The sequence below is a fragment of the Nostoc paludosum FACHB-159 genome, from assembly GCF_014698835.1.
Lineage (GTDB): Bacteria > Cyanobacteriota > Cyanobacteriia > Cyanobacteriales > Nostocaceae > Nostoc > Nostoc paludosum.
On record NZ_JACJTU010000009.1, the window covers coordinates 1 to 115,343 of the forward strand.

The following is a 115,343-nucleotide window of genomic DNA, read 5'->3' on the forward strand; positions in this document are numbered from 1 at the left end:
CAAGGTAGGTCTGTTATTGATTTTTTTGCACAGGCTCTAATTGCTGATTCTGATAATTCTCTGTCTCGCCCTTCTTTACTTCCTCAATATTAGACCTGAATCCTTACGTTTTCTGGGTGCGGATTATTATGCTTTTGTGCATCGGACATTTTTAGAATATTTCTGTGCTTGGGAGTTTGTCTGGCAGTTTAAAGAAACGCAAACGCTAAGTATTGAGGAACTTAAGAATGAAGTTTTTGGCAAACACTGGCAGGATGAAGCTTGGCATGAAGTTTTGCTGTTAATTGCCGGAATGATTGAGCCAAGATTTGTTGGTGAAATTATTGAGTATTTAATGGCGCAAGATGGCGAAGAAGAAAAGTTTGTCAATCTATTTTTAGCGGCTAAGTGCCTTGTAGAGGTGAGAAATCGCTCAGTGATTGCGTCAACGGCAAATAAATTACTTGACAAGTTTAAAGATTTAACTAAATATGACCTCTGGTATTATTACGTTCCCTATCAAGATGAAGAAGAAACTAAGCTAGTTCAGGAAATTCGTACTCAAGCGGTTGCAACAGTCGGCGCAATTTGGAAAGATAATCGTGATACATTTCACTGGCTTAAAGACCTTGCCACTGCTGATAAATCTGGAAATGTTCGACGTTCAGCCATCCAAGCATTAGCCAAGAATTTTAAAGATGACCCAGATACCCGCACCATCTTTCAAGACCGCGCCACAGCTGATAAATCTGAAAATGTGCAACGTGCAGCCATTGTGGCATTGGCTAGGAATTTCCCAAATGATCCTGATACTCAAACCTTTTTTCTAGATTGCACCACTGCTGATAATTCTGATGTGCGATGTGCAGCAATACGAGCATTAGCTAGGAATTTTCCAGACGACCCCAATACCTGCACAATCCTTAAAGCTCATGTTTATGCTGATAAATCTGGAAATGTGCGACTTGCAGCCATTCAAGGATTAACTAGGAATTTTCCAAATGACCCGGACACCCATACCATTCTCCAAGACCGTGCTATTGGTGACTATAATTCCGATGTACGACGTGCAGCTATTGAAACATTAGCTAGCAATTTTCCAGATGACGCCAATACTGGCACAATCCTCCAATACTGTGCTACTGATGATAAAAATGAGGATGTGCGACTTGCGGCGATTCAAGCATTAGCTAGAAATTTCAAATATGACCCAAATACTTGCACAACCCTCCAAGACCGCGCCACTGCTGATAAATCTGGAAATGTGCGACTTGCAGCCATTCAAGCATTAGCTAAGAATTTCAAATATGACCCAAATACTTGCACAATCCTCCAAAACTGCGCCACTGCTGATAAATCTAAAAATATACGACTTGCAGCCATCCAAACATTAGCTAGGAGTTTCAAATATGACGCCAATACTTGCACAATTCTTCAAGACTGCGCTACTGATGATAAAAATGAAGATGTACGACTTGCAGCCATTCAAGCATTAGCCAGCAATTTTTCAGATGACGCCAATACTGGCACAATCCTCCAAGACTGCGCCACTGATGATAAAAATGAGGATATACTACTTGCAGCCATTGAAACATTAGCCAGCAATTTTCCAGATGACCCCAATACCTGCACAATCCTTAAAGACCAAACCACACATGATGATTCGGATGTGCGATGTGCAGCTATCCAAGTATTAGCCAAGCATTTCAGATATCAACCTGAATTATTTGACACCTACTACAATTGCGCTTTCCGTGACCCTTTTGAGCGTAAGCAAAGCAGTAACACTAACCCTCGGCGCATTGCACTGGAGATAATTATCAAGCAATTTCCTCAGCATGACCAGACTTTACCACTGTTGCGCGATAGAGCAGAGAATGACCCAGATAAAAAAGTGCGGGAATTTGCTCAGAAGAAGTTGGCACAATTAGAGAAGTAAAAGAGTGGTGAAAATAGGAACAATACAGATGTATAGAAGTCCTGGCGAATGGAATTCGCGGCTATACAGACAAAACCCACACTTCGACAAGCTCAGTGACCGCCTCCGTGGGTTTCAAATTCTTTGAGTCCGCGCAGGCGGACTTGGTTTGTGTAGCCGCGATTTCTAATCGCTCATCGACGAGAAGCTTATCAATAAATATGAAATATACAATCGTCATTCAGTGGTCAGAAGAAAATAATTGTTATGTGGTTCTGCTACCTGAGTTTACTAATATAATGCAGCCTTGCACTCACGGAGAGACTTACGAAGATGCTCTTAAAAATGCTAAAGAAGTTTTAGAAATGCTTGCTAAACCTTACCAAGAGAAAGATGTTAATAATGCACTTCAAAGGTTAGAAGAAATTAAAAATGCTCAAGAGAAAGAAAAAGAATGAATTCTCATTACACGATAATTATTCAGTGGTCTGATGAAGATGAGTGTTTTGTTGTTAGTCTTCCTGAATGGGGAGAATTTTGTCACACTCACGGAGAGACTTATGAAGAAGCTTTGAAAAATGCTCAGGAAGTTTTAGAAATGTTGATTGAATCATCTTTAGCTGATGGCGAACCTCTACCGGAGCCTAAGACGCTAGGAAAATCTTGGAAGTTGCATAGAGTAGTGGTTAATTAGAGGAGTGAAAATGTAAACAGGGGCTATGCCTAAGAAAATTTACTATTAACAGTTGAAACCACAAAAGAAAGGCTTACTATTATCTATGTCAGAATTGAGGAACAGACAATAAGCCTAACCAATGAACAAGCACAATTGTACAGTGGCAAATTAAATGGCGTTGAGACAAATTCGTGTCATAATGCAACAATTTGTGTTGATAGAGCTTGTAACTTCCCTGTGCTACTTTTAAGCTTAACGTTCTTTGAGTTCAAGCTTCATACCCTCGATGACATTAATTTGGCACACCGACAAATAATAAGTCACTGGACAGCATCTAATGAGAATTGTTCAACAGATAGGAAGAACAATCTCAAATTCAGTTCCTTCGCTGGGCTGAGAACGCACAGTTAAAGTGCCGCGATGTTGTTGGATAATGGAATAGCAGACAAATAACCCCAAACCTTGACCGCGACCAACGGGTTTTGTGGTGAAAAACGGTTCAAAAATCCTCTCTTGTAGACCCACAGGAATGGTACTATCTGTATTGGCGATCGCTATTCGTAACCATTCACTATCTATCATTTCGGTACGAATCCGAATTTCTGGCTGTTTGCTGCGGGGATTATCTCGAATCGCATCAATGGCATTGTTAATAATATTCAGGAAGACTTGATTTAACTGACTAGGATAGCAAGTCACTAGAGGTAGATTGCCATACTCTTTGATGACGCGCACTTCGGGTTGATTTTCAAAAGCTGGCAGGCGATGTTGCAAAATTAACAGTGTGCTTTCAATACCACCGTGTAAATCTACAGCTTTGATTTCGGCTTCATCTAAGCGAACAAAGTTCCGTAAACTCTGGACAATTTGGCTGATACGATGACTACCAACTTTCATAGATTCTAGGATTTGATTGGCATCCTCAAACAGAAAATCAAGGTCAATTTCTTGGCGCTTATCTTGAATAGCTTGACTAGCTTGGGGATATTCCCGCTCATAAAGCATCAGCAAACTCATCATGTCTGCGACATAATTTTCCGTATGGATGAGATTACCCTTGATAAAATTAACCGGATTGTTAATTTCGTGAGCAATACCAGCTACCAATTGACCAAGGGATGACATTTTTTCACTGTGTATTAATTGCCCTTGAGTTTGCTGCAATTTTTTCAAGGTTTGCTCTAAATCTTCAGCTTTTTGGTTGAGAGCTTGGGTTTTATGTTCTACCTCTGCTTTTAGAGTCTGAGAATAGTTTTGGGTTTGTTGATACAGACGGGCATTTTCTACAGAGATGGCGGCTTGGCTAGTGAGGAGTTGGAGAATCTCGATGCGATCGCTAGTAAAAGCGCCTAAAGTTAAGTCGTTCTCTAGGTACAAAATACCGATGAGTTTTCCTTGGCGACTAATGGGAGTACATAAAACTGATTTGGGCTGGTGAGTGATAATGTAGCGATCGCTAGCAAATTGCACCGCTGTACTCAAGTCTTCAAACACAGCCGTCTCTTGAGTTCTGGCTACTCCATAAATCAAACTTTGGGGAATTTCTGAGTATTGCTCCAGGGGAATTTCTAAGGTTGTTACCAATTGTTCATCGGCTTGAGCTACAACTAACCATTGTTCCTCTTGGCGAAGAACTAAATGACCGATTTGCGCGCCAGCATTGGCGATCGTAATCTGCATCAAGCTTGCCAACAATTTCTCTAATTCAATTTCTTGAGAGATGGCTTGTGCGGCTTTCATCACCGCTTGCAAATCTAAGTATAAATTTTGGTTGCTAGAGCTTTTAGTTACACCTTTCATCAAAGTTGAGGGGATAGTTGTCGCAGATGTGATGGCAAGATTAGCCGGTTCGAGAACGGTTGTTAGTAGTTGCGGATATTCTTGTTCTAAATGGGCAACTTTCGCCTTTGCACCCCAATGGGCGTAGCAGTAATAGGCTTGTTGTATATAGTCTGCGGCCACCTTCTGTTCGCCCCAACCAAGGTAGAATTTGGCGGCCAGTTCATCGCTGAGTGCTTGTTCTTGGATATAGCCGTTTTCTTTTGCTGCCTGAATGGCTTTGTCATAGTAGATCATTGCGTCTACATAACCCAAAATTCTCGCCCGCTCCGCTTCAACTAAATCGTATTTGTGCTGATGGTTGGCGGGAGCGTGGAACGCCCACTGACTCATCAATTTCTGGTTTTCTGCAACTTTTTCTAGTGCCGATTGCTGCTGTGCTTCATTGCCATTTGAACAGGTAGCCAAAAGAGCGAGGGAGTAGTAGAAATTATGTTCTGCAAACTGCAAAAAGCCAACCATGTTTCCCTGATATTTTTCGGCTTCTTGAGCATGGATGAGCGCCTGCTGATAGTCCTTAAAGATGAACAGAAGAATGGTCTTTGCCAGATGGAGCAGGAACAGGAGAGTTCCGTTTTGAGTTTCGATTAAAATCGGCAGTATTTTGAACTCGTCGAAACACTCCCCAACGAGTATTAGGGAATCTTCTGCCGATCCCATCAAATTCAACACGAGTTGACGACAAATCTGTCCGAAGTAAATTTGATACTCTTGTTTGAATTTTAACAACAGATCGATGTATTTTTGCTGTTGCTGATTTACCTGCTCTAGTCCTTCACCAACTAAAAAAAGATAGTTGCAGTAGGAGGCGGCGTTGTAGCAGGCATACTCTACATCACCCGTTTCTAATCCAACCTGAATAGCTTCACATAGGGGAGCGATGCTTTTGTGAGCGGGTTCCCGCCAGTGCCGCACAAACACATCAAAAATGTTAATCACTTTAGCATGTAGTTTTCTGGCGTTGAAGCGCTCCAGCAATTTTAATCCTAATTGTCCAAACCGATAGCCTCTTTCAATTCCGGTTGGACTAGCACATAAAACCATACCATAAAAAGTATAGCCAAATGCCGAAAATGCCGAGTTGCCAAATTGAATCGATAGGTTTACTAGTGTGTAAGCAATCAGTGGTAACAGATCTGGTTTAGCGTTTAGGCTGGGAGTGACCATTGCGATCGTAATTCGCATGGCTGCTAACTTGTGGGGATCGAGCATCTCTGGCAGGTTAATTAAATCCTCGATCGCTAACTCCAGTGGAGGTTCTTTAAACAGCGGTTCGCCCAAGAACTCCAGCACTTGTAGAGAAGTATCGATCGCTGCCAGCATTTGATTCTGAGCAATGTAGAAATAAATTCTGATTTCATACATTTTGACCTTTTGCAACAAATCCTGGGCGTGCTGAAGCACAACTTCTGAAAGCCGTTCTGCCTGCTCGAAATGGGCACTCAGGTACTCAATTTCAGCCGCTTCTGTATACAGGGCAAGGGTCAGGTCGTAATCATGTTCCCAAGCGTTTTCTGGGAGCACTGCTAGCCCTGCTGTGAAGTATTTACTTGCCGTTTCATAGGCGGTTGCTGCCTTGGCTTTTTGTCCTGCTTGCAGGTTCAGCTGAGCCAGTTCATTGCGTCGATCTGAATCCAATTCTTGCAGCCTGGAGATTTCGTCACCATTTTGTGCATTCAACAATTCCGGAGAAGTTTTTTGAGTCGTCAATCTCAGACCGTAATTCAATTGATTGACAATTTCAAAAATTTTCCCTTCCCGTTCTGCTTCAGGCGTATTTGCCCACAGTTGTTGCCCGATTTTGAAGTGGATAGACTGTTTTCGCTCTTCTGGAATCAGACCGTAGGCAGCTTGTTGCACACGATCGTGTAAGAATTTATAAGGAACGGCAATCTCACCACTGCGATCGATGTGGTCTGAGTTATTTGATTGGAAAAACTTATAGGTTTCGCTAATGGGGAGAATCAGCCCTTCTTGTAACGCCGCCCATAGGCTGGTGGCCGTATCAATAGCTGATTTTTCAGAGACCATTGCCAAGGTATTCAAATCAAATTGGTTGCCAATACAAGCCGCCAGTTTCAAAACCTCCTGTGTCTCCACCGGAAGTTTCTGCAACTGTAATGCCATGAACTCTACCACTCCATCGGTCAATGCCAACTGCCGCACCGAAGCCAGGTCACATTGCCAGTAACCCAGTTCTGGCTGGAACTGAATACAACCCTCCTCGTGCAGTGCTTTGAGAAACTGCGTTGTAAAAAACGGATTCCCTTTAGTTTTCTGATATACCAATTGCGTCAGGGGTCGAACCAGTTCATGGGGACAACTTAAGGTGTCTGCCACCAACTGATTCACTGTTATTTCCACCAAGGGTTCCAGGGCGATGGTATTGACGGTAGCTTGGCTTTGCTGAATCTGCTCCAGCGTCAGTATCAAGGGATGAGTCGGAAAAACTTCATTATCTCGATAGGCGCCCAGAATGAGTAAATATCCAGAACTAGCTTCACTCATCAATAATTGCAACAAATTCAGAGAAGCCGAATCTGCCCATTGCAAGTCATCTAGAAACATCACCAAGGGATGCTCAGCGGTGGTGAAAACCTGGATAAATTTCTGAAAGAGCAAATTGAAACGATTTTGGGTAGCACTACCAGATAGTTCGGCCAGTGGCGGCTGTTGACCGATAATTAGCTCTAGTTCAGGAATCACATCAATAATGGCTTGTCCATTTTCACCCACAGCTGCCAAAATTTTCGCTTTCCACGCTGCCAATTGGACATTACTCTCACTCAGCAGTTGTCCCATCAAATCACGAAAAGCTTGCATAAAGGCACTGAATGGCATATTACGCTGGAACTGATCGTACTTGCCTTTGATGAAGTAACCGCGTTGTCTGACAATTGGCTTATGGACTTCATTAATCGCCGCAGTTTTACCAATCCCGGAAAATCCTACCACTAGCATCATTTCTGAACTGCCATTAGCAACGCGCTCAAAAGCTTTGAGCAAGGTTGCAACTTCTGTTTCTCGCCCGTAAAGTTTTTGGGGGATAATGAAGCGATCGCACACATCCCGTTGTCCCGGGGCAAAGGCTTCTATTCTACCCGTTGCTTTCCATTGATTGAGACAGCATTCTAAGTCATACTTCAAACCCAAAGCGCTCTGATACCGATCTTCGGCATTTTTCGCCATCAACTTCAATACTATCTCTGAGACGATCGCCGGAATTTCTGGATTAATGCTGTGTGGGGCGAGTGGGAGCTTAGCTAAATGACAGTGTACTAACTCCATCGGGTCATTGGACTGAAACGGTAATTTTCCAGTCAAAAGTTCATACAATGTCGCCCCTAAAGCATAGAAATCACTGCGGTAATCAATGCCGCGATTCATTCGCCCGGTTTGCTCTGGGGAAAGATAGGCAAGGGTTCCTTCCAACACATTGGGACTTTGGATTTCCTGGGTTTCGCGAGGGAGAAGGGAGGCGATGCTGAAGTCAATCAGTTTAACTTGTTGCGATTCTGGATGAATCAGAATGTTGGCGGGTTTGATATCTTTGTGGATGACTCGATGCTGGCAGACATCATGAAGAATATCGGCAATCTGTCGGGCAATTTCTAAGATTTCCGGTAAAGACAGGGAATAATTTTGGGTATAACTCCGTAGGGAAATGCCGCCAAAGTCTTCCATCACCAAAGCATAGCTGTTACCGTAGGCTTCTAGGCTGTAGGGATGGGTTATGCCAGGAATGTTGAGATTTTTGGTAATTGTATACTGGTTACGAAACTGTAATAATTCGCTAAACGTGGGGTAATCTTGCTGTAACAGTTTAACCACTACTGGACGCTGACTTGACTCCTGCACTGCTCGATAAACTATTGTCTGAGAACCTGCATAGAGTTGCTCAACAATGGTATAACCGGGGAGATGGGGCAATGGATTCGAGTAGGGAATTGCTGCCAATGTCATGGTCTGAAGTTAAAATGTCTAGAACAAGCTTACAAATTTAATATTTCCCAAGAATTTGGCAGACTAAACATTCCGTAAATTGTTTACATAATTAGTTAGCCACGACTAGGCAATAATGCTGCCAGATAATAGCTTGTATAATTTTTGATATATAGCTTTGAAGCCAGTAATATCATGTCCGGTTAATTACTTACTAAACCCGAAGAACCCCAAACAGCCAAACCGATGCTTTGTCTCCCCTAAGATCTTGCGGGGCTACCGTGTAAACATAAGTATAGCCAGCATGGGTTTCAACTCTTCTAAGGGTGTTGTAGGGTGTATTACGCCAGAGGGTACGGCACCGCCAAAGATTTACGGTGCGTTAGGACTGCCGTCCATAAAGCACCCTACCTTTCCTCGAATCTTTTATAGATTGGGTTTTTCCGACTTGTGTGTACACCGTAGCCGCTTGCTCTTAGGGGATTAAGGGGTGGGGTCTAATGATTACCAAAATCATAACTAATTACCCGAACACGATCTAAGAACGTTTCTTCAGTACCTATTATGGTAAAATCGCCATGAAAAATCCAAAAAAGCTTGTTATGCAAGGGTAATCGTGCTGATTTTTTGACATTAATTTCTTAATATTGCCTTTTTTATCTGTTCCCTGTTCCCTCTTGCAGACTGTTAATTTAGCATCACAAGTACCGTAGAGCTGTAAGAACTACAATTACTTAGTTTGTTCTTACTGTCAGTAGACCGAAAAGTTTTCCAGAACCTTTACCAGGCGTTCGTTTGAGTTTAGGAACACAATCTGCCGAATCCTGTCTGAATCTACTTTTCAAGGAAAGGGCTTTGTCACTGGGTTAAGAGTACAGTGCAAGCAATCGCGATCGTCAGCACCAAAACGTCGGCTGAAACCCTGATTATTTCGTCAACTTACAAAAGTTTTCGATCTACTGACTGTGGCTAAATTTTATAAAAACTATGAAGGCATTTATTTATATCAGGACTTACGCTTAAAGGTTGTCTGTTGAGACTGGGTGTAAGGGTCTAGGACTTTGCGGGCGTAAGGGTTTTGGTCACCTACACCCTATACCCCCTGTCCAAACCCTTGATTTTTCGTATTGCTGCTTAATATCAAGTTCGCCTAATTACTTATAATTCCAAATTCTTCGTGTCTTTGCGTCAGCCCTAATTACAAGTGTTCAACCGAACCTGATATTAAGTCCTATATCTCTCTGTCAGTTCTCAAGTGCGGAAACGTCTTTTACCCTGCTTTTGTAAGGCAAGTTTTTTGCGCTTGGATTTTTCAATCGGCGTTTCAAAGTGACGATGTTTCCTCATATCTTGAAAAATCCCCGCCTTGGAAACTTCTCGCTTAAATCTGCGTAAGGCTGACTCAAGGTGTTCATTTTCACCCACTATTATTTGGGTCATGATTTCTCCTACTTAATTGAATTTATCAATGGACTAAAAATTCGCTCTCTCTTTCTTTCCGGTTACAAAACTTAGTAGCGGTTACGTCCACCACCACCACCGTATCCTCCCCGATTGCCACCAGACGGGCCTCTGTCTTCTCTGGGCTTGGCTTTGTTAACTTTCAGGTCACGGCCCATCCATTCAGCACCATCAAGAGCGGATATGGCAGCAGCTTCTTCTGCCTCTGTTCCCATTTCCACGAAAGCGAAGCCGCGCAGACGACCCGTTTCCCGGTCTGTAGGTAGTTGAACGCGCTTGACCGTACCATATTCAGCAAAAACACCTTTAATATCATCTTCCGTAACTTGGTAAGAGAGGTTGCCTACATAAATTGACATTGATTATCTCCAAAATCATAAATGTGTAGAGATTTAAATTTCGGAGAAAAGTCTGTAAATACCAAAAGGGAAAAACCTGTCAATACTAAAAACAAAAATACTCACCGAATTAACTCTCGTTTACTAGGATGACATAGAAGCCCATTCTCTGCACCCAGAAAAAGGTTAATAGATGATTAACTAATAATAAAGAGTTGCGTAGGCGTAGCCCGTCGTAGCTAAAAGTCGAGCCAGTGCGATCTTGTCGCCTTGCGTCGGAAAGCAACTGGCGTCGGAGTGGCGGCTTTTGCCGATCCGATCGCGCACCGTTAGCGACCCAGGAGTGTCACTTTTCAAGACAGACATCGCTTCACTTGTTTACTCATTTGTGTGGGTATCCAGATTTTTGATTTATTTTAGCGCCTATCGGAAAACTTGTCAGTCTACTGAATCTACCTTTAGGTATAATTTTTGTCCTAAATCCTCAAAAATGGGCAAATCGAGAGTCATCATACTCGCTAACGGAAAAGTCGATCGCAAAGCACTTCCAGCACCCACTCAAAGTTTGAATGCAAATGAGAAATTTATTGCTCCTCGTACCCTTATTGAGGAACGATTAGCAGAAATTTGGTCTACAGTATTGGGTCTAAAAAACATTGGTGTTGATGACAATTTCTTAGGGTTGGGAGGACATTCCTTACTAGCCTTTCAGATTCTCTGCCGCATCCGCGATATCTTTCAAGTTGATTTGCCAATACGGCATTTCTTTGAAGCGGCTACCATCGCTGAAATAGCCCAAAGCATTATCCAAGCACAACAGGAAGACAAAGGATACTCTGTTGTCCCTATACAATCGATTGAGCGCGGTGGCGGCGGACGTAGCCATCAGAATTTACCGCTTTCCTTTGGGCAAGAACGGTTGTGGTTTCTTGATCAGTTAGTGCCCAACCATACTTTTTACAATGTTCCCGAAGCCTTTCGTATCAGAGGTGTACTCAACCCCACAATATTAGAACAGAGCTTGAATGAAATTATCAAGCGTCATCAAGTCCTACGAACTACCTATTCCAGTCTGAACGGACAACCCATACAGGTCATCCACTCAACTTTTCCCATCAAACTCTTAGAGGATGTTTGAAAAGTATTTCGCTGTGATTTTAGGCACTTATCGATCCCCCCTAACCCCCCTTAAAAAGGGGGGAACTGGAATTAAAGCCCCCCTTCTTAAGGGGGGTTGGGGGGATCAATAACGTTTTGCTACCGACGAAAGGACTTTTCAAACAACCTCTTAGTGGTGAATCTCCAAGGGCTGTCTTCAGATGAGCAGGAATCTCAAGTCCAGCACATCGTCCTTGAAGAAGCCCAACGTCCTTTCGATTTAGCTCAAGGTCTATTGCTGCGAACAACATTGCTGCAACTGAGTTCAGAGGAACTTTATCACAGTGCTGCCCAAGTCAATTTTGCTAAACCATACTCTGTAATCAAGCCATCTAATGTCCTTGGAACTCAAGAAGTTCTCAGATTAGCTTGTATGGGCAAAGTCAAACCAATGCATTACATTTCTACCATTGCTGTTTTTGGTGCAATCAGCCATTTTACAGGACAAAAAGTAGTTTACGAAAATGACGACATCGAGTCTTGTAAAGACTATGTTGCTCTGGATCTTGGCTATGCTCAAACCAAATGGGTAGCCGAAAATCTTGTATGGGTTGCCAAGTCTAGGGGAATACCTGTTAGCATCTACAGAACAGGATTTCTCATGGGACATAGCGATACCGGCATTGCTCATACAAAAGATGCTTATGTGCCTAGAGTTATTAAAGGATGCATACAGCTTGGTAGTTATCCAGAACTCATAGATCAAAAAGAAGAATTGATTCCTGTGGATTACGCCAGCAGAGCAATTGTCCATTTATCCAAAAAGCAAGAATCTCTAGGAAAAGCTTTCCATATAGTACCTCCGCCAGACCAAAATATTAGCATCATCGAGCTTTTTGAATTTATTTGTTCTTATGGTTACCAACTCAAGAAGTTACCATATACTCAGTGGAAAGATGAGCTAATTGCAAATTTCAGGCACTCTCAGGAAAATGTTTTACATCCCCTCTTACCGATGATGTCTGAAAAAGTCTACCAAAATTCTTTGACAATCATGGAGTTGTATCAAAATACAGTTGATTATGACTATCAGAATACCCTCGATGGATTGGCGGATTCTGCAATTGTTTGTCCATCAATGGATGTTAAACTCCTAGAGAAATACTTCTCATATTTCATTAGTAGTGGTTTCTTAAATTCACCAACCTCAAGACAGGTGTAAGTAGGTCGGTGTTGAAAATTGTCGTTATGACAAGGCAGAAGGCAGAAGGGAAGAGCTTTTTGGGCATCTTTGCTTTTCATTACATATTTTGGTTTTTTACCCTGTTCTACTTAACTATTCGCACTAGAATTTTGAGCTTAATATTCCCCGATTTAACTCGCTCAAAGGGGCAAAGGTTAATCAAATTATATTAAGAGGGTGTTTGAAAAGTTTTGCAGGACTTACGCAAAAGATAACGAAAGTAGCGGTAATACCCTGCGGGTTCGCTTTTAGTGTTCTCGCAGAGTAGCCACTGGGCGTCTACATGAATTACCCCTACGCAAGAATAAGGTTTTCGGTCACAAGCGTAAGTCCTGTGCTTCTACAAGGACATCAAAAATCGCGTTCAGCACTTCCCACAAGAAGAGTTGAATGTTTTTTATTTGGAAGCCCTATTATTCAATTGCTATGAGAATATCTACTTATTATGCTGCTTTGAAATTTTGTGTTGGCTATTCCCATACATCTATATAATAAGAAAACATCTTTTATGAGCGATAGCAATATTTGGAAACGTATACATATATACAGACAGTAAATCCTAAAAGAAAATAAAGAAACTTGTTTTTTGCCAAACCAAATAATAAGATAATAATAGTAATAGGATATACAGAAATTTCACTTTTATCCTTATCTAACTCATATTTGAGTGCATTTGAGTACAGCTTAATAAATCGCAAAATATTTGGAATAAATCTTTGCAAAGTCTTACAGGTAAAGTTTCTTGTAGCGAGTACAGAAATTCTTAAACCCTGCCCTGAAAATACCAGTACCCCTATCATTAAATACTAGTACCCCTACCCCAAAAGAAATTTTTAATTTATTTAAGGTGGGGGTTTTGGCGTTTGAGTACAACCTTAATAAATCCAATAAATCCAATCAACATTGCGTTAACTATCGAGTTGGAAGTGGCCTGATATAAGCATAAAAATAGCACATGGCTCTTTTAACCAGATAGACAGTAGCGATGCAACAGTCCTTAGACAGAATTACGAATCCTCAAACTCTGAAAACACAGGATTCAAAACAGAAATCCTTGCTCAAGACATTACTCTCTGGAGGTTTTTTTGAGCCATTATTGAGTGATTTTCGCATTATCTTTGAGCGCGACCCAGCGGCACGCAATTGGCTAGAAGTTGTGTTTTGCTATCCTGGATTGCACGCACTGTGTTTGCATCGTGTTGCTCACTGGTTACATTGTCGAGGAGTGGGTTTTATTCCCCGCTTAATTTCTCACTTGGGACGATTTTTAACCGGAATTGAGATTCACCCAGGTGCAGAGATTGGGAAGGGTGTATTTATCGACCACGGAATGGGAGTAGTGATTGGCGAAACTGCGATCGTGGGAGACTATACGCTGATTTATCAAGGCGTCACCCTTGGCGGAACTGGTAAAGAAAGCGGTAAGCGCCATCCCACAGTCGGTAAACATGTTGTGGTGGGTGCGGGTGCGAAAGTTTTGGGTAATCTGCAAATTGGCGATCGCGTTCGCATTGGCGCGGGTTCCATTGTTTTGCGGAATGTCCCCAGCGATTGTACTGTGGTCGGTGTTCCTGGTCGAATTATTTCTCGCGATCGAGGCGCTAGCCTTTCTCCTTTAGAACATGGAAAGCTACCTGATGTAGAAGCAACGGTGATTCGTTCTTTACTCACGCGCATCGAACAACTCGAAAAACAACTGCAAGCTTTAGAAGTCAGAACTCAGGAATCAGGAGTCAGGACTAAGTAGTTATTGGTCATTAGTCAGACAATTTTAGATTTTAGATTTTGGATTGGAGACAACTGACAAAGGACAAACGACAAATGACAAATGATACTTTAGGCGAACAAGTTTTGCAGATTCCTTTGAGCGATCGCTGGCGAATCTATCACCGGTTGCAAGAATTAAAAATCAAGAGTTCCTGTCTTCCCGATGGTTCTTTACGGGTGCAAATCAACAATTTGCTAGAAGCAATTCTAATTCGGAGTACGGTTATGCAATTTCTCGCTTCTCGTCGTGAATTAGTCGAGTGGCTAGAGCGTTGCTGGCAATCTAGTGGTGAGTTTTAAGTCATAAATATTGTTAAAAAATCTAATTTAGACAATATTAATCTTGAATTCATCACACAAGCATAGCTCTTTGCAGGGATGCATAAATATTGAAGAGATTTAGAAGTTGAAGTTACTGTCCGCTAGCAAATTCTATTGCAAACTGAGAGGAATTCACCAATTGATAATTCAGGAGTCAGGAATCAAGAGGAAGAACTTTCTATTTCTCCCCTTGCCCAATGCCCCATCCCCCATGCCCAAAATAGGAATTTCTGATTTTTAATTCTTTTCCAACTGAAGAAATTGAAAGTTCAACTATGCCAACTCGTAACAGAGATATTCAACTCATCAAATTTTTGCACCATGAACTTGAACTTTCAAATGCGGATATTGCTGTAGCGCTACGACACCGTGAATTCCAAAATGGCCCGTTACCGATGCTGCTCTGGCAGTATGGTTTAGTTAACTTAGACCAGTTAGAACGAATTTTTGACTGGTTAGCAGAACAAAGTTAGCTAATTTGTATCTAAGAATTCAGAATTCAGAATCCAGAATTTATAAGACTTCGAGACCGACAATTTTATAATTGTCAGAAAATTAAGCAGCGTCATCACACTTGATTTTCTAACTATTCTGACTTCTGCCTCCTGACTTTTGAATTCTCGCATTTGTACCGAGATTAAACTACACACCAATGCTATACAAAATATGAGGTTCCTGAGATGATTACTACATTAATTGCTGGATTCTGTCTTTTAATTTTTTCCGGATTTGCTAATAGCTATATTAGTTATTTGCTACTCGAACAAATTACAATCGACCTCGGTAAAAAAGATTAGTAAATTATACCAATTTTTGGTTCTTTGTCATACAGATGTGATGTTGCTAAATGAGCAATAATTGAGGATCATGTATCCTGTTTATGTATTGTGATATTTTTAGCATTTACCATCACTGAGAATAGTAGAGAGAAAGGATATTGAGAATACTTCCAAGAGAGGGATATTTGCAATGAATCAAATCATAATTAATGACACTACATTGCGTGATGGCGAACAAGCGGCGGGTGTTGCTTTCAATTTAAAAGAAAAAGTAGCGATCGCCAAGTTTCTCGATGCCATTGGTATCCCCGAATTAGAAGTTGGGATACCAGCAATGGGTGGGGAAGAAACACAGGCGATTGCCGCAATTTCTGACTTGGGTTTGCAAGCAAAACTCCTCGGTTGGAACCGCGCTGTCATCTCAGATATTAAGGCTTCTATCGCCTGCGGTCTCAACCGAGTGCATATCGCCATCCCCGTCTCTGGTATTCAAATTGCCACTAAATTTCATGGTCAGTGGCGGGTAAGCCTACAAAAACTCAAAGACTCCATCAGCTTCGCAGTCGATAGCGGCCTTTGGGTAGCAGTCGGGGGAGAAGATTCTTCTAGAGCTGATGAAAGCTTCCTTTTAGATGTAGCACTTTGGGCCCAAGAGTGGGGTGCATCCCGCTTCCGCTTCTGCGACACCGTAGGAGTTCTCGACCCCTTTAGCACCTACACAAAGGTCAAGCATCTGGTTTCGGCTTTGACGATTCCCCTGGAAATTCACACCCACAATGATTTTGGTCTAGCAACCGCCAACGCCCTTGCTGGGATTAAAGCTGGAGCAACATCTGTGAATACCACAGTCAACGGCTTGGGTGAAAGGGCGGGAAATGCAGCTCTTGAAGAAGTTGTCATGGCCATCAAACGCATTTACGGCGTTGATTTGGGAATTGACACATCTCATTTGTTGGGACTGTCTCAACTAGTTGCTGCTGCATCAGGCGCGGACGTTCCACCTTGGAAAGCGATCGTTGGTGAAAACACCTTCGCCCACGAATCGGGAATTCACGCTCATGGCGTGCTGCAAAACCCCCTCACCTACGAACCATTCGCCCCCGAAGAAGTCGGTTGCGAACGCCGCTTAGTAGTAGGTAAACATTCTGGACGGCATTCAGTTGCAAACTTGCTACAACAGCATGGAATTTTCTTAAACTCACAAGAAACCCAGTCAGTTTTAGACGCAGTGCGCCATCAGTCAGTAAAGAAAAAACGTAGCCTTACTACAGAAGAAGTGTTGAATTTGGCCAGAGAACAGAGGTATTCTCATGCAACGCGATGAATTAGAGCTAGACTTACCACCTGCTTTTGAAATAGGTGAAAAAGTCAGACTTCGCAAACTAATTAAAAACGATGGTACCTTTCCTGGTCAAGAAATCGGTGCAGTTTTAGCGAAGAAAGGAGATATCGGTTACATAGCGAGTATAGGCACATATTTGCAGAGTTCCTATATATATGCTGTCCATTTCTTAGAAACTGGGTTTGTCGTCGGCTGTAAGAAAAAAGAACTAGAATCTGTTGAGGAATCTCATGAAAGTAATGCTACGCGTGAATGATGCCGGCACTTTAGTAGTTTACGTTGCAAAAAAAGACCTGGAAGAAGAAGTAGTCAAACAAACTGATGGCAATGAAGGTAAAATTCTTACCTTAGCAAATGGCTGGGAATTAGAATTTCGTGAATTACCAGATGTAGCCAATTTACCGCAAACTGTAGAAGCAAAACGACTTTCGTAAAGGGACTGGGGACTGGGGGCTGGGGACTGGTGATTAGGGAAGATGAGGGAGTGAGAAAGAAATAACCAATGCCCCATGCCCCATGCCCAATGCCCAATGCCCAATTACTTTTAATCAATCATGGGTAAAAAGTATTTCATGTTATCAGAATTGAAACTTGAAGGACAGTTTTTAGGTTTTGTTGGTGCCGAACCCAAGAAATATAAATATTTGCAACTGGCAGTTCCAGATGGAACTATGGAAATCAAATTGCCAAAAGAGTTGCGCCGTTCTCTGAGTTTAGTGTTAGTTCCTGGTGAAGAAATTCGCGTTTTTGCTTATAGTGAGTTAGACTCTCACACAGGTAAAATTAAAATCAAAGCCTGTCAAGTCACGCCAATTGGTACTTGTCCAATTCAAAATTTGCCACTGCTACCTAAAGCCAAAATTATGGTGTGTCAAAAGTCGGGTTGCCTCAAGCGTGGCGGTAAAGGTTTATTATCAGAATTAGAAAAAACTTTGTGCGATCGCGGTTTATTAGACAAAGTTACCATCGAACATACCAGTTGCCAAAAATGTTGCAGCAGCGCTCCCAACTGTGTTTTACAACTTGGTAAAAAGAAATACAAGAACATTCATCCAGAGGCGATCGCATCTTTGTTAGAAAGTCATTTAACCGAAAATTAATAGCTTTATCTAGCTATTCTTCAAATAATACACAACTTTGTAGGGGATAAAAATTTTATCCCTATTTGTCGTTGGTATTGTTTTTTTGCTTCCTTGTCAAACTACATTAAGATAAAAATAACTCTGCATTCTCATAGTTGTCATGAGCCTCACCACTGCTAAACGCTTTACAATAGCTGAATATCACCGTCTAGCGGAACTCGGCTTCTTTAAAGAGAATGACCGAGTTGAGCTAATTAATGGTGAAATAATCCAGATGTCAGCAAAAGGTAAACCGCACTCTGTTTGTGGAACACGCCTTGAGCGAGAATTATATAAGCTAGTGGGCGATCGCGCAACTTTGCGAGGACAACAGCCAATTACTTTATCTAATTATAGTGAGCCTGAACCAGATAGAGTAATTGCAAAAAATAGAGATGATGATTATCTAGCAAATCATCCCAGCCCATCTGATATTTTACTTTTAATTGAAATTGCTGATTCCTCCTTAAAATATGACCAAGAGGAAAAGCTACATATTTATGCAGAAGCAGGTATTTTTGATTATTGGATATTTAATTTAGTAGATAATTATCTGGAATGTTATAGCGAACCTTATCAAGATTTACAAGGTAAATTTGGTTATCGTCGCAAGTTTATTTATCTACAAAATGAATCAGTTCATATGCCATATTTTCCTGATTTAATTCTCGATTTATCTAAAGTATTTCCTGGGTGATGTATTAGGGTTATTTCTATTGAGCTAAATTCTCTTTCAAAGACAAAGCTAAAGCGTAATAAATTTTACCGAAATAGGAATGCGAGGTTCTAAGAACATTTTGTAAAAATATTTTTTCACTAACTGATAATCCCATCTCTACTTTTGTATCAGTTCTTTGACCAGACTCTATGTTTGTTAGTGCTTCGACTTCTGGAAGTAAATGTGCAACACCAAATAATTTTTCCAAATGAGATGTTTTTAGAAAAGCTTGCCGTTGGGCGTGACTCATAACCTCACTTGACCCAACTCTAATTTCATCACTACTCGTATAGCTTTGCTTCTCCCCATTGGCTTTCATGTAACTGGCAGAATTCTGCTGCTGCTGTTCGTGAAAATCTGAAGCCATATAAATCTTCTCCTGACACTCAAAACTAGTATTTTTCCAGATGTTTAACCAGTTACAAGACCAATTGGTTGGCATATCATTCTCTCTAGCTGGGGAAAGATAAGCTATTTCCTCAGCCGTCGATTGGATTCTAACTTTTACATGATAAGAGCCAATGGTAGTCAATACTTTGATTTTCCTTTTCAAATCAATTCTTCCATCGCGTGTTGTAAATCATTCGTCACATCAGCAACAGCTTGTCTAGCACCCAAGCGATTCTCTTTATATGCTGGGTAACGTTCAGAAATAGATATGGGTTCACCCACAGTTATTTTGACTTGTTCCTTACCTAATTGTGGGCGCTGGACAGCTTTATTACCTTGAATCTTAGCAATCATTTTCCATAAAATTAGAGTTGTTTCTGCAAACCTTTCTACTGTTGGTTTTTCTTTAATATAATTACCAGAAATAGCCACAAAACTTTCTACTAAACGCATGTGCCACATCCGTGCATTTGCTTCTTCCGCAACGCGATCGCCTAAAGATTTCTCCACAGCAGATACTCCTTTAATATCCTTAAATTCTTCTCTAAAGATATAATTCCAACCAGCTTGTTCTACTCGCCGACAGCGGTCAGTTAAAGAACCTTTGGATTGCAAATCAAAATACTGTTCTGATATTAACAACGCTGCATTCAATAAAGCTTGTAAGCGAACTGCTAATGCTTGATTTCTATCTGGAATTTGCCCTGCGACAACCTTGGCATCTGGGAGTTTTTGATGATAGAAACGCGTGTAAAATATTTCCATCAGCGAAAGTAAATGTTCTGCCAAAGTTAATAATCGGGGATAAAGCGTTTCTACAGAAGCAACATTACCTGGTTGGGGTGGATTCACAGGTAAACCACTAGCTGCTTCTAATTCACTTAAAAGATTAGCGATCGCATCCCAAGGAGCATCAACATAACTATATTTAATCCCAACTGGTAAAATGAAAACCTGTTCCTCGCGTCCAGCTTTTTGCAAATCCTCGGCACACCAAAAGCCTAACTGGGCAATACCAGGTTCTAAGGGGCTGATAATCTCCGACAAACCATTGGTAGCACCTTCTGGCGCCGCAGCCATTGGAAACTTCCCATTGGCAAACAAATCACGCGCCGAACGTAACCCAGTCCAGTCAGCCTTACCCCGCTGAATCGGAGTAGCACCTAACTGAGACATAATCCAGCCAACGTGAGAACCAGCCCATAGAGGAATGCCGCGATCGTAGATAAAATGGGCATGAATCGGAAGTTGTAACGCTGTGCCTTGCGATCGTGCTACCTTTGGCACGAGTTGAGACAGCAAGTAGCCCAAACCAAAGGGATCGTCGGTTTTAGGATGGCGAAAAGCCAGCAGAAAACGGATCTTACCCTCCTGAAACTGGCGATAGAGATCTACCAGAACTTCCACATTGTCTGCTTCAATTTTGGTAATTGGTGTTTGCCAGTTGATCCAACTAGGTAACAAAAGATGGACAACTTTTAAAAATAAAGGGTTGAATGCTGGAGGAATAAATTCTAAAGGTGGCTGTGCTTGATAAATTACATTAGACAAGGTTGTTTTCTCCTGAAGTGACTGGGGAATGGGGACTGGGGAATGGGGACTGGGGACTGGGGACTGGGGAGATGAGGGAGAAGAATTAATAACCCATGCCCAATGCCCAATGCCCGATGCCCAATCCCCAATCCCCAGTCCCTTTGTACTTCATCCTTGATAATTCATACTTTAGTTGACATAGAAATTAGCGATTTTGGAAAGGTAATACACGATGCGACTATCACAAATGTTATTTGTTACACTCCGGGACGATCCAGCTGATGCTGAGATTCCCAGCCATAAATTATTACTGCGTGCAGGTTACATTCGTCGCATCGGTAGCGGTGTCTATGCTTATCTCCCGCTGATGTGGCGGGTACTACAAAAGGTTTCTCAAATTGTGCGCGAAGAAATGAACGCTACAGGCGCACAAGAATGTCTTTTGCCGCAATTACAACCTGCTGATTTATGGAAAGAATCGGGACGTTGGGATACTTACACCAAAGCTGAGGGAATCATGTTTTCCCTAATTGACCGCCGCGAGCAACAATTAGGATTAGGCCCGACTCATGAAGAAGTGATCACAGCGATCGCTCGTGATATGATTCGCTCATATCGCCAATTACCTCTGCATCTTTACCAAATTCAAACCAAGTTCCGCGATGAAATTCGTCCCCGTTTTGGTTTGATGCGCGGACGGGAATTCATCATGAAAGACGGCTACTCTTTCCACGTCGATGAAGCTAGCCTCAAAGAAACTTACGACGATATGTATCAAGCCTACAGCAATATGTTGCGGCGTTGTGGCTTAGCTTTTCGGGCAGTGGAAGCTGATTCTGGTGCAATTGGTGGTTCTGGTTCCACAGAATTTATGGTGTTGGCGGAAGCTGGCGAAGACGAAGTTCTCTACACTGAAGATGGTAAATACGCCGCTAACGTAGAAAAGGCCGTTTCTTTACCAGCAGATATCGAACCTTCACGGTTTACAACCTACGAAAAACGCGATACACCTGGAACAGAGACGATTGAAACAGTTTCGAGATTCCTCAAATGTTCTCCCACCCAAGTGGTGAAAAACGTCCTTTACCAAACAGTTTATAACAATGGTATGACGGTATTGGTTTTGGTGAGCATTCGAGGCGACCAAGAAGTTAACGAAGTCAAGTTGCAAAATGAATTGACCAAATTAGCTTCTAACTATGGCGCTCAAACTATTCTCAATTTGAGCGTACCAAACTCTGAAGCGCAGCAAACATGGACAGCAAAATCTCTGCCTTTAGGCTACATTGCACCAGACATCGCAGATGAGTATATTGCTGCTAATAAACAGATCCATCCTAAATTTTTGCGCTTAGTAGATCCAACAGCCGTTGATTTAAAAAACTTTGTTACAGGAGCGAATGAAACTGCCTATCACGTAGTTGGTGCTAACTGGGGCGAGCAATTTAAGCTACCAGAGCGTGTAGTAGATGTGCGTAAGGCTAGACCAGGCGATCGCGCCATCCATAACCCAGAACAACTCTTACAAAGCGCCAGGGGAATTGAAGCCGGTCACATATTCCAATTAGGCACTAAATATTCCCAAGCAATGGGATCAACTTATACCAATGAACAGGGTGAAGAAAAACCGCTAGTCATGGGTTGTTTTGGTGTAGGGGTATCGCGTTTAGCCCAAGCTGCCGTAGAGCAATCTTACGACAAAGATGGAATTATTTGGCCAGTAGCGATCGCACCTTATCACGCGATCGTCACAATTCCCAACATTAATGATGCTCAACAAGTTGAAATCGCCCAAAAACTTTACACCCAACTCAATCAAGCCGGAATCGAAACCTTGCTCGATGACCGCGATGAACGAGCTGGAGTGAAATTCAAAGATGCAGACTTGATAGGCATACCATACAGAATCGTAACCGGACGAGCGATCGCCAACGGCAAAGTCGAAGTTGTAGAAAGAGCAACCCGTAAATCCCAAGAAATCCCCATTGATGAAGTGACAACTACACTCAAACAGTGGGTTAACGAGGCAATAGGCAAATAGGCAATAGGCAATAGGGCATGGGGCATTGGGCATTGGGCATTGGGCATTGGGCATTGGTTATTCTTCCCCTGCCTCCCCTGCCTCCCCTGCCCCCATTCCCCATTCCCCACCTCCCCAAAATTTACATAATTCGACAGTGACGGACTAGAAGTGCAAATTCTAAAATTGAATTAGGGACTTGCAGGATTAAAAAATAATCGGATTTCGAGGCATGAAGCCTCCTCTAAATTGTGGAAACTCTCCACATGTAAGTATCGTCTTTAACCAGGCTGCTCCTCACATAACTACCATCTCAGCCCTCAGTCAGGAAGGTTTTGAACATGAAAGACCAACAAGGATCTAATCGTATTTCTTCAGGCTTAATTGCAGGTGTCGCAGCAGCAGTTGTAGCGGTAGGTGGCGGCGTGGCTTGGTTAACTTCACAATCTAATAATACTCCTACACCGTCAAAACCGTCTCAAGGTATTGACCAGCCAGCACAGCCATCAACTAGGCAGCCAGGTAATGAGCAAACTGCTAATGTTTATTGGCTCAGACCAAAAGATAAAAATCTTGCTTTGGTTCCCAAGCCAGTGAGAGTAGCTGCTGTACGACCCAACCAAGCTTTAGAAGCAGCTTTTGAAAGCTTGTTAGCAGGGCCAACAGAAGGAACAGATTCTACAACTATCCCCAAGGGAACCAAATTATTAGGGCTGAAAGAGGACAATGATGAAGTTCGCGTTAATTTATCTGAAGAATTTACCAGGGGTGGCGGTAGTGCCTCAATGATAGGTCGCGTGGGACAAGTTGTTTACACTGCGACAACATTAAATCCAAAAGCCAAAGTGTACATTGACGTGAACGGTAAACCTTTAGATGTTTTGGGTGGTGAGGGTGTAGAGTTACAACAACCGCTAACTCGTGAAAGCTTTGATAAAAACTATCCGCTTTAAATAAGTTAGGAGTTACGAGTCAAAAGTTAAGAGTGAGGAGTTTTAACTCATAACTCACAACTCATAACTCATAACTTTCTCAGACCTACCGTTTGCTATTCAAGACACGAAAATTACGGGCTTGCTGTTCTAACCTTGTGGCGAGGCGATCGCAAACCCGATTACACAACTCAAAAATCATTTGATCTTCTACCCTGTAATAGGCGCAAGTTCCTTCACTGCGGCGGCTAAGGATTCCTGCTTGCCACATTATCTTCAGGTGCTTTGACACATTTGCCTGAGAAGTCTGTGTTGCCTCTACCAACTCTTGCACGCATTTTTCTTCATCCCGCAGTAAGTGTAGCAGCCGTAGGCGCATTGGCTCACTTAACAGGCCGAAGTATTCAGCTACTTGTTGCACCACTTCTGGTGGTAAAGGCAACGTTTGTTTCATCAGGATTAACCCGCAAGGATTGAAAGTTTTAAGGATGACTCACTTCATAATATAGATTAATACTTAATCAGGGTTAATTCGCATCAAAGGTTGACCATATTCTACAGGTTCACCATTTTGCAGGAGAATTTCCATCACTTGCCCAGAGACTTCGGCTTCGATTTCATTCATCAGCTTCATGGCCTCAATGATACAGACTGTTTGACCTTTGCGGACGCGATCGCCCACCTCTACGAATGGTGTTTCACCCGGTGCAGGAGCGCGATAAAATGTCCCCACCATAGGAGAAGGTACCTCTACTAATCTCTGGTCAATAGTTGAGGGCGGATTGACTGACAACTGTAATTGGCCTCCAGTTGCAGCATTCTCAAACAGGCGACCTGTTGCTACCTCTGTTACCTGACTTGTAGCTACCTGGTTTGCTGTAGGTAAACCCGATGACAAGCCCGAACCTACCACACCGCCTAAGGTCGTTTGACCTACCGACAACATATGATTGCTGATGCTCACAGCCTTACGAACTGTTAGTTCAAAGTCATCGCTTTTGAGCGTGACTTCTGCAATGTCAGTTTGTGCGATAGTTGCCAGTAGTTGGCGGATTTCATTAAAGTCCAATGGCACAGTTTTTATTACCTCGACCTATCCGTAAATTAGCATTTTTAAGTGTGGCAGGGATTTAATCCCTAAATAGGGATTGAAATCGGGATTTGTTTGAGATTGGAATCCAAACTTATTCCCTGCCTAAATATTTATCATCACGGGTATCAATTTTGATGCGTTCGCCTTGAGAAATAAACAAGGGAACCATCACAGTTGCGCCAGTTTCGAGAGTAGCTGGCTTAGTACCACCTGTAGCAGTGTCACCTTTGACACCGGGATCTGTTTGCACAACTTCTAGAACCACAGAGTTGGGCAGTTCCACTTCTAGGACTTGTTCGCCCCAACGAATGACGTTAGCTTCCATACCTTCCTTGAGATATTTTACGCGATCGCCAATTTGTGATGCGCTCAATCTGCCTTCTTCATATGTTTCCATATCCATAAAGACAAACTCATCACCCTCTTTATAGGTATGCTGCATTGTCCTTTTTTCTAAAGTGGCTTGGGGCACTGTTTCCCCAGCCCGGAAGGTTTTTTCCACCACGCTTCCATTCTGAACATTTTTCAGTTTGGTTCGTACAAAGGCAGAACCTTTTCCTGGCTTAACGTGGAGGAATTCCACCACTCGCCATACAGATCCATCTAATACAATTGAGACACCAGGTCGAAAGTCGTTGCTGGAGATCATGAAACTTTCAAGTTTTGGAAGACAATCGGCATTTATTGTACCCTTCAAGGGGAGTAATTAGTTATTCATTTTGGGCATTGGCCAAACAGGGCATGGGGCATAGGGCAAGCAGGAAGTGTGGGAGGGGTGGGAGGTGTGGGAGGATGGGGAAGCATTAATTCTCTTTCTCCCCACACTCCCCTGCCCCCCAGTCCCCAGTCCCCAGTCCCCAGTCAACACTCTGCACTGGGCACTCCTACTGTGGGAAGATTATTGATGGGTTACGTCCAGTCAACAATATCAATGCTGCATTTGAGTTATTCCATGCTTGACTTATTAAAATCCTGGCTGAAGAACAGCCTAATGGCAATACTGCTGCTAACAATATTTTTAGGCATAACTACAGTTGGGTGGACTCCCTCTAGTAGCGCCGCGCTGCCAGCTGGCAACGCAATTACAGACGGTAATGCTTTGTTGCGGTACGCACTCCCGATAGATAACAAACCTGTGCGGCAACTACAAGCCAGCTTAGAGGACATTTCTAGCCAACTGCGGGCAAATCGGCGCTGGGGTGCTGTTTCCAAAGACATCAGCCAAGCATCTCGCATTCTCGATAAACCCTCCCAAATCCTAGCAAGTGTTCCCGAAGAACGCCAACCCCAAGCAGAAGCTTGGATTAACGAATTAAAATCTGGCGTGCTTAACCTGCAAGAATTGGCGAATACCAAAGATAAACAACAAATTTTGCAACAGAGAACTAAACTGTTGAATCTCATCACTCAGCTAGAAGAGTCAATGGTGAAGGAATTTCCCTTTGAAGTTCCTGCTGAGTACAGTAACCTGCCACAACTTAAAGGCCGCGCCACCGTAGAATTAAAAACCAACAAAGGCAACCTCACCGTTGTAGTGGATGGTTACAGCGCCCCTGTGACTGCTGGTAATTTTATAGATTTAGTGCAGAGGGGTTTTTATAATGGCTTAGAATTCACCCGTTCTGAAGAATCTTACTTTCTGCAAACTGGAGATCCACCTGGAAAAGAAGTGGGTTTTATCGATCCGAAAACAGGTAAATACCGCGCTGTTCCTTTAGAAATCTTGGTTGAAGGCGACAAGGAACCTACCTATGGCATTACCCTAGAAGAAGCTGGTCGTTACATTGATATGCCAGTTCTACCTTTTTCCGCTTTTGGTGCAGTAGTTATGGCTCGTCCCGAAAGTGAAGTCAATGGAGGTTCTTCACAATTTTTCTTCTTTCTATTTGAACCAGAACTTACTCCCGCCGGACGAAACCTATTGGATGGTCGCTACGCTGTTTTTGGCTATCTCACTGAAGGCAAAGAAGTTTTGGATAAACTGAGGGCTGGTGACAAAATTGAGTCAGCAACAGTAGTCCAAGGTATAGAAAATCTGGTTGAGCCGCAAGCAGCATAAAGATGAGGGAGTGGGGGGGAAGGATTTCTTCCCCATCCTCCCACACCTTCCACACTTGCAATGCCCCATATCCTATGCCCAGTCCCCTAACTGAGATTCCCAGCGGTAAATATCCGATCGACTGCGATCGCTATTTCTGGAAAAGTCCGCGATACAATTTGCTGGTCGCCAGCAAACACAGTCTCTTCATAAAATCCTTCTTCCAGCCACAGCACAGAAATCTTTTCTTTTAGTGGGTCTACAATCCAATATTCTGGCACTTCAACCGCAGCATATTCAGACCGTTTATAACGATAGTCCCGGTTAATAGAATCTGGACTGACTACCTCTACAATTAGTAATGGTGGTGACTCAAAGACTGCTGATGCATTGAGCAATTCCCTTGCTTGCTCCTGCGTCACCACAGATAAATCAGTTAACCTAGACTTATTTTTCCCCGTCCTCGTCCCCGTTTCCCGAAAAGTTAACCAAGGTAAACTCAAGCGCTGAATTTCCGCTATAAATGCGGTATCTAAAAAAGCGACAATCAAGAAATGTTGAATTGTAGGGGGATTCATTAATTGCAGTCTGCCATCTACTAGCTCGTAGTGAAAACCACTGCCATCATCATAAGCTAAGTACTCTTCAAATGTGAGCTTTGTTACTGGTGTAGAGACCATTCCAACATCCCCCTAAACGATAACTTTATCGTAACTTGAGGGAGTGGGGAACAGAGGGGCAGAGGGGCACAGGAGCAGGGGAAGATGGAGACAGAATTTCACCTCCCCACCCCATTTCGTTATCTGCCTACATTCCCAATCACGAATGACCAATGACTAATGACTAATAACTAATGACTACAGTCAAAGATATTGGCGAACAAGGTCTTTTAGCAAAATTACAGCGTTTCTGTCCCCCAGAAATTATTGGCGATGATGCAGCAGTATTGGTGACAGCACCAGACCAATCTTTAGTCGTCACCACAGATGTGCTGGTTGACGGCGTGCATTTTAGTAACCTCACCACTTCCCCAGAAGACGCAGGTTGGCGTGCGGCGGCTGCTAACTTGTCAGATTTAGCAGCGATGGGTGCTTTTCCATTGGGGATCGCTGTCGGATTGGGACTTCCTGGGGATTTGAGCGTGAATTGGGTAGAAAGCTTATACCAGGGAATGACAGAATGCCTGCAAAAGTACAATACCCCAATTGTTGGTGGTGATGTGGTGCGATCGCCTGTGACTACTTTGGCAATTACCGCTTTTGGTCAAGTTCACCCCAGTCAAATTATCCGCCGTTCTGCTGCTGTTGTGGGGGATGCGATCGTCGTTACAGGTGTTCACGGAGCCTCCCACGCTGGCTTACAACTGCTTTTGCATCCCGAATTAGGACAAAACCTCAGTGATGAACAAAAGACGGCTCTAATCGGCGCACATCAGCGTCCCCAGCCACGATTAGATGTCCTACCCATCCTCGAAAAAATCATAACATCTCCAATGTCTATCGCTGGCATGGATAGCAGCGACGGTTTAGCAGATGCTGTAATCCAAATTTGTCGCGCCAGCAGCGTTGGTGCGGTTTTAGAATTCAGAGAAATTTCCTTACCAACAGCTTTTAACAATTGGCTAACACCAGAGCAAGCTCTCCAATATGCTCTCTATGGCGGCGAAGACTTTGAATTAGTGCTGTGCTTACCACAAAAGTCAGCATCAGCTTTCGTAAAACATCTTGGTGAAGGTGCTGCGATCGTTGGCAGAATTACACCAGGTTCAACAATACTATTACACGACGAGCAAAAAAAATTCCCCGACCAAGTTCTCACTCTTAGCCAGGGATTTCAACACTTTAAGAGTTAGAAGTTAGGAGTTAGGAGTTAGAAGTTTTAATTCCTCACTCTCCATTCTTCACTCCTGATTCTTCACCCTTTATTCCTAACTCTTCACTCCTAACTCCTAACTTTATTAATTAAACCCACTTCTCGGCTACCAATTCGGCTAAATCCAAGACTCGTTGGCTGTAACCCCACTCATTGTCATACCAAGCCATGACTTTTACTAAGTCATTGCCCATAACCAAAGTCAAGCTAGCATCAACAATCGATGAAGCATCAGTACCTTGATAATCTGACGAAACTAGTTGTAGTTCGCTATAGTCCAAAATGCCTTTGAGTGGCCCTTCTGAGGCATCTTTAAGGGCTTGATTAACTTCTTCAGTAATAGTACGCTTCTCAACTTGAACTACGAAATCTACCATTGAAACGTTCGGGGTCGGTACGCGTAAGGCAACGCCATTCAGCTTGCCTTTGAGTTCCGGGATTACCAGCGCCACTGCTTTTGCCGCACCAGTAGAAGTAGGTACAATGTTGATGGCTGCGGCTCTCGCCCGTCGCAAATCCCGGTGAGAAGCGTCTAATAAGCGCTGGTCACCTGTGTAGCTATGGGTGGTGGTCATCGTACCTTTAATGATGCCAAATTTTTCGTTCAACACTTTGGCAATGGGAGCCAAGCAGTTGGTAGTACAGCTGGCGTTACTGATAATGTGGTGTACGTTGTGGTCATAGTCATGATGATTCACGCCAACCACAAAAGTACCATCCTCATTTTTGCCAGGAGCGGTGATCAGAACTTTCTTGGCTCCAGCATTCACATGCTTGAGCGCTCCTTCTTTGCTGGTAAATACCCCCGTTGCTTCGATAATTAGGTCTATTTCCCAATCTTTCCAGGGCAAGTTTTCTGGGTTGCGATCGGATACGCACTTAACGGTTTTACCGTTAATGATGATGGAATTATCATCAGCAGTAATGTCAACATCCTTTAACTTCCCTAGCATTGAGTCGTACTTTAGCAGGTGAGCATTGGTTCTGGGATCTGATGTGTCATTGATGGCTACAAGGTCAATCTTGCTATTCTCTCTACCCACCCAGCAACGTGCAAAGTTACGTCCAATACGCCCGAAACCGTTGATTGCAACTCTAATCACAGTGTCTTGCCCTCTGTATTTATGCCTATATGTTGATATCGTTGACCCCAATCATATCGCAAAGGGGGGGATCACTTATAACCATAAAGTGTTAGATCAATAAAAAAACACATAATTTATTCAGATTTATTTGGAGTAAAGATTATTGTTGGCAATATAAGATCTGACCGATTCCGGAACTAGATAACGAATTGAGTGGCGTTCTCGGCAAAACTTCCGAATTAGACTTGACGAAACTCCTACTAAAGGTATATTCAGGAATTGCCAATTAATTATATATGAGTGTTTGTTTAATTGTTCTTCGACTTGCTTGCAGATTAACTCGCTTTGAGTTATAGTCTCACCACCTAGCAGTCGGGGTGCAATTAACCAATTACACATTTGTGCTAGTTCGTGTCCACGGTACCAATGAGGTAAAGTTTGGAACGCATCCAAGCCTATAATCCAGTACCAGTGAGTATTTGGGTAACAAGCAGATAAGTCGATCAGGGTGTTAATGGCATAAGAAGTCCCAGAGCGTTTTCCCTCCACTAGTGAGACAGTAAACGCTGGGTTATCTTTTGTCGCTAATTGCAGCATTTCTACACGATGCTCAAACAAAGCTGCTTCTTTGTGAGGAGGATTTAAAGATGGCACCCAAATTACCTTTTCAAGGGATACTTGATGCAAAGCTGTCTCGGCTACAAGTAGGTGTCCCCAGTGAATTGGATCGAATGTGCCACCAAAAATTGCTAGTTGCTGCATCCAGTTATGCCTGGGTTTTATGCAATTGAAAAATAGTTTCATTACCAATGTACTATTGTACTCAATTCTCAAAGTAGACTTGATGCAATTTAAAATCAGTTTCACTAACAATGTACTATCGTAGTCGATTACAGTAAGGTAGCTAAAAATATGTATTTGTCATTACAAGAATTTCTGTCCCGATGCGACCAAAATTGCGCGAATAATCTTAAGAACAGTTCAGAAATAGCAAAAACCTCCAACCAAGGTAAAATCATTCTGAACTCGCAAAACCAGAGCAGAAAACTCATCCGAGCATCAGGCATGAATATAACGCAGGAGTAATTATGGTAAATAACAAATTCCTGTTATGATACGCGTGTCATTTGTGATTTATGGTGTGGTGTGGTGTAAGAGGAGCAATAAATGAGTAATTCTGTAGACTTTAGTGGAAGACCATTTCATTTCATTGGCATCGGCGGAATAGGTATGTCTGCTCTGGCATACGTTCTCGCTAAACGTCAATTTCCAGTATCAGGTTCGGATCTACGTCCAAACCACATTACGCACAAGTTGGAATCTATCGGCGCTCATATTTTTGGTAAACAAGAGGCAAGTAATCTCGAATTCTTTCGCCCTCAGGAATCTGAGACCGTAGCATTAAATTCACCAGAAAAATTAGCTGCTACTATTAACTCAAAACTGCCTCAAGTCATTTGTTCAACAGCAATTAACACGAATAATTTAGAATACAAAGCAGCTCTGGAATTAGGTTGTCCAATTTTACATCGTTCAGATGTACTAGCAGCCTTGATTGCTGATTATTATAGTATTGCGGTTGCAGGAACCCACGGGAAAACTACAACCAGTAGTATGATTGGTTATATGTTGCTGCAAGCAGGTCTAGACCCAACGATTTTAGTTGGTGGTGAAGTCAATGCTTGGGAAGGTAATGCTCGACTGGGACAAAGCCAATATTTGGTAGCCGAAGCAGATGAATCAGATGGTTCTTTAGTAAAACACGCTCCAGAAATTGGCATCATTACCAATATTGAACTCGATCATCCTGACCACTACGATACATTAGAAGAAGTAGTTGACATCTTCCAGACATTTGCCAAAGGTTGCAAAACTTTGGTAGGTAGTATTGACTGTGCTACAGTTCGCGATCGCTTGCAACCAACAATCAGCTACAGCTTACACTCAGATTCTGACGCTGACTACACTGTTACTAATATTGACTATCGTGCTGATGGCACCACAGCTTTAGTTTGGGAAAGAGGCAAAGCTTTAGGCGTCTTGAACTTGCGCCTGCTGAGTCGGCACAATCTCAGTAATGCCCTAGCAGCAGTGGCTGTTGGTCGTGTCTTGGGCTTAGAATTTGGAGAAATTGCCAAAGGAATTGCCACCTTTGAAGGATCGAGACGCCGCTTTGAGTTCCGGGGCGAAGTTGATGGTATTACATTCATCGATGACTATGCTCATCATCCCACGGAAATTCGCGCTACTCTCGCCGCTGCACGTTTACAGGCAAGACCAGGACAAAGAGTGGTCGCCATTTTCCAGCCCCATCGCTATAGCCGTACACTTACCTTTTTAGAAGAATTTGCCCAGTCCTTTGGCCATGCTGATTTGGTTGTGCTGACTGATATTTACAGTGCAGGCGAACCTAATTTAGGGCAAATCAGTGGTGAGCATCTAACAGCGGAAATTGCCAAGCAACATTGCCAGGTAGTTTATCAACCATCTTTATCCTCTGTGCGTGAGTTCCTGATACAAACACTGCGCCCTGGAGACTTGGCGCTGTTTTTGGGTGCTGGGAACTTAAATCAAGTCATTCCTGAAATAATTGCAACACTCCGTGAGCCTGCTAAAGCCACATCGTGAGTGGGGACTTTGCGAAGTTCCATTTCTGACCAAAGCGCCCTTTTCGTAACGGTTTGATGTTAAGTCTAATACCGTAGTTTTACGGTAAATAAATGTAAAATTTTACCAATAAAAAGTAAAAATGACCATTTCCCAGGCAGTAGGAAACGTCTGCACAGCTTCTGCTTTGAATACAAAGAAACAACAAACAGCTAATCCGGTGGAGAACGAGGTAATTTACTTACCCAATACTGATTGTGCGATCAAGTCCCAGGCTTACTTGTCAGCATTTACTTCCTATAGGGTTGGGGGAGCAGCCCAATTGTTTGTTGCCCCTCGAAACATAGAAGCACTGCAAGCAAGTCTTAAATACGCAAAAGAACGCGATTTAAGAGTGACAACACTAGGAGCAGGTTCTAACTTGCTGGTGAGCGATCGCGGGATATCAGGGTTAGTGATTGCCACTCGTCATCTCCGCTTCAGCCACTTTGACCACGAAACAGGGCAATTAACCGTTGCTGCGGGAGAATCAATTCCCAGCTTAGCATGGGAAGCCGCATCATTGGGATGGCAAGGATTAGAATGGGCTGTTGGCATTCCTGGCACAGTCGGAGGGGCTGTGGTGATGAATGCAGGGGCACATAATAGCTGTATCGCAGATATGTTAGTTAGCGCCCAGGTTCTTTCACCCGATGGAACCCTGGAAACTCTCACACCCGATCGACTAGGTTATAGCTACCGGACTTCATTATTGCAAGGTGGCGATCGCATAGTCACCCAAGCCACTTTACAGCTCAGACCTGGTTCAGATCCAGCACAAGTTGTAGCAATCACCAAAGAACACAAAAAGCATCGGCTAACCACTCAACCATATAATTTCCCAAGCTGTGGTAGCGTGTTCCGCAATCCCAAACCTTACACCGCTGGCTGGTTAATTGAACAAACTGGTCTTAAAGGCTACCAAATTGGTGGAGCGCAAGTAGCACAACTCCATGCTAACTTCATCGTTAACCGTGGTGGGGCAAAAGCTAGTGATATCTTCTGTCTAATTCGCCACATCCAACATCAAGTACAAGAGCGTTGGTCTATTCGGTTAGAGCCAGAAGTCAAAATGCTCGGAGAGTTTCAAGCTGCTTGTGGATAATAAGTGGGGAATGGAGAATGGGAAATGGGGACATGGGAAGAAAATTTCACCTCATCCCTCCCAAACTCCCTATTCCCTACACGTGCGATGAATTGCGTCTCTACTCACTCCCCTATTCCCAAATGCATTAATTATTGGTAAAAAAATAGGCAAATTACTTACCGCATCTATAATTGAATTTGATTTGTTATTCAACGCACACGCGTAAAACCAATTATGACAGGTAAAGGACAAGGATTCGGCTTTGGCTTAGGAAAAATGAAGGAATTAGCTGAAGCTTTTAAGAAAGCACAGCAAGTTCAAGAAGGCGCAAAGCGACTCCAAGAAGAATTGGAGCAAATGGAAATTCAAGGTGAGTCTGGCGGTGGTCTGGTCAAGGTAATTGTCAGTGGTAACCAAGAACCTAAGCGGGTGGAAATTTCTCCAGATGCTCTAGGAGAAGGTGCAGAAGTACTTTCCGATCTCGTAACCGCAGCAATGAAAGAAGCCTATAACAAGTCCACAACAACAATGCGGGAACGCATGGAAGACTTGACTAGTGGACTTGAGCTTCCTGGATTTCAATAGTCAGTGGTCATTAGTCATTAGTCATTAGTCATTAGTCATTAGTCATTAGTCATTGGTCATCGGTTTTAGACAAAGGACAAATGAAAACTGACTATTCACAAAGGACAAATGACTATTGACAAAGGACAAAAAATATTTATGTCTTACAAACTTTTGTTTGTCTGCTTAGGTAACATCTGCCGATCGCCATCGGCAGAAAATATTATGAATCATCTCATTGAGCAGGCCGACTTGAGCAAACACATCCTTTGTGACTCTGCTGGTACGTCTAGTTATCACATTGGTAGTCCACCTGATAGACGCATGAATGCTGCGGCTGCTACAAAGCTGGGGATTAAGCTGCGTGGTCGCGCACGCCAATTTCAAAAATCAGACTTTCAAGATTTTGATTTAATTTTGGCTATGGATCGAGAGAATTATGAGGATATTCTTACTCTTGACCTAACTGGGCAGTATCATCACAAAGTGCGTTTGATGTGCGATTTTTGCTCTCGACACAGCCTCAAGGAAGTTCCAGACCCCTATTATGGGGGTCAAGAGGGATTTAATCAAGTGATTGATTTATTGATTGATGCTTGTGAAGGTCTGCTCAACTACGTTACTAGCCAAAAACAAATCATTTAAAGTTAGGAGTTTGGAGTTAGGAGTTAGGAGTTTGGAGTTAGGAGTTAGGAGTTTGGAGTTAGGAGTTAGGAGTTTCAAGTGAAATTTTTCACTACTCACTACTAGTTTTTAACTCCTTACTTCTGATTTATCACTTCTAACTCCTCACTCTTAACTCCTCACTTTTATTCCACTAAACCATGCTTAATTGCAAAACGGACTAGTTCTGCTCGGTTGCTGGTTGAAGTTTTTCTCAATAAGCTGCTAACGTACTTTTCCACTGTTCGAGGACTCAGATGTAGCTGATGACCCATTTCGGCATTAGAAAGACCATGAGTTAATAACTCTAAAACTTCCTGTTCTCTATGAGTTAGGGATGAGTGTAATTGGGGTTTCTGAATTTGAGTGGACAGAGAATTATGAGTGTCCACTGTTTTTGTAGAAGAGGAAATTTCCAAACTTTCTTTATGAGAAAAGCGGTACTCCGATTGAATAATTTGCGATCGCTCTAAAAGATTGCGGATTGCTGCTGCTAACTCTTCTAGTTCAAAAGGCTTAGGCAAGTATAAATCGCACCCCGACTGATAGCCCAAAATTCTTTCTTGGGTCTTAGTTCGTGCTGTTAACAAAATTACAGGCAATAGACGGAACATAGGTTGTTGACGCACCCGGCGCACTAGTTCATAGCCGTTCATCTGTGGCATGACGATATCCGTAACAATCAAGTCAGGATGATACTCATCCACCATAAGCAAAGCTTCTTGACCGTCATTAGCCGTAATCACAGAGTAGCCAGACAGTTCAAGATAGTCGCTAACAGACAGACGAGTGCCCAGATCATCATCCACTACAAGGATTTTCAAGGGCATGGACAGTACACCCCTAGCATTTTTTTTACTCAGAAATTTGCTTTTACAGCTCCATCAGTGAACACAGGCAGTAATAGTGTTCTTATGTTTCATACTATGACAGGATTACTAGCTAATGACTGCCTCAGGGTTGATTTATAAAGAAAGTATTAAACCTTAAGAAGGGTTAACGAAGTGTAACTCAGCTTCGATTCCCTAATATTTACCAGCCATAGACAGCTTTGTAATTTGTAACAATTCATCAATAAGTTAGAGTGAATGCTCACCATTATGTAAATTAATCTTGATTGCAACAATAATTTTTCAGTAGCGATCGCCATAAATATCCTTTCTCCTTTGTCACCGTATCCCCACGGAGAAGTGAGCTAGCAAGGGCATCTCCCTAAAGAGGAGTTTCGCGCCCAGCAAGCCGACCCTCATAGTTCTGTGTTTGTCTTTTGTCCAACGATCAATGATTAATGACTAAAATCTAGGTAATTTAAAGTTACTGGAAAATTAATTACAAAATTATAAAAGCTAAATTAGTAATATACAGTTTAGCATTTATAGAGGTTATAAAATACACCTTATAATTTATAAACCAATCCAAACAATTTTTTAGGTACATTTAAAGTACACAAATTATCAATGAGCGACAAGAACGAAGGTTACAAAGTTATTAGCGACAATCGCCAAGCCCGTTATTTGTATGAAATTCTGGAAACTTACGAAGCTGGAATTCAGTTGACAGGAACTGAGGTTAAGTCGATTCGTGCAGGTAAAGTCAATCTCCAAGATGGCTATGCTTTGCTTCGCGACGGCGAAGCATGGCTAATCAATGTGCATATTTCACCTTATACGGCTAGTGGACAATATTTTAATCATGAACCACGCCGTACACGCAAGTTGTTGCTGCATCGCCAAGAACTCCGCAAGTTAATTGGCAAAGTAGAACAGCAGGGTTTAACTTTAGTCCCTTTGAAAATGTATCTCAAACGGGGTTGGGTAAAAGTGAGTATAGCCCTTGGCAAGGGTAAAAAGTTGCATGATAAGCGAGAAGACCTAAAACGGCGTCAAGATCAGCGTGACATACAACGGGCGATGAAAAACTATTAAGAGTCAGTTTGCCAAACTACTACATCAGAGTGATAAATCCATTGCTGGGATAAGCATGTTGTATACCTACAGCGTGAGTTGTGAAAATCCTTACTTTCTAGCCGTAGATTGATTCAGCCAGTCTTGGAACTCGATATATTGGTGAGTAACTTTGGATGGCATCAGGGATTTTTACAATTATGAAAAGTAATTTCATTAGAGCTGTTGGCGCTGGCGTTTTCACCTTGAGTGTGGGAATTTTGCCTTTAACTCTATCTGCACAAGCTCAAACAACTAGCGATCCTGGAACTACTACTGCCCCAAGGACGACTACTTACGAGCGCAACGATTTCGATTGGGGTTGGTTAGGATTACTTGGGCTATTCGGTCTCGCTGGTTTGGCTGGGAAAAAGCGTGACGAAGAACCAGCCCGTTATCGCGACCCCAATGCTCCTGGGGCTACAAGCTACAGGGACTAACTAGAATTTTTGATTGGGAATCATCTGCAAAATTGAAAAATTGTCAGTTGTTATGAGGAAAACAACTGACAATTTATTAATGTTAGTTTGCAGGCAATTCTGAGTTAGATAAACCTGCTTGGTTTTGAGCTAAGGGTGTCCAATAGCTAGCGATTAAAGCAACTATCAGCCACCAAAGAGTATTAACTTCAGGACGATACCAGACAGTATCTACTGTGCCGTGAGCTAGCATACCCAACAAAATAGCGATCGCTCCTATTAACCAGAATCCCTCTACATTTCTGAGTTGTCGCAATCTTCGGATTTGTAGAAATGCTGTATTAAATGCCACAATTATCAGCCAGAGAAAACAGGCTAAACCAACAAATCCGGTTTCTACAGCCACCTCAAGCAAAATTGAATAGGCACTCAAAGCAGTGTAACGAGGGTGTTGATAAAGCGGGTAAACTTTATTAAAAGAGTTGTGACCAGGGCCAATACCGAGGATCGGGCGATCGGCAATCATCTCAAAAACAGCATCCCACACATTGCGGCGAAAATTATTACTGCTATCTTGGCGATCGGCAAAAATACTAAATACCCGCAGGCGCACTGGCTCTACAAATATTATTGCTAGCAGCAATACGCCTATCAAACCTCCCAAGACAATCGGTAGCGACCAAGTACGCCAAAAAGGTGGCATTTCTATAGTCTTCCAATAAACTAGCAATGCCATCGCAACTAAAATTGACACCACCAGCCCAATCCAACCACCACGACTAAAAGTCAAAACTAAACAAGCAGTATTGACAATAAACATGGTTAATGCTAATGCTTTTTTGAGCCAGCTTTGCCATGCGAAAATTGCCACTAAGCTAAAAATGACTGCTGGTAGGAGGTATCCAGCTAACAAGTTGGGATTGCCTAAATAACTGTACACTCTTGTAGTCTTAGACAAAGGAGATTCAGGGTCAACCCAAGTTGCTAGTGCTGTGGCTCCAAAAAACCATTGGCGCAAACCATACACGCTGACAATTAACGAGACATGCAAGTAAAGGGTGATAATCCAAGACCGGAGGCGAGGCGACCTCAATACCCTGGCACAAAGGGCAAATAAGAGCAAATACAGGCTTAAGGTTGCCAAATCATTAAGGGCTGCCTTTTTGACTGGTGATAACGCTGTTGCTGCTGCGGCAATTGCCCAGTAGAGCAATACCAACAAGTGAATGGGAGTAACTGACAAGACATTTGTTGTTGTTTCATCGGATAAAGTCAACAGCAGCCAGAACCCCGCACAAGCCACCAGCAATAAACCGATTAACGTACTCGAAGTAAATGGTGCAAGGGCATACACCAAAGACAGTAAAGCAGCTGCGATCGCATCTCCCCACTGTATCAAGACGCTGGTTTGCCGCCAAGAACTCAACAGTCCCACCAGAGTACGGTGTACGTAACTGCTAGCGAGATATTCTTTGACGGGTAAAGATGATAAGGTAAATCGTTGCCAGACTAAATTCATAAAAAACATTGCGATCGATGAGCCTGCCTATGCAGAACTTGGAATCGATCATAATGCGTATAGCGATAAAAAGGTAATAACGTAGATTACAAGTTAGTGATGGCACTTTTATTCATAGCCATCAGTTTCATCTTTAATTCCAAAACCTTTCAATTAATACTAAAAAAGACAACTCTTGATTAACCCTTCATCTATTTCATGCACAAATCAATTATTGGAAATATTTTCTGCTAATTTCCAGTTCTAAATTATTATCGCTTGCAATCAAACATCGCTAATTGCTTGTGAAGAACTTGCTAATTGTAATGGTAAAGAAAGCACGTAACGATATCCTGATTCTGGTGAACCTTGAACCAAAATTTGTCCGCCATGCAACTCTGCAAGCTGACAGCTTAGCAACAGACCCAAGCTTTCACGAGAAAGACTTCCATTGCCTTTAGCTAAATTTATATCTGAATTAGGAGCAAATAAATTTGAGTGGGAATCACTCAAATTTTTTAACTTGTCCACTGCTACTGGCGAAATATCTGGTTGCTCTTGGCTTTCTTTGCGGGTATTGTAGCTTGCTACTTCGCCTGTCAGCTCTAGTAATGATAAAGAATTCAAGCGGAAGTAGGGATCGACCTCAGTAATACCATCTCCGAGCCAAGGATGGGATACCCAAATAGTAACATTGAGGATATCTTCCTTATAAGAGACATGAATGCGAACAACACTACCTGTAGCCGAAAGTTGAATCACACTAAAAATCAGGTGATACAGAATTTGCCGCACCTTGTCTTTATCTAAAGGCCAAATACGATTGCGCCCCGGTTCGATAGACAGGCGAATATCTTGGTCTCGGCGATTAGCTGCTTCTTCTAGAGTATTGATAGCCTGTTGACAGAGCATTTCAATATCCACAGGAGCTAAATTTAGCACCGTAGAGTTGTCACCGATGGTTCCCAGTTCGGTAATTTCATTTACTAGAGAAAGTAAATACCGACCACTGTGTTGGATAATTTCCAAATATTCTCTCTGTTTGCTCGTCAAAGGCCCATAAATTTCACGTCCCAGAACGCTAGCCATGCCAAGTACTGATGTTAAGGGAGTGCGTAACTCCTGAGTTAGCTGTTCTAAAAGTTGCAGTTTCAGTTGCTTGGTAGAAACATCGCTTTCTAAACTAGATGCAGCAATTTTAATCTCAGTGTTACGTTCATCGCTGAGTGAAAATATAGGAGCCACAGGAGTGCTTGATTCGAGTTTTCCTTGGAGAAGTCGGTTACGCTCAAATTCACTCATGCTCCAACGAGCTATAATTTGTAAAAACTCAATATCTCGGTTTGTAAAATTGCGCGGTACTAAATCCATCACCGCCAATGCACCTAAACAATTTCCTGAAGCATCTATCAGTGGCGCTCCCAAGTAAGCACGGATACCATATTCCTGCACTAACTTGCTGTTAAGCAATGCTGTATCTGTAAGTTTGTGCGTATCATTAATGACAAATATTTGATAACTCTCCACTACCTGGCTGCAAAAAGATTCTCTGCGTGAGAGTTGGCGATTTTGTGCCAAATGATTCATTAATCCCAGTCTAGATAGGCCCACTGCCGACTTAAACCAGTGGCGCTCTTGATCCACAAATCCCAAGATGGAAATTGGTGCTTCCAAAAAGTGGGCAGCAGTTTGAGTGGCTTCTTCAAAAACCGGAATTGTTTCTGGTTGCCGTAAACCTAGATCTGACAAAGCTTTAAGACGTTGTTGTTCTCTTGTTTCTTGAGAAGTCCAACCGTCCTTTAAGGCAAATAATTTGTTTTCAGGCTCTACCATTGCCACTGCTACCTTAATAATTTCTCGATACTGTAAAAAATTGATATATGCCCTATTTCTGGGTTATCAATTGCTATTTTTAAGCATTCCCTAATTTTGCCTCTGACAAACAAGTTTGAGGCAAAAATTTTTTACCTCTTCGATTAAGTCGGTTACGGAGTCTCTGGGAGTTACTATTTACTGGTACTGAATGTTCTGTATTAATCGCTGTTGTAGTCTCTATTACTTGAGATTTGGCAATCAGACTGCGTTAGATTTTGATTCAGCTAGGGTAACCTAACCTTAAGGATACAACAAAGGGTCTATGATTCTTGATGTACTGAAGGGAAATTTCTGTTACTATTATCAGCGTAATTTTACTTAAAAATAGCTAAATTAATGTAATTTTTGTTAGCAAAAATTACTGATAACAGCTACTATGACTGCACCGCATTCAAAATTAAAAACTTATGCGGAAAAGTTGAGGAGCTGTATTGGAGAGCCAGCAAGGTTTTTTGGGTTCCACGCCAAAACGACTGACATCCAGCTTTTTAGCTTAAAGCAAATGGCATCTGAATATTTAGAAACTACCTACCCTACTTTCAGCAAGTTACAGACTTTCTGCAAATTTCCCAAATCTGAGCTTTCTAGCTTCCAGAGAGTTATTTCTACCAAACAATACAAAATAGTTTCTAGAAATACATTAAACCTATTACAATTTAACGGGGAAAACTGTACGTGATTTTAATTTTTTCCAAAAAAATAATTTTTTGCTTTGGTGAACAACAGCAGCAAAGTACATGAAAAATTTTAAATTTATTTTGGGACAAGCCACAAATAAACACAAATAAATGGGGAATTTGAGGATAACTGATAATGAATAAAATGGGTATTAGAGTTCCTTTTGTAGACCTGAAGTTACAACACAAACCAATTCAAGGACAATTGCAAAGTGCAATCCAATCTGTTTTGGAACAAGGGGATTTTGTTTTAGGCCAAGCACTTTCAGATTTTGAAGCGGCATTTGCGGCAGCGTCTGGGGCAGAATATGGGGTTGGTGTGGCATCAGGAACAGATGCGATCGCCTTGGGATTGCAAGCGTGTAATATTGGTGTTGGTGATGAAGTGATTTTACCAGCAAACACTTTTATCGCAACCTTAATTGGAGTTTTACGCGCTGGTGCTAAGCCCATTTTAGTAGATTGCGATGGACAGACAGCTTTAATTGACTTAGAAGCAGCAGCAAAGGCAATTACGCCTCAGACAAAAGCAATTATTCCTGTGCATCTCTATGGCCAAATGGTATCACCACAGAAATTATTCGATTTTGCTGATACCTACAAATTACTAATTTTTGAAGATGCAGCACAAGCACACCTCGCCCAAAGAGACGGATATCACGCTGGTTCCGTAGGAATAGCAGCAGCTTTTAGTTTCTATCCCAGTAAAAATTTGGGAGCATTTGGGGATGGGGGAATGCTACTGACACGAAATTCTGATGTCGCCCAAAAGATGGTGCGCTTGCGAAATTATGGGGCATCACAAAAATATTTTCACACTGAACCAGGTACAAATAGCCGCTTAGATACCTTACAAGCAGCGATCTTGCACCAGAAACTACCACATTTACCAGAATGGAATCGCGATCGCTTGACTATCGCCCAAGAATATGATAATGAATTAGCACCTTTAGGGACTGCTGGCATTATCCCCATCGAAAACCAAAGTGGTACAGGGCATGTTTATCATCTTTATGTGATTAGAGTTGATGATTGTTGCCCCATAGAACGCCAGCAACTCCAAGAACAGTTAACAGCAGCAGGAATTCAAACTGGCATTCATTACCCAATTCCTTGTCATCTCCAGCCAGCATTTACCTACTTAGGGTATCAGCCAGGAGATTTTCCCCAAGCAGAAAAGTTATCAAAGCAAATATTATCATTACCTATGTATCCTGGTTTGAGCACTAGCCAAATCAAAGAAGTTGTAGCAGCGATCGCCAATGCAGTTTCAACAAATTCTCAGGAGTCATTAGTCGTTAGTCATTAGTTATTAGTCATTGGTCATTAGTTATTAGTCATTAGTCTAAAACCAATGCCCAATGCCTCATGCTCAATGCCCCATACCCAATAATTAAAATCATGGCACTCCAGCAACAGATTAAAAACAGAAACGTGTCAGGTTTGTTAAATTTAGCTATTTTAGGCATTCTACTGCTGCTTTATGCTCCTATATTGCTACATTGGCTGGATGGTTGGCTGCACAAAAATATTAGTACAGAACACGAATATTTCAGTCATGGGATTATTGGTCTGCCATTTGCTGCTTATTTGGGCTGGTTGAACCGGAAACAGTGGGCACGTTTGCCAGATACTATCCATCCTTTGGGTGCAGTTTTCTTGTTATTAGGAGGAGTATTTTATCTTAGCGGTGTTAGAGAGTGGGTTAATCTTTCGCTGCCTTTTATACTAAGTGGGTTGTGCTTGTGGTTTAAGGGAGTACCAGGTTTGCGATCGCAAGCATTTCCACTCCTGTTGGTATTTCTAGCAACTCCAACATCAGTACCCTACCTGATTGCTCCCTATACCTTGCCTCTTCAAAGCTTCATCGCTGGTAGCGCAGGCTTCATACTGAATCAATTTGGTATGGAAGTAACTGTGGATGAGATAAATCTCTACGTGGGAGGACGGATTGTGGAAGTCGCCCCCTATTGTGCAGGGCTGAAAATGTTGTTCACTACACTCTACGTCGGTTTGATGCTGCTTTATTGGACAGGCGCATTATCTTCACGCCGCACTACTATATCGTTTTTATCTATTGCTGTGATAATTAGTACTACTGCCAATATTATTCGTAACACTTTACTAACCTTTTTTCACGGGACAGGTCAAGAAGGAGCTTTTAGATGGCTCCATGATAGTTGGGGTGGTGACCTCTACTCTGCTTTGATGCTCGTATCATTAGTGCCCTTGCTGAATTGGATTAATAACTATTTTTCTGCATCTGGGGAAGTTGGGGATGAGGCATAGGGCAAACAGGAAGTGTGGGAGAAGGGAGAAGTGTGGGAGGTATGAGAGGAGTAGGAAGAGGGAGAAGGAGGGGTGGGAGGTGTGGGAAGAGACGGGGGCATAAATTCTTTTTCTCCCCACACTCCCCACACTCCACACACTCCCCACACTCCCGCCTAAGTCCTAAATATCACTGAACTCATGGTGTTATTTTTTAAAGTAAAATTTTGCGTAAGTATTGAAAATTTTACTAATGATTTCCTTCTCTAAGTTTTTCAAAGAAAACCGATTGAGTCAGGTAGCAGCACTTTTGTTATTGCTATTGCTGTTGGTGATGGGAGGGGTTCCTGGATATCTGACAGGACACTGGCAATGGAAGCAGCCGTCACCTGTGTCTAGTCTCAAGGAATTAAGGCAAATCCGCAAGGCTGGGTTAACTGTTCCTGGTTGGCAAACTACTGAACAAGGAGAACAGCAAATTGGCGAACATAAATGGTCTGTGCAGGTGATTAAAAAAGAAGGCTCAGAGGACACTCAGGCGATTTTACTTTTGCTACCGCAAAGCGGGCCTATGGAACAACCAGAGGTTGAGTGGACAGAGGTTAACGGCTGGGGAAGGTCGCGCTGGGGAAAATGGGATGTAGCTCAATATCGTAGTGCTGAATTTACTGTCAAACCATCTGCAAAGTTAGCTTCTAATGTTGAAACGAAAGTAGAAGCTAGGTTCTTTCGCGGCTCGACACCACAACAAACCTTTGCTGTTTTGCAATGGTACGCTATGCCAAACGGCGGAAATCCATCGCCATTCAACTGGTTCGTTGCAGACCAGTTGGCACAGTGGCGTAAACAACGCACTCCTTGGGTAGGCGTGAGCATTTTGATTCCAATGGAACCCTTGGGACAAGTAGAAAAATCTTGGCCTTTAGCTGAGTCTATTGGAGAAACAGTACAAGCTGCATTGATGGCTGGGCCTCTGTAGATTATGTTAAATGTACATTTGTACAGAGATTTAGCAAAGTAGTTGTGCGATCGCTCTGTGGCTGAAACTAAGTTAAAAGATGTTCAAAATATGAAGTTAGAATTAGAATTGACACAATTTTTCGGCTTTTTCCTGGTAAATACTTGTAGATAAAAGAGACATCAAGGACATTTTTAGGGTAAAATAACGAGTCGGCGCGACTAATTATTACATAAGTTTTCCTGCACCGATGTTGATAACTCCCAGTTCTTATATGCGTGCATTCAGCGCCCTGTGTTTTGTCAGTCTTCAAGTAGGGGTTTTCTTAACAGCACCTATCCAGGTTGTTGTTGCTCAGCCTTTCCCATATAAAGGGCAACCCCCTTCCCCTGTACCCGGTACTGAGGACGTTGTACCTCCAAGTACAAATGACGAAATTTCGCCTCAACTCAGCCGCTACCTTTTGGGACCAGGAGATAGTATTGGCGTTGTGCTTCAGCGTCCTCCTGGCCCCTATCGTTTAGGAATCGGAGATGGAATTAGCGTTTCGGTTCAGCGCTTTCCAGAGTTAAGCTTTCAAGCTGTAATTAATCCAGAAGGTAACATTGTAGTGCCGCTGCTAGGAACAGTTTCCTTACAAGGTTTAACTCTGGAAGAAGCTCAAGAAAAAATTCGCTTGGGCTTAAATCGTTATGTTGTCGATCCGGTAATAGTTTTAGCCCTAGCAAGCCAGCGTCAAGACTTTGTTTTTCAAGCTATCATCAGTCCAGAAGGCAACGTTGTAGTGCCACAAGTGGGAACTGTGTCATTACAAGGTTTAACTTTGGAAGAAGCTCAAGAAAAAATTCGCTTGGGTTTGAGTCGAATTTTTCCAGATCCGATCGTGGTGGTATCTTTGATAGGAACGCGACCAGTCCAAGTTACCATTAGCGGGGAAATATTTCGACCAGGAATTTATCCGATTAATTCACCAACGCCCCGCGTTGCCGATGCTTTATTAATATCCGGTGGTTCAACGCTGAATGCAGACCTCCGACAAGTGCAAATACGCCGGAAGTTAGTGGATGGTTCAGTGGTTTCGCAAACTATTGACTTGTATGCAGCGCTACAAAATGGTGGTTCAATCCCTAATTTACGCTTACAAGACGGAGATGCGATCGTTGTGCCTCGTCGTGAAGTCGGCAATGAAGATGGTTATGACCGCAATTTGGTAGCACGTTCATCCTTAGCTACACCACAGATTCGAGTCCGAGTTTTAAACTACGCTGCTGGAGGTATTTCTACTCAAGCACTGCCCAATGGCAGTACATTTGTAGATGCTTTGGGAGGAGTAAATCTTGACACTGCTAACCTCCGAAGTATCGCTTTGGTTCGGTTCGATCCCGAACGAGGTAAAGCCATTACCCAAAAACTAGATGCTAAAAAAGCTCTGGGAGGTGATGCATCTCAAAACGTGCCACTTCAAGATAATGATGTTATTGTTGTTGGTCGGAACCTCGTCGGTAGAATTACTAATTTACTGAGTACCATTACCCAACCCTTCTTCAATGTGCAATCTTTTCTCCGATTTTTTGATAACTTCGGTGGTGGCGGTTCTAATTAGGGAGTGTAGAGCGGGAAGAGGGGAAGATGGGGGGATGGGGAGATGGGGAGACGCGGGGACGCAGGGACGCAAAGAGATGAATTAATAACCAATGCCCAATGCCCAATGCTCAATGCCCAATACTTCTCTACGAGAGGCTGCGCCAACGGCTGCGCTCAGTACAAGTGCCCAATGCCCAATGCCCAACGAGTAAATATATGCCCCTACTATGACCCCACCAATTGTTAAGCGCTATCTTATTGCTTTTGAAAAATACAAGTGGATTGGACTAGCTAGTTTTGGTTTAGTTATAGTGGGGTCAACAGTGGTGGCTATGCAACCAGATCCACCTGCTAGCTATATAGCATCCGCCGCACTTACATATAGTGGCCCACCGGTTTCTTTCTCTGCAACTGGTAGTGAAATCCAACAGCAAGGAAAGGAATTAAATGAGGAAGTTTTACTATCAAATCAGATAATTGCAGCAGTAGCAGAGAAAGTAAATCTCAAACCGAAACAACTCGGTGCAAGTATTGTCCTTTCTCTGCCTAAGAAAAACCCCAGGACTGGAGATTTTGAAACTACTACTTTTGAACTGAAATATGTAGATACTGACCCCAAACGAGCTATAGAAGTTTTGGCAGAATTGATGCAATCAATGGTCAAGTTGAGCAGTGACATCAATACTGGACGATTACAAGCAATTATTCAAAAAATTAACGAGCGCCTACCACAAGCTAAACGCGAATTGCAAATTGCTGAAAAGAGGTTGGAACAGTACGATCGCATTGAGCGCACAGCAATATTAGCAGCTGAAAATGGTAGTTTGCTGGCTGCTGTTACTGCTAGCCAAAATCTCCAACGGCAAATTCAATTAACTATTTCTGGCGTTGATGGTCAAATTCGCAGTTTACAAAATAAGTTAGGTTTAACAGTTGGACAGGCTTATGTTTCTTCAGCTTTGAGTGCCGATCCCATTATTGGCAACTTGCGATCGCAAATTTATCAAAGTGAGTCGCAAATCGCTTTATTAAGGAAAGATTTACGACTTGAACACCCAACGATGATTCAGCTACTGCGGCAAAAACAAGCAGCTGAAGAATTACTCCAACAACGTGCAGCGGAAGTGTTAGGCGGTAATGGAATGGCGGCTCCACTCCAGGGTAATATTGCTGGTATTCGTACTCAGAGTAGTTTAGACCCAGCACGCCAACAGCTAGCAAACCAAATGGTGTCTTTGCAAACCCAACGGGAGACACTCCAACAGCAACTAGCTCAAGAAATCCAACAAGAAGCACGTCTGCGACGAGAGTATTCTTTGATACCTAATAAGCAATTAGAGCGATCGCGTTTAGAACAGGAGGTTGGACTCAAAAAAGCCATCTATGACCAAATGCAGGCTAAGCTAACGGATGCTAAAACCGCTGAGGCAGAAACAACTAGCAGCCTTAGCGTTGCCAGACGCCCGACAGTTACTCCCGATATCAAACCTCCTAAGAGTGTACCTATTACCCTGGCTGTGGGTGGTGCCTTGGGTGTGTTAGTTGGTGGTGGGGTGATATTTTTATTGGGATCGCTGGAAGGAACTTTCAAAACCAGAGAAGATATCCGCGAGAGCCTCAAGCAACGGGAAGTGGCACTGTTGGGAGAGTTGCCTTTAATGCTAGTTGATGATTTGGATCGAGAAGCTGTGCCAGTGGTACTTTCTCCAGAATCTCCCTACTTAGAATTTTATGAAAAGTTCCGTAGTAATCTACGGCGGATTGGTGGTAAAAATTTAAAGGTAGTTTTAATTACTAGTACCAGTAGCTTAGAGGGTAAAACGGCAAGTGCTTATAACTTGGGTATTGCTTCTGCCCGTGCTGGGAAAAGAACTTTAATTATTGAAACAGATTTGCGATCGCCTTCTCGGTGTACATCGCTGAAAGTAATTCCCGATCCTGACGCCACCATTGAACCCCTGCGTTATTACGCTGACTTGAGTGAATGTATTCGTTTAGTTCCTGATGTAGAAAATTTATACATTCTTCCCAGCCCCGGCCCGGTGCGGCAATCTGCTGCTATTCTCGAATCTAGCGAAATGCGACGGCTGATGGATGATGTCCGCGAACGTTTTGATTTAGTGATTTTAGATACTAGCCCCTTAAGTTTATCCAATGACCCATTGTTAATCCAACCCTACAGCGATGGCATGGTACTAGTGGCGCGACCACATTATACAGAAGAGAACATGTTAGGCGAGGCGATCGATCAATTGGTTGAATCGGAACTAGGGTTATTAGGAGCAATTATTAATGGTGCTGATATCGTCGTTTCTCTACCTCCCCCAACGTTTTCATCTGAAGTAGAACCAGAAAATGTTGAAGAATCAGAAGAAGTTTCAGCGGGTGCGAGTTGAATGGGGACTGGGGGAGATGGGGAGACTTGTACTGAGCGGAGCCGAAGTATGGGGAGATGGGGTAAAACTACGCCCACCAACTCATCACTCCTAACTCCTAACTATTAACTCTTAATGCCCCATGCCCAATTTAATCGCGTCTAAACAACCCAAATAAGGGAGCAAGAATCATTCCAAAAACAAAACCACCGATGTGTGCCCAGTAGGCAACTCCACCAGTTTGTACGCTCATGTTAGCGGCTGTTTGCAGACTAGCAAGACCGGATATGACATTTTGTACAAAGAAAAGTCCAATTATTACTAATGCTGGAACTCGGATAGTGGTGATGAAAATCCCCAAAAAGATTAAAGTCATCACTCTAGCTTGGGGAAAGCGAATAATGTACGCACCTAAAACCCCAGAGATTGCGCCACTTGCGCCCAATGAAGGAATATCAGAATTGATGCTAATAAACCATTGGCACAATGCAGCTAAAGCACCACATGTCAAATAAAAAATTAAATATTTAAAATGACCTAAACGATCTTCAATATTGTTGCCAAAAACCCAGAGAAACACCATATTTGAGATTAAGTGCCACCATCCGCCGTGTAAGAATTGTGACGTAAATAACGTTACCCATTCCCCAGATAAATTGGTGGTTAACTCTTGAGGGATTACTGCATACTGGCTTAAAAATTGATTCAATTGTGCATTTGGTAGGGTCACCTCATGAAGAAAAACTAAAATGTTCATGCCAATTAACCCATAGGTGAAATATGGGGTAATACGCGTGGGATTTTCATCGTAGAGAGGAAACACAGGTGTTTTTCCTAAATTATTGACTAACTGCAATATAGCTTGTATTACCCACAGTTGTTGAGTTTAGGTATTTTAGCTCAGAGGAAACTGCCGCACATCTAATGCAACAGATGTTTTCGTGTTGGCTGTTGGCTGTTAACCGTTAACAGTATGAATAACTGTAAAATTTAGAAAGCACAATAGCTTAATTTGGCAAAAATATCTCCACATTAATCCCAAATCACTAATCATAAATACTGCAAAATCCCACCCTTTAAAGAGTGGGATTGGCTTAAAAATAAAATTCTTGTAAACTTACTATGACCAAGATTCTTCCGGGGATTTATCGCTAAATAAACCCAAAAGTGGCCCAAGAATTGCGCCGAAGATAAAGCCGCCTGCATGGGCCCAGTAGGCAATACCGCCGCTTTCCATACCAATATTAGTAGGTGTTTCGAGGCTGACAAGTCCGTAGAAGGCTTGTTCGAGAAACCAAAATCCCAAAAAGAAGTATGCAGGGACGCGGAAAGTCGGGAAGAAAAATCCTAAGGGTACAACGCCAATAACTTCAGCTTTGGGAAAACGAAGAATATACGCTCCCATAACACCTGCGATCGCACCACTCGCACCCAATGAAGGAATGCTAGAATCTTGACCGAAGTACCACTGGGTTAATGATGCCAAAATGCCGCAAGATAAATAGAATAACAAATATTTGGCATGACCTAATTTATCCTCAACGTTATTACCAAAAATCCAGAGAAACAACATATTGCCGCCTAAGTGCAACAAACCACCGTGCAAAAATTGTGAAGTAATCAAAGTTGCCCACTCTGGCACTGGTTGATGTACAGAAATACCGGCAAAACTTAAGCTGAGTTCGCGAGGAACTACAGCTGCAAGGTGTAAAAACCCATTTAATGCTTGTGGGGGAAGGCTTGATTCATAAATAAATGCGAGGACGTTGGCAGCAACCAGGGCATAAGTCACATAAGGAGTAATTTTTGTAGGATTATTATCTCTAATGGGAACCACGGGCGTTTTTCCTGACTTGAAGACATAAACTCTACATTACTGAATTGTGCAAGTAGTTTCTTCTACCTCGTGGATAGTTCTCGCTTTAACTAAGTGAATAATTAATTAATACAAGTAGAACAATGTCGAAAAACCAAACTATGTTAAGAAAAATTAAATAGACTCAAACCCTCTTCCCTCCTGCCTCCTGCCTCGTGCCTCCTGCCTCATCGCAACGATAAATATTCACACCGACCTACTTATAGATCGCGCAGAGGTTATGTAACAAACGTACATTTAGAGTAAACCGCTGCTTGACCGCAATACTGATTCTGTTCATCTAAAAGATTCCAGAGGATACCGTCTTGGATTTCAAAGCGCTTACCAGTGCTGGTAATCCGCACACCAGAAAAATAGCTAAACCCTTTAGTTGCTGCTTCTAATAATAGGCGATCGCGTTCTTCTTGCACTACCTCTTCAGCGGATTTTCGGGAATGCATTGTAGTAAATTCTTCCCAAGACAGCTCCCAAAGTTCTAATGCTTTGCGATTACCATAGTTAAAAATTGGATCTGATTCAGTGCCGTGAGAAACTAAGACAAAAGGTGCTTCAAATAACATGTGTGCTATTTCTTGCGGTACACCATTTACATCCAACAAAGAATTTCCCGTCCAATGGCGAAAACTGTTTATAAGGCGTTGACTGTGGCGAATAATTACCTCTTGCTGCCAAGGAAATTCCATAACGTTGGTCATGAGAAAATGAATACATAGCACCAAATTTTAGTATGACATGAAATAGTTTTTTTAATTAATGCTTGAAAAAAGCAACAATGCATGATATTTGGAAAATTGGAAAAGGGTATTGACGTAATCTCCCCAAAGCTGAAAATATGCTAATTAATCCGTAGGCTTGGCAATTTATGTTTTTTTCAAATTCATTAGAAAATCAACTCCAACGGTGGAACGAAACTATTCGCAATCAACCTCAAAATCCCAATGCTTATATTCGCCGAGGCATGGTTAAGTTTCAGTTAGCGAAAATTGATGAATCTATTGAAGATTTTGATAAGGCAGAGCAATTAGACCCCCGTGTCAAACCCTACCTCTGGCAACGTGGATTATCGTACTATTATGCAGAAAGATTTGCTGAAGGCGCTCAGCAGTTTGAAATAGATTTGACTGTGAATGCTCAAGATGTAGAAGAAACAGTATGGCGATATCTCTGCATAGCTCGTTTCTCAGGTGTTGAAGAGGCACGTAATTCTTTACTAACTGTGAAAAATGATCCTCGTCGTGTAATGCAGCGCGTATATGATTTATATGCAGGAGATTGTACGCCAGATGATGTTTTAAATGTTGGGCGATCGCAAGGGATAAATGGAAATTTTTACAGTCATCTTTATTTGGGATTATATTACGAAGTTGAAAATAATCTTGACTTAGCTCAGGAATATATAGTTAAAGCTACTGATAATTACAAGATTGATGATTATATGTGGTATTTAGCGCAGGTACATAAAAAATTACGAGTATAGGCTCAGGTTTTTACTGTATAAAATACCCGTTATTTGCAAATAATATCTTCTCACTTATAACGTTATTTACAAGTCGCTACAGGAATCTAATTAACTCTGGTAGTCTTTAAATTTTTAATTGTTTGGTCAATACTAAAACTAGCAATGAATTATTATATTCCGACTGTTTCCTAGCTTTTTTTATAACCCCTGAAGGTAGTTTGCAATAGATTTAAAACTCGCTCAACTTCAATGCCAGAAGCAGGAAAAACCTCACCTACCCATTTCAAGGCTTTGCTTTTCTTTTCTAATAATCTCTCAGCAGATCCTGATGAAATGTTGAATATAAAATATTTATTTGTTTTGTGTGATAAATCTGAAACTAAACCAATAAAAGAACGAGCCTCATCCAATAATGAGGATGATGGAGCGTAAAACTTACATTCGATGGCCAAAAGTATCTCGGATGAACGGGGAACAACCCAGTATCCTGGCCTACTTCTGTATCTACATTGTCTAGCTTCCTCTCTCGATAAGACAGCGACATCACACTCGTGCAAGACGCCTGATGTTCCAGAAACTTTGATTCCAACATGAGCTTCTAAATCAGGTTTGTCTGGGAATGAAATAATGGCATGAGTGTAAGGATGTCGTTTTGATGCGATCTGTCCTGGGCTTGTTCGGAATACAAAAGTTGTAGGATTTCTGCTCGCGTTAACATCTTCGTAAGAAATACTTGCACCTTCTCTTTCAGCAGATCGCAGTACAAGAGAGAGCAAATATGCCTCGAATAGATCAGATGGATCTGATGTCACTGTCAAACTTGGATTAATGGCATAACCTAGTTGTAAGCTAATCTCATTCAGCAGATCAACATTACTCGCTATCATCTTCGGATATCCTTGCTCTCAACAAATTTAGTAATTCTTGTAATACACTAATAGCGTCTTGCCGTCTTGAAGTCAAAGAAGTTTCGTTAATTGAAAAAGATTCTTCAGAATTTTCGCTATCAGGATAGAAAGCAATTTCTGTTCTAAAAAAACTAATGATTTCACGTTCCATATCAGCAGTATTAATTACCGCTTGTTCAATGGCATCGACCAAGTATCTCAGTTTCTTATGAGCAGAAAAATCTTCGATAATCGTAGGAGACTTATTTTTATTTTTTGGAAGCTCTATTTCACCTGCAATAATTCCTACTTCTAGTTGCTCAACAACCCATCCAAACTGCGGATATTCAAGCATTGATAAAAGTTGTCTGTAAGCTAGCTCACATTCTTCTGCATTCATCGCATCGCTGATCGGTAGGTATGTATTTAAGCATTAAGCTTGTCAACTATTATTTCACTACCAACCATCTTAGTGCCAACCTTGATATTACCTATTCTCTTGTCTCTCTAAAAAGCTGAGATTTATGAGGCAACCTTACCGCTCATCTATTCAATTTTCGCTGGCTTCGGTTTCAAACTGCACTTGTTTGTATAAATCAGCGATCGCTATTTCTACATCCACCGATTCCAGTCGCAATATTTCATCGAAATTATACTCCGACAACACCCATTTTCCCTGTTCGCTGCGCCGAAACACTTCCACACCGGGTTGCTCTACTTGTACTAAGACATATTCTTCCAAGGTTGGAGATTGGCGATATTTGGCAAACTTTTTCCCCCTATCAGCTGCTTCTGTTGAAGGTGATAGCACTTCGATAATTAAACACGGAAATTGTATTAATTGTGGATCGGTATCGCGCTCATCGCAAGTCACTACTACATCTGGATAAAAATACTTTTGCCCTGGTTCTACCTGCACCTTCACATCTACAATGTAGACTTCACAAGAGCGATCGGCTAGGGCATCATCTAGAAGTCTAAAAAAATTTGCACAAACCCGATTATGGTTGCGCGTACCACCACTCATCGCTACAACTTCGCCATCCCAATATTCGTAGCGTTGCTCTTGAGTGGGTTCCCAAACGAGATATTCTTCTGCGCTCATCAAAATGCGATCGGGTAAAGCAACCATCGGTGCGATCGGGGAATGATTTACTTTTCTAGAATAGCCAAAACAGGGCGTTTTCTTTTAGTATGACCTCTCGAAAGGGAGAATCTGAGCAATACTATTTTTTTGTTAGGATCACCACCAAAATATTTAGTCTGTGCGATCTAGTGAGGTATTAGACTGTGTTATGGGTAAAGAAAGCTGGGTTTGCTTCATAACCCTGATTAAAAACCGTAGCGCCTCATTCACTGCATCAGCATTAGGAAATATTTCTGCCACATCAGGTTCTAGGCGAATGGTTGTCCCACCAAAGCTTTTGCGATCGGAGCCTAATTTTCTTACTCTTAGGCTCTTTAAATCATACTCCGATCGCAGTTCATCTTCCATTTCTGAGTTATCCTTCTTCATAAGCTTCTCGCTCGATACGTGTTACAACTCTTGCGCTAATCAAACGAATGGAATCTCCTCTTTCTGTATATGACACAATTAACAAGCGTCCCTGATTTGACTTTCCAAGTATAAGATAACGTTCTTCTTATTCAGAGTGGTCTGGATCGTAGAAGCCTACATAAAATGGATCGTTAAAAACTGTTTTAGCTTCCTCAAATGAAACTCCATGTTTTGAAAGATTTTTGATTGCTTTATTTTCTTCCCACTCAAATTTCATGGAATTATTATCAAATTTAGCATTTGGGTAAATCCCAAAGCTATTTTACAATAATCACATTAACGTCCTAGCATTTTATCCCGCAAATGTTTAATGCGATCGCGCAGTTTTGCGGCTTCTTCAAATTCGAGTTTTTTCGCCGCTTCTTTCATCTGTGTTTCTAACAAAGTAATCAATTCTGGAATCTGTTCTAAAGGTAGTTCATCGAGATGTTCATCTACGACTTTTAAATCACTTGCATTCAACCGCCGAGATACATCTAAAAATGACAAAATCGCATTACTAGATTTTTTCACAATCTGCTGCGGTGTAATTCCATGCAGTTTATTATATGCCGTTTGAATCCCGCGCCGCCTGTCTGTTTCGTCAATGGCTTTAATCATGCTGTCGGTGAGATTATCAGCATATAAAATTGCTTGTCCTTTGACGTGACGCGCCGCTCTACCAATAGTTTGAATTAGGGAACGTTCGGCTCGCAAAAAACCTTCTTTATCTGCGTCCATAATTACTACTAAGGAAACTTCCGGTAAATCCAAACCTTCCCGCAGCAAGTTTACTCCCACTAAAACATCGAAGCTCCCTTCGCGTAAGTTCTGCAAAATTTCAATTCGCTCAATTGAATTAATCTCAGAATGTAAATAGCGTACTCGAATACTGTGGTCTTCCAAGTATTCGGTTAAATCTTCCGCCATGCGTTTAGTTAATGTGGTAATCAGCACTCGTTCGTGGCGGTCAACTCTGTCTTTAATTTCTCCTAATAAATCATCAATTTGTCCTTCTGTAGGACGCACAGAAATTTCTGGATCGATCACCCCAGTGGGTCGAATTACTTGTTCTACTATATGACCTTCAGAAATTTCTAATTCCCAATTTCCTGGGGTTGCTGAAACAAAAATACACTGGTTTACTTTTTGCCAGAATTCTTCTGCTTTCAAAGGACGATTATCAGCAGCGCTGGGAAGCCTAAATCCGTGTTCAATTAAAACTTTTTTTCTCGCTTGGTCACCGTTATACATCCCCCGAATTTGGGGGACAGTCACGTGAGATTCATCGATAACTAATAACCAATCTTTGGGAAAATAATCAATTAAACATTCTGGTGGTTCTCCACCTTGTCTCCCTGCTAAGTGACGGGAATAGTTTTCGACGCCATTACAATAGCCAACTTCCTGCAACATTTCTAAGTCGTACCGCGTTCGTTGGTCTATGCGTTGCGCTTCTAATAATTTTCCGGCTTGTTCTAAGTCAGCTTTTTGCTGTTTTAATTCGGCGGCGATGTCTTGACAAGCTATTTCTAGGCGTTCTTCTGGGGTGACAAAGTGACGCGCGGGATAAACATTTACGGCTTCTAAACTTTTAAGAATTTCACCCGTCACAGGGTCGATGTAACGAATTGCGTCTATTTCATCACCAAAAAATTCGACGCGAATAATCCGGTCTTCATAGGCTGGACCAATTTCTAAAACATCACCTCGGACGCGAAATTTTCCCCGACCCATTTCTACGTCGTTACGGCTATATTGAACATTTGTCAAATCCCGTAATATTTGACGTTGATTTACTTCCATACCTATCTGGAGGGGGATGGCAGCTTTGAGATATTCTGCTGGCATTCCTAAACCGTAGATGCAACTGATGGAAGCGACGACAATGACATCACGGCGTTCAAAAAGCGATCGCGTCGCTGAATGCCGCAACATATCTATTTCATCGTTAATTGCCGCCGTTTTTTCAATATAAGTATCGGTGACTGGAATATATGCTTCTGGCTGATAGTAATCGTAGTAGCTGACGAAATACTCGACTGCGTTGTTAGGAAAAAATTCTCGTAGTTCGTTACAAAGTTGTGCAGCTAGGGTTTTGTTGTGCGCCAGGACTAAAGTAGGCTTGCCAATTTTTTCAATTACTGCTGCTACTGAAAATGTCTTGCCTGTTCCCGTGGCACCTAGTAAAGTTTGGTAACGATTGCCTGCTTGGATACTTGCACTGAGTTGAGCGATCGCTTGCGGTTGATCGCCTGTCGGACTAAAGGGAGCTTGAAGACAAAATTCTGTCATACAGTTTTGCTGAAAATACCCTGCCTGATTGTGACGATTTCACGCCCTATATATTGTAGCTCGGTAATTAAGCCACAAAATAGCAATAATCTTTTACAAAGTTTTACTATTCCGATTTACTTATGTGTAAGTTTTAAAGATTCTTATATCTATGTGAGGATTTTTAAGGTTAAACTTTGATACATAGGAAAAATTCATCTTTCCTTAATTATTGTAAAATTCAATTAATAAACCAGAGGTATTCAGTTATGGCTATTAGCAGTGGTGCTAAAGCGATCGCTCCTCGGCAGAAGTACGCAAAACTGAAAGGGGAAACTACAGTGGAAGTTGAAAATCACCAAGGCCAGAGTGTGGATAAAGATCAAGTCGAGCAAGCTAGCGAACAGTCAGTGCCTGAAACTCGTGGAACACTTGCCATTGCTGGAGTTCGTCCCATAGGCAGTAGCGACTTGGAAGTTGCTGAAAAACTTTCAATTTCTGGAATCCGTCCGGTTAGTACCAGTACCTTGGAAGTTGTGGAAACCTATAATGCAATGGGTATTCGTCCAATTGGTGCTAATACATTCAAAGTAGTTGAAAGTATTAATCTCTCCGGTATTCGTCCAGTTAGCTCAAGTTCATTAGTAATAGCCGAAAGCTATTCAGTATTTGGTAACCGTCCAATAGCATCAAATGATATAGACGATTCTGTAAACCTCATGGGTTTTCTAGATTAGACCAAAAGAATATTCCCATAACTTTATTAACCCAGTTCCGTAAAGAAACTGGGTTTTTTGTTTCAACACACCAAAGATATTTGTATTTGTTCTATGTCTTTTAGCATAGGTAACTAAGCTTTAACTATTTAAATTTAGCTTTAAATAATAGCTGTGATGCTTACTACAATTACTGTTTTCAATTCAGAATTCTGAATTCTGAATTCTAATTTTTTTAATATACCTTGTGGTGGAAGGCTTTAGCAAGAACCTTAAGTTAGCGTGTAATAGTAATAACAAAAGATTTCAAAGTTAGTTTATAGCTTTGAAATAAACTTACCATCCAATAAACAGGAGTATCAAATGAGCTTAGAAGATCGGGCTAAAGCTGCTGCTAAAAATATTGAAGGTAAAGCCCAAGAAATAGCAGGAAATGTTACCGGAGATCCAGAAGATAAAGCTGAAGGTAAAGCAAAGCAAGCCGAAAGCGAAGTACGTCACGGCATTGAAGACGTGAAAGAAAACATCAAGAAAAAAATTGATTAAAGTTTATATTTTTTGCAAAAGCTTTAGAAATATAACTAAGGTGTATCCCAATTTTTGCAAAAAAATATGAACTGTCTCGCAGCTAAGTTAAACTCATTTTATATTCATAAAAAAGGGTATTAACTTGAGCTAAAGAGATGATGTAGAGACGTAATTAGTCACGTCTCTACACTCATTACAGAATGTTTTTAATTAGAGATTTATCTGTCAAAATCGAAACTTTACAACTTTTATTAGCTGGGATTTACTAGCTATTTAGTTTATTATTCAAGGCGTTTCCTTAGGAGGAAAAAAATGATCCTATTCCAACAAAGCCGCAAAATATTAGCGACTTTCGTTTTAATTGTAGTGCTGATGATAACTACTGCTTGTGGTAGTAGTACTGTGTCACAAGTCGATCGCCCAACAACCGCACCAGCAATTGGTCGAGATGTAGCTTACGCAGAGTTAGAGCGTGGCAATACCCCAAAAGGACAAACTTTTGGTAACTGGGTTGTGCAAACATCGCAAGGATTAATCAAAGATGCTTATGTTCGTGATAACAACAAATTAGGTGTTGTAATTTCTCCTCAAGTTCGTCCTAACGAAGTCCGACCATTAGCAAAATCTTTAGTTCAAGGTTTTCGCAAGAATTTCCCAAATCAAGACTTGAAAGTTTTGGTTTATAGCCCTGACAAGCAATTAATTTTGACTACTGATTACGACGTTCAGACTAATCAAGTCAAGTATAGCTAATTGCTGAATTTGTAACCAAGCAACCAGGCTTTTGTAGAGACGCGATGAATCGCGTCTGCATGGAATTAGGGAAATTGAACCATAAAAAAGGAGATTGAAAAAATGACAAGTAATCAAGAATATAGACGGGAAATAATGAAAGATTTGGCTGGAGGAAATGTAGAATCTCTGGATGAGCCTACAGCCAATTCAACAACCGAATATCAAAATTTTGATGATTTTGCCCAACGCACAACGCCAGATCAACGTAAGCACTTATTTGGTCGATCTTTACATCCAGATCGAATTCCTACTAGCCAAATGGAGCCAGAATTACAACAGGCGATCGCCCAAATTAAACCAAACGAACGCGATGATGTAGCTAGGGGCTTTTTCAAACACTTAAAAGAAAGAGGATTAGACGATCGGCATCTAGAACAACAGTTGGGTCTTTCTACACATAACCCAAACCGTATGAGTGCTGATGATGTTAGCAAACTTGCGTCCTTTGTTTATCATAATCACCCTGATATTTTCCGCGAAGTATTAGCAGATCAACCAGCGATTATCAAATTCCTCAGTAATCCTGTAGTGGCAAGTATTATCGGGATTGCAGCTGCTAAATGGCTAGGTAGTCGCAAATAAATTCGTTATTACTGCCTTCCTGCTAAAAGAATACCTAAATTTTTTAATTTAGACTCGTAGCGCTTGGCCGCCGGGTATCGTAAAGGATGCAAATGAAAAGATAGGTAATTTGATAGCTCAAGGGAGTAATCTGTTGTGTTGCGTAACAAAGTGTGGTGGGCATAGCCCACTTTTTTTTGCCTAATTTATTTTCTGAATTCTGTTATATATCCAAAAATTATAGTAACATACCACAGGCATTAACTATCTTCAATTACACGCGATCGTTAGCGCTCTTAAATTCATACTCTTAAATTCATAATTGATGAGAATATACTATGAGCCTAACTCTTTATTTTCTCCGTCACGGACAAACAGAATGTAGTCGTAATAATTCCTTTTGTGGTTCTCTAAACTCAGAACTTACCTCAGAAGGCTTGGAAATGGCAAAAGCTTTTGCTGCTGCATACACTTCTACATCTTGGACAGCAATCTTTTGTAGTCCAATGCAGCGAACTTTAGACACAGCAAAACCTTTATATCAAGCCATAGGGATGGAACCAGAACTTAGAGATGGTTTGAAGGAAATTAATTATGGTGAGTGGGAAGGAAAAACCCCAGAAGTAATTAGCCGTCAATATCACGACGATTATATTCGTTGGTCAGCAGATCCCGCTTGGAATGCACCAAATGGTGGAGAAATGGCAGTTACAATTGCTTATCGCGCTATGCAAGTAATTGAAGAAATCAAGCAAAATTACAGTAGCGGCAATGTTTTAGTAGTTTCCCACAAAGCAACTATCAGAATTATTTTGTGTAATTTATTAGGAATTGATGTCGGACGTTTCCGCTTTCGTTTGGGATGTCCTGTGGGGTCGGTCAGCGTAGTAGAATTTACCTCACACGGGCCGTTGTTAAAATTTTTGGCAGACCGTACTCATTTGGATGAACGTTTGCGAAATCTACCAGGAACGTGAAGAGGATGCGGGAACGGGGAGAATGAGGGAGGAGTTATTTATTCTTCTGTTGGTTTTCAGTTTATGGTTCTGTGTATTTGCAGAAAACGTTGATGCCAATTTTGAGAATATATAATACGACGATTGTGGCGATGTCTACGACGGGCTACGCCTACGCTCCATCAATCGGTATTCCATGTACTGCTGCAACTGCAACCAGTGAGCCAATGATAGTGTTGAACAAAGAAGCACTACCGGGATTATTCGTGTACTCTTTGATTTTGCCCCGCAAACCATCATCACCACAGATTTCGGCGCGAATTTCATCAAGGGTGAGTTGCAAGAGAGATTTTTTGCCCTGACTATAATCTGTTTTGCCGACTTTCTCTTGCCAGAGTGCATCAAAAGTAGTTTCTAAATTGCCATTGTGTTGTTGTAGAGTAGTAAGGGCTTGTTGCGCTGAAGTGTCGTTTGCCAGAAGTTGCTGAAACTCTTGGATTTCGCCAGAGGTTAATTGGAGATTCATATATATTTAACTTAGTTATTTATTGACTGTTTGTTACTTCCTGAATCAACTGTTCAGGAGTGAGAATTCGGGGAGTATTAACTGGAAAATCTCCAGAGTTGCGAGTAATAATAGCATCTAAATGATTGAGTACCGCAGTGCTGTATTGAATGGCGTCTTCAAAATCTGCGAAGTTAGCGGTTAGTGCCATGTTGATTGTGGCACTGTCTACTGTGGCGACTTGACAGAAAGTTACAATTCTATTTAAAAGGGATAAAGCAGATGCTCGACCTTTATCTTTGCGAATGATGTAGTAGAGGTCACTAAAAGTAGAAGCAGAAAGATAACCTTCTATTTGTTTTTGATAAATAAATGAGAAGACTTGTATAGTATTGCTGTAAAAAGGATGGCGTTCAAAAGCAAAATCCAAAATTATATTAGTGTCTAGTAAGACTCTCACAGATTATGTTTCTCCTTCAAATATTCCCATTTGGCTTGGTCGGGATCAAAATCTGAAGGAGTCGGTTCTGTACTTTCTAACCACTCTTTTAAAATGGGTATAGAGCATTCCACTATTCTTTTTTGCTTTGCTGGCTGGGAATTAATTTGAGTCTCTGTAGAACTTTCCACAGATGGAACTGGCTGCAAAATAATCACTTCTACCGTTCCTGGGGCAATATTCAAAGGTTCATCAATAATTAAATGACCTAATTCATCAATTGTTGCGTTTAGCTTGTAGGCTTGCATATTGGTTTTCCTCATCTATATATAATTAAATAATATTTCAGGCAATTTCACAGATTATATTTCTCCTTTAAAGCTTCCCATCGGGCTTGATCTGGGTCAAAGTCTGGTGGTGTGGCTGGTGCATTTTCAAATAAAGCTTCAAATACTTTAATTTTAGACTCTAGGATAGAACACTGCTGTAAATGTTGCGTAGGTGTAGCCCGTTGTAGACATTTGCACTTGTAAATAAGCGCCTTGTCGTGACAAAAATAACGATGTTGATCATGAAAGCGATCGCTTTAGTCATGAAAACGATCGGTTTGGTCATGAAAACGATGCCTTTGTTCATGAAAACGATCGCTTTGGTCATGAAAGCGATCGCTTTGGTCATGAAAGCGATGCCTTTGGTCATGAAAGCGATGCCTTTGGTTATGAAAACGATGCCTTTGGTTATGAAAACGATCGCTTTTGTGGAAACGCTTATGCGATCGCTAACAACGCTTAAACAAAACTTATGAATCAGTAACACGCGCTAGGTAAAAATCTTCGTTAGCGTCAACTTAGCGTGTAACCCTTTTTAAATCTCCCAGGTAGGCAGAAAATTCAACAACATACCAAGCAAGTTTCCTAAAATTAAGGTAATCAAGGGCAAGGCGAGGATTTTCATATCCGCGTTGCCAGGAAAGTTGGATTGTTTCGCTTTGATGGGTGATTCGCAACCAATTTGTTGCCATTGCTGCTGTGCTGGTTACTGGGTTATTTGATGTTAGCTTAATTTAAGTAATTCACGCAGAGGCGCATACTTCGACTTCGCTCAGTAACCAGAGGCGCGGAGATGGAGATTGAGTTTTTGTAGGTTTTAATTTAGTACAGATATAGCGATAATGTACTCAAATTATCAGCGAATTATTTTATGCTGCCAGTTATTGAGACTATTCCTTTACGTCAGATGGCTTCGGGCGATCGCCTTTTTTTACAACTATACAAATTCATCGGCGCTCAACCTGGTAAAAAGGTTTATATTCAATCTAATTTGCATGGTGCAGAAATCTCTGGTAATGCCGTCATTCACCAACTAATTGAGTTTTTATTAACAATAAATGATACAAATTTGGCTGGGGAAATTTGGCTTGTTCCCGTTTGTAATCCAATGGGCACAAATGAACGCGCCCAGCATTTTTCCCCTGGGCGTTACTGCGTTTACGAAGCTAAAGACTGGAATCGCATATTTTGGGATTACGAGAAAGAAGCTGATGATTTAGTAGCTTTTACTAAATCTCAACTTCATGATGATCTAGAGGTCGTTCGACAAAATTATCTAACTATAATTAAGCAAGAATTCGCAAAAATTTTAGAAAAAATTAATTCTCCTAGTTCTGTGCCCTATACTGAGCTTTTTCGCTACAAATTACAAAGTATCAGTTTAGACGCAGATTATTTAATTGATTTGCATAGCTCTACCAATCAGGGTTTAGACTACGTTTATTACTTCCGAAATCGAGAAGAAAGTGCCAAATACTTCCTACTTAATTTGGGAATATTACTCGATAAATATGATGGCGATGCTTTTGATGAAGCGTTTATCAAACCTTGGTTAGCGCTAGAAGCTTGTTTTCAAGAGTTTGGTAGAGAAATCAAGTTTGATGTGGAAGCTTGGACGTTAGAATTGGGAGCAGGAATGCAAATGAATCCTAATTCAGTTGCTAAAGGGGTACGGGGTGTGAAAAACTATTTAGCAGAAAAAGGTGTATTGAAAATTCCCCATCTTTCATCTGAAACCAAAACCCATGAAATGAATTTTGTATCCAGTCACAACAGGAAAAAATATTACGCGATCGCTGGTGGTATGGTTCAAGAAAGAATCGAATTAGGTAGCTACGTAAAAACGGGAGAAAAGCTATACCAAATTCTCAGTTTCAATAAAGAAAATCAGCTACCTATTCTCATTGATGTCTATGCCGAACAAGATGGATTAGTTTATGATGTTGCAACTAATCAAGCTGTGAATGAAGGTGAATTTGTATTGGGAGTTATTAGTTAGGATAACGGTTATGAATTAAGACAATAAACCTCTTGCAAAAGTGTTTTTTGCAAGAGGTGGGAAAAGGTAAAAGGTTAAAGGGGAAAGGAAAATACCAAACCTTTCCCCCTTTCCCTTTCCCCTTTTCCCTACTTCTGCAAGAAGTCTAATAAACGCGATAAATGCCTTTGTAGAGACGCCGATTTATCGCGTCTCTGTTATTTTGTATGCCTAATCAAAAATATTTAGACAACAACCAGATAATTACTCCAGTTCCCAGTAAACAAATAATTCCTGCAAAGCCAGCTAGAGGTTTTTTGTTCTTACCTGTGAACCAGTCAGAGACTTTACCTGTGTAAGTAATGAGTTCTGCTGTATCTATGGTAGCGATCGCCCATACCCATCCAGCGTGCAATCCCCAAGCTAAACCCAAATTACCACCATCGGCAAACCGCGCCAACACCAGCACCATTCCCATCAGCCACAATCCAGGGAGTTGAGGTACAGTTTCGCGTTGTTCCCAAACCAGATGTAACACAGCAAAAATCAAGCTAGAAATTATTGCTGCTAACCAAATCGGGTAATCCTGCAATAATTCAGTCAACAAAAAACCGCGAAAAACTAACTCTTCTATGCCACCAACTAACAAGGCGATCGAGAAAATCGGTAACAAGATGGGTAGTAGTAACTTGATATTCGACTTTTCAAAAGAACACCAACCTAACCCAAATTGTCCACTAAATACAATAGCTAGGCTCAGCACTCCCAACCCAAAACCGAATGCTAAAGACTTTACAATTGAGAGATTGACAACAAGACCGTAATCCAAAAAAGATCTATTCACCAACCAACTAACTCCCCAGATAACCAGGGGAGCTAATAGGTAAAGTGACACCAACAACGGCATCTTTTGCTCTGGCTGGAAAAGCTTTGTAGGTTGCCAATTGAGCAAGAGTCCTGATATTGTTACCACTGGTAACCAACACCCTAACCAGCAAATTAGGAATACCATCACTACAACTAGTGCAGGTGCATTTTCCATAAATGCCAGTAAGGCGTTGACCGAAAGCTCAAAAAAATTTGTCAACACAAACAAAAAAACACGATAGACTTCTTGCACTATAGATTTCCTGTTGATTAATCAAGACTCTACCAAACTTACTGACTCTGGCAAGTGGTCTAATCGTATTTTTTACCTCGACAAAATTCTCTCAACAGCGCTACCAGTTTGCTGTTGAGGTAAGGAAAAGTTGCCAAGTATCCACCTGCAACTTATCCCTACCACCAGCTTTATTTACTCTTCCTCGTCTAAATCTTCATCCGATTCGTCGTCAGAGTCTAAATCTGGTGAGGTTAGTTTTTTATCACTTTCACCAAGTTGAATCAGGTGAATATGCTTGTATCCCAACCTAATTTCAAACTCATCTCCAGGCTTTAAGCCCATTGCTTTGGTATATGTAGCACCAATGACAATTTGACCATTTTGATGGACACTAACGCGATACGTCGGTTCGCGACCGCGACCATCTTTTGGTGCTTCAGGACTAAGAGGAATTCCCCTAGCTGATAGCAAAGCGTCATAAAAATCTGTGAGATTGACGCGAACCTGATTATTCTTAGTAACAGTGTAATAGCCGCACTGCTTAGCTCTTTCTCGGCGTGGTAAAGTGGAAAGTTCTTTTACTTTAGCAAGTAACGCTTTTCCGGTTAATGGCGCGGTTGCAGTTTCACTCATTATGCTCAATTTTTCCTTACTCTCTCCAAACTGATAAACGATGTAGTTTCATGCCAGTATTCGACTTTTTAGCATTTGCATAAAGCTACTTAGGACTCTAATGTGACGGGTGAATTCCTGCTGAACGGAGCCAAAAGCACTTCTATTATGGTTGTTTACAACCTATTAGAGGTCATAGTTACCAAAGAGATTAATTTTGGTGATTTTACGGTAGTTTTAACCATTATTCGCCATTAAAAAGGAAACTATTTTCTCTTTTGGCGCTACTGTAGGGGTGTAATTTTCAGCCACCTTTACAAACTGGCTAGGTTCTACTACAAATGTGTCGTAGACCCAAGAAATTGCAGGTTTTTCACTTTTAGTACTTGCCTTTCTTCCCTTTGAGTTGTAGAGATTTCTCTACTCATACTCAAAAGCTGAGGACAGCATAGTATTTCAATAGAGTCCTATGGGTATACACCCTTTTGTCCTACAAGTAGAGACGCGAATTTTCTTGTCTCTACATTACGAATCAACAAAGCAGTAGTAGCCGCGCTGATGCGGCTATTGATTCTGGTTTTGTTACTTCGTAATTTTATATTAAATACTAGCATGGACTAATAATAGCAAAATACTTGTTTAAATTTGAATTAAAATTGCTGGTAAATTTTTATTTAAATCACTGGACTTCAGGAAGAAAAAACCAGTGACCATTTTTCTAACCCTTGATTGCAAGCGCGAGCATTGTCCTATGGCTTTTATAAAAATTTATCTAATTGAGACGAGCAGTTTTGACCAATGAGTGAAATCCAAGATTTTTTGATTCAGAGGAAGCAAAAAGCAAAAACTCTCGCCTATCTAGGTTTCGCGGTGCAAGAACTTTTCTTTGAAACTCTTAAAAAATTTTTCTAGGTTTATTACCGTCAACTAAAAAGTGGTCAGAGGATTCTGCACGTCTGTCTATGGGAAGAATAAATCTCTTAACATATGTTTAGCCCCCAATTTTCACCAGCATAATGTTGAGCGTGCGCTTTCACATCTATCTATAATCAAAAGATTCGGTCTTTGCCACTGCTTAACAGATTTTGATAGCCAGTTGCTCTGATACAATTTGACATACATTTAATTGGATATTATCGCTAGGTAGGAGATCGACAACAGTCACTCTTGAGGCAAACCACTTTTGCTTGACACTTCTAAACAGATAAATTAAATCCAAAGCTGGGATGACAATTTTGGTGTTTTAGCTCAAAACTGGGCGCAAATCTGTTCTATAGCAATCCTATTTGATTTATAAACTACTCATGTAGGCAGGGAATAGGGAGTAGGGAATAGAGAGTAGATTTGTTTACAATTCATTTAGTACTGCTGTATGGCAGTGCTATAAGTAAAAATTTAATCGTTATCCTTAAACTAGAATCAGTTGCTCTTTTATCGTCAGCTTATTAACATCAGGCTTAGAATTCAGGGTAAAAAGAATATGGCTCACTTTTGGCGATACCTGCCTTGACTGATGATTTTTGAGGCTGGTGAAGCAATTTTAAAATTTTGGTTAGAAGCAATGGAAGTTATTTTTAAGGTAATTCGACAGCAGCAAAATTCCTCCCCTGTTGTGCAAACCTATATCGTGGAGGCTCAACCAGGTAATACAATCCTTGATTGCCTCAATTATATTAAGTGGGAGCAAGATGGAACTTTAGCATTTCGTAAAAATTGCCGCAATACTATTTGTGGTAGCTGTGCGATGCGAATTAATGGGCGTTCGGCTTTAGCTTGTAAGGAAAATGTTGGCAGTGAACTTGCTAGATTACAACAAATACCATCATCCGAAAGTAAAGTAAACGCCATTCCTGAAATCACCATCGCCCCTCTCGGTAATATGCCGGTGATTAAGGATTTGGTTGTAGATATGAGCAGTTTCTGGAACAATCTAGAAGCAGTTGCTCCTTATGTGAGTACAGCAGCACGACAAGTACCAGAAAGAGAATTTTTGCAAACACCAGAAGAGCGATCGCGCCTCGATCAAACTGGTAACTGTATTATGTGCGGAGCTTGTTACTCTGAGTGCAATGCCCGCGAAGTGAATCCAGATTTCGTTGGCCCTCATGCCCTTGCCAAAGCTTATCGCATGGTAGCAGACTCACGAGATAGCGACACCGAAAATCGCCTAGCAAGTTACAACGAAGGTACTAAAGGTGTGTGGGGTTGTACGCGTTGTTTGTACTGCGATAGTGTTTGTCCAATGGAAGTAGCACCGCTAGAACAAATCACCAAAATTAAACAAGAAATTCTCACTGAAAAACAAGCCAGTGATAGTCGCTCAATTCGCCACCGCAGAGTATTAATCGATTTAGTTAAACAAGGCGGTTGGATTGATGAACGTCAATTTGGCTTACAAGTAGTCGGTAATTATTTTCGTGATCTCAAAGGATTACTCAGCCTTGCACCCTTAGGATTGCGGATGTTATCTAGAGGTAAATTCCCCTTATCATTTGAAGCTTCTGAGGGGACAGAACAAGTGCGATCGCTCATTGAATCTGTGCAACAAGAAGAGGAAGTGGGGCATGGGGCATAGGGCACTTGTACTGAGCGCAGCCGTTGGCGCAGCCTCTCGTAGAGAAGTATAGGGCATGGCGGATAGGGAGATGAGGAGAGAAGGGGAACAAGGGAGAAAGATTGTTTCTTTGTCTTTCTTGTCTCCCTTGTCCTCTTCCTATGCCCAATGCCCAATGCTCATTTTTTAACGCGGTTCCTGGGGTATATTCAAAGGTCGTCCGTAACGGTCATATACTAAAACATCCCACTGCCCATTGTTACTGGACTCAAAAGCAATGCGATTGCCATCAGCGCTAATTGTGGGGTTGCGGACTTCTGCTTGGAGATTAGAAGTCAAATTGCGTGATTGGCGTGTTTCTCGGTCGTAGAGAAAAATAGCCGATCGCCCTTGGCGACTAGCTGCAAACACAATAAAACGACCATCTTGGGAAACGCCGGGATGATTGGCGATCGCATCAAACGAATTTAAACCCGATAAATCAACCAAATCACGAGTTAGCGTATCAAACATATAAACGTCTTGGCTACCCCGGCGATCGGTAACAAAAACAATATATCTCCCAGAGATCTGCGGATCTAATTCTGAAGCGAAACTATTAAGACCGCGCCCCCCTGGATCGAAGGGATAACTCAAAATCCGAGGGTAGCCAAAACACCCAGTCAATAAACTTAAGGATATAAATACAGGTATAAAAAAGATACGTTTCATCATAATTGGGCATGGGGCATGGGGCATGGGGCATGGGGCATTGGGCATGGGGATCGGGGGCGTTGCTGAATTTGAATATGAAATTCAAAAATCAACTCTTGTCAACTGTTACTCTGGAGCGACTGGAGCGCGACACCACTTGCTACCCTGCGGCTTCCGCGTTAGCGGTACAAGTCTCTTAACCCGCCCAACGCAGTGGCTTCTCTGCGTGAGCTAAATTCATATTCTCAATCAGCAACGCCGGGATCGGGGAGTATGGGAAGACGGGGGAGATGAGGGGTACACAGGCGAATAATTAATAACCAATGGCAAATGACCAATGCCCCATGCCCTATGCCCCATCCTCTACGGAGGTGTCACAGTTGCACCATTAGGAATATCTAACTCTACATTCGGCCCCCGGTCTAGGACTTCAATATCCCACTGACCACGGCTGGCACTTTCAAAGACAACATAACGCCCGTCTGGGCTAATATTGGGCTTTCTGACCCAACCGCGATAGATTGGCGTGAGGATTTGCGACTGTTGGATGGCGCGATCGTAAAGCGCTACTACTGGTCTACCTTGGTCGCTAGTAATATAAGCGATGTAACGCCCGGTGTAGCTCAAGCTAGGACTTTCAGCAATGGTTTCCTGTCGGTTTATACCCGGTGTGGGAATAAATATTTGCCTTTCCAAATCGTACACCAGTAGCTGTTGATTGCCATTGCGATTAGATACAAACGCTAAAAAGCGCCCATTTCCGCTCAAAGCAGGTTGCTCCTCGGTGTAGCGACTGTTGAGAGAAGTAGGCCCTATGGGAATATCGTTAGAACCACAAGATACAAGCAAACTAGTAAAACCAAAAACCAGGCTCCAATGAATTGGTCTTTGGAGCCACAATCTAGGCGTAAATTTTTTCACCTCAAGTGTTTTCCATTGCCCCTAAATCTACCTCACACCAGTTGTTTTAAACATCGTCATCAAAATCAGTTGAATTATCTGGCCCCTCATTAGGCTTTTCAATTGGGTTGTATGGTACATATTCAGTTGGAATTGCGTCATCATCTTCGCGGGGTCTTCGAGGAGTCGAGTCAGTGGCTGGACGACGCCTTCTTGGTCTGGGAGCAACATCATCTTCGCGGCTTTCTGGTCGCTGTGGCCCATTATTAGTGCGGCGAGAGGGTTTTCTCGCTTCCCCACCAGAACTTTCCCAATCATCAACTTCTCTGGATGAAGAACCCCAATTTTCATCTTCAAAGCTTTGAGAAGGACGACTTACTGGACGCCCAGAACTACGCCGCCGGGTTCTATCGCTTGAACTTGGCCTTTCATTATTGTTGCTGTTGCGACGTTCTGAACGACGGGGAGGTTGATCTTCGTAATAGTCATCACGAGTTGAAATTTCATCTCTGCTAGCACGAATTCGGGCACGCACGGGGCGTTCTTCCTCGTCCTCATAAGGCAGCGGCTCTAAATCTGCATCCATCTGAGCTTCATAGTTCTTGCGATTGCGCTTGTACTGATAATTTCCGCTTACCTCTCGCTCATCATCGACAATGGGAGTGTTGCGCTTAGCTTGCTGGGTAGCTATACTTCTGAGTCGAATACTTTCAACCGCAAAAAATACAGTTGTGCCGACTAAAAGTAATTGACCAAATTGTAGAATCGGGTCTAGTCGCCATCCTTGAAAGACGAGAATGAAGCCGCATAGCAAACCAACTGCCGCAAAAAAGATATCTTGATCTCGTGACAGTTCCGGGCGTACAGTGCGGAGAAAATACAGTGCTGCCCCAGCCACAGCCAGGAAAATTCCTAGAATACTGGCTGAGTTAGCCCCAAAATTTACCTGAGCCAGAACACTGGCTGAGTTCAGCCCAAAATTTATCATTGCTGTTTTCCCAATATCAAATCTATGTTAGCGAGTCACAATTAAAATCACTACTCTAATTAGTCATCATATATTGAAGCTTCAAAGCCTCTGGTAAAGAAGCTCTGAAGCTGTTCACCGAAAAGTAAAAAACATATTTTTCTCAGCTACAAATGTCCCAACGGCAAAAACTGGTGCTTTTGGTGCAATGATTGAAGTAAATAGCTGAGAAACAATCCCTTGTGAGAGTCTATTCGACAATCCGAAGGATTATGAACGTTGAATTTTATCTTTTTGGCTAATGAAAATCAGAGCGCCTGTAATGGGGATCACAACAATTACAGCACCCCAAAAGAGACTCCAAAGAAAATTTGCTAAAGCGGGCGTCATACTTCTCAACCTTTTTTTACACACTTCATAACTAATTTTAATGGTGTAGTACTTTCTTGAGAAGCCTTTGGGCGGGAACTGCCAAACTTGATGGTTACACTTTCTCAAGCAGTGCTTAGTAAATTCAGTGCCCAGTTCCTCTCTATTGAAATAAAATTGTAATGAGAGTGCTTTACAAAGCTTCAAATTTGCTGGCGTTAGCGAAGCGCGGCTTGCCGTTCGCCCAAGTGTTTTTTATTCACAGATAGTTGCTGAAACCGATGACTGGTGTTGACCTGACTGCTTGGATTCTTGGCCCACTGTTAGGCCTGATGACATTTTTATTTATATTTCGCATTATTCTTACTTGGTATCCCCAAGTCAATCTGAATCGTTTGCCCTTTAATTTAATAGCTTGGCCTACTGAACCATTTTTAATCCCTTTACGAAAACTCGTGCCACCCATCGGCGGAGTGGACATTACCCCCATTATTTGGGTTGGTATTTTTAGCCTGGTGCGAGAAATTCTCTTAGGCCAGCAAGGATTATTAACTATGCTGGCTCATGTAAATTAGTTATGAGCATGGGGCATGGGGCATGGGGCATGGGGCAAGGTGCAAAGAAAGATCCCCCCTTTTCCCTTTCCCCTTGGCGAAGCCATCTCCCCAGTCCCCAGTCACCAGTCCCCTAGCCGTTCATCTCCTGCACAAAATTTGTATACACGTTACCCTGTAAAAACTGTGGAGTTTCCATGATTTTTTGGTGAAACCCGATAGTAGTGGGTAATCCGGTAATGGCACATTCCCGTAGTGCGCGTTTCATGCGGTTAATAGCAGTAGGGCGATCTGGCCCCCAAACAATTAATTTGCCAATCAAGGAATCGTAATAAGGGGGAATTTGGTAATCTGTGTAGACATGGGAATCAATGCGAACACCAGGACCCCCAGGGGGGAGATAGCCGCTGATCCGTCCCGGAGATGGGCGAAAATCATGATCGGGGTCTTCAGCATTAATCCGACATTCGATCGCATGACCACGCAAAACTACTTCGTCTTGGGTAAGCTTGAGTCTTTCCCCTTGGGCAATCCTGATTTGTTCAGCAACCAAGTCTACTCCAGTAATCATCTCTGTTACTGGATGTTCTACTTGAATTCGGGTGTTCATTTCCATAAAGTAGAATTTACCGAATCTATCCAAGAGAAACTCGATAGTGCCTGCCCCAGTGTAGTTAATGAATTGGGCAGCCTTGACAGCAGCTTGTCCCATTTTCTCCCGCAGGTCTGAATCAAGAGCCGGACTAGGAGCCTCTTCTAATAACTTTTGATTCCGGCGCTGAATTGAGCAATCTCGTTCGCCTAAGTGGATGACATTGCCGTAGTTATCAGCCAAAACTTGAAATTCAATGTGCCGAGGACGTTCAATAAATTTTTCTATGTAAACGCCAGAATTACCAAAAGCTGCTCCTGCTTCCCCTTGGGCTGCTAGAAAAAGTTTGACAAATTCGTCTTCAGAACGCACCAAACGCATACCCCGGCCACCGCCACCTGCTGTGGCTTTAATCATTACTGGATAGCCGATATCCTTAGCGAATTGTAATCCTTCTTGCTCAGATTCTACTAACCCATTACTACCCGGTACTGTCGGAACTCCAGCTTTTTGCATGGTTTCTTTAGCAGTAGATTTATCCCCCATCAGCCTGATAGCTTCAGGAGTTGGGCCGATAAAGGCAATGTCATGGGCAGCACAGATTTCTGCAAATTTGGCATTTTCCGCCAAAAACCCATAACCTGGATGAATAGCAGTGGCATTGCGAGTCAATGCAGCAGCAATGATATTAGGAATATTCAAATAACTCTTACTGCTAGCAGGTTCGCCAATGCAAACCGCTTCATCAGCAAGTTGAACGTGGAGAGCATTACGGTCAACACTGGAGTGAACCGCAACTGTCGCAATTCCCATTTCTTCACAGGCGCGGAGAATGCGAAGGGCGATTTCTCCCCGATTGGCAATTAATATTTTGTCAAACTTCATTTTGGAGTTTCGATATTAGTACCAGTAGATTGACATTTTCTCCCATCTGATTTGCAACAACGCTTTCGCGTTATTTCAAATTATGACAGGAGATTCCCAACCTTCATCTTCACCAAAGTCAAGAATTGGGCTTGCTGCCTTTACGGGGCTTAACTAGATTAACAACATTGCTGTTGCTAATCTTGTCCAGTTTCCCAAATTAGTATCTCGCTCAAAAGGCATCACCTTTTAAACGACAGCTTTTGTCCCCCATTGTGCCTCTTACAATAGCTCTAACCCTTTTAATATCACTTGTGCATCTGCTACATTTCTGTCAGTCTGATACCGCCTTGAAGAAATTTATAAAACCGTACACTGAAATTTTTCGGAACTGGAACTGAGAACTCACCTTACTATAATTATTTTCTTATGCTATAGTCTATATTTAGACAACATGCGCGGATGTGGCGGAATTGGTATACGCGCACGCTTGAGGTGCGTGTGGCTTTGCCTTGCGAGTTCGAGTCTCGCCATCCGCATTTTTAGTTTACTCATCAAGGGTCAATAGTCTAAGGGTCGAAACACCTGAGACTGTTGACCCTTAAATCTTAAGTGGGCATGGGGAGATGAGGAGCAGGGAAGATGGGGAGCAGAGGAGCAGAGGAGAATAATAACTCGAAACTCCCAACTCCTAACTCTTAACTTCCAATGACAAATGACCAATGACTAATAACTAATGACTCTATGATTTTTTATGCTTTTATAGAGATAGGTGAAGTTTTGTAAAAAACATTGACTATTACTTTTACGCCAACGAACAACTTAACACTGCCATCAGCTTGGCATCGCCTGAATCCGATTTGGCAAGGAGGGGAGGAAGTAATTCAAAAAAGTTTGCCTCACACTCAGCTTGCACCCGCTTGGCAGCTACTACTTTTGGGGGACGGTTCACCAACACGTCACTTAGAATTGCTCACAGGTGAGCCTACAGAAGTAGATGTGATCGATATGTCATTAATTGGTATGGACTTGGATAATGCCCCTGACTTAATCCAAGCTGTGCCAGGGCCGCGACTACGGCGACAAGTGTGGCTGCGTACTGCTTCTGGTCAGCGATTAGCTTATGCAACTTCTTGGTGGGAAGCCAGCCATGTAGATGAGTATTTGCAAAATCGCTCATTACCAATTTGGGCTAGTTTAGCTCGTCTCCGCACAGAGTTGTATCGGGATGTACGAGGAATTTATTACGGTTATTCTTCGGCCCTACAGTCAGGTTTTAACGTAAATGGCCCTTTTTGGGGTCGTCACTACCTTTTTTGGCATCATGGACAGCCGCTTACCTTGATTTATGAAGTTTTTTCGCCTTATTTAACGAAATATTTGGGGCCTATGCAGTTAAGTGCTGTGAATGCTGAGGTATAGTGGCGAAAAAGCGACGATTTGGGCAATTTGTAGTAGAAACGCAGAATTTTGTGTCTCTACTCAAATATTGCCAATATGATTAATTTTTAATTATTTAATTTTTGATTTCAAAAAATTAGCAGTTATTACTCAGTAAAAATAACTGTTGTTCTAGTTTTAAATAATACTATTTTGCTTAAATTATAATTTAATAAACTATTTAGATTCCTTTATTGGCAACCAATACAAAATACCAGATACTGAATTATTTTAGGTTATATAAAGTCAAGATAACAGATAGCAGTTCTGTAAATATAAGGAAGTGTAAATTACTAATGACTTGCAGCTTTGCCAACTTAGTTATATCCTCGAATTGCCTGAAATAGGGAATTGAACTATCGAAGACTTTCCACAGAGGCATCCTTTCAAAGGAAGCATTCTGCGAAATTCAGCAAAGCGTGTTAAAAAAGGTAACTAACCACTAAAACAGCGCTTTTGAAACAGTAGGAAAATTGATTACGGAAATACAATCGATGTCTAGGGTGGAAAAATTTTTCCACTTAGCTACCCTAAATAACGAAAAACTTTTTGGTTAACCGTGCCGATTTTAAATTTTAGATTATTTCGGTTCGTGCCCGTGCCTCGTGTGCGGAACAAATCTAAAATCGGTCTTGAAAAGTTCAGTACCCTGCGGTATCTCGCAGGTAGACGTTCGCAAGCTCGCTAAAGGTTGCGCGATCGCCAAAAGCCGGCGCTCTGACTTTTCACAAAACTTAAAACCCTTAAGCTCTTACCCAGAGTGGTCGGGGTCAATCGAAAATCCAAAATTTAAAATCCAAAATTGATTGACTTAAGCAATCAAGTAAGTAATGAGTTTGCAAGTATGAGGTATTAGGTTTCAATGGCACCGCCTCTTGTGTCTGTTCCCATGAAGAAAAATAAGAAACCGTCTTTGGTGCTGACGTTATCGTCTGCTGGGTTATTAATTGCTGCCGGAAGTGCAGCATATTGGTTGCAAAGACAACCATCTTGGAACGATTTGCTAGTAGGTGCAAATATTATTCCTGGTGATGCTTTGTTTGCGGTTTCCTTAACAACAGATCCCCAGCAATGGCAAAAATTACGGGAGTTTGGGACAAAGGAAACCCAAGCAGAACTAGATAAAAATTTAGTACAGTTGCGCGATCGCTTTCTAACTAATAATGGTTACGACTTCCAGAAAGATATTGCTCCTTGGGTAGGCAATAACGTTACAATTGCGATTCTGGGGCCAAAAACAGCAAGTAAATCCGCATCCAAACCAGTTACCACCGATGAAAATCTGACTGGAGATCAGCAGTCAATGGTAATGGTGTTACCAGTAAAAAACTCAGAAATAGCTAAAAGCATCTTCGCACAACCCAAAATCCTCAAACAAGGCAAATGGGTTGACCGCACTTATCAAGGAATTGCCATCAAACAAAATCAGGGACAATCAGGAGAAAACTTTTCGGCAGCATTGCTAGATGGACATTTCTTAGTGATAACTGATAGTCCCAAAGCTACAGAAAGAACGATTGATGCCTACAAAAGTCAAACATCCCTAGCTACAACAGGGGGCTTTGCAGAAAATTTCCCGAAAATCGCCAATAAACAGCCCTTTGCCCAGTTTTATGTCAATGTACCAACAGCAGCCAAAATAGCTGCTGCTACTCCAAACCGCCCTTTACCTGCTCAAGTTTTAGCTCAACTGCAAAATAACCAAGGTTTAGCAGCGACTATGACCTTAGAGCCAGAAGGAATCCGCTTAAAAGGCGTTTCTTGGCTAAATCCCAATAGTCAACGCGTGCTGTCGGTGGAAAACAAAGCCGGGAAAATGCAAAGTCGCCTACCAGCAGAAACCTTAATGATGCTCTCTGGCGGAAACTTACAGCGGTTGTGGGGAGAATATGTTTTAACATCTCAGAGAAATCCCCTCTCACCCATTGCACCAGAACAACTGCGAGGTGGTATAAAATCTCTTACCGATCTCGATTTAGATAAAGATTTACTCAGTTGGATGAAAGGCGAGTTTTCCTTATCAGTGATTCCTAACACCCCAAAAGAAGGTTCACCAGATAATTTTCGTGCGGGTTTGCTGTTCATGGTACAAACAAGCGATCGCAAATTAGCCCAAGCAGCTATAAGTCAGCTTGATGAAGTAATGACAAATCAATACCAGTTCCAAGTCCAACCGGGGAAAGTTGCAGGTCAACCCGTTGTTAACTGGGTATCACCTTATGGTACTTTAACCGCCACCCACGGCTGGTTAGATGGAGATGTAGCTTTCTTTGTAATGGGCGCTCCCATCACTGATAAAATTCTTCCCAAACCCAATAACACACTAGCTAGTACTCTTCCCTTCCAGCAAACAGTTCCTACAGAACCCAATCCGACAAATAGTCAATTTTTCCTAGATGTAGAACGAACTGCGAAAAATTTTCCGTTACCAATTCTGATCCCCAACCAACAAACTTTGCTAGGTGCAACGCGCTCAATTGGCATGACATCTGCTGTTAGCGATAGTCGTAGTAATCGTTATGACATTTTTATAGCACTCAAAAAAGTGAGTAAATAGGGGATGGGGCATAGGGCGGAGTTAAGAATTAAGAATTATTATTCTCCCCTATGCCCCATGCCCAATGCCCCATACCCTATTCCCCATTCCCCTCTAATACAGATAGGATCAGAACAGTCAGAATTGATATTTTAAAGAATCCACGGAGAGAAGACTTTATGAATCTGGTTGTACTCCAGAACTGGCTGGACAATGCTTCCTTTGCCGTATTATTCCTGACAATGCTGGTGTATTGGGGAGGTGCGGCTTTTCCGAATCTGCCTTATCTAGCCGCTTTGGGGACAGCTGGGATGGCGATCGCTAATTTGTGTATAGCTACACTGTTAGGGGCACGATGGATAGAAGCGGGTTATTTTCCTCTCAGCAATTTGTATGAATCTTTGTTTTTCTTAACTTGGGGAATCACTACAGTTCATCTGATTGCTGAAAATAGCAGCCGTAGCCGCTTAGTTGGAGTTGCGACAGCTCCGGTGGCAATGGCGATCGTGGCTTTTGCTACGATGACGCTACCATCCCAGATGCAAATGTCAGAACCCTTAGTACCTGCTTTGAAGTCAAATTGGCTGATGATGCATGTCAGTGTCATGATGTTGAGTTATTCTGCTTTGATGGTAGGTTCGCTATTGGCGATCGCTTTTCTAATTGTCACTCGCGCTCAAAACATCCAACTACAAGGGAGTTCTGTTGGTACTGGTGGCTATCGCAGCAACGGCTACCGTTTACACAAAGCAGCTGAACTGACTTCTGAATCACCAGCACCGCCTGTGGAAAATAACGGCTTTGCTCGTTTTGAAAGTACTAGCAATGGTAACGGTAACGCTAACACCGCTGTTTTGGGTTTAGTCACAACAACCCCAATCGCAAATCCCAAATCCGAAATCCCAAATTCTGAACCTCTTTCACCCCAACGCCTTAGCCTTGCCGAAACTCTCGACAACATCAGCTATCGCATTATTGGACTAGGATTTCCCCTGCTAACAATTGGCATTATTGCTGGTGGCGTTTGGGCTAACGAAGCCTGGGGTTCTTATTGGAGTTGGGACCCTAAAGAAACTTGGGCGTTAATCACTTGGTTAGTGTTCGCCGCCTACCTCCATGCCAGAATTACTCGCGGTTGGCAAGGTCGTCGTCCCGCAATTTTAGCCGCCACCGGCTTTGTTGTTGTTTGGGTTTGTTATCTCGGTGTAAATCTTTTGGGTAAAGGTTTGCATTCTTACGGTTGGTTTTTCTAAAAATCTCAGCAAAATAGTGCTAAGTGTTAAGTATTTTTTACTCATCACTTAGTACTTATTTCATACTCCTATTTGATTGTGTGAAAAAACTCGCCCTTAACTCAAAAAGGGTGATTCCGGACTCCCAACTCCCAACTCCCTGCCTAAATAAATAAGCTGACAAATCAAACCCAATTTTCAATCACAAAATTTACAAAATCATCATTTTATTTCGGATGAACTGCTAAATCTGTGGAAATTATAGATTTAGTAAGAGGAGATTTTTATGGAAGATGGATTTGAAAGACTAAATCACGATGAAGTTGTGTCTATAGAACCAGACACTTTTAACAAGTTAAATATTGCTAAAACTTTTAAGGTTCGTGATTTAATTACAGCAATTAAGGATTATCTTGGAGCAGAGGGAACAAATGAAGTAAATTTGTATACCGAAGGATTAAATTGTGAAGTTTTACAATTTAGTACTCAGGGATGGAAAAAAGGAAAAGTTAGGCTTGCTTTAGAATTTTGCCCTGAAGGCTCTGAATCACCACTTGATGAAATTTTTCAAAAGCTCAAACAAGTAGAAAACTAAAATGATTCATAATTCATAATTCGTAATTGAATTATGAATCATTTTCGGTGGTTTTTTAGCAGTTCAACAAAATTAAATAAGATTTATATACAGACTGATACAATAAAAAATTGGTTGTGTCCATCTGCGGTAAAAAATTGAAAATGGCATGGACTCCTCTACATGCAAAAATACATCGCACTATTCGATCGCGCCATTTATTTGAGCGTCATCAAAGGCTATTAATCGCTGTTTCGGGTGGACAAGATTCCCTGTGTTTAATTAAATTACTGTTAGATTTACAACCAAAATGGGAATGGCATTTAGGTATCGCTCACTGCGATCATCGCTGGCGTTCTGACTCCCAAGCTAATGCTCATCACGTAGAAAAGTTAGCTAAAAGTTGGGGTATATCGTTTTATTTAGAAACAGCCAACGAACCTATAAATAGTGAAGCTGCTGCACGGGATTGGCGATATGAAGCTTTAAGTGCGATCGCCCAAGCAAATAATTATCAATATATTGTTACAGGACATACCGCAAGCGATCGCGCTGAAACTCTCCTCTACAATTTAATTCGCGGTACTGGTGCTGATGGTTTGCAAGCCCTGACTTGGCAACGCCCTTTAACTACAGGCATTATCCTAGTGCGCCCACTTTTAGAAATTACTCGCACACAAACACAGCAATTTTGTCAAGATTTTCAACTACCAATTTGGGAAGATTCCACTAATCAAGATTTGCAATACGCCCGCAATCGCATCCGTCAAGAGTTATTGCCATATTTGCGGCAAAATTTTAATCCTCAAGTAGAATCAGCCTTAGCTCAAACAGCAGAACTTCTGCAAGCTGAAGTGGAATATTTAGAAAAAGCTGCTGGGCAGTTGCGGGATAGCGCATTGGGCATGGGGCATGGGGCATTGGGCATGGGGGATGAAGAAAATTCTCTTATTACTTTACGGTTAAATCGTCGAGTATTGCAGAAAGCGCCATTGGCATTGCAACGTCGCGTAATGCGTCAGGTATTGCAGCAAGTACTTCCTGATGCGCCTAGTTTTGAACACATTGAAAAATTAACCGCTTTGATTACAGCACCAAATCGATCGCAAACCGATCCTTTTCCTGGTGGTGCGATCGCTCAAGTACAAGGCGATTGGATTTGTTTGAAATAGTTTTGAGCATAGCATTTATATAAAAAGCAGGAAAATAATTAATATATTTGTAGATATTAACCATAGAATTAATACTAATCAATCAAATGAATAATTTCAATATTTAAGTGAAACGCGACTCAATTTATTACCAAATTTTTAAGCGCTTTCCTGGGTTACTTTTTGAACTCATAGATTACCGTCCTGAGCAGGCAGAGAACTATCGATTTGAGTCCGTTGAGGTGAAAGAAACAGCCTTTCGTATTGATGGCGTCTTTTTACCTCCAGAGGATGTAAAACCCAGAACTATCTTTTTTGCAGAAGTTCAATTTTAGAAAGATGAAGCTCTTTATCATCGGTTCTTTACTGAGTCGATGATGTATTTAAACCGGAATTAGTCTCAATATGATGACTGGTATTGTGTGGTAATTTTTCCATCACGCAGTTTGGAGGCAAGCGATACCAGAACTCATCGAATATTTTTAAACAGTGACCAAGTGCAGCGCATTTATTTGGATGAGTTAGGCACTTTCAATCAGTAGCCAATAGGCATCAATTTAATGCAGTTAACAATCGCCTTGGAGAAAGCGATCGCACAACAAGCTCGTCTATTAATTCAACGAGTACAATTAGAGTCAACAGACGCACTGCCGAAAAACGAAATCATAGATATTATTACCACAATTGCTGTTTATAAGTTTTCGACCTTGAGTAGAGAGGAAGTAGAAGCTATGCTGGGATTGACTTTACAAGAAACAAGAGTTTACCAAGAAGCGAAAGCTGAGGGTCGAGAAGAAGGTCGAGAAGAACGGGAAGCTGAAATGCTGAAAGTTACTGTCCCCCTATTACTAAAAACAGGGATGAGTGTAGAAGAGATTGCTCAACAACTCAATGTTGATGTAGCATCTGTCCGGCTTGCTGCACAGCAGAATGCCTAGTCACCCGCCTTGAACTTTAGTTCAAGGCTAATAGCTAAAGTTATTCTTAGGGACTTCCAAATAAAAAAATATCCCACTGTTCACAGTCAACGGACTTTTTAAGACGCTAACAATTCTGGTTGAGATATCAAACTTTGAAGAGTTTGGCGCATCTGAGCGATCGCCTGTAGCTGATGATCGCCAGTCTCCTTGAATCGATCCAAAGATTCTCCAATTCCTTGGAGTTTTTGCCGTAAACTGTCTAGACAATCCTGAATTGGTTGTAGTGCTTCTTCGTAGAGGTTCACTCGACCACAGCATTGAGCGGTTGCTGTTCTTAAAGACAGCAAGTTTTCTTCGATCGCTTTGAGTTCTTGCTGCTTGTCTTCCAAATCGTGGGTTTGATTGTCAATCATTCCTTGGGCTAAATCGATACCAGCACGCATCTGTTCAATCTCGCGTTCCAACTTTTGGATTTCCTGTGAATATTGTTGTCGCTGGGTTTCAATTTGTAAGAGAATCGGCTCTAAATTAATTTGATTACCCTCTTGTTCGTCAGGAAGAGTATGTCCTTGTCGCCGCAGCAATATATTTTGATGTTGCTTGAGAAACTTCTGCCGCTGTAGCATGTTGCGGCGTTGTCCCACTAAACTAGAATTTAACATCTGATAGTGGTCGTTTTCATCCCTTAGTTCCAGTTCTAAATTGATGTGATCCTGGTCAGATGCTTGGTTTAATTTCTTTTCTAGTTCTTCTATAGCTTCTTGCTTATATTTCAGTTCTTGTTCTTGATCGTGAACAAAGCTTGCGTCTATTTCTAATTTCTGCTCTAAGTCTTGGACTATCTTTTGTAGTTCATCTAGAGGCATTTTTTGTAAAGCTTCCACATCAATTTTCTGGCCAAGAACCACATCACCAGATGTTGCAGCTAAAGTGTGAATTTGTTGATATAAATCTTCTTGATTGCGTAACTGTTCTTTAAGTATTTGAATATAGTCTTGCTTGCTGTTAAGCTCTGCTGTACTAATCTGCAATTGCGCTGTTTGCTGGACTAGCGAATTTTGTCCTTGTTGCCATGCGTTTTGGCGATCGCTAAATATTTGTGACAAGCGCTCAACTTCTTCCTGTTGTTGAGCGATCGCAGTTTTTTGTTGCTGTAGTTGTTCCCAATGGGGACTTAGAATAGCTTGCTGCTTTTCTAGCAATTCAAAGCTAACATCGAGGTCTTGTTTTACTGTTTCTGTGGGAAGAATGCGATTTGATAAGCGATCGAGTAATTCACTCATCGCCCGACTTTGCGCTTCATCCAAAGTCGTCCCTTGTTTAAAATCAACTTGACGCTCCTCTAACCGGCGCTGCTCGCCGCGCAAATGCTCCCAAGCGCCTTCCAATTCCTGACGGTTGCGCTCAATTTCTGCTTGTAAGCGTTCAATCTCCCCACGAGATGTATCAACTTCCTGTTTTTGCTCCTCTAGTTGTTGCAAATCCTCTTCCATGTTTTGCAACTGTTCCAGGCGTGCTTCCATTTCCATTTCACGGCGATTCAACTCTTGCGCCTGAAATGTCAGCGACTGTTTCCACTGATCTATCTCATCTTCCTTGAGCTTAAATTTTTCCAATTGGCGAGAAAAATTCTGCAAAATATTGACTAGCGGCCGCCCTGCTTCTTGAATCCTTTGTACTTGACGATTCGGATTCAGTTCCACCAGTACCAAGGCGCCATCATTTAATTTACTTGCGTCTTCAGCGGCAATCACTTCTTCCGACACAGTACTCCAATTCTGGTCAGTTCGCTGACAAGCTAGTAGTTTCAGTTCGGTTTTGCCACCACCACTGAGTAAACCACCTTTCTGTTTTTGTACTTCTGCTAAATACAGCACACTGTTAGTCCTTATTGATGCACTTAAATTTCGTGTTTTGAGATATACCTGAGATAATTCTGTTAACTTGTTTCACGGAACCGAAGTTGAGGAGAACAAAACAGACAAAACTATTTATAGACGCGAGATGTTACGTCTTGATACTTATAAAAGCGAGTTGGCCGCGCCTTTATATTTTGTACTGATGACAGTGATGATGACTTCCGTGTTAACACTAGCTTTGTCAAAGTGTATTACGAAAGATTAAGGTTTATAGCTGTGTCGATTTTAGATTTTAGATTTTAGATTTTAGATTTTAGATTAAAAATTACCTTGGTACTACTTTACTACGGAACACCATGCGTAACTTGCTTCCACAAAGTGGTACAAAGAAACAAGCTATATGCTCCGATGTAAATTGATGAGAGTCCGCTCAAGTCTGGAGACCCCTGCACCACAGTAGCTCGTCGGCAAATCCAAAATTCAAAATTTCAAATTCTCAAGTCCTTACCCAAAGCGATCGTTTCAATCCAAAATCTAAAATCCAAAATTGATTGATAGACACAATTCACAAATAATATAAACGCCACTATTAGGAGTATTTTTTAACTCAATGCAGGGAAATTTAAATGAAATTGATATTTGCAGTATTTTGCAACTAATTGAATTGGGACAACGAACTGGGCAACTATGGGTAGAAGCTCATAGCTATTACCATAACAACAAATCTGGTACAGACAAAGCTAGTAAATATCCCGCCAGACAACAGTCTTGGTTCGTTTTTTTCCTTAATGGTCAAATCATCTATTGCCAACAAGGGGAAAGTAGCTTATCCAGAATTAGCGATTATTTACATCATTACCGAGTTGAGATGCGGCTTGCCGACAAACAAATTGCTTCCCTCTCATCAACCGACGCACCAGAGTATGCCTATCTTTGGGCACTCTTGGAACAGAATATCATCAGCCCCAAAATAGCCGCCAGTATTATCCAGGGTTTGGTGCATGAAACCCTATTTGATTTGCTGAGCTTACATCAAGGTAACTTCATTTTCCGTCAAGGTGCGGCACTCGCCCCACAATTAAACACTTTTGAGATTGCTCGCTTTGTGACAAAAATTACTAGGCAAGTGCAAGAATGGAAGCAACTTTATCCGCATATTCAGTCTCCCGAACAATTACTGGTGCTATCTGACAAAGTTCACACACACTCGTCGCTACCAGCAGCAACCGTCAATAAACTACAACATTGGGCTGATGGTAAAACATCCCTGCGTCAACTAGCTCGTTATCTTAACCGAGACATTTTGACAGTCGCTAAGGCAATATATCCATATGTGCAACAGAGTTGGCTTCAGTTAGTATATTCACCAACAAATCAACCGGAGATTAACACTGACAACTCAGAATTGAATAAAAAAAACAGGGGGCGGATAGTATGTATTGACGATGCGATCGCCATCGGTGAGACTATAAATTCCATCTTACAAGCACAAGGTTATGAAGCGATCGTCCTCACTAATCCCTTGGAGGCGATGGGTCTAGTTTTTCAACTTAAACCAGATTTAATTTTATGCGACATTGCTATGTCGGAATTAGAAGGCTACGAGGTTTGCGCTATGCTGCGACACTCAACAGCATTTCGGCTCACACCGATTATCATGCTTACGGGTAAAGATGGATTTATCGATCGAGTCAAAGCTAGCATGGTCGGCGCAACAGATTATTTAACTAAACCATTTACAGACAATGAATTACTAATGCTTGTAGGGAAATATATCAATAACTAATGAAAATGGGCATTGGGCATTGGGCATGGGGCACTTGTACTGAGCGCAGCCGTTGGCGCAGCCTCTCGTAGAGAAGTATGGGGCATTGGTTTATTCCCCGCGTCCCCGCGTCTCCCTCATCTCCCTCATCTACGGAACAGATAAACAGATTCAATACTTGTGGATCTACTAAAAGATGAGGTAAAAGATGTTATCACAGAATGAGCCAACCCAGTGAAACCTCAATATCTAGGAAATTAGTGAAAAGCTAAATTTAATTTATACAGTTAATACTTGCGGGGGAATCAGGGAATGTTCCAAATAGGAACGTTACATCAGGAGGTAGATAGACACTTATGAGTACAGTTCTGATTGTAGAAGACAGTATCGCGCAAAGGGAGATGATTACAGACCTCCTCAAAGCAACTGGACTAACAGTCACCCATGCCAGTGACGGATTAGAAGCATTAGAGGCAATTCAAGTAGCACCTCCCGATTTAGTGGTGTTGGATATTGTCATGCCCCGGATGAATGGGTACGAAGTTTGTCGGCGGTTAAAGTCCGATCCAAAAACCCAAAATGTTCCTGTGGTCATGTGTTCTTCCAAAGGCGAAGAATTCGATCGCTACTGGGGCATGAAACAAGGTGCAGATGCCTACATCGCCAAACCATTTCAACCAACCGAGTTGGTAGGAACAGTCAAACAACTGCTGCGAGGATAAGGATAAAAGCAATATGGTCAGCAAACCGGACTTTTTAAGTGGCAGTGGTCAAGATCATTTCCGACCAGAATTACAAGTAGAAAGTCCTGAAGGTGAGTTACATTTGAGGTTTTACATTCCCTCGCATCAGGAGTTTGCACTACAAGCAACTGGCATCCGGGAAGTAATCGAACTAAGTCCTGATAGAATCACCCCGATTCCTAATGCTTCTCCTTTACTTTTGGGTACTCTAAATTTACGAGGTCGAGTTATTTGGGTGGCTGATTTGGGTCAATTTTTAGGCGAACCAAGTGTATTAAACACGGATAAAGCTGAAATTCCAGTAATTGCCATTGAAGAACAAGACACAATAGTGGGTTTAGCAGTAGAGGAAATCGGCGGTATGGACTGGCTGGATGTCCAGAATCTCATGCCACCAACAGGTGTTCCAGATACTATGGCCCCTTTTTTACGTGGTGAGTGGGTATTAGGTGCTAAAAATAATCAGTGTCTACGACTGCTCGATCAAACGGCTATTTTACGGAGTGCGCGATGGGCAGGATGAAATTGGAGGAGGAAATGGGAGCAAGTATTGACGATCGCGAACCAACATATCAACAGGCGATGACCGCCTATGTTCAAAGGAATTACGACGTTGCCGCCACTTTAGTTGACCAAGTGGTGCAAAGTTTGCCAGATGACCCAAACTCCCATTTATTAAGGGGTCACATCTACTATGTTTTGCAGCAGTACGATGTCGCAAAACAAGAATATCAGCAGGTATTAGACTTAACTGACGACCCAGAAATTATTGGTTTTGCCAATAATGGAATTGAGAATATTAATCAATACCTAGAGTCGTTTGGTGGTCAGCTTGATACATCTGCAAGGCAAGAGCAAATAAATTCCCTAGAAATGTCCGATCCGCTGGCATATAGCGAAGAAGAATTAGAAGATTTGCCTGCTAGTGAGGAATTTGACAGCCAAAATTTGGATTTGAATTTTTTTGAAGATGCTCAACAAACTGTGAATCCAGTTGAAGAACTATCTTCAAATAATCCATTTGATATACCCACAGAAGGCAATATTGCAGCAGAAGACATATCAGATTCTTCTATAAATTTTGGGGAAGATCCTTTTGCCTTAAATGAAGAATTAGAGGAACAAGAGTCCAATAGCAATAGTTTGGAGGAAGAAGCCGAATTAGAGTTACCTGCTTTTTGGCAAGAAGATACCTCCCAAGAAGGTCTGGAAGAATCATTAGTGAGTAGTCATTTTACAGAAAATGCAATAAATTCCACTAACGAAAACTCAGCTATTAACAATCATAACTACTCTTCAAATTCTACCTCATCAATTGGTAATAATAACGATAATTTTGCCGATTTTTTGAGTGATTCCCAGCCTCAAGATTATAGTGTTGAGAGTTTAGAACTTGAACAACCTCATTTTGCAGACGAAACTGTATTGATTGCTGAAGAAAAACCTAACAATCGATTTCCAACCAATAACTTAGAATATAACACTCAAGATAATTCTTCAGCAAAAAAATCAAGTAATTGGTTGGAACAAAAAGACTTGGATACAGAATCAAAATTCCAACCAAATTTTTCTCATAATTCTTCACCTGGTGACGACAATTTCATTTCGGATAAAAAGCAGTTTAAATCAGTTGAATTCTTAGATAAAAATAGCTTTGATGACGATGAAAGTTTTGATATCCAGGCATTTGAGTCTGCTTTTGGTTCAGAGAGCTTTGACTCTGATGAAGAACCAAACAATATAATGAATCGAGAAAATTCTAAGAGCAATATAGAATTTTTAGATGACTTTGAGGAATTCGATGATTTAGGTAATATTCCAGGGTTTGACCTCATCGAAGGAGATTCTGATTTTGCTGATGTGGCGATGCATTCTGCCGCAGCAGAAACCGGTAGTACTGGACGCGCTCAAATCCTGGAGGCTTTTCCAAGTACTACAGCAGATCGGGAAGAGGAACTATTTACGATCACTGGTTCGCACGAACCAGTTCCAGCCTTTACCCAAGCAGAGGTCTCGAAGGTAGAACCCAATGTCAGCGTCGAGCAAGGCTGGTTAGCACCGTTAGAAAATGCCCCCATACAAAGGAAGCAATGGTTAATTGCTGGGACTGTGGGTATTGCCTCAGCACTGGTTGTAGCCACAGTTAGCTTTGTTGCTACTACGTTTTCTCCAGCCCAACAAAGGGAAAGTGTGCGGAATACAGGTTGGGCAATGGCACTAGCGGCTGGTTTGACGGGTTTTGCTACCGCAGGCTTCATGGGAAATATCACACTCAAGCAAATTCGGCGCACAACCAAGGATTTGCAAGCTCAGTTTGACGCTGTAAGTCAAGGAAATCTGAATGCTCAAGCCACAGTGTATTCGGAAGATGAATTGGGGCATTTAGCCAGTGGCTTTAATGAAATGGCGCGAATTATTTTCACGACCACAAATGAAGCCCAACGCAAAGCCGACGAACAAGAGGAAGCCAAGGAAAATCTGCAACGCCAGGTGATTCGGTTGTTGGACGATGTGGAAGGAGCAGCCAGAGGCGATTTAACAGTGCAAGCTGAAGTCACAGCCGACGTACTCGGAGCCGTAGCTGACGCCTTTAACCTAACAATTCAAAACCTGCGGGATATTGTCCAACAGGTAAAAGTGGCAGCCAAGGAAGTGACAAAAGGTGCAACTAACTCGGAAACTTTTGCTAGAGCCTTGTCTAGTGATGCTTTGCGCCAAGCAGAAGAATTGGCAGTGACGCTCAATTCTGTACAGGTGATGACCGATTCGATTCAGCGGGTAGCAGAAGCGGCGCGAGAAGCCGAAACCGTCGCCCGCGATGCAAGTACGATCGCTCTCAAGGGTGGCGAAGCAGTAGAAAATACTGTGGCAGGGATTTTGGAAATTCGCGAAACTGTTGCCGAAACAACTCGAAAAGTGAAGCGGTTGGCGGAATCTTCCCAAGAAATTTCTAAAATTGTGGCATTGATTTCTCAGATTGCTTCCAGAACCAACTTGCTCGCACTTAACGCCAGTATTGAGGCGGCAAGGGCGGGAGAAGCTGGACGCGGGTTTGCAATCGTAGCAGATGAAGTGCGCCAGTTAGCAGATAAATCTGCCAAATCCTTGAAAGAAATTGAACAAATTGTGATGCAAATCCAAAGCGAAACAGGCTCCGTAATGACCGCGATGGAAGAAGGTACACAACAGGTAATTAAAGGCACAAAACTGGCAGAAGAAGCCAAGCGATCGCTCGAAAACATCATTCAAGTGGCAAATCGCATCGATATCTTGGTGCGTTCCATCACTAGCGATACTGTGGAACAGACGGAAACCTCTCGCGCCGTCGCTCACGTAATGCAATCAGTAGAACTCACAGCCCAAGAAACTTCCCAAGAAGCACAGCGAGTTTCAGGTGCCCTACAACACTTAGTAGGTGTATCCCGCGATTTGATCGCCTCCGTGGAACGTTTCCGAGTGGAAACCCTTGAAAGTAGATAAATTATCATTTGTCATTCGTCTTTCGTTATTTGCTAATGACCAATGACCAATGACTAATGACCAATGACCAATGACTAATGAGTAATGACTCTTGACTAAAAAACTATGCTGCCGGAACAACAACAGCGGATTTTGGGTTACTTTATTGAAGAAGCCAGGGATCACCTGAATACAATTGAACAGGGGTTGCTGAATCTAGAAAGTACCCTTAACGACCCGGAAATGATTAGCGAAGTCTTCCGGGCGGCTCACTCCATCAAAGGAGGAGCGGCAATGCTTGGATTGACTAGCATCCAGCATACATCCCACCGTCTGGAAGATTGTTTCAAAGTTCTTAAAGAACATCCGGTTCAGATTGACCAAAAGTTAGAGTCTTTATTCCTCGGTGTATCTGATACCCTGAAAGCGCTGTTAGAGCATTTAAGCGGGCCCTATGGTCTTTCTGAAGAGACAGCTAATACATTAATGTCAGAAACTGAGCCTGTTTTTCAGTGGCTCAATGAGCATTTAGAACAACTTGTAAAACAAGGAAATAGTGGAGTAGCCGGTTCATCTGCAACGGAACATGGGGGTTCCGTAGAGAATGTCTCTACACTGACCGAACTTTTCCTGCGGCGAGATATTCCCAGTTTGGCAGAAGACGGGCATCAGGAATCTACAGAAATATCTTTCGCTGTAGCATCCCAAGAGGTGTCATCTTCAGCCAGCGCCAAACAAAATCTTGATTGGAACGAGTTTCAAACCCAGGTGCTACAAACACTGCGGGAAATGTTGCAATTGTTTAAGCAAACAACAACATCTTCAACTCGGCAAAATCTCCAGGAATGCTGTCATCAGTTAGTGAAACTTGGCGAGGCTTGGAATTTGTCCAAGTGGTGCGGTTTGTGCCAAGCGGCGGCGAGTGCGATCGCCAATCCCGAAAATACTTATTTAACTTTAGCTAAAATCGTCATTACCGAAATCAAGCAAGCTCAAGAATTAGTTCTGCAAGGCAAGGAAGCCGAAATTGCAATTAGTCAACAACTAGAAGCACTGTTGAACTTTGCAGAAATTGAGTTGTTAGAAATTTCCCGTGATTTAGTTGACGAACAGTCTCCAGCAGAGTCAATTGCTCAAAAAACTGAAGATGCCCAACAGTTAGCGATAACTAACTTATCTGAGCCAATTGAAGAACTTAATTTTGAAGAAGATACAGGCGATCGCGCCTCTTTTGAGTTACAACAATCACCAAACGCTGCAACTGAGGCTAGCTTTACTTTTACTCTACACGAAGAAGTACATCCAATTAGTAAGAATCATGACCCCAACGGGCCAGAGGTAGGAATAGCTGAGTTAAATACTCTTGCCGATTTATTTGAAGGTGAGACTCCTGATTTAGATGAACCTTGGCATCAAGAAGAAAGTTTAGAAATTACTTCTACTGATGAATTGGGAATTGGTTTCAACACTAATGAAACGGAAGATTCTGATGGCGACTTATCAGATTTACTTTCATTTGATGAGGATGCCAGCAATGAACCGCAGACTACAACCACTGCTAAGACAGAAGATTTATCGCTGTTATTTGGCGACAACTTCCTAGAAAAAGATAATTCGGAACCGCGAATTCAACAAAATTCTGCTACGAATGTAGAGTTGAGCGATATCAATGAACTCGATTTTAATTTAGATGCAGGTTCTGAAGCAATTTTATCAGAACTTACGGAACAAAAAAATGAAGAAATTGTTCCAAATAATGTTGATGATAACGATGTTGTTGCAGATTTATTATCACTGACAGTAGATGATAACGAGCTATTGATTCCAGGCGAAGTAACTCAACCTGAAAATGACACCTTTGCTAGTGTAGAATTATCTAGCAACCAAGAAAACACTCTTAATAACTTATTTTTAGAAGCTGAAAATAAAAATTGGGTAGAAGAAATTACTCCTAGTGACTATATAGAATTACCTCAGGCAACAGGCTTGTCTTTAGATAACCTATTTGCTGACAAAGAAGAACATGCAGTACTGCCGAATAGCGATTCTGAAATTGCTGATTTATTTGATATATCTTCGATAGATACATCTGAATTCTCTCCAGCAGAAGATGATTTGAGCAACTTCTGGAGCCAGGAAGGTACAGAAGAATCAAACGATGAATTCGATACTTTATCTGAAGCAAATTTAGAAAATGTATTAGAAGATAATTTATTTTCTGGCAGCGGTGATGATATTTTTACTGATAATCAGCATTCCAATCCTTCTGAGATAGGCAGTTTCGATATAGAAGATTTCGATCTGAATTTACAAGATGAAGAACACCTGGCTCTGGCATTATCATTAAATGCTGGGGATGATTTATTTGAAGAATTAACACCTACTAATTCAACTATTTTATCTGAAATTAATGAAGTAGCAACATTAGAAGAATCAGCCCAGTTGTTCGCAGCGCATACTGTAGAAGAGGAAATTCATAGCTCATCGCAACAGCCAGAAACTCTTGATTTCATTCCAGAGTTTACTAATCAGTCCCCAGAGATATCTGCTGTGGATTCTAATCAAACATCTTCAGAGCTAGAACTTAGCACCTTTGATGAAAATTCTCAGTTGCTGTTTGAGGATGTAGCGGTTGATAATTCCACCTACATTCAAATGGAGATTCCAGATGATTTGGTGGGTGAATTACCGGGTTCGGAAACTTCAGAATTAACCCAAGCACAGCCAGATGATTTGTTCGGTTCTTTTGATGAAAATCCCCAGTTACTGTTTGAGGATGTAGCGGTTGATAATTCCACCTACATTCAAATGGAGATTCCAGATGATTTGGTGGGTGAATTACCGGGTTCAGAAACTTCAGAATTAACTCAAGCACAGCCAGATGATTTGTTCGGTTCTTTTGATGAAAATCCCCAGTTGCTGTTTGAGGATGTAGCGGTTGATAATTCCACCTACATTCAAATGGAGATTCCAGATGATTTGGTGGGTGAATTACCGGGTTCAGAAACTTCAGAATTAACCCAAGCACAGCCAGATGATTTGTTCGGTTCTTTTGATGAAAATCCCCAGTTGCTGTTTGAGGATGTAGTGGTTGATAATTCCACCTACATTCAAATGGAGATTCCAGATGATTTGGTGGGTGAATTACCGGGTTCAGAAACTTCAACTTTATTCCAGACAAGCTCAGAAGTTTTAGATACTGAAAATAATAATTTAGAAACTGCTTTTGAATTTGCTGAAAACACAGATTTAGAAAACGCATATCTGAGTTTTCCGAATGATTTATTGTTTACAGAAACTCCTTTATTAGAATTAGAAGAGAACCTAGCAACCATTGATTCGTTAACCGTAAATGAATTAACAGAAACAATTAGTTCTGAAAGTCGAGAAACAGATGAGAAGCTGGAAACAAATTTATTTAATTTAGGAGAGACATTTGAAGCTGCACCAGTCTTAGAGTCGGAAAATGCTGTTGCTCTGACTGAAGAATTGACAGAAACAGAAACTGTTGAAGAAATTGCTCCAGAAGATGAATTTGCAAACTTGGAAGCATTATTAGGAGATGAATTAGCGCCTGTTCCCAAAGCTAAAGAGATACCAGAATTAGATTTTGCTGCCCTGGAAGAATTGTTGGGTACAGATAAAAATGAGGCTCCTGCATCTAGCGATGTCTACGACGGGCTAAGCCAACGCCAACCCTTAACTCAACCAATCGCAGCGACAAATCCCCCTCCAGCAGCACGCGTAGATGAATTTAGCGATTTGGAGAAGTTGCTGGCAGAAGCAGATCAAACAATATCACACTCAGCACTGACAAAACCGAATACCACTAAAACTCCACGCCCCTCTACTCGTCGTACTGCGAGATTTGAAGAAACCATGAAAGTTCCAGTTAAGCAACTGGACGATATGAGTAATTTAGTTGGGGAGTTAGTGGTAAACCGCAATACCTTAGAGCAGGATCACGAACGGTTGCGGCAATCACTAGATAACTTGCTGATTCAGGTACAACAACTCTCTGATGTGGGAGCGAGGATGCAAGAGTTGTACGAGCGATCGCTTTTAGAAGCTTCTCTGTTAGCCGGACGCAAAGCCAAAGAATCTGGCGTTCATTCCCAGGACTCTAATTCCGACAGAGGTTTTAGCGAGCTAGAGATGGATCGCTTTACTCCCTTCCATACACTTTCTCAGCAGATGATTGAGCGCATTGTCCGAGTGCGTGAGTCAGCTAGCGACATTGATTTTGTCACCGAAGAAACCGAACGAGTAGCACGGCAATTCCGCCAGGTTACCACCCAGCTACAAGAGGGACTCACAAGAGCGCGAATGGTGCCTTTCGCCCAAACTATCGATCGCTGGCGGCGAGGTGTGCGCGACAATGCCATCAAGTGTGGCAAACAAGTGGAGTTGGTAATTGAAGGTGGCGATACTTTAATTGACAAGATGATTTTAGATCATCTCAGCGATCCGCTAACGCACATGCTCAATAATGCGATCGCTCACGGTATCGAAACGCCAGAGCAAAGACAAGCGGCTGGTAAGCCACCCGTAGGCATCATTACTATCCGTGCCTTCCACCAAGGTAACCAAACTGTGATTTCTGTGGGCGATGACGGTGCAGGTATCGATCCGGCACGGGTTAAGGCTAAGGCAATCAAAATTGGTATGATTACCGAAGCTCAGGCGAAAAGCATATCTCGCCTGGAAGTGTACGATTTACTATTCCAATCTGGTTTTAGCATCAAAGATCAGGCAGACGAAATTTCTGGTCGTGGTGTGGGTATGGACGTAGTGCGTTCTGCCATTAGCGAAATTCGGGGTACAGTGAACACCGATTCTGCAATTGGCAAGGGAACCACTTTCACAATTCGTTTGCCACTGACTCTGAGTATTTGTAAAGCTCTGTGTTGTGTCTCGGATAGAGCCAGAATTGCTTTCCCGATGGATGGTGTAGAAGATACTCTCGATATCCCAGTTAAAAACATTCAGCATAACGCCAACGGACAATCATTTATTTCTTGGCGGGATACACTGCTGCCATTCCGACCTTTGAAGGAACTTTTAACCTTCAATCGCCAAATTAGTCGCGGTAACGTGTATGGCGGTAACCGAGATGATGATATGGTTTCTGTGGTTGTGGTGCGATCGGCAAATACGTTGATTGCCCTACAAATTGATTTGGTGTTGAGCGAACAAGAAATTGTAATTAAGCAATTTGAAGGGCCAGCACCTAAACCCATTGGGGTAGCTGGTGCTACAGTTCTGGGTGATGGTCGCATTATGCCCATCGCTGACGTGTTAGAAATCATCGACATTTTCCAAGGACGAATTTCCACACAAATTGGTGGTAGTTCTTGGCAACAAAAATCTACTCCTACAGACACTCCTGCTGCGAAGATCGATCCAACTGTGCTGATTGTTGATGACTCAATTACAGTCCGAGAATTGCTATCTTTGACCTTCAACAAAGCAGGTTATCGCGTAGAACAAGCGCGTGACGGTCAAGAAGCTTGGGATAAACTCCGCTCCGGTCTGCCTTGCGACATCGTATTTTGCGACATTGAAATGCCCCGTTGCGATGGTCTGGAGTTACTCTCTCGCATTCAGAAAGACTCTAACCTCAACCACTTACCCATTGCGATGCTCACCTCAAGAGGCGCAGACAAGCACAGACAAATGGCAGTTCAACTAGGTGCAAGTGGCTACTTTACCAAGCCTTATCTTGAAGAAGCACTACTGGAAGCTGCATCACGAATGCTTAAAGGAGAGAAACTAGTTAGCTAAACCAACTAAAAGATTCGGATTTTACGTAGGCAAGACACTACAAAGCCCGATTTTATAGTACAATTGTCCTATAAAGTGAAATAGCACGTATCCGCCCCGGCTTTTGACGGGGCTTTTTGTTTGAGAACGATTATCCAAAAATTGATTGTAGATTTAAAATAAAACCAGGGAGAACATCTTCACCAGATAAACTTGTGGGAAATTGTAAGACTTCAGGTGCTTGATTAGGACGATAAATTTCTACTTGTTTATCTTTGGGATTAATTAACCAACCCAGTTTTAACCCATTTGCTAAGTATTCGTGCATCTTAGTCTGAGTATCTTCTAAATCGTCACTTTCAGAAACCAATTCCACAGCAAAATCTGGACACAAGGGGAGAAATTTTTTTCTTTGTTGTGGCGTGAGAGCATCCCATCTTTCTAACCTTATCCAAGAAGCATCTGGGGAGCGAGTTGCACCATTAGGAAGTTTAAAACCAGTGGAAGAATCAAAAGCTTTCCCTAAATTATTTTTGTTGTGCCAAAACCAGAGTTGTCCTAATAAATCAAAATTACGATTACCCGTTTCTCCTCCTGTGGGTGGCATGATTACTAATTCTCCTTGAGCCGTTAATTCCAAACGCAAATCTTTATTGACAGCAATAATTTGTTCAAATTGCTCATCCGTAAATTGGAGATTAGCCGGTAACTGTAAAGTTAAAACAGTCATAATTAATTTGTCTCCACTCAATCGCATAATTACTTCATTGGTCATTAGCAAAGAACGAGCTACTAATGACTAATGACAGTCTTAAGCAAATAATCTACAACTTGGGCATACATTCGCATAGTATATACTCCAAATCTGGGTCTATGTTTGTAAGATGTAAAATAGTACTTTTAACCTGATATTATGCCGTCGTCTGAAAAATCTCTCACTTACCCATCCAGCCACAAGAGCGATCGAGTCGATAATTATCACGGTACTGTAGTTGCAGATCCCTACCGTTGGTTAGAAAATCCTGATTCCCCAGAAACAAGGGTTTGGATTGAATCACAAAATCAAGTTACTTTTGGCTACTTGGGTGAAATTTCGGCTAGGGAAAAAATTAAACAACGCCTGACGAAACTGTGGGATTATGAAAAATACAGTATCCCTTTTAAAGAAGGCGAACAATACTTTTATTTTAAAAATGATGGGTTGCAAAATCAAAGTGTCCTTTACACACTGAAATCTCTCGATGCTGAACCTAGAGTTTTACTCGATCCGAATAAATTATCAGAAGATGGTACTGTTGCGCTTTCGGGATTATCCATTAGTGAAGATGGTAAACTTTTAGCTTATGGTATATCGACATCTGGTTCTGATTGGCAAGAGTGGAAAGTCCGGGATATTGAAACTGGAGAAGACTTACAAGACCATTTGAAATGGATTAAATTTTCTGGTGCATCTTGGACACACGATCGCCAAGGTTTTTTCTACAGTCGCTACGATGAACCGAATGAACAAAGTCGATTGGAAGATGTTAATTTTTATCAAAAACTTTACTATCATCAACTAGGTAAACCCCAATCAGAAGATGTACTAATTTACCATCGTCCTGACCAAAAAGAATGGGGTTTTAGTGGTGGTGTAACTGAAGATGGGCGCTATCTCATAATTTCTGTTTGGCTGGGAACTGATTCTAAAAATTTAGTTTTCTACAAAGACTTGGCTAATCCCAATGCTGAAGTTGTAGAACTAATTAACGAGTTTGAGGCAAATTACAGCTTTATCGATAATGATGGTAGCGTCTTTTATTTTCGCACAGATTTAAATGCCCCACGGGGAAGATTAATTGCCATTGATACTAACAACCCTGCACCAGAAAATTGGCAAGAAATTATTCCCCAGTCAGCAGAAACTTTGGAAAGTATTGGTATTCTCAATAACCAATTGGTTGCTGATTATTTGAAAGATGCTCACACCCAAATTAAAATTTTTGACCTCAAGGGTGAATTTATACGCGAGGTAGAATTACCGGGACTTGGTTCCGCAGATGGCTTTGGTGGTAAGCGTTACGACACTGAAACTTTTTATAATTTTACTAGCTTTACCATACCAGAAACTATTTATCGCTACGATATGGTAACTGGAAAAAGCGAGGTTTTCCGTGCCCCAAAGGTAGATTTTAATCCTGATGATTATGAGACAAAACAAGTCTTTTATCACAGCAAAGATGGTACTAGAGTGCCAATGTTTATCACTCACAAGAAAGGCATTAAATTGGATGGGAATAACCCGACTTATCTTTATGCTTATGGTGGTTTTAATATTTCCATGACACCTGGTTTTTCTGTGAGTTTGTTGGTGTGGATGGAGATGGGTGGTGTCTATGCAATGCCGAATTTACGTGGTGGTGGTGAGTATGGCGAAGAATGGCATCAAGGAGGAATGAAAGAGAAAAAACAGAACGTCTTCGATGATTTTATTGGGGCGGCTGAGTGGTTAATTGCTAACAAGTATACTAAAACTGATAAGCTGGCGATCGCAGGTGGAAGTAACGGTGGTTTATTAGTGGGTGCTTGTATGACCCAGCGTCCCGATTTGTTTGGTGCAGCTTTACCAGCAGTCGGCGTTATGGATATGTTGCGATTCCACAAATTTACCATCGGCTGGGCTTGGACTGCTGAATATGGTTCCCCAGATAATCCAGAAGAATTTCCTGCGTTGTATGCTTATTCACCATTGCACAATCTCAAACCAGACACAGCTTACCCAGCAACCTTGATTACTACAGCCGACCACGACGACCGCGTTGTTCCCGCTCATAGTTTCAAATTTGCCGCAGCTTTGCAAGCAAATCACCGAGGTGATGCGCCAGTGTTAATTAGGATTGAAACTAAAGCAGGACATGGAGCAGGTAAACCCACAGCTAAAATTATCGAAGAAGCCGCCGATAAATGGGCTTTTTTGGTGCGTACTTTAAATGTTGAAGTTTAGAAGAATATAATCGCAAAGGCGCAAAGTTTTTTCTTGGAGACTTTGTACGGCAGTTGCTCATAGGGGGAACCCGGAACCCCCTACGTACCTGTCATACCGTTTCACTTAAAACAAAATAAATTCGGTGATTTCCTGATTCTTCGGTTAACTACGTAGTCGCAGATTTGTTTGTACTTCCGGCACAATGGCATCTTGGATTTGACTTTGTATTCGAGTGCCGTGCCGTAACATTCAAGCTCTGCCGTTAAATGTGCGTTCTTTATTTATTTCTTCGGTTGCCTCCCTTGTCGCTCCTGGTGTCACACTTTTGTTAATTAACCGTGTTCGGGATACAGAAGCTGAACATTGGTTTTCGGATTACGCCCTTCGCGTTCTGAGCGATCGCGTCGCTCGAATGACCCAAAACCAATGAGCGTTACCTTTTCACCATTAGCTACAGCTTCGGTAACAACTGACAAAAAAGCACTAATGACTTCATCGGCTTGCTTTTTTGTGATGTTGGTCTTTGCTGCGACAGCATCCACTAATTCGCCTTTGTTCATAAATGGACATTTGTATAGTACTTATGTACCATAAAGAGGCTGAATATGAACCTAATTCATCACAAAGGAGAATACGACAATGAGAAAATTAAAACTTCAAATACAAATGACCCTTGACGGATACATTGCCGGACTAAATGGCGAAATGGACTTTATGGCGTGGAATTGGGACGACGAATTAAAACAATATGTCAAAGATATAACTGAACCTGTTGACTGCATTATTCTTGGACGAAAACTTGCCGAAGGGTTCATTCCTTACTGGGGTAGCGTAGCTGCAAATCCTGATGACCCGGAGTTTACATCTGGTAAGAAATTTACGGAGACACACAAAGTTGTTTTTACCAAAACGCTTGATAAATCAAAATGGGACAATACCGTTTTAGCAAAAGGCAACCTTGTTGACGAAATCACTAAATTAAAAAAACAAGACGGTAACGACATTATCGCTTATGGCGGTGCGACCTTTGTATCGGTTCTAATAAAACAAGGATTGATTGACGAGTTTCATTTATTCATTAATCCAATTGCAATTGGTGACGGAATGGCAATTTTCAAAGAACTTGATAGCAAACAATATCTGACATTAGTAAAAGCTACATCATTTGACTGTGGAATTGTTGTTATCAATTACGAGCCGAAACGCGACTAAATATGAGGTGAATAATATTATATGACTGTACTTAGGGCTTGCTGAAAAAGTAATAAAAAAGCAAGATCAGGATTGGTTAATTATTCAAGCAAGCCCTAAGTATAAGTTTTTATTGTTTTTAATTAGCTCAAATATAACTTTCAATCATATTAGACCGGAAAAAAGGTGTATCTTTCAAAAAATACACAAAAAAGCACTCAATAACCGTGATAGATGAGTAGATAGATTCATCACTAAAAAAGTCATAGCAATTGCAGTAAGAGAAGTATGAGAAAGTTTCGCCATCACTCTATTCAGGCTGAATCTTCTTTTACCTTGTTCAAACTTTCCCTCAATAGAATTACGAATCATTTCGTCGTCTAAAGCTTGCTTCTTTTTTTCTTTTTTTTGATAGTTTCAAAACTTCATTGTTGCCATTCATCGCCCAAAATAGCGAACCATAGTTCATCTACCCACTCGCCTTTAAACCACAAACTTTTAATAAAGTGTCCTTCGCGCCTCATACCAACTCGCTTTAAAAGTTTAGCGGATGCGATGTTTGCACGATCGCAGTTTGCACGTACACGATGCAGTTTGTATTCTGTAAATAAATATTCGAGTAACTTAGTTACAGCTTCAGTTGCATAGCCTTTACCTTGGTGCGATCGCATCAGCGTGAAGCCAATTTCCGCCTGCCGTCCGTCATCAGCTAAAATGCAGAAGGCGCAGTCACCAATCATTTCGTCTGTATCCTTCAGTTCAATGGCTAGCTGATACCACTCACCTAATACGCCTGGTGTTGAATGCTTCATTAATTGTATAAATTTCAACGCTTCTACTTCTGGGTAAGGCGTATCCCAACTTTGATACTTCGCCACTTGGGGATCGGAGCGATAGGACAAAAACGCCACTATGTCGCTATCCTGAAATCCACGTAACACCAACCGTGGTGTTTCCAACCGTATGGGAACTTGAGACATGAATTAGGATGAAATAATTACTAGTTTATAAAATCGCTCATTTAACTAGTAAGTAAAAAAAACTGTGGCAATAAAACGCTGATTTACTTTCTGGTTTTTGCTCACCGAAATCCAAAATTAAAAATTAGAGGTTTTTCAACTTTGTCAAAACTTGGCATTTCTTCTGAAATTGTGTTTCATCAACTTAAATTTTTCATTTCCCACTGCTTATGAAGCCACGTGCATACATGCTTATTGGATTTTTTCTGAGTCTTCTCCTCACCTTGATGCCGTTTTCGGGCAACTTTACTATTGCTGCAACACCAACAGCCACTGCACCGGTATCTGCGCTCTCATTTACCCAAGGAGTGCAAAAAACGGTATTGGATAATGGTTTAACCGTGCTAACCAAAGAAGTTCATACCGCTCCTGTGGTGAGCGTGCAGGTTTGGTATAAAGTCGGTTCGCGCAATGAGGTGAAGGGAGAAAATGGTATTTCCCACCAGCTAGAACATTTGATGTTTAAAGGCACAACTGACCGTCCAGTGCAGTTTGGACGGTTGTTTAGTGCCTTGGGCAGCCAATTTAATGCCTTTACCAGTTATGACGAAACAGCCTATTTTGGCACAGTGCAGCGAGACAGACTTGAAGCATTGCTGACACTAGAAGCCGATCGCATGAAAAATGCTTTAATTAACCCTGAGCAACTTACAAGTGAAAAGCGAGTAGTAATTTCTGAATTACAAGGCTACGAAAATTCACCTGAGTATCGTTTGAATCGGGAAGTCATGCGGAATGCTTTCCCAAATCGAGCCTATGGCTTACCAGTGGGAGGTACAAAAGCTGATGTCGAGAAATTCACGGTGGAGCAGGTACGGAATTATTACCAAAAGTACTACAGCCCAGAAAATGCCACTTTGGTGATTACCGGGGATTTTGCTACACAACCTGTGCTGAAAGTCGTGCAAGCAACTTTTGGTAAGGTATCGCCACAAGCAAAACAAGAGAAGGTGCTTGATGGCGCAAGCAAAGCGCTGGATAATTTCTTGACATCTTCCTTTGTTGCCGATGCTTCCTCGGCTAATCCTGCTAAGAAAAAGGCTCCCATTGTCCTCAAGCAACCTGGAAGTGCAGCATTACTACAAGCACTGTATCCTCTCCCAGATATCAAGCATCCCGATGTGCCAGCAATTGATGTAATGGATGCTGTCCTCACGGGTGGACGTAGTTCTAGGCTTTACCAGGCTTTGGTAGAAACTGGACTCGCTAGTTCAGTTAGTGGTGGTGCTGTGGAACTCATCGAACCAGGTTGGTATCAAATTGATGCTACGGCGGCTCCTGGTCAACAATTAAGCAAAATTGCCCAGGTACTTGAGGAAACTTTGACAAAATTCCAACAGCAGCCAGTTACCCCAGAAGAGTTGAAGCGAGCTAAGACGCAACTCCAAGCCTCATATATATTGGGTAACCAGGACATCACTAGTCAGGCCAACCTCCTTGGATATAACCAAACTGTAGCCGGGGATTATCATTTTATTGAAAAGTATCTCGCTGCGATCGCTAAAGTCACCCCAGACCAGATACAAAAAGCAGCAAAAACTTACCTGAATCCCGCCAAACAAACCATCGGCTACTTTGAACCGACCCAACCAGATGGTCAACCAGGAACTTCTAGCGCTGGTTCTGGGCGCACAGTGGAAAATTTCAGCCCTGGTAAACCAGTAGACCCAGCAGAATTGGCTAAATATTTGCCACCTGCCACATCAACTACAGATTCCAACAAACAATCGCTTCCACAAGAGTTTACCTTGAATAATGGTTTGCGAGTTCTGTTGTTAAGCGATCGCAATGTTCCTACCATTAATCTCAGCGGTCAAATTGATGCTGGTACCGAGTTTGATGGTAATCAAAAAGCTGGATTAGCGAATCTGACTGCAATCAACTTAATGAATGGAACCAAGACTAAAAATGCTCTCACCCTAGCAAAAACCTTAGAAGACCAAGGAGTCGGTTTAAACTTCAGTGCTAGCCGCGAAGGCGTAAACATAACTGGTGAGGGGTTGTCAGCAAACCTGCCAATTTTGATTCAAACTCTGGCAGATGTCTTAAAAAATGCGACATTCCCCGCCGACCAGTTAGAACTCAGTCGCCAAAGGGCGCTAACAAGTCTCAAAGTCCAGCTAGATGACCCCAACGGTCTAGGAAGACGGGTATTTCAACAGGCAATTTACCCAGAAAACCATCCATTCCACAGTTTCCCCACGGAAGAAAGTTTAAAAAGTATTACTCGTGATGATTTGCTTCGCTTTTACCAGACAAATTACCGACCAGATACTACAACCATCGCATTAGTGGGAGACTTCGATCCAGTTAAGGTAAAAGCATTGCTAAATCAGGAATTTGGCAAATGGGAAGCTACAGGGAAGCCACCTGTTCTGAAAGTTCCGACCGTGCAATTACCGCAAACTTTGACACAATTAAACAAAGTAATTCCCGGTAAAGCAGAGGCTGTAACCTACATCGGTTACAACGGTATTTCCAGAAAAGACAAGCGTTTCTATGCAGCATTAGTGCTGAATCAAATTTTGGGTGGTGATACCTTAGCGAGTCGCTTGGGTACGGAAGTGCGCGATCGCCAAGGTTTAACTTATGGTATTTACAGTGCTTTTGCTGCTGGAGTTAATCCCGGTCCCTTCTTGATTCAAATGCAGACTGCTCCCGGAGATGCTCAAAAAGCGATCGCCAGTACTATTGCTTTACTCAAACAATTACGCGAACAAGGAGTAACTGAAGCTGAATTCAACACAGCAAAACGCTCAATTACTAACAGTTATCCAGTGGATTTAGCTAATCCTAGTAATGTATCTAGCATCATTTTAGATAATGCTGTCTTAGGACTTTCAAGAACCGAAATTCGAGAATTCCCTCAGCAAATTCAAGCAGTTACTATGGCTCAAATCAAACAAGTAATTCAGGATTTAATTCAGCCAGAAAATTTGGTGATTGTCACAGCTGGCCCTGGAGATTCTGTGCCCAAGGGTAGCTAACATAACTCGAACTCGTACATTGAGGGAGAATAGGGGAGATGGGGAGACAATTTCACTCCCCTCACCTCGCGAATAGAAGAGATATTCTTTGGTACTAAAGTGTTGAAGAATACATCCATCAGTATATTGATTAGCTATTTATCTATCTGACGGAGGAATTGAGAAAGATAGTATCAGGACAAAATAAACACATATTCCGATCACCTGACGAACTTTAACTCCACATTCCCCCATTTCTCTTGAGAAACGGGGAATTTTTTTTCAAAAGCTACCAAAACAGAAATTCAAACAGATATTTCTCTATCTTCAGGAGGAATAAGATAAAGTCAATAAATAATAAAAACTTAAATAGCCCGATTACCCTACCGGACTTTAGTTTTAGCTCTCCCCTTGTTTTTATCGAACAGGGGGGAGTTTATTTAAAAAATTCCAAATTCTTGCATTACAAACCCCACGTATGCCTCTTGCTTTACCTGAGGAGAACCCAAGCGGTGAATTCAAACGTTAAATGCTTTCGGCCGCTTATTCTTCTTTCTTTTCTTCAACATTCGTTTTTTTTGTATTTTGCGTGGAAATATAGTTTTCTTGATTCTGCTGTTCTTGTTTCTTATCTTGTACAACTTGAGTGGCATATACTTCCACATCTCGCTGAATAATATCTTCTACCTGACCAGCAAAAAAATTAAATGCCTGTTCATGATTTGTATAATTACGATAAGGGCCTGCCAACTGCGAAAATTGCCATCCTTGGGTTTTCAAAGATTCCACAGTACGGCGATAGTGTCGCCAGCGTTCTCCATAATGAAAAAATTCTTCAATGGCAGCACTAATAGCAACTAATTGACTAATAACAAAAGTTGAACCGATAATAAAATTTCTTGTAGTTTTACTTTCAGGAGAAATAGTATTAATATTTAGGCTGACTAACGCAGGAAGAATGATGCCACCAATAATAGTTGTTAGCCGCAAAAAATAATAGCGATCGCGTGCAAAACTCGCCTTACCTTCCATCCAAAGTACTTGGTCTAACCAGCGCGATCGCAAAAAATGTCTTTGGACATCACTTAAGCTCATCCCTGCAAATAATTTGTTAAAATCTTCCTTTAAAAATTCTTGATAACTATCTTTTTTTGCCATTATTTACTCCTTGGTGGAAAGCAAACCCTTAATTATTTGGCCTAAGTTATCAACTCCGCTCTCTATGCCGAAGTTGATACACTGCAATTTACCAGATTTTGCTAACTCTTGGGCGCGATCGTCCGTTGCGTTTCCAGCCAAAGCACCAGCTAGTATATCTGCGGTTCTACCACTACCAGCAATGACTACAACTAACCTACCAGCATTAACGCTATACAACGCATCTTTAAAGGTAATTTCACCACCGTTCAAAAGCACTGTTACTGAAGGTGCGCCACCAGCTAAGACAGTCGCAACATCAGATATCCAAGGAGATTCATCGCCCCAATTATTACCAGGAACTAGCAGAAAATGAGTATGATTTGGCTCTAAGGGCGTCAAATCAGAATCAGTTTCTAACTCACTTGGTAAAGCCACTTTACCTGCGGGTGTCACGCCAACCAAAGCAAACTTAGCAGCTATCTGGGTACGAGCCGCACCTATTAATCGCATAACTCCTGCATCCGTACCCCCATCCACGACATAAGCGCCCAAAGCTTCAACGATGGGGGCTAAAACTTCCACAAACAACCGTTGGATGCCGAGAAAGTCGCTTTCGCTGATATTACTTGCACCCCCCACCACCACTAAAACCGGACGCGAATCATTAAGTCCTATTTGCTTTAGAGCATTTGGCAATTCTGCTTGCTGATTAACTCGAATAGCTAATGCTGTTTGTCCGCTGTCGAAGGTAAATTTCAAAGAATTTTTCATTTGTGCAAAATACTCACTGACTGAGTTTTCCAGGGTAGAACTTTCCAGTCATCTTCGGCAAGCGTTGTATTACGCACACTTGTGGAGCGATGGTGTTTCCATAAGTTTTCATCGTCGTTAGGGAAAGTCTGGGATTCCTTTTGTGTTTCCATCCCCTTGCGGGGTAATGTGATTGGAAAACCTTTGTGGTTTATGGGCTATTTATTTGACAACTCCAGACGCAGAGGATACAGAGATAAGTTTTCATTTGTGCCCAGATCTCCGACTTCTTGAAGGATACTAACTTGGAAATAGATTTACATGTGTGCTGGTTCATGACGACTGTTGGCGAATCATGGGTGACACCCCTCATTGAACGATTTTTCGTCATACCATCAGATGTAGAGACGTAGCAATGCTACGTCTCTACAAACCAATTTGTAGGTAAACGAGGGGTCTTACCCCCTATTCGCCAACTGTATCCTTCAAGAAGTCGGGGGGCGATCGCATAAAAAGAATGCGACACATAGACAATACCCCTCCCCAACCCTCCCCTTGACAAGGGGAGGGTGCCGTTAGGCGGGTGGGGTATCTGTCGCAAACATTTTTTGAATCAGTATTATTTTCGCGATCGCATTTTTATTTCAGCGCTCGCATTTTTATTTTCGCAGTCGCATTTATTATTTTTGCGCTCGTATTTTTATTTTTGCGCTCGCATTTATTATTTCGCGATCGCATTTATTATTTTTGCGCTTGTATTTTTATTTTTGCGCTCGCATTTGTTATTTTCGCGGTCGCATTTATTATTTCGCGATCGCATTTGTTATTTTTGCGAACCCATTTGCTATTTCGACGACTAAATTTGCTACTTTAGCGTTAGCTCGTTTGTCTGTACACCTATGCAAGCGGGGAAGCGAAGTCCATTGCGAATTGGTATTATGCCCCTACCGATGTACTTCATTTACATAAATACGCTGTATATCTAGTATCTAGGCACAGAGCCTAGTCTAATTCTGAATTCTGACTTCTGAATTCTGATTAGACCATCAAAACTGGGTGATTTGAAATTTTTAATCAGGGCAAAATTATCATGACTGCTGCTGTCTTATTAGAAAACGTCTACAAGTATTACAACAAGATACCTGTAGTTAATGACCTGTCATTCCAAATTGAAGCCGGAGAAATATTTGCTCTACTTGGCCCCAACGGTGCAGGAAAATCCACGACTATTCGGATGCTGACTACATTAACCAAACCTTCCCAGGGACGGGTAGAAGTCAATGGATATGATGTGGTAAGCCAACCAATGTTGGCAAAACAAAGTATTGGCGTAGTGTTGCAGCAAGTCAGTGTAGATAACGATTTAACTGTTTGGGAAAATATGGAACTGCATGGGAGGCTACATCACATTAGCAACCCGCAGCGACAACAATTAATTAATCAATGGCTGGAATATGTTGAGTTAACGGAAAAACGTAATGATTTGGTCAAAACCCTGTCTGGGGGGATGAAACGGCGGTTGCAAATAGCGAGGGCGTTATTGCATCAACCGCAAATGTTGTTTTTGGATGAACCAACGGTAGGACTAGACCCCCAAACCAGACGACGCCTTTGGGAAATTATTCGGGATTTGAATAAGCAGGGGATGACGATGCTACTAACGACCCATTATATGGATGAAGTCGAATTTTTGTGCGATGCTTTCGGTTCCGCCAAACCAGGACGCATCGGTATTATGGATGGCGGTAAGCTGATTTCTTTGGGAACGCTAAAACAACTGCGTTCTACTCATGGTGAAGGTTTGGTGATGAAGCAATTAGGTTTATCTGAAGTAGGAAGTGACAGCGCCCTAGCTTGGGAATATTTGTTTTTCCCTTCGTTGGAAGAAGCAAATATTTACTTGAATGAACAGCCCGATAAAACCGGAATGATGGTGCGTCCCTCTAACCTGGAAGATATTTTTGTGGAATTAACGGGACGCCAGTTAGATTAATCTCATCCTCCTAACTGTCGGAGCATGGTTTCTACTCTGTCCACGCCATCTAAGTCATTGCGGCGCTTATACAAATCGCGGGCTTTTTGAAGGGCAGTGTTCGCTTGTTTGGCTTGCCGTCGCTGTTTATACATTGAACCCATTAATTCATAAGTTTGGGCATTGTTTTTATCTAAGCTAAGCGCTTGTTCGTATGCCCAGCTAGCAGCGGTATAATCTCCTAGACGAGATTGAGTTACAGCTAAGCCTAAGTAGGCGTTAACATTGTTACGGTTTAACTGTATAGCACGACGGTAACCTTCTTTTGCCCCGGCGGTGTCTCCCAAATTAGCTTTGATGTAACCTACAGCGTAATAAAAATCACTATTGTTAGGGTTGATAGCGATCGCCCGACGATAAGCCGTTAATGCCGCTTGATAATTTCCTTGTTGAGCGTATAAGTAACCAATACCGGAATAAATTTTAGCATTCTTGGGATCTAGGCTAGCTGCTTGTTGATAAACAGCGATCGCGCCACCATAATCGCCTGTATCAACTAACCTCCGCCCTTCTTCTAGTAATTGCTTTAATTCTGGGTTTTTATTTTGCGCCACTAACACTTGAGCCTGAACCGGCGTAGGCGTAGTAAAAGCAAAACATCCTAGTAACACCACACTAAACACAAATGATGTTGGCTTGTACACAGTAAATTTCCTGAAATTTTAGACGACTTTTTTCTTGTACATTAAAACAAAAATGTGGACTTTTGAAAACTGTATTTTTTCGCATTGATTAAGATATTAATTGTTCATTTGCTCTTTCCTTTACAATCAGCATGAGATAACAGAGTTTTTACTGAATGCTAGAGTTTAAACTCTCGATAAGCAAAGCAAATTCTTCTACATATAAATCATTAAAATAATAAAGATTACAGCTTTTTCTCAGTGGTTATACGTATTACGAAAAATGTTCAATGGGCGATGCACCAATATTTGTAGAGAATAAAACATTCATACTTGTTAGTTATTTTGTTGAAAAATTTGCTGAGTCTGTATCCAATTTTTCTCAAATTTTAGTCCTTGATACTAAATTCCGTAGACCAATATCTAGGTGTTAAGACAATTTTTTAATGATTACACAGTAAGATCGATCCAAGAAATAAAATGTTCCTAAAAAGGCTATTTGTAGTTAGACAATACTCTAAAGTAGAGTGGCGATCGCTTTTCTCAATTGTGTAAGAGTATATATATCAAACTTGTCTACAATAAAAGCTAGTTGTCTAAGTATAAATTACTTTTATTCGCTAGTTTAATCATGTCTACTTAGTTGTGAAAAGAGAACACGTAGAGACGCGATTAATCGTTTCTCTACCACTCCTTGACTAGGAAAATTTAAATAACAAAGTTTTTATTCCCAACTGTCTTACTACGCAGATGATTGGAAACATCAAAGCAGATTACTAGATATAATATTGATATAGATTGATGAGGTTAATTTATGATTATAACTACCACTGATGTGATTCAAGGAGCCGTTATCGAATCATATTTAGGTATTGTGACAGCAGAAGTCGTCTATGGAAGCAATTTTTTGCGAGATTTTTTAGCCGGGATTAGGGATATTGTTGGTGGACGCACCGGTAGTTACGAGCGTTTATTTGAGCAGGGTCAACGTAAAGCGCTAGAAGAATTAGAACAACGAGCGCAACGTTTAGGAGCAAACGCTGTAATCGGTATTGAAATTGATACTGGCACAATCAATGTTGACCAGTCAGGAGTTTTAATGCTGATTACCGCCACAGGTACTGCTGTGAGAATACGTTAATTTTTGATAACTTTGTACTTTTGACAATCTTTTATAAAGTTTTGTATTAAACCTAATTGCAGATACAACTAGGCTAGTTTATCAGAGAAGTTAATCGTTGCGTTTTAATTTAAAAATTTTTACATATGCATTTTTTGAATAATTATTTATTCAAAAAGTCAATTAGAACTAAATTGTATTACAACCTATTAAATAAAGTCTCTATTTTATAACTAAAGATAGACATATTAGTTATTTCTATTGATAGATATTAAAACACATAATTTAGTTATTTAATTTGAGCATAGAACATAAATATACCTGAACAAAAACTTTGCTGAAACAGCACTGGAGAATATAAGCTATGTCATACGTAAATCGAACAGGCAATGAAGTTATTTCTACCGAGCCTGTGGTGACAGGCCGAGTAGGCGAATATCACGATCTTGTTCGCTGGGGACCAATTATCGCTGGTTTGTTGGTTGCTTTAGCTACTCAATTAATTTTGAGCGCCATAATTGGTGCTGTTGCAGCAGGTACAGTTGAAGGTTCAGGTGCACCCAGGTCAATTGCCCCCAATGCTGCGGGTAATGCGGGGCTTTGGTCAACCATCGCTTTGTTAATTTCCTTATTTACTGGTGGTTGGGTTACTGCTCGTGCTTGTGGGCCAATGAACCGCAATACAGCTCTTCTTAACGGCGCAATTCTTTGGGCAACTACTTTAGCAGTTAGTTCCTGGCTATTGGCTAATGGAGTATCTGGTGCTTTTGGTGTTGCTGCTTCAAACGCTGGTGAAGTAATAAATCAAGTTGGCACCCCTAACTTACCGCGAACAAACGTAAGTGCTCAAGAAGCTCGTCAGATTGCGGGAAATGTACGTTCGGGATTGTGGTGGTTTGTGTTTGGTTCGTTGTTGGGTTTAGTAGCCGCAATGATCGGGTCTGTAAGCGGTGCCCGTAGTCCTCGGACTAACAATTACAATCCTTAAAAAATTGATTTAGCAGCGAAGAGTGAACAGGCAAAGAAAGTCACTTAATGTTGCACTTTGATAGTCAGTTTATGTCCTAAATTATGCTTCAAATGCTATATTTTTTCAAAAAAAAGTACCTTGAAAAAAGGTGCTTTTTTTTGTTATTTAAGAGGTTGTTTGAAAAGTGGTTGGTTGTGATTTTAGCCACTTTATCGCTTCTTGCTAACCTCCCTTAAAAAAAGACGGGAATATACCTCGCCTTTTGCAAAAGCCAGTGACGGCTACGTAGGGGGTTATACTTTCTCAAAAAAGGGCTTTTAAAACATCCTCTAAGACTGGCGTTTGTATCGCCCAATTAATTCTGAGGTTGCCAAAATATGACCTTCCATTGCTGCTAAAATTTGGTTTTTTGTAGCCCCTGCCGGCAAATCTAAACTTTTATCTAAAGCATAAAGTTTAAAAAAGTAGCGATGAATACCACTTGGTGGACACGGGCCACCATAACCAAAGTTGCCAAAATCATTTTTGCCCTGTACTCCACCATTGGGTAGAGTTTTTACCGTTGGAGTATGCTCTGGTAGTTGGTGAATTGTATTTGGAATATCGTAAATAACCCAATGGACAAATGTTCGTCCAGGTGCATCAGGATCGTCAACAATCAATGCTATACTTTGCGTTCCTATTGGGATTTCATGCCAAAGGAGGGGTGGAGAGATATCTTTTCCATCACAAGTGTATTTAGCAGGAATTAATTCATTAGGGTTAAAAGCACTGCTTTCCAATTTCATAGTTTTCACATCCTTTTTTGATTGATTACTATTGCTGGAATTGATTAGGGTATTAGAGTTATCTCCATAATTACAGCTAACTAAAAATAATCCTATCAACACGAATATAAAGATATATTTAAATATAAAAACTTGCATTTTAGCAGACATAAATCATTCTTAATGTAGAAGTTTTTTAAATTAATATATATAGAAAATATACGGTTAATAATTAACAGTATTTAACTCTAAAATGACTAGTAAGTTTAATACTAACTAACGACTTTAGTTGTACGCCAAAAGTTGAATAAAACTTTATTTTTTTATTTCTTAAGGTTCATGAATATAGCTGATTTCAGTAGCTAAATTGAGAAGGTCAATAATTGATGTAATGGAAAACCGATTTCAGGTTTTAATTGGCTGAAAAAACAAAAGCTTTAATTAGTTACAAGGAGTATTATCATGTCAGATACAAGCAAACGTGGTTTTGCTTCGATGGATGAAGACAAGCAACGTGAAATAGCCAGCAAGGGCGGACAGGCTGCCCATGAGAAGGGTACTGCTCATGAGTTTACATCTGAAGAAGCTCGTGAAGCTGGACACAAAGGTGGCGAAGCTGTAAGTCAGGATAGAGAACACATGGCTGAAATCGGCCGTGAAGGTGGCAAGAGTTCCCACAAAGGCAATCGTAATCAAGATAATGAAGATTCCAATACTGAACAAAAGGGAACCCAAGGAGGTACATCAGAACAACACTCTAAAGCAGGACGCCAGAGTCACAAGAATAAATAGATAAGCTGTCGCGCATTTAATTTGCAGATATTTTTGTGTTGACTGCTAAGAGTTAACAGTTAACCGTTAGCAGTCAACAGTGTGAATAATTGTGCAATTTAAAAGTGTAATAGCTTAGAGCGATCGCTAACTTGAATCCTATCTATTAATATGCCGCTTATAAAAAACATAAATTTTTTTATAAGCGGCATATTGTGTATATTTAGTTTTCACTGATACTAAAATTTATTACCACAGTTCACCACTTCAAATATGAAGCTTCAATTCCCTGCTCGCGGCGGATTTTGCCATCTTTTTCAAACCAGGCAATTACTTGTTGTGTTGTCAAGTCTTCAATAGCAACACCGTACTCTTGGGCAATATATTTTAAAAGTTTAAGTGATGAAATTGTTAATCTTGTTAAAAACTTTTCTGGGGAAGACAACAAAGCTGCGTCTACTTTTTCTGACTCTTCCAACGTTAAAAATTGGGTTGATGGTTGCTGTGGTGCTACGTCCATAAAATGCTATCTAAAATTTAATTGATTGGGCATTGGGCATGGGAAGGCAGAGGGGCAGGGGAGCAGGGGAAGAAAAAACTAATGACCAATGACTAATTACTAATGACTAATTACAAGCTTGCACCAAATAACCACAACGGTGTTCGCCGTTGATAATCCAGTGGGTGCGTTCTACAGTACAATCTGGTAAAACCGCAGCAAACATTTGTAATTCATGACCGCAAATTGTGGGGAAAGATTCAGCAACGTTGGAAATGGCGCAGTTATGTTCTAATAATATGAAACTTTCGCCTCTAGAGGAGTCAGGCACATCAACTGAGTGATACTCAGCCATGAAGCCTTCAGCTTTTCTCAACTCTACTAGGTTGGCTACACGTTCTTTTAGGGAACCGTTACCCACGCGATCGCGGTATTCTTTTGCTTTACGCTCCCACTGCTTTTGTAAAATCGATTTAAATTGGTCGTATCCGACGGTTTCAGCTAAAGTATCGAGCAACGAAACCGCAAAATTACCGCTAGCATCACCAAACTTATCGCTCATTGTCCGATGTAAGCGATCGCGTCCTTGACGACTCAGTTGATAAACATGCTGCGGCCGCCCCATTCCAGCTTGTTCTGAGATCGAAAACAAAACTAGCTCCTCCGTCTCCAAATCTTTGAGGTGACGGCGAATCGCTTGCTTGCTTACTTCCAAAACTTCAGCTAACTCAATAGCCGTTGCTTTTTCGTGCTTGTGCAGGTACTCTAGGATTTCTTGCTTGGTTGAGGACTGGTTGATAGTCGCCATCTTCTGATGTCAGACGCTGCGGGAACGTCCCAAAAATTTCTCTGAAAATTTGACTTTGACAACATTGTTGTTGTTAATTTAGCGTAAAATGGAGATACATAAAACAACAACTATGTTGCTTTAGTCCCCACACCCATTCTAGCAGCCGTGTAACCATTCCGTAACGCCAGATGGGAGTTGCCAAAAGATCTTGTCTCCCATCCTTAAAGAGATTGAACTGAACACGAGAGATTATTACCGATGAGTGCCACTGTCAAAACCTTAGTCAACCAACCTTACAAATACGGCTTTGTCACCGACATTGAGACGGATACTATCCCTCGTGGACTAGACGAGGACGTTATCCGCTTAATTTCAGCGAAGAAAAACGAGCCAGAGTTCATGTTGGACTTTCGCCTCAAGGCTTATCGCCAGTGGCAAAAAATGACAGAACCAACTTGGCCTAATGTCAAGTATCCGCCAATTAATTATCAAGATATTATTTATTACTCAGCACCAAAACGCAAGAAAGAAAAACTCAACAGCTTGGAAGAAGTAGATCCAACGCTGCTGGAAACCTTTGAAAAGCTGGGTATTTCTTTATCCGAACAAAAGCGACTGGCTAACGTAGCTGTAGATGCGATTTTTGATAGCGTTTCTGTTGCCACTACATTTAAAGAAAAGCTAGCCAAAGACGGCGTGATTTTCTGCTCGATTTCCGAAGCGTTGCAGGAACACCCAGAACTCGTAAAAAAATACCTGGGTAGCGTCGTCCCCGTAGCTGACAACTATTTTGCGGCCCTCAACTCTGCCGTATTTAGCGATGGTTCCTTCGTCTACATTCCTAAAGGCGTCAAATGTCCGATGGAACTGTCTACCTACTTCCGCATCAACTCTGGAGATACGGGACAATTTGAGCGGACTTTGATTGTCGCCGAAGAAGGTAGCTACGTTTCCTACCTCGAAGGTTGCACCGCGCCAATGTATGACAGCAACCAACTGCACGCGGCTGTGGTGGAACTCGTCGCTTTAGACAACGCCGAAATTAAATATTCCACCGTGCAAAACTGGTACGCTGGAGATGCTAACGGTAAAGGCGGTATTTACAACTTTGTCACCAAGCGCGGTTTGTGTCAGGGCGTAAATTCCAAGATTTCCTGGACTCAAGTAGAAACAGGTTCGGCAATTACTTGGAAGTATCCTAGCTGCGTGTTGGTGGGTGATAACTCTGTGGGTGAATTCTACTCGGTGGCGCTGACAAATAACATGCAGCAAGCCGATACGGGTACAAAGATGATTCACGTTGGTAAAAATACCCGCAGTACAATTATTTCTAAGGGAATCTCCGCAGGTCAATCCAGTAACAGTTACCGGGGTTTGGTGAAAATAAACCCGACTGCTAAAGGGGCGAGAAACTATTCTCAGTGCGACTCAATGCTGATTGGGGATAACGCCCACGCCAATACTTTCCCCTATATTCAGGTGCAAAATAATACTGCAAAAGTAGAACATGAAGCTTCTACTTCCAAGATTGGGGAAGATCAGCTATTTTACTTCGCTCAACGGGGTATTTCTTCAGAAGATGCTATATCCATGATGATTAGCGGCTTCTGTAAGGATGTTTTCAATCAGCTACCGATGGAATTTGCTGTGGAAGCTGATAAGTTGTTGAGTTTGAAGTTGGAAGGCAGTGTTGGATAGATGGAAGCAGGGATGGACACGGATTTAGTGTTCATCTCTGGAAGAATAACGAACCGCAGAGGCGCAGAGAGCGCAGAGAAGGAGAAGGGAGAGAAGATGATTATTGAAAATAGTGAAGTTGTGCTGTCGGTACGGGATCTGACGGCTAATGTTGATGGGACACCGATTTTAAAGGGTGTGAACCTGGAGGTGCGATCGGGTGAAATTCATGCGATCATGGGGCCGAATGGTTCTGGTAAGAGTACCTTTTCTAAGGTGTTGGCTGGACATCCGGCGTATGAGGTGACTGGCGGCGAAGTGATTTTCCAAGGACAAAATCTGCTGGAGTTGGAACCAGAGGAACGCGCCAGAAGTGGTGTATTTTTGGCTTTCCAATATCCGTTAGAAATTCCTGGTGTGAGCAATTTGGATTTCTTGCGGGTGGCGTACAATTCCCGGCTCAAAGCACAGGGTTTAGAAGAAATAGACGCGTTTGATTTTGACGATTTAATTGAGGAAAAGCTGGAAGTGGTAAAAATGAATGCCGCTTTCCTCAATAGAAGTTTGAATGAAGGATTTTCTGGTGGTGAGAAAAAGCGGAATGAAATTCTGCAAATGGCGCTATTAGAACCGAAGTTGGCAATTTTGGATGAGACTGATTCGGGTTTAGATATTGATGCGCTGAGAATTGTGGCCAATGGCGTAAATCAACTGGCAACTCCAGAAAATTCCACGATTTTAATTACCCACTACCAACGCTTACTCGATTATATAGTGCCAGATTTTGTTCATGTCATGGCAAACGGGCGGATTCTCACCAGTGGCGGGAAAGAGTTGGCACTAGAATTGGAGTCTCGCGGTTATGACTGGGTGCTGGCAGAATTCGCAGCTGTTTCAATCCCTCATAGGGATTTTTAATTCTAGCGCCGCTTAACATTCTAAATGATTTTACGAGTATCTGATGAGTATTCAAGTTTCTCCTAGTCCAATTCCTAACTCGGATGCAGTAAGTTTGACAGCGACTCTGTTGGATAAAGATGCGTATTTAATTGGCTTGTTAAATCAAGTAACCGCATCAAAAACCGCAGGGTGGTTGCAAGCTTTACGTGAAAGCGCCGCTAATGTGGTACGCCACTCTACTATTCCCAACACCCGCGAAGAAGAATGGCGATTTACAGATTTATCTGCTCTGCGACAAGTGCAATTTAATGTAGAGACGTTAGATGTAACGTCTCTAGCGGAGATTTTGCCAGAAGCAGCTAACAGTCGTTTGGTTTTTGTCAATGGCCTTTACGCGCCGGAATTATCCGCAGTCAAAGATTTACCGCCTGGAGTAGTGGTGAGTAATTTGGCTGGGTTATCTGTAGCTGAACAGGAAGCTGTACAACAGTATTTAGCTCAAGCTGAGGGAGCGCAGGAAGTTTTTACGGCTCTCAATACTGCTGGAATCACTGATGCAGCGGTGGTTTGGGTGAAGAAAAATGTGGTAGTTGAGACGCCAATTCATTTGGTGTTTGTTGCGGTTACGGGTGAGAGTGCGACGATTTCACAGCCGCGTTGTTTGGTGGTGGCGGAAGGTGGTTCGCAGGTGACTTTGGTGGAGGAGTATACGAACCGCAGAGGCGCAGAGGACACAGAGAAGGAGAGATTTACGAATGCGGTAACGGAAGTGTGGCTTGGTGAAAATGCCGAGGTGAGTCACACTAGAGTTGAGCGAGAAACTGGAGAGGCCTTTCATATTGGGAAAACTGCGATCGCTCAGTCCCGTGATAGCCGATATACTTGTCATGCGATAACTTTCGGTGGCAAATTATCGCGCCACAATTTGGAAGTTTTGCAAACTGGCGAACAAACCCAAACTACTCTCAATGGGTTGACGATGATTTCTGGCAAACAGTTAGCGGATACTCACAGTGCGATCGCTCTGAATTATCCTTATGGTACAAGCAAACAGTTACATAAGTGTATTGTCGGCGATCGCGCTCATGCAGTGTTTAATGGTAAAGTTTTTGTGCCCAAGCCGGCGCAGCTCACAGATGCAGCTCAGTTAAATCGGAATTTGCTGCTATCATCAAAAGCCAGAGTCGATACGAAACCGCAATTAGAAATTACTGCGGATAACGTCAAATGCGCTCACGGCGCCACCGTCAGTCAATTGGAGGATGATGAAATCTTCTACCTCCAAAGCCGGGGAATTGATGAAAACGATGCGCGTAAATTGTTAATTAACGCCTTTGCTGCTGAAATTATCAACCAAATACCCGTTCCCTCTCTCAGGGAAATATTACTAAACACAGTCAATAGTCTCAAGTCTCTAACTAACGACTGAATAATTCGTAATTCGTAATTCGTAATTCGTAATTGATTGTACAAGTCCCTCAATTTATTGATGGAGATAAACAACATAATTCTTAATTAATTTTTGCTTCCCCGACTTTAGTCGTGGAGTAATAATTACGAATTACGAATTACGAATTACGAATTCTTTTGATTAATTACTAAATCTACCAAT

The 115,343-nt window shown here is 41.7% G+C and carries 106 protein-coding genes, 1 tRNA gene and 3 pseudogenes (1 of these 110 running past the window's edge); 64 read left to right on the plus strand and 46 right to left on the minus strand.

What is annotated here, in order from left to right; genetic code table 11:
• Positions 1–136: 136 nt before the first annotated feature.
• From H6H03_RS11055 to H6H03_RS11065, 3 genes are all read left to right on the plus strand, one after another.
• Entirely contained in the window at positions 137–1,918 is a 1,782-nt protein-coding gene (locus tag H6H03_RS11055; RefSeq protein ID WP_190955187.1) for a HEAT repeat domain-containing protein, read from the plus strand.
• Positions 1,919–2,118: 200 nt separating this feature from the next.
• Complete coding sequence (locus H6H03_RS40255) at positions 2,119–2,355, plus strand: type II toxin-antitoxin system HicB family antitoxin (RefSeq protein ID WP_242057826.1); 237 nt, start codon at positions 2,119–2,121, stop codon at positions 2,353–2,355.
• A complete protein-coding gene (locus tag H6H03_RS11065) occupies positions 2,352–2,591 on the plus strand; it encodes a type II toxin-antitoxin system HicB family antitoxin (protein WP_190955188.1) in 240 nt (79 codons plus the stop codon). The genes H6H03_RS40255 and H6H03_RS11065 overlap by 4 nt, the downstream gene beginning before the upstream one ends.
• Positions 2,592–2,921: 330 nt before the next feature.
• On the opposite strand, the gene H6H03_RS11070 is transcribed toward H6H03_RS11065, so the two are convergent.
• From H6H03_RS11070 to H6H03_RS11080, 3 genes are all read right to left on the minus strand, one after another.
• On the minus strand, positions 2,922–8,375 hold the full coding sequence (locus H6H03_RS11070; RefSeq protein ID WP_190955189.1) for a trifunctional serine/threonine-protein kinase/ATP-binding protein/sensor histidine kinase: 5,454 nt from the start codon (positions 8,373–8,375) through the stop codon (positions 2,922–2,924).
• 1,230 nt (positions 8,376–9,605) lie between these two features.
• Positions 9,606–9,794 (minus strand): 30S ribosomal protein S21, encoded by a 189-nt coding sequence (gene rpsU, locus H6H03_RS11075; RefSeq protein WP_015115835.1) that lies wholly within the window; start codon positions 9,792–9,794, stop codon positions 9,606–9,608.
• A 71-nt stretch (positions 9,795–9,865) separates the two neighbouring features.
• Positions 9,866–10,174, minus strand: a complete 309-nt coding sequence (locus H6H03_RS11080; RefSeq protein ID WP_190955190.1) for an RNA recognition motif domain-containing protein — start codon at positions 10,172–10,174, stop codon at positions 9,866–9,868.
• A gap of 469 nt (positions 10,175–10,643) precedes the next feature.
• Here H6H03_RS11080 and H6H03_RS11085 point away from each other — a divergent pair, with 469 nt between their 5' ends.
• From H6H03_RS11085 to H6H03_RS11130, 10 genes are all read left to right on the plus strand, one after another.
• Positions 10,644–11,291 (plus strand): condensation domain-containing protein, encoded by a 648-nt coding sequence (locus H6H03_RS11085; protein WP_190955191.1) that lies wholly within the window; start codon positions 10,644–10,646, stop codon positions 11,289–11,291.
• Between the two features lie 153 nt (positions 11,292–11,444).
• Positions 11,445–12,473 (plus strand): thioester reductase domain-containing protein, encoded by a 1,029-nt coding sequence (locus H6H03_RS11090; protein WP_190955192.1) that lies wholly within the window; start codon positions 11,445–11,447, stop codon positions 12,471–12,473.
• A 1,006-nt stretch (positions 12,474–13,479) separates the two neighbouring features.
• Positions 13,480–14,241 (plus strand): serine O-acetyltransferase, encoded by a 762-nt coding sequence (cysE, locus tag H6H03_RS11095; RefSeq protein WP_190955193.1) that lies wholly within the window; start codon positions 13,480–13,482, stop codon positions 14,239–14,241.
• A gap of 74 nt (positions 14,242–14,315) precedes the next feature.
• Positions 14,316–14,561 (plus strand): Asr1405/Asl0597 family protein, encoded by a 246-nt coding sequence (locus H6H03_RS11100; RefSeq protein WP_190955194.1) that lies wholly within the window; start codon positions 14,316–14,318, stop codon positions 14,559–14,561.
• Positions 14,562–14,857: 296 nt separating this feature from the next.
• Positions 14,858–15,055 (plus strand): DUF2949 domain-containing protein, encoded by a 198-nt coding sequence (locus H6H03_RS11105; protein ID WP_190955195.1) that lies wholly within the window; start codon positions 14,858–14,860, stop codon positions 15,053–15,055.
• 496 nt (positions 15,056–15,551) lie between these two features.
• The gene (gene nifV, locus H6H03_RS11110; protein WP_190955196.1) at positions 15,552–16,685 is read left to right on the plus strand and encodes a homocitrate synthase; all 1,134 of its coding nucleotides are present in this window, start codon (positions 15,552–15,554) and stop codon (positions 16,683–16,685) included.
• Positions 16,672–16,959, plus strand: coding sequence for a nitrogen fixation protein NifZ (locus H6H03_RS11115; RefSeq protein ID WP_190955197.1), 288 nt, complete (start codon positions 16,672–16,674; stop codon positions 16,957–16,959). Before nifV ends, H6H03_RS11115 begins: the two co-directional genes overlap by 14 nt.
• Positions 16,934–17,137 carry a putative nitrogen fixation protein NifT gene (nifT, locus tag H6H03_RS11120; RefSeq protein WP_073639543.1) on the plus strand — a complete coding sequence of 68 codons (204 nt, stop codon included), beginning with the start codon at positions 16,934–16,936 and terminating at the stop codon, positions 17,135–17,137. Before H6H03_RS11115 ends, nifT begins: the two co-directional genes overlap by 26 nt.
• Before the next feature lie 120 nt (positions 17,138–17,257).
• Positions 17,258–17,803, plus strand: a complete 546-nt coding sequence (locus tag H6H03_RS11125; protein ID WP_190955198.1) for a (2Fe-2S) ferredoxin domain-containing protein — start codon at positions 17,258–17,260, stop codon at positions 17,801–17,803.
• A gap of 142 nt (positions 17,804–17,945) precedes the next feature.
• Positions 17,946–18,521, plus strand: a complete 576-nt coding sequence (locus H6H03_RS11130; protein ID WP_190955199.1) for a Uma2 family endonuclease — start codon at positions 17,946–17,948, stop codon at positions 18,519–18,521.
• 16 nt (positions 18,522–18,537) lie between these two features.
• Here H6H03_RS11130 and H6H03_RS11135 read toward each other — a convergent pair whose 3' ends face one another.
• Together H6H03_RS11135 and H6H03_RS11145 are read right to left on the minus strand one after the other, a co-directional pair.
• The gene (locus H6H03_RS11135; protein ID WP_242065742.1) at positions 18,538–19,095 is read right to left on the minus strand and encodes a hypothetical protein; all 558 of its coding nucleotides are present in this window, start codon (positions 19,093–19,095) and stop codon (positions 18,538–18,540) included.
• Positions 19,092–20,483: a 1-acyl-sn-glycerol-3-phosphate acyltransferase gene (locus tag H6H03_RS11145; protein ID WP_190955201.1), complete on the minus strand. Its 1,392-nt coding sequence runs from the start codon at positions 20,481–20,483 to the stop codon at positions 19,092–19,094. Before H6H03_RS11145 ends, H6H03_RS11135 begins: the two co-directional genes overlap by 4 nt.
• 28 nt (positions 20,484–20,511) lie before the next feature.
• Here H6H03_RS11145 and H6H03_RS41250 point away from each other — a divergent pair, with 28 nt between their 5' ends.
• The 4 genes from H6H03_RS41250 to H6H03_RS11155 all read left to right on the plus strand — a co-directional run bounded on the left by H6H03_RS41250 (position 20,512) and on the right by H6H03_RS11155 (position 23,438).
• The gene (locus H6H03_RS41250) at positions 20,512–20,643 is read left to right on the plus strand and encodes a hypothetical protein (RefSeq protein WP_277926148.1); all 132 of its coding nucleotides are present in this window, start codon (positions 20,512–20,514) and stop codon (positions 20,641–20,643) included.
• Positions 20,644–20,697: 54 nt separating this feature from the next.
• Positions 20,698–22,506, plus strand: coding sequence for a proline--tRNA ligase (locus tag H6H03_RS11150; RefSeq protein ID WP_190955202.1), 1,809 nt, complete (start codon positions 20,698–20,700; stop codon positions 22,504–22,506).
• A gap of 17 nt (positions 22,507–22,523) precedes the next feature.
• Entirely contained in the window at positions 22,524–22,646 is a 123-nt protein-coding gene (locus tag H6H03_RS41255) for a hypothetical protein (protein ID WP_277926149.1), read from the plus strand.
• Positions 22,647–22,826: 180 nt separating this feature from the next.
• On the plus strand, positions 22,827–23,438 hold the full coding sequence (locus H6H03_RS11155) for a GerMN domain-containing protein (RefSeq protein WP_190955203.1): 612 nt from the start codon (positions 22,827–22,829) through the stop codon (positions 23,436–23,438).
• Positions 23,439–23,523: 85 nt separating this feature from the next.
• On the opposite strand, the gene H6H03_RS11160 is transcribed toward H6H03_RS11155, so the two are convergent.
• The 3 genes from H6H03_RS11160 to efp all read right to left on the minus strand — a co-directional run bounded on the left by H6H03_RS11160 (position 23,524) and on the right by efp (position 25,159).
• Positions 23,524–23,871 carry an ArsR/SmtB family transcription factor gene (locus H6H03_RS11160; protein ID WP_096534555.1) on the minus strand — a complete coding sequence of 116 codons (348 nt, stop codon included), beginning with the start codon at positions 23,869–23,871 and terminating at the stop codon, positions 23,524–23,526.
• Between the two features lie 63 nt (positions 23,872–23,934).
• Positions 23,935–24,492 carry an acetyl-CoA carboxylase biotin carboxyl carrier protein gene (accB, locus tag H6H03_RS11165; protein ID WP_190955204.1) on the minus strand — a complete coding sequence of 186 codons (558 nt, stop codon included), beginning with the start codon at positions 24,490–24,492 and terminating at the stop codon, positions 23,935–23,937.
• Positions 24,493–24,601: 109 nt separating this feature from the next.
• Complete coding sequence (gene efp / locus H6H03_RS11170; RefSeq protein WP_096534553.1) at positions 24,602–25,159, minus strand: elongation factor P; 558 nt, start codon at positions 25,157–25,159, stop codon at positions 24,602–24,604.
• A 303-nt stretch (positions 25,160–25,462) separates the two neighbouring features.
• On the opposite strand from efp, the gene H6H03_RS11175 reads away from it, so the two are divergent.
• Complete coding sequence (locus H6H03_RS11175; RefSeq protein ID WP_190955377.1) at positions 25,463–26,569, plus strand: peptidylprolyl isomerase; 1,107 nt, start codon at positions 25,463–25,465, stop codon at positions 26,567–26,569.
• Positions 26,570–26,655: 86 nt separating this feature from the next.
• Here the strand turns inward: H6H03_RS11175 and H6H03_RS11180 are convergent, their stop codons facing one another.
• Entirely contained in the window at positions 26,656–27,228 is a 573-nt protein-coding gene (locus H6H03_RS11180; RefSeq protein WP_190955205.1) for a Uma2 family endonuclease, read from the minus strand.
• Between the two features lie 173 nt (positions 27,229–27,401).
• Between H6H03_RS11180 and thiL the strand changes: the two genes are divergently transcribed.
• Positions 27,402–28,400 (plus strand): thiamine-phosphate kinase, encoded by a 999-nt coding sequence (gene thiL / locus H6H03_RS11185; protein WP_190955206.1) that lies wholly within the window; start codon positions 27,402–27,404, stop codon positions 28,398–28,400.
• Positions 28,401–28,509: 109 nt separating this feature from the next.
• Here thiL and H6H03_RS11190 read toward each other — a convergent pair whose 3' ends face one another.
• Positions 28,510–29,523 carry a type I glyceraldehyde-3-phosphate dehydrogenase gene (locus H6H03_RS11190; protein WP_190955207.1) on the minus strand — a complete coding sequence of 338 codons (1,014 nt, stop codon included), beginning with the start codon at positions 29,521–29,523 and terminating at the stop codon, positions 28,510–28,512.
• A gap of 126 nt (positions 29,524–29,649) precedes the next feature.
• Positions 29,650–30,267 carry a nicotinate (nicotinamide) nucleotide adenylyltransferase gene (gene nadD / locus H6H03_RS11195; protein ID WP_190955208.1) on the minus strand — a complete coding sequence of 206 codons (618 nt, stop codon included), beginning with the start codon at positions 30,265–30,267 and terminating at the stop codon, positions 29,650–29,652.
• 405 nt (positions 30,268–30,672) lie between these two features.
• On the opposite strand from nadD, the gene murC reads away from it, so the two are divergent.
• The 4 genes from murC (at position 30,673) to H6H03_RS11215 (ending at position 34,447) form a co-directional block, all read left to right on the plus strand.
• Entirely contained in the window at positions 30,673–32,133 is a 1,461-nt protein-coding gene (gene murC / locus H6H03_RS11200; protein WP_190955209.1) for a UDP-N-acetylmuramate--L-alanine ligase, read from the plus strand.
• Between the two features lie 121 nt (positions 32,134–32,254).
• The gene (murB, locus tag H6H03_RS11205; RefSeq protein WP_190955210.1) at positions 32,255–33,256 is read left to right on the plus strand and encodes a UDP-N-acetylmuramate dehydrogenase; all 1,002 of its coding nucleotides are present in this window, start codon (positions 32,255–32,257) and stop codon (positions 33,254–33,256) included.
• Positions 33,257–33,472: 216 nt separating this feature from the next.
• Positions 33,473–33,823 carry a YbaB/EbfC family nucleoid-associated protein gene (locus H6H03_RS11210; protein ID WP_073644781.1) on the plus strand — a complete coding sequence of 117 codons (351 nt, stop codon included), beginning with the start codon at positions 33,473–33,475 and terminating at the stop codon, positions 33,821–33,823.
• A 138-nt stretch (positions 33,824–33,961) separates the two neighbouring features.
• Positions 33,962–34,447: a low molecular weight protein-tyrosine-phosphatase gene (locus H6H03_RS11215; protein WP_190955378.1), complete on the plus strand. Its 486-nt coding sequence runs from the start codon at positions 33,962–33,964 to the stop codon at positions 34,445–34,447.
• Positions 34,448–34,611: 164 nt separating this feature from the next.
• On the opposite strand, the gene H6H03_RS11220 is transcribed toward H6H03_RS11215, so the two are convergent.
• Complete coding sequence (locus tag H6H03_RS11220) at positions 34,612–35,295, minus strand: response regulator transcription factor (protein WP_190955211.1); 684 nt, start codon at positions 35,293–35,295, stop codon at positions 34,612–34,614.
• A gap of 627 nt (positions 35,296–35,922) precedes the next feature.
• Between H6H03_RS11220 and smpB the strand changes: the two genes are divergently transcribed.
• Together smpB and H6H03_RS11230 are read left to right on the plus strand one after the other, a co-directional pair.
• Positions 35,923–36,390: an SsrA-binding protein SmpB gene (smpB, locus tag H6H03_RS11225; protein ID WP_190955212.1), complete on the plus strand. Its 468-nt coding sequence runs from the start codon at positions 35,923–35,925 to the stop codon at positions 36,388–36,390.
• 179 nt (positions 36,391–36,569) lie between these two features.
• Positions 36,570–36,848, plus strand: a complete 279-nt coding sequence (locus H6H03_RS11230) for a WGxxGxxG family protein (protein WP_190955213.1) — start codon at positions 36,570–36,572, stop codon at positions 36,846–36,848.
• 82 nt (positions 36,849–36,930) lie between these two features.
• On the opposite strand, the gene H6H03_RS11235 is transcribed toward H6H03_RS11230, so the two are convergent.
• Together H6H03_RS11235 and H6H03_RS11240 are read right to left on the minus strand one after the other, a co-directional pair.
• Complete coding sequence (locus H6H03_RS11235; protein WP_190955214.1) at positions 36,931–38,346, minus strand: IctB family putative bicarbonate transporter; 1,416 nt, start codon at positions 38,344–38,346, stop codon at positions 36,931–36,933.
• A 264-nt stretch (positions 38,347–38,610) separates the two neighbouring features.
• A complete protein-coding gene (locus H6H03_RS11240; RefSeq protein ID WP_190955215.1) occupies positions 38,611–40,158 on the minus strand; it encodes a GAF domain-containing sensor histidine kinase in 1,548 nt (515 codons plus the stop codon).
• Between the two features lie 855 nt (positions 40,159–41,013).
• On the opposite strand from H6H03_RS11240, the gene H6H03_RS11245 reads away from it, so the two are divergent.
• From H6H03_RS11245 to H6H03_RS11270, 6 genes are all read left to right on the plus strand, one after another.
• Positions 41,014–42,186: a DegT/DnrJ/EryC1/StrS family aminotransferase gene (locus H6H03_RS11245; RefSeq protein ID WP_190955216.1), complete on the plus strand. Its 1,173-nt coding sequence runs from the start codon at positions 41,014–41,016 to the stop codon at positions 42,184–42,186.
• 92 nt (positions 42,187–42,278) lie between these two features.
• Complete coding sequence (gene crtB, locus H6H03_RS11250; RefSeq protein WP_190955379.1) at positions 42,279–43,166, plus strand: cyanoexosortase B; 888 nt, start codon at positions 42,279–42,281, stop codon at positions 43,164–43,166.
• A gap of 232 nt (positions 43,167–43,398) precedes the next feature.
• On the plus strand, positions 43,399–44,124 hold the full coding sequence (locus tag H6H03_RS11255) for a cyanoexosortase B system-associated protein (protein ID WP_190955217.1): 726 nt from the start codon (positions 43,399–43,401) through the stop codon (positions 44,122–44,124).
• A gap of 229 nt (positions 44,125–44,353) precedes the next feature.
• Entirely contained in the window at positions 44,354–45,706 is a 1,353-nt protein-coding gene (locus H6H03_RS11260; protein ID WP_190955218.1) for a polysaccharide biosynthesis/export family protein, read from the plus strand.
• A gap of 42 nt (positions 45,707–45,748) precedes the next feature.
• Entirely contained in the window at positions 45,749–45,934 is a 186-nt protein-coding gene (locus H6H03_RS11265; RefSeq protein WP_190955219.1) for a hypothetical protein, read from the plus strand.
• Positions 45,915–48,083, plus strand: a complete 2,169-nt coding sequence (locus H6H03_RS11270; RefSeq protein ID WP_190955220.1) for a GumC family protein — start codon at positions 45,915–45,917, stop codon at positions 48,081–48,083. Before H6H03_RS11265 ends, H6H03_RS11270 begins: the two co-directional genes overlap by 20 nt.
• 130 nt (positions 48,084–48,213) lie before the next feature.
• Here H6H03_RS11270 and H6H03_RS11275 read toward each other — a convergent pair whose 3' ends face one another.
• The 3 genes from H6H03_RS11275 to H6H03_RS11285 form a co-directional block, all read right to left on the minus strand.
• Positions 48,214–48,885, minus strand: a complete 672-nt coding sequence (locus H6H03_RS11275; protein WP_190955221.1) for a rhomboid family intramembrane serine protease — start codon at positions 48,883–48,885, stop codon at positions 48,214–48,216.
• Between the two features lie 297 nt (positions 48,886–49,182).
• On the minus strand, positions 49,183–49,899 hold the full coding sequence (locus H6H03_RS11280; RefSeq protein ID WP_190955222.1) for a rhomboid family intramembrane serine protease: 717 nt from the start codon (positions 49,897–49,899) through the stop codon (positions 49,183–49,185).
• A gap of 257 nt (positions 49,900–50,156) precedes the next feature.
• On the minus strand, positions 50,157–50,633 hold the full coding sequence (locus H6H03_RS11285) for an MEKHLA domain-containing protein (RefSeq protein WP_190955223.1): 477 nt from the start codon (positions 50,631–50,633) through the stop codon (positions 50,157–50,159).
• Between the two features lie 167 nt (positions 50,634–50,800).
• Between H6H03_RS11285 and H6H03_RS11290 the strand changes: the two genes are divergently transcribed.
• Entirely contained in the window at positions 50,801–51,415 is a 615-nt protein-coding gene (locus H6H03_RS11290; protein ID WP_190955224.1) for a tetratricopeptide repeat protein, read from the plus strand.
• A 170-nt stretch (positions 51,416–51,585) separates the two neighbouring features.
• On the opposite strand, the gene H6H03_RS11295 is transcribed toward H6H03_RS11290, so the two are convergent.
• The 6 genes and pseudogenes from H6H03_RS11295 to uvrB all read right to left on the minus strand — a co-directional run bounded on the left by H6H03_RS11295 (position 51,586) and on the right by uvrB (position 56,116).
• Complete coding sequence (locus H6H03_RS11295; protein ID WP_190955225.1) at positions 51,586–52,284, minus strand: hypothetical protein; 699 nt, start codon at positions 52,282–52,284, stop codon at positions 51,586–51,588.
• The gene (locus tag H6H03_RS11300; protein ID WP_190955226.1) at positions 52,271–52,684 is read right to left on the minus strand and encodes a hypothetical protein; all 414 of its coding nucleotides are present in this window, start codon (positions 52,682–52,684) and stop codon (positions 52,271–52,273) included. Before H6H03_RS11300 ends, H6H03_RS11295 begins: the two co-directional genes overlap by 14 nt.
• A gap of 150 nt (positions 52,685–52,834) precedes the next feature.
• Complete coding sequence (locus H6H03_RS11305; protein ID WP_190955227.1) at positions 52,835–53,416, minus strand: Uma2 family endonuclease; 582 nt, start codon at positions 53,414–53,416, stop codon at positions 52,835–52,837.
• A 126-nt stretch (positions 53,417–53,542) separates the two neighbouring features.
• Positions 53,543–53,800 (minus strand): hypothetical protein, encoded by a 258-nt coding sequence (locus H6H03_RS11310; RefSeq protein WP_190955228.1) that lies wholly within the window; start codon positions 53,798–53,800, stop codon positions 53,543–53,545.
• Positions 53,787–54,059: pseudogene (locus H6H03_RS41990) on the minus strand (BrnT family toxin). The gene H6H03_RS11310 and the pseudogene H6H03_RS41990 overlap by 14 nt, the downstream one beginning before the upstream one ends.
• 59 nt (positions 54,060–54,118) lie before the next feature.
• Complete coding sequence (gene uvrB / locus H6H03_RS11320; RefSeq protein WP_190955229.1) at positions 54,119–56,116, minus strand: excinuclease ABC subunit UvrB; 1,998 nt, start codon at positions 56,114–56,116, stop codon at positions 54,119–54,121.
• Positions 56,117–56,364: 248 nt separating this feature from the next.
• On the opposite strand from uvrB, the gene H6H03_RS11325 reads away from it, so the two are divergent.
• From H6H03_RS11325 to H6H03_RS11345, 5 genes are all read left to right on the plus strand, one after another.
• Positions 56,365–56,832 carry a hypothetical protein gene (locus H6H03_RS11325; RefSeq protein ID WP_190955230.1) on the plus strand — a complete coding sequence of 156 codons (468 nt, stop codon included), beginning with the start codon at positions 56,365–56,367 and terminating at the stop codon, positions 56,830–56,832.
• A 342-nt stretch (positions 56,833–57,174) separates the two neighbouring features.
• Positions 57,175–57,357, plus strand: coding sequence for a CsbD family protein (locus H6H03_RS11330; RefSeq protein ID WP_190955231.1), 183 nt, complete (start codon positions 57,175–57,177; stop codon positions 57,355–57,357).
• A gap of 294 nt (positions 57,358–57,651) precedes the next feature.
• Positions 57,652–58,092 carry a hypothetical protein gene (locus tag H6H03_RS11335; protein ID WP_190955232.1) on the plus strand — a complete coding sequence of 147 codons (441 nt, stop codon included), beginning with the start codon at positions 57,652–57,654 and terminating at the stop codon, positions 58,090–58,092.
• Positions 58,093–58,194: 102 nt separating this feature from the next.
• Positions 58,195–58,716 (plus strand): hypothetical protein, encoded by a 522-nt coding sequence (locus H6H03_RS11340; RefSeq protein ID WP_190955233.1) that lies wholly within the window; start codon positions 58,195–58,197, stop codon positions 58,714–58,716.
• A 317-nt stretch (positions 58,717–59,033) separates the two neighbouring features.
• Positions 59,034–59,672, plus strand: a complete 639-nt coding sequence (locus H6H03_RS11345; protein ID WP_190955234.1) for a histidine phosphatase family protein — start codon at positions 59,034–59,036, stop codon at positions 59,670–59,672.
• Positions 59,673–59,823: 151 nt separating this feature from the next.
• On the opposite strand, the gene H6H03_RS11350 is transcribed toward H6H03_RS11345, so the two are convergent.
• The 4 genes from H6H03_RS11350 to H6H03_RS11365 form a co-directional block, all read right to left on the minus strand.
• Entirely contained in the window at positions 59,824–60,177 is a 354-nt protein-coding gene (locus H6H03_RS11350) for a hypothetical protein (protein ID WP_313931831.1), read from the minus strand.
• A 19-nt stretch (positions 60,178–60,196) separates the two neighbouring features.
• Complete coding sequence (locus tag H6H03_RS11355) at positions 60,197–60,616, minus strand: type II toxin-antitoxin system VapC family toxin (protein WP_190955235.1); 420 nt, start codon at positions 60,614–60,616, stop codon at positions 60,197–60,199.
• Positions 60,613–60,903 (minus strand): hypothetical protein, encoded by a 291-nt coding sequence (locus H6H03_RS11360; RefSeq protein WP_190955236.1) that lies wholly within the window; start codon positions 60,901–60,903, stop codon positions 60,613–60,615. The genes H6H03_RS11355 and H6H03_RS11360 overlap by 4 nt, the downstream gene beginning before the upstream one ends.
• Before the next feature lie 160 nt (positions 60,904–61,063).
• The gene (locus H6H03_RS11365; RefSeq protein ID WP_190955237.1) at positions 61,064–61,411 is read right to left on the minus strand and encodes a hypothetical protein; all 348 of its coding nucleotides are present in this window, start codon (positions 61,409–61,411) and stop codon (positions 61,064–61,066) included.
• Between the two features lie 384 nt (positions 61,412–61,795).
• On the opposite strand from H6H03_RS11365, the gene H6H03_RS11370 reads away from it, so the two are divergent.
• Positions 61,796–62,923, plus strand: coding sequence for a succinylglutamate desuccinylase/aspartoacylase domain-containing protein (locus tag H6H03_RS11370; protein WP_190955238.1), 1,128 nt, complete (start codon positions 61,796–61,798; stop codon positions 62,921–62,923).
• Positions 62,924–63,137: 214 nt separating this feature from the next.
• Here the strand turns inward: H6H03_RS11370 and H6H03_RS11375 are convergent, their stop codons facing one another.
• Both H6H03_RS11375 and H6H03_RS11380 read right to left on the minus strand, forming a co-directional pair.
• Positions 63,138–63,944 carry a CPBP family intramembrane glutamic endopeptidase gene (locus H6H03_RS11375; RefSeq protein WP_190955380.1) on the minus strand — a complete coding sequence of 269 codons (807 nt, stop codon included), beginning with the start codon at positions 63,942–63,944 and terminating at the stop codon, positions 63,138–63,140.
• Positions 63,945–64,196: 252 nt separating this feature from the next.
• Entirely contained in the window at positions 64,197–64,637 is a 441-nt protein-coding gene (locus tag H6H03_RS11380) for an AbrB family transcriptional regulator (RefSeq protein WP_190955239.1), read from the minus strand.
• A 1,540-nt stretch (positions 64,638–66,177) separates the two neighbouring features.
• Between H6H03_RS11380 and H6H03_RS11385 the strand changes: the two genes are divergently transcribed.
• Positions 66,178–67,191, plus strand: coding sequence for a succinate dehydrogenase/fumarate reductase iron-sulfur subunit (locus H6H03_RS11385; RefSeq protein WP_190955381.1), 1,014 nt, complete (start codon positions 66,178–66,180; stop codon positions 67,189–67,191).
• Positions 67,192–67,356: 165 nt separating this feature from the next.
• Here H6H03_RS11385 and H6H03_RS11390 read toward each other — a convergent pair whose 3' ends face one another.
• Positions 67,357–67,884 (minus strand): TolB family protein, encoded by a 528-nt coding sequence (locus H6H03_RS11390; protein WP_190955240.1) that lies wholly within the window; start codon positions 67,882–67,884, stop codon positions 67,357–67,359.
• 8 nt (positions 67,885–67,892) lie between these two features.
• Here H6H03_RS11390 and H6H03_RS11395 point away from each other — a divergent pair, with 8 nt between their 5' ends.
• A complete protein-coding gene (locus H6H03_RS11395; protein ID WP_190955241.1) occupies positions 67,893–68,063 on the plus strand; it encodes a hypothetical protein in 171 nt (56 codons plus the stop codon).
• A gap of 163 nt (positions 68,064–68,226) precedes the next feature.
• Here the strand turns inward: H6H03_RS11395 and H6H03_RS11400 are convergent, their stop codons facing one another.
• From H6H03_RS11400 to psbX, 3 genes are all read right to left on the minus strand, one after another.
• On the minus strand, positions 68,227–68,784 hold the full coding sequence (locus H6H03_RS11400) for a TolB family protein (protein ID WP_190955242.1): 558 nt from the start codon (positions 68,782–68,784) through the stop codon (positions 68,227–68,229).
• A 46-nt stretch (positions 68,785–68,830) separates the two neighbouring features.
• The gene (locus H6H03_RS11405) at positions 68,831–69,751 is read right to left on the minus strand and encodes a Ycf66 family protein (protein ID WP_190955243.1); all 921 of its coding nucleotides are present in this window, start codon (positions 69,749–69,751) and stop codon (positions 68,831–68,833) included.
• A 249-nt stretch (positions 69,752–70,000) separates the two neighbouring features.
• Entirely contained in the window at positions 70,001–70,120 is a 120-nt protein-coding gene (gene psbX / locus H6H03_RS11410; RefSeq protein ID WP_190955244.1) for a photosystem II reaction center X protein, read from the minus strand.
• Positions 70,121–70,380: 260 nt separating this feature from the next.
• On the opposite strand from psbX, the gene H6H03_RS11415 reads away from it, so the two are divergent.
• A complete protein-coding gene (locus H6H03_RS11415; RefSeq protein WP_190955245.1) occupies positions 70,381–70,674 on the plus strand; it encodes a YggT family protein in 294 nt (97 codons plus the stop codon).
• A gap of 112 nt (positions 70,675–70,786) precedes the next feature.
• Here H6H03_RS11415 and accC read toward each other — a convergent pair whose 3' ends face one another.
• Positions 70,787–72,130, minus strand: a complete 1,344-nt coding sequence (gene accC, locus H6H03_RS11420) for an acetyl-CoA carboxylase biotin carboxylase subunit (protein ID WP_190955246.1) — start codon at positions 72,128–72,130, stop codon at positions 70,787–70,789.
• Between the two features lie 437 nt (positions 72,131–72,567).
• On the opposite strand from accC, the gene H6H03_RS11425 reads away from it, so the two are divergent.
• The 7 genes and pseudogenes from H6H03_RS11425 to H6H03_RS11455 all read left to right on the plus strand — a co-directional run bounded on the left by H6H03_RS11425 (position 72,568) and on the right by H6H03_RS11455 (position 79,980).
• Positions 72,568–72,648 (plus strand) — tRNA-Leu (locus H6H03_RS11425).
• A 253-nt stretch (positions 72,649–72,901) separates the two neighbouring features.
• Positions 72,902–73,531 (plus strand): chorismate lyase, encoded by a 630-nt coding sequence (locus H6H03_RS11430; protein WP_190955247.1) that lies wholly within the window; start codon positions 72,902–72,904, stop codon positions 73,529–73,531.
• Between the two features lie 880 nt (positions 73,532–74,411).
• Positions 74,412–76,106 (plus strand): DUF3352 domain-containing protein, encoded by a 1,695-nt coding sequence (locus H6H03_RS11435; protein ID WP_190955248.1) that lies wholly within the window; start codon positions 74,412–74,414, stop codon positions 76,104–76,106.
• A gap of 158 nt (positions 76,107–76,264) precedes the next feature.
• Positions 76,265–77,338: a c-type cytochrome biogenesis protein CcsB gene (ccsB, locus tag H6H03_RS11440; RefSeq protein ID WP_190955249.1), complete on the plus strand. Its 1,074-nt coding sequence runs from the start codon at positions 76,265–76,267 to the stop codon at positions 77,336–77,338.
• Between the two features lie 265 nt (positions 77,339–77,603).
• Complete coding sequence (locus H6H03_RS11445; RefSeq protein WP_190955250.1) at positions 77,604–77,912, plus strand: KGK domain-containing protein; 309 nt, start codon at positions 77,604–77,606, stop codon at positions 77,910–77,912.
• A 143-nt stretch (positions 77,913–78,055) separates the two neighbouring features.
• Positions 78,056–79,063, plus strand: a complete 1,008-nt coding sequence (tilS, locus tag H6H03_RS11450; protein WP_190955251.1) for a tRNA lysidine(34) synthetase TilS — start codon at positions 78,056–78,058, stop codon at positions 79,061–79,063.
• A gap of 107 nt (positions 79,064–79,170) precedes the next feature.
• Positions 79,171–79,980: pseudogene (locus H6H03_RS11455) on the plus strand (Rpn family recombination-promoting nuclease/putative transposase).
• 98 nt (positions 79,981–80,078) lie between these two features.
• Here the strand turns inward: H6H03_RS11455 and hmpF are convergent.
• A complete protein-coding gene (gene hmpF, locus H6H03_RS11460) occupies positions 80,079–81,839 on the minus strand; it encodes a pilus motility taxis protein HmpF (protein WP_190955252.1) in 1,761 nt (586 codons plus the stop codon).
• A 592-nt stretch (positions 81,840–82,431) separates the two neighbouring features.
• On the opposite strand from hmpF, the gene H6H03_RS11465 reads away from it, so the two are divergent.
• The 5 genes from H6H03_RS11465 (at position 82,432) to H6H03_RS11485 (ending at position 93,572) form a co-directional block, all read left to right on the plus strand.
• Positions 82,432–83,607, plus strand: coding sequence for a response regulator (locus H6H03_RS11465; protein WP_190955253.1), 1,176 nt, complete (start codon positions 82,432–82,434; stop codon positions 83,605–83,607).
• Between the two features lie 335 nt (positions 83,608–83,942).
• Positions 83,943–84,308: a response regulator transcription factor gene (locus tag H6H03_RS11470; protein WP_012412195.1), complete on the plus strand. Its 366-nt coding sequence runs from the start codon at positions 83,943–83,945 to the stop codon at positions 84,306–84,308.
• 13 nt (positions 84,309–84,321) lie between these two features.
• Positions 84,322–84,852 (plus strand): chemotaxis protein CheW, encoded by a 531-nt coding sequence (locus H6H03_RS11475; RefSeq protein ID WP_190955254.1) that lies wholly within the window; start codon positions 84,322–84,324, stop codon positions 84,850–84,852.
• Positions 84,853–84,866: 14 nt separating this feature from the next.
• On the plus strand, positions 84,867–87,809 hold the full coding sequence (locus H6H03_RS11480; protein WP_190955255.1) for a methyl-accepting chemotaxis protein: 2,943 nt from the start codon (positions 84,867–84,869) through the stop codon (positions 87,807–87,809).
• Between the two features lie 105 nt (positions 87,810–87,914).
• Positions 87,915–93,572, plus strand: a complete 5,658-nt coding sequence (locus tag H6H03_RS11485; protein WP_190955256.1) for a hybrid sensor histidine kinase/response regulator — start codon at positions 87,915–87,917, stop codon at positions 93,570–93,572.
• Positions 93,573–93,702: 130 nt separating this feature from the next.
• Here the strand turns inward: H6H03_RS11485 and H6H03_RS11490 are convergent, their stop codons facing one another.
• Positions 93,703–94,281, minus strand: coding sequence for a Uma2 family endonuclease (locus H6H03_RS11490; protein WP_190955257.1), 579 nt, complete (start codon positions 94,279–94,281; stop codon positions 93,703–93,705).
• A 183-nt stretch (positions 94,282–94,464) separates the two neighbouring features.
• On the opposite strand from H6H03_RS11490, the gene H6H03_RS11495 reads away from it, so the two are divergent.
• A complete protein-coding gene (locus H6H03_RS11495) occupies positions 94,465–96,534 on the plus strand; it encodes a prolyl oligopeptidase family serine peptidase (protein ID WP_190955258.1) in 2,070 nt (689 codons plus the stop codon).
• 314 nt (positions 96,535–96,848) lie between these two features.
• On the opposite strand, the gene H6H03_RS11500 is transcribed toward H6H03_RS11495, so the two are convergent.
• The gene (locus H6H03_RS11500) at positions 96,849–97,076 is read right to left on the minus strand and encodes an HU family DNA-binding protein (RefSeq protein ID WP_190955259.1); all 228 of its coding nucleotides are present in this window, start codon (positions 97,074–97,076) and stop codon (positions 96,849–96,851) included.
• Between the two features lie 79 nt (positions 97,077–97,155).
• Here H6H03_RS11500 and H6H03_RS11505 point away from each other — a divergent pair, with 79 nt between their 5' ends.
• Complete coding sequence (locus H6H03_RS11505; RefSeq protein ID WP_190955260.1) at positions 97,156–97,728, plus strand: dihydrofolate reductase family protein; 573 nt, start codon at positions 97,156–97,158, stop codon at positions 97,726–97,728.
• A gap of 174 nt (positions 97,729–97,902) precedes the next feature.
• On the opposite strand, the pseudogene H6H03_RS11510 reads toward H6H03_RS11505, so the two are convergent.
• Together H6H03_RS11510 and H6H03_RS11515 are read right to left on the minus strand one after the other, a co-directional pair.
• Positions 97,903–98,112 (minus strand): annotated as a pseudogene (locus H6H03_RS11510) (transposase); the annotation flags it as partial.
• 20 nt (positions 98,113–98,132) lie between these two features.
• Positions 98,133–98,687: a GNAT family N-acetyltransferase gene (locus tag H6H03_RS11515; RefSeq protein ID WP_190955261.1), complete on the minus strand. Its 555-nt coding sequence runs from the start codon at positions 98,685–98,687 to the stop codon at positions 98,133–98,135.
• A 227-nt stretch (positions 98,688–98,914) separates the two neighbouring features.
• On the opposite strand from H6H03_RS11515, the gene H6H03_RS11520 reads away from it, so the two are divergent.
• Positions 98,915–101,713, plus strand: coding sequence for a M16 family metallopeptidase (locus H6H03_RS11520; RefSeq protein WP_242057829.1), 2,799 nt, complete (start codon positions 98,915–98,917; stop codon positions 101,711–101,713).
• 522 nt (positions 101,714–102,235) lie between these two features.
• On the opposite strand, the gene H6H03_RS11525 is transcribed toward H6H03_RS11520, so the two are convergent.
• Genes H6H03_RS11525 through H6H03_RS11535 form a run of 3 tightly spaced genes read right to left on the minus strand, consistent with a single transcriptional unit; the run spans position 102,236 to position 103,755 of the window.
• Positions 102,236–102,850 carry a DUF4231 domain-containing protein gene (locus H6H03_RS11525; RefSeq protein WP_190955263.1) on the minus strand — a complete coding sequence of 205 codons (615 nt, stop codon included), beginning with the start codon at positions 102,848–102,850 and terminating at the stop codon, positions 102,236–102,238.
• 3 nt (positions 102,851–102,853) lie between these two features.
• Entirely contained in the window at positions 102,854–103,603 is a 750-nt protein-coding gene (locus tag H6H03_RS11530; RefSeq protein WP_190955264.1) for a hypothetical protein, read from the minus strand.
• Positions 103,600–103,755, minus strand: a complete 156-nt coding sequence (locus tag H6H03_RS11535; RefSeq protein WP_190955265.1) for a hypothetical protein — start codon at positions 103,753–103,755, stop codon at positions 103,600–103,602. Before H6H03_RS11535 ends, H6H03_RS11530 begins: the two co-directional genes overlap by 4 nt.
• A gap of 917 nt (positions 103,756–104,672) precedes the next feature.
• Here H6H03_RS11535 and H6H03_RS11540 point away from each other — a divergent pair.
• The gene (locus H6H03_RS11540) at positions 104,673–105,575 is read left to right on the plus strand and encodes an ABC transporter ATP-binding protein (RefSeq protein WP_190955266.1); all 903 of its coding nucleotides are present in this window, start codon (positions 104,673–104,675) and stop codon (positions 105,573–105,575) included.
• A gap of 2 nt (positions 105,576–105,577) precedes the next feature.
• On the opposite strand, the gene H6H03_RS11545 is transcribed toward H6H03_RS11540, so the two are convergent.
• A complete protein-coding gene (locus H6H03_RS11545) occupies positions 105,578–106,258 on the minus strand; it encodes a tetratricopeptide repeat protein (RefSeq protein ID WP_190955267.1) in 681 nt (226 codons plus the stop codon).
• A gap of 793 nt (positions 106,259–107,051) precedes the next feature.
• On the opposite strand from H6H03_RS11545, the gene H6H03_RS11550 reads away from it, so the two are divergent.
• Complete coding sequence (locus H6H03_RS11550) at positions 107,052–107,378, plus strand: YbjQ family protein (RefSeq protein ID WP_096534469.1); 327 nt, start codon at positions 107,052–107,054, stop codon at positions 107,376–107,378.
• 343 nt (positions 107,379–107,721) lie between these two features.
• Positions 107,722–108,345: a hypothetical protein gene (locus tag H6H03_RS11555; RefSeq protein ID WP_190955268.1), complete on the plus strand. Its 624-nt coding sequence runs from the start codon at positions 107,722–107,724 to the stop codon at positions 108,343–108,345.
• A 311-nt stretch (positions 108,346–108,656) separates the two neighbouring features.
• On the opposite strand, the gene H6H03_RS11560 is transcribed toward H6H03_RS11555, so the two are convergent.
• Positions 108,657–109,115 (minus strand): YbhB/YbcL family Raf kinase inhibitor-like protein, encoded by a 459-nt coding sequence (locus H6H03_RS11560; protein WP_242057830.1) that lies wholly within the window; start codon positions 109,113–109,115, stop codon positions 108,657–108,659.
• A 441-nt stretch (positions 109,116–109,556) separates the two neighbouring features.
• On the opposite strand from H6H03_RS11560, the gene H6H03_RS11565 reads away from it, so the two are divergent.
• Positions 109,557–109,886: a KGG domain-containing protein gene (locus H6H03_RS11565; RefSeq protein WP_190955270.1), complete on the plus strand. Its 330-nt coding sequence runs from the start codon at positions 109,557–109,559 to the stop codon at positions 109,884–109,886.
• 238 nt (positions 109,887–110,124) lie between these two features.
• On the opposite strand, the gene H6H03_RS11570 is transcribed toward H6H03_RS11565, so the two are convergent.
• Both H6H03_RS11570 and sufR read right to left on the minus strand, forming a co-directional pair.
• Positions 110,125–110,385, minus strand: coding sequence for a hypothetical protein (locus H6H03_RS11570; protein WP_190955271.1), 261 nt, complete (start codon positions 110,383–110,385; stop codon positions 110,125–110,127).
• 106 nt (positions 110,386–110,491) lie between these two features.
• Positions 110,492–111,172 (minus strand): iron-sulfur cluster biosynthesis transcriptional regulator SufR, encoded by a 681-nt coding sequence (sufR, locus tag H6H03_RS11575; RefSeq protein ID WP_190955272.1) that lies wholly within the window; start codon positions 111,170–111,172, stop codon positions 110,492–110,494.
• 240 nt (positions 111,173–111,412) lie between these two features.
• On the opposite strand from sufR, the gene sufB reads away from it, so the two are divergent.
• The 4 genes from sufB to H6H03_RS11595 all read left to right on the plus strand — a co-directional run.
• Positions 111,413–112,852, plus strand: a complete 1,440-nt coding sequence (gene sufB / locus H6H03_RS11580; protein WP_190955273.1) for a Fe-S cluster assembly protein SufB — start codon at positions 111,413–111,415, stop codon at positions 112,850–112,852.
• Positions 112,853–112,948: 96 nt separating this feature from the next.
• Positions 112,949–113,749 carry a Fe-S cluster assembly ATPase SufC gene (sufC, locus tag H6H03_RS11585; protein WP_190955274.1) on the plus strand — a complete coding sequence of 267 codons (801 nt, stop codon included), beginning with the start codon at positions 112,949–112,951 and terminating at the stop codon, positions 113,747–113,749.
• Positions 113,750–113,792: 43 nt separating this feature from the next.
• A complete protein-coding gene (sufD, locus tag H6H03_RS11590; protein ID WP_190955275.1) occupies positions 113,793–115,160 on the plus strand; it encodes a Fe-S cluster assembly protein SufD in 1,368 nt (455 codons plus the stop codon).
• A 181-nt stretch (positions 115,161–115,341) separates the two neighbouring features.
• Positions 115,342–115,343, plus strand: partial view of a cysteine desulfurase gene (locus H6H03_RS11595; RefSeq protein ID WP_190955276.1) — a 2-nt sliver only. It continues 1,261 nt past the right edge of the window; just 2 of its 1,263 coding nucleotides fall inside the window; its start codon straddles the right edge of the window (only 2 of its three bases are visible, at positions 115,342–115,343); the stop codon falls past the right edge of the window.

Bases quoted from the DNA above. Each gene is read 5' to 3' on its own strand.
- H6H03_RS11180 (WP_190955205.1), bottom strand. From the start codon at position 27,228: ATGGTCTCTACACCAGTAACAAAGCTCACATTTGAAGAGTACTTAGCT.
- sufC (WP_190955274.1), top strand. From the start codon at position 112,949: ATGATTATTGAAAATAGTGAAGTTGTGCTGTCGGTACGGGATCTGACG.
- H6H03_RS11520 (WP_242057829.1), top strand. From the start codon at position 98,915: ATGCTTATTGGATTTTTTCTGAGTCTTCTCCTCACCTTGATGCCGTTT.
- H6H03_RS11345 (WP_190955234.1), top strand. From the start codon at position 59,034: ATGAGCCTAACTCTTTATTTTCTCCGTCACGGACAAACAGAATGTAGT.
- H6H03_RS40255 (WP_242057826.1), top strand. From the start codon at position 2,119: ATGAAATATACAATCGTCATTCAGTGGTCAGAAGAAAATAATTGTTAT.
- nifV (WP_190955196.1), top strand. From the start codon at position 15,552: ATGAATCAAATCATAATTAATGACACTACATTGCGTGATGGCGAACAA.
- H6H03_RS11565 (WP_190955270.1), top strand. From the start codon at position 109,557: ATGTCAGATACAAGCAAACGTGGTTTTGCTTCGATGGATGAAGACAAG.
- murB (WP_190955210.1), top strand. From the start codon at position 32,255: ATGACCATTTCCCAGGCAGTAGGAAACGTCTGCACAGCTTCTGCTTTG.
- H6H03_RS11105 (WP_190955195.1), top strand. From the start codon at position 14,858: ATGCCAACTCGTAACAGAGATATTCAACTCATCAAATTTTTGCACCAT.
- psbX (WP_190955244.1), bottom strand. From the start codon at position 70,120: ATGACGCCCGCTTTAGCAAATTTTCTTTGGAGTCTCTTTTGGGGTGCT.
- H6H03_RS11570 (WP_190955271.1), bottom strand. From the start codon at position 110,385: ATGGACGTAGCACCACAGCAACCATCAACCCAATTTTTAACGTTGGAA.
- H6H03_RS11475 (WP_190955254.1), top strand. From the start codon at position 84,322: ATGGTCAGCAAACCGGACTTTTTAAGTGGCAGTGGTCAAGATCATTTC.
- H6H03_RS11560 (WP_242057830.1), bottom strand. From the start codon at position 109,115: ATGAAATTGGAAAGCAGTGCTTTTAACCCTAATGAATTAATTCCTGCT.
- H6H03_RS11160 (WP_096534555.1), bottom strand. From the start codon at position 23,871: ATGAAACAAACGTTGCCTTTACCACCAGAAGTGGTGCAACAAGTAGCT.
- H6H03_RS11285 (WP_190955223.1), bottom strand. From the start codon at position 50,633: ATGACCAACGTTATGGAATTTCCTTGGCAGCAAGAGGTAATTATTCGC.
- thiL (WP_190955206.1), top strand. From the start codon at position 27,402: ATGACTACAGTCAAAGATATTGGCGAACAAGGTCTTTTAGCAAAATTA.
- cysE (WP_190955193.1), top strand. From the start codon at position 13,480: ATGCAACAGTCCTTAGACAGAATTACGAATCCTCAAACTCTGAAAACA.
- H6H03_RS11340 (WP_190955233.1), top strand. From the start codon at position 58,195: ATGACAAGTAATCAAGAATATAGACGGGAAATAATGAAAGATTTGGCT.
- H6H03_RS11370 (WP_190955238.1), top strand. From the start codon at position 61,796: ATGCTGCCAGTTATTGAGACTATTCCTTTACGTCAGATGGCTTCGGGC.
- H6H03_RS11525 (WP_190955263.1), bottom strand. From the start codon at position 102,850: ATGGCAAAAAAAGATAGTTATCAAGAATTTTTAAAGGAAGATTTTAAC.
- H6H03_RS11100 (WP_190955194.1), top strand. From the start codon at position 14,316: ATGACAAATGATACTTTAGGCGAACAAGTTTTGCAGATTCCTTTGAGC.
- H6H03_RS11175 (WP_190955377.1), top strand. From the start codon at position 25,463: ATGCTTGACTTATTAAAATCCTGGCTGAAGAACAGCCTAATGGCAATA.
- H6H03_RS11245 (WP_190955216.1), top strand. From the start codon at position 41,014: ATGAATAAAATGGGTATTAGAGTTCCTTTTGTAGACCTGAAGTTACAA.
- H6H03_RS11305 (WP_190955227.1), bottom strand. From the start codon at position 53,416: ATGGTTGCTTTACCCGATCGCATTTTGATGAGCGCAGAAGAATATCTC.
- H6H03_RS11215 (WP_190955378.1), top strand. From the start codon at position 33,962: ATGTCTTACAAACTTTTGTTTGTCTGCTTAGGTAACATCTGCCGATCG.
- H6H03_RS11485 (WP_190955256.1), top strand. From the start codon at position 87,915: ATGCTGCCGGAACAACAACAGCGGATTTTGGGTTACTTTATTGAAGAA.
- H6H03_RS11220 (WP_190955211.1), bottom strand. From the start codon at position 35,295: ATGCCCTTGAAAATCCTTGTAGTGGATGATGATCTGGGCACTCGTCTG.
- nifT (WP_073639543.1), top strand. From the start codon at position 16,934: ATGAAAGTAATGCTACGCGTGAATGATGCCGGCACTTTAGTAGTTTAC.
- H6H03_RS11115 (WP_190955197.1), top strand. From the start codon at position 16,672: ATGCAACGCGATGAATTAGAGCTAGACTTACCACCTGCTTTTGAAATA.
- H6H03_RS11335 (WP_190955232.1), top strand. From the start codon at position 57,652: ATGATCCTATTCCAACAAAGCCGCAAAATATTAGCGACTTTCGTTTTA.
- H6H03_RS11435 (WP_190955248.1), top strand. From the start codon at position 74,412: ATGGCACCGCCTCTTGTGTCTGTTCCCATGAAGAAAAATAAGAAACCG.
- sufR (WP_190955272.1), bottom strand. From the start codon at position 111,172: ATGGCGACTATCAACCAGTCCTCAACCAAGCAAGAAATCCTAGAGTAC.
- H6H03_RS11070 (WP_190955189.1), bottom strand. From the start codon at position 8,375: ATGACATTGGCAGCAATTCCCTACTCGAATCCATTGCCCCATCTCCCC.
- H6H03_RS41255 (WP_277926149.1), top strand. From the start codon at position 22,524: ATGGGGCATTGGGCATTGGGCATTGGGCATTGGGCATTGGTTATTCTT.
- H6H03_RS11350 (WP_313931831.1), bottom strand. From the start codon at position 60,177: ATGAATCTCCAATTAACCTCTGGCGAAATCCAAGAGTTTCAGCAACTT.
- H6H03_RS11065 (WP_190955188.1), top strand. From the start codon at position 2,352: ATGAATTCTCATTACACGATAATTATTCAGTGGTCTGATGAAGATGAG.
- H6H03_RS11480 (WP_190955255.1), top strand. From the start codon at position 84,867: ATGGGAGCAAGTATTGACGATCGCGAACCAACATATCAACAGGCGATG.
- nadD (WP_190955208.1), bottom strand. From the start codon at position 30,267: ATGCAGCAACTAGCAATTTTTGGTGGCACATTCGATCCAATTCACTGG.
- H6H03_RS11235 (WP_190955214.1), bottom strand. From the start codon at position 38,346: ATGAATTTAGTCTGGCAACGATTTACCTTATCATCTTTACCCGTCAAA.
- H6H03_RS11155 (WP_190955203.1), top strand. From the start codon at position 22,827: ATGAAAGACCAACAAGGATCTAATCGTATTTCTTCAGGCTTAATTGCA.
- sufD (WP_190955275.1), top strand. From the start codon at position 113,793: ATGAGTATTCAAGTTTCTCCTAGTCCAATTCCTAACTCGGATGCAGTA.
- H6H03_RS11080 (WP_190955190.1), bottom strand. From the start codon at position 10,174: ATGTCAATTTATGTAGGCAACCTCTCTTACCAAGTTACGGAAGATGAT.
- H6H03_RS11240 (WP_190955215.1), bottom strand. From the start codon at position 40,158: ATGGTAGAGCCTGAAAACAAATTATTTGCCTTAAAGGACGGTTGGACT.
- H6H03_RS11540 (WP_190955266.1), top strand. From the start codon at position 104,673: ATGACTGCTGCTGTCTTATTAGAAAACGTCTACAAGTATTACAACAAG.
- H6H03_RS11375 (WP_190955380.1), bottom strand. From the start codon at position 63,944: ATGGAAAATGCACCTGCACTAGTTGTAGTGATGGTATTCCTAATTTGC.
- H6H03_RS11385 (WP_190955381.1), top strand. From the start codon at position 66,178: ATGGAAGTTATTTTTAAGGTAATTCGACAGCAGCAAAATTCCTCCCCT.
- tilS (WP_190955251.1), top strand. From the start codon at position 78,056: ATGGCATGGACTCCTCTACATGCAAAAATACATCGCACTATTCGATCG.
- H6H03_RS11445 (WP_190955250.1), top strand. From the start codon at position 77,604: ATGGAAGATGGATTTGAAAGACTAAATCACGATGAAGTTGTGTCTATA.
- H6H03_RS11555 (WP_190955268.1), top strand. From the start codon at position 107,722: ATGTCATACGTAAATCGAACAGGCAATGAAGTTATTTCTACCGAGCCT.
- H6H03_RS11150 (WP_190955202.1), top strand. From the start codon at position 20,698: ATGCGACTATCACAAATGTTATTTGTTACACTCCGGGACGATCCAGCT.
- H6H03_RS11230 (WP_190955213.1), top strand. From the start codon at position 36,570: ATGAAAAGTAATTTCATTAGAGCTGTTGGCGCTGGCGTTTTCACCTTG.
- accC (WP_190955246.1), bottom strand. From the start codon at position 72,130: ATGAAGTTTGACAAAATATTAATTGCCAATCGGGGAGAAATCGCCCTT.
- H6H03_RS11515 (WP_190955261.1), bottom strand. From the start codon at position 98,687: ATGTCTCAAGTTCCCATACGGTTGGAAACACCACGGTTGGTGTTACGT.
- H6H03_RS11530 (WP_190955264.1), bottom strand. From the start codon at position 103,603: ATGAAAAATTCTTTGAAATTTACCTTCGACAGCGGACAAACAGCATTA.
- H6H03_RS11260 (WP_190955218.1), top strand. From the start codon at position 44,354: ATGTTGATAACTCCCAGTTCTTATATGCGTGCATTCAGCGCCCTGTGT.
- H6H03_RS11500 (WP_190955259.1), bottom strand. From the start codon at position 97,076: ATGAACAAAGGCGAATTAGTGGATGCTGTCGCAGCAAAGACCAACATC.
- H6H03_RS11490 (WP_190955257.1), bottom strand. From the start codon at position 94,281: ATGACTGTTTTAACTTTACAGTTACCGGCTAATCTCCAATTTACGGAT.
- H6H03_RS11380 (WP_190955239.1), bottom strand. From the start codon at position 64,637: ATGAGTGAAACTGCAACCGCGCCATTAACCGGAAAAGCGTTACTTGCT.
- H6H03_RS11270 (WP_190955220.1), top strand. From the start codon at position 45,915: ATGACCCCACCAATTGTTAAGCGCTATCTTATTGCTTTTGAAAAATAC.
- H6H03_RS11210 (WP_073644781.1), top strand. From the start codon at position 33,473: ATGACAGGTAAAGGACAAGGATTCGGCTTTGGCTTAGGAAAAATGAAG.
- ccsB (WP_190955249.1), top strand. From the start codon at position 76,265: ATGAATCTGGTTGTACTCCAGAACTGGCTGGACAATGCTTCCTTTGCC.
- H6H03_RS11415 (WP_190955245.1), top strand. From the start codon at position 70,381: ATGACTGGTGTTGACCTGACTGCTTGGATTCTTGGCCCACTGTTAGGC.
- H6H03_RS11395 (WP_190955241.1), top strand. From the start codon at position 67,893: ATGGGGCATGGGGCATGGGGCATGGGGCATTGGGCATGGGGATCGGGG.
- H6H03_RS41250 (WP_277926148.1), top strand. From the start codon at position 20,512: ATGGGGACTGGGGAATGGGGACTGGGGACTGGGGACTGGGGAGATGAG.
- H6H03_RS11265 (WP_190955219.1), top strand. From the start codon at position 45,749: ATGGGGAGACGCGGGGACGCAGGGACGCAAAGAGATGAATTAATAACC.
- efp (WP_096534553.1), bottom strand. From the start codon at position 25,159: ATGATCTCCAGCAACGACTTTCGACCTGGTGTCTCAATTGTATTAGAT.
- H6H03_RS11290 (WP_190955224.1), top strand. From the start codon at position 50,801: ATGTTTTTTTCAAATTCATTAGAAAATCAACTCCAACGGTGGAACGAA.
- H6H03_RS11495 (WP_190955258.1), top strand. From the start codon at position 94,465: ATGCCGTCGTCTGAAAAATCTCTCACTTACCCATCCAGCCACAAGAGC.
- H6H03_RS11470 (WP_012412195.1), top strand. From the start codon at position 83,943: ATGAGTACAGTTCTGATTGTAGAAGACAGTATCGCGCAAAGGGAGATG.
- H6H03_RS11535 (WP_190955265.1), bottom strand. From the start codon at position 103,755: ATGGAAACACAAAAGGAATCCCAGACTTTCCCTAACGACGATGAAAAC.
- H6H03_RS11255 (WP_190955217.1), top strand. From the start codon at position 43,399: ATGATTTCCTTCTCTAAGTTTTTCAAAGAAAACCGATTGAGTCAGGTA.
- H6H03_RS11325 (WP_190955230.1), top strand. From the start codon at position 56,365: ATGGCTATTAGCAGTGGTGCTAAAGCGATCGCTCCTCGGCAGAAGTAC.
- H6H03_RS11550 (WP_096534469.1), top strand. From the start codon at position 107,052: ATGATTATAACTACCACTGATGTGATTCAAGGAGCCGTTATCGAATCA.
- H6H03_RS11085 (WP_190955191.1), top strand. From the start codon at position 10,644: ATGGGCAAATCGAGAGTCATCATACTCGCTAACGGAAAAGTCGATCGC.
- H6H03_RS11360 (WP_190955236.1), bottom strand. From the start codon at position 60,903: ATGCAAGCCTACAAGCTAAACGCAACAATTGATGAATTAGGTCATTTA.
- smpB (WP_190955212.1), top strand. From the start codon at position 35,923: ATGAGCGACAAGAACGAAGGTTACAAAGTTATTAGCGACAATCGCCAA.
- uvrB (WP_190955229.1), bottom strand. From the start codon at position 56,116: ATGACAGAATTTTGTCTTCAAGCTCCCTTTAGTCCGACAGGCGATCAA.
- rpsU (WP_015115835.1), bottom strand. From the start codon at position 9,794: ATGACCCAAATAATAGTGGGTGAAAATGAACACCTTGAGTCAGCCTTA.
- H6H03_RS11465 (WP_190955253.1), top strand. From the start codon at position 82,432: ATGCAGGGAAATTTAAATGAAATTGATATTTGCAGTATTTTGCAACTA.
- H6H03_RS11405 (WP_190955243.1), bottom strand. From the start codon at position 69,751: ATGATAAATTTTGGGCTGAACTCAGCCAGTGTTCTGGCTCAGGTAAAT.
- H6H03_RS11310 (WP_190955228.1), bottom strand. From the start codon at position 53,800: ATGAAGAAGGATAACTCAGAAATGGAAGATGAACTGCGATCGGAGTAT.
- H6H03_RS11390 (WP_190955240.1), bottom strand. From the start codon at position 67,884: ATGATGAAACGTATCTTTTTTATACCTGTATTTATATCCTTAAGTTTA.
- H6H03_RS11125 (WP_190955198.1), top strand. From the start codon at position 17,258: ATGGGTAAAAAGTATTTCATGTTATCAGAATTGAAACTTGAAGGACAG.
- crtB (WP_190955379.1), top strand. From the start codon at position 42,279: ATGGCACTCCAGCAACAGATTAAAAACAGAAACGTGTCAGGTTTGTTA.
- H6H03_RS11295 (WP_190955225.1), bottom strand. From the start codon at position 52,284: ATGATAGCGAGTAATGTTGATCTGCTGAATGAGATTAGCTTACAACTA.
- murC (WP_190955209.1), top strand. From the start codon at position 30,673: ATGAGTAATTCTGTAGACTTTAGTGGAAGACCATTTCATTTCATTGGC.
- sufB (WP_190955273.1), top strand. From the start codon at position 111,413: ATGAGTGCCACTGTCAAAACCTTAGTCAACCAACCTTACAAATACGGC.
- H6H03_RS11330 (WP_190955231.1), top strand. From the start codon at position 57,175: ATGAGCTTAGAAGATCGGGCTAAAGCTGCTGCTAAAAATATTGAAGGT.
- H6H03_RS11300 (WP_190955226.1), bottom strand. From the start codon at position 52,684: ATGAATGCAGAAGAATGTGAGCTAGCTTACAGACAACTTTTATCAATG.
- H6H03_RS11130 (WP_190955199.1), top strand. From the start codon at position 17,946: ATGAGCCTCACCACTGCTAAACGCTTTACAATAGCTGAATATCACCGT.
- H6H03_RS11505 (WP_190955260.1), top strand. From the start codon at position 97,156: ATGAGAAAATTAAAACTTCAAATACAAATGACCCTTGACGGATACATT.